The organism is Bradyrhizobium sp. T-12 (assembly GCF_058314695.1).
In genome coordinates, this window is the sequence record NZ_CM177756.1 from 6,471,655 (window position 1) to 6,585,327 (window position 113,673).

The window sequence follows — 113,673 nt, forward strand, 5'->3', positions numbered from 1 at the left end:
TCGCTTCAAGATGGCCAACGACGACTACTCCTCGATCCTGTGCAAGGCGTTGGCCGACCGGCTCGCCGAAGCCTTTGCCGAGCGCATGCATGCCCGCGTGCGCCGCGAGTTCTGGGCCTATGCGCCAGACGAGGCGCTGTCCACCGAAGACCTGATCCTGGAGAAGTATCAGGGCATCCGCCCGGCGCCGGGCTATCCCGCGCAGCCCGATCACACCGAGAAGGCGACGCTGTTCGAACTGCTCGATGCGGAAGCGACCTGCGGCGTGAAGCTGACCGAGAGCTTTGCGATGTGGCCGGGCTCCAGCGTGTCCGGGCTCTATTTCGCAAACCCTGCGAGCTATTATTTCGGCGTCGGCAAGATCGAGCGCGACCAGGTCGAGGACTATGCCGCGCGCAAGGGCATGAGCGTCGCGGAGACCGAGCGCTGGCTCGCGCCGGTGTTGAACTACATCCCGTCGCAACAGACCGACAACACCTTTGCGGCAACGGCGGCGAACGACGAGACGTCAAAGGACCTTGCCTCTCACCCGCCGGGCTGCACCTGCGCGGTGCACCTGGTCTGGCAGAAGAAGCGCGCAGGGGCGGGATAGGCCCGGCTGCCAAACAGAAAATGCGAAAACAACCCCATGCACAGTAGAATGGGGTTGAAAAGGTTGAGTGATTTCGGGCGCGTCGGAGCCGCGTTTGCGGCGTCGGGCAAAACAGGGGTAGGATTGCATTATCGGCTGCTGTGGCGGTCTTCGCACTCCGGCGGATAGGCGCGCCCTTCACCTTGCGCTCGGTTTCGTGCCCCGGACGCAGCGCAACGCAAAGCGGTGCGCTGCAGAGCCGGGGCCCGCATCTCCAAGCAACTCCGAGTCCCCTGGGTTCCGGCTCTGCGGCGCAGCGTTACCGGACGATGCTACGCATCGCCTAGGCTGCGCCGCGCCCGGGACACGAGAGTGCCTCACCCCTTCGGCGGGGCCAGCGGCTGCACGATCTCCTTGAAGGGCGGCAAGGCCTCGCAGCGCTCGGCATGCGCGCTCAGGGCTGGATAACGCGAGGCATCGAACAGCTGCGGATGCGCCTCGCGGGTGAAGCGGACGACGCAGGCCACCGCGACGTCGGCGTGGCCAATGCGCTCACCCAGCCAGTATGGCGTCGTCACCCGGGCGCGCTCGGCCTCCAGCACCTTGAGCACGTCCGCGATCTGCGCCTGGCAGCGCTCGACCCATAGCGTGAGCTGTTCCTTCCGCAGCACGCGTTCATAAAGCAGGCTCACCGCCTTGTCGCCGAGGCCGGAGGCGAGCGCACAGATGCGCAAATGCTTGCGCCGCTCGGTGCCGCCGCGCGGCAGCATCGCCTTCTCGGCGCCGACGAGGTCGTCGAGATAATCCAGGATGATCGTGCTTTCGATCAGCGCCTCGCCATCGTCGAGCACCAGGGTCGGCACCCGGCGCAGCGGATTGTATGGCGCGATCTTGTCGGCGTCGCCGAAGGTCGACCACGGCTTGTGCTCGAAGGCGAGGCCGTAGAGCCGCAGCGCAATCGCGACCCGGCGGACGAAGGGGGAATCATATTGGCCGATCAGGAACATGGTTCTCGCTCTTCCCGGTTGGACGAGGCAGGGCCGATCAGTCTCCACGACCAGCGCGGTGCGGCGCAACAGATATCTTGGAAATGGTGCGTTGCGCCGGCTGCAACGACGCCGGCGACAGCGTCACGCGGTCAAAGCCCGTCCTGAATCGATCGCTTGATCGCGGCGATGGCCGTCTCGTTGCGCTTGTACATCGTCCACTGCTTGATCCGCTTGGCGCGCACCAGCTTGGCCGATGTCAGCACCCGCATGTGCTCGCTCACTGTCGGCGCGCTGACGCCAAGCTTTTCGGCGATCAGCAATCCGCAGACGCCGTCCTCGACCAGGTCGCCATCGGCCTGCTCGCGAAAATGCTTCCGGGGATCCCGCAGCCATTCCAGGATCTGCAGGCGGCGTTCGTTGGCGAGCGCGCGCAAGGCGACGGCAAATCTCATTTAGTTATTTTGCTAATTACCTAATTGATGTCAACTCTGCCTTGCGCTAGTCTGGAGGCATCATGGCAGTGACGATGGACCTCGACATCACGCGGGAGCGGATTGCGGCGACCGAGGCCGTCATCCGTCCGCATATCAGGCGTACGCCGCTCGTTCAGGCCGATCTCGCCGATTTCGGCCTGCCCGGGGCGCCTCTCACGCTCAAGCTCGAGATGCTGCAGCATTCCGGATCGTTCAAGGCGCGCGGCGCCTTCGCCAATCTGTTGCTGCGGCCGGTGCCGCGGGCCGGTGTCGTCGCCGCGTCCGGCGGCAATCACGGCGCGGCCGTGGCCTATGCGGCGCAGCGGCTCGGCCTTCCCGCCACGATCTTCGTGCCTGACATCACCTCGCCGGCCAAGGCCGAGCGCATTCGAAATTATGGCGCCAAGCTCGTGATCGCGGGCAACCGCTACGCCGATGCGCTCGCCGCGAGCGAAGCCCATGTCGCGCAGACCGGCGCGCTGGCCGTCCATGCCTATGACCAGGCCGAAACCCTGCTCGGCCAGGGCAGCGTCGGACTGGAATTGGAGCAGGATGCGCCCGGCATCGACACGCTGCTGGTGGCGGTCGGTGGCGGCGGACTGATCGGCGGCATTGCGGCGTGGTACGCCGGCAGGACGCGCATCGTCGCGGTCGAGCCGGAGCAATCGCCAACCCTGCATACGGCCTTCGAAGCGGGCGCCCCGGTCGATGCGCCGGCCGGCGGTCTTGCCGCCGACAGCCTGGCGCCGCGGCGCGTCGGCGAACTGATGTTTCCGATCGCGCGGGCCCATGTGGAGCGCGTCGTCCTGGTCAGCGACGATGCGATCCGGCAGGCCCAGGCCGCGCTATGGTCGCACCTGCGCCTCGTCGCCGAGCCCGGCGGCGCAGCCGCCTTTGCGGCGGTGCTCTCCGGCCGCTATCGTCCCTCGCCCACCGAGCGGGTTGCGGTTCTGGTCTGCGGCGCCAATACAACGGCGGCAAATTTCGATAGCTAGCCAAGGGTGGCAGGATCGGGGGTGGCGCCCATTGATCCTGATAACCGCTCCATTCGGCATACGACGCTATCGCGAATTGCTCCGACAATTGGAAACGCGACCGCGACGCCTCACTGCGTCATTGCAAGCATAGCAGAGCATCCAGACTACCTCCGCGAAGGGATTCTGGATTGCTTCGTCGCAAGCGCTCCTCGCAATGACAGTCGGGACGCAGCCGCACTACTCAATGATCGGCACATGCCTCGCCGCATCGCGCCGTGCCGTCCCGTCGAGGCGCGGATCGTCGGCGATTTCTATCTGGCGGCGGAAGGGGCGGAACCCGGAGCGCTGGTAGAAGGCAACGGCGGAGGGATGATCGAGCGTGCAGGTGTGGACCCAGACGCGGCGGACGTCGCGCGACCAGGCGCGCTCCAGCGCGCGGTTCATCAGGAAGCGGGCGGCGCCGGTGCCGATCAGGCCAGAGGTGACGCCGAAATAGGCCAGCTCGCACTGGCCGGGCTCGCGGAAGTCCAGCTCGAGCAGGCCTTCGTCGCTGCCGTCTGCGACCAGTGCATAGACCTCGATATGCGGGGCGTGGATGATTGCTGCGAGCTCTGTGTCGCTGATGCGGGCGCGCGAGAACCATAGCCAGTCCTCGCCGACGCGGCGGAAGAGATCGCGGTACCAATCAAGTGCAGGGGTATCGACCTTGCGCAGCGACCACGCGCCGGGCGGATCGTCGCGGCGCGCGGGAGGCACCGTCATCTCCAGATGGGTGACGACAGCGGCGATCTTGCCGGCGGGGACGTCGGAGTAGCCGTCGGAGAGGATCATGGTCCTTGCTTTCCTGCGTCATGGCCGGCCGGTGTCGCTCGCTCCATACTCCGTCATTGCGAGCCAACGGGTCCGCGCAAAGCGCGGCCCGATGACAGGCTCCGCGAAGCAATCCAGTATCTTTCCGCAGAGGCAGTCTGGATTGCTTCGTCGCAAGAGCTCCTCGCAATGACGCCGGAGAGACGGTACGTAGCCCTCGTTCGCGACTCGATAGATCACGCGGTATGGGTCCCGGCGTTCGCCGGGACGACAGCTTGCTTGGGGATGCGCCTCGTTCACGTCAGCCTCAGCAAGATAGTCTTGGCAGCGTGCGTCTACCCCTCCCCCTCATCGCTCGCCAGCACACCCTTCACCGCCCTTGCCCAGCCCGCCAGCTTCCGCTCGCGTGTCGCCTGGCTCATGTTCGGCTTGAAGCGGTGCTCCAATCGCCAATTGTCGGCGAACTTCGTCGGCTCGGGATAGACGCCGGCGTTGAGGCCGGCGAGATAGGCGGCGCCCAGCGCCGTGGTCTCCTGGATCACGGGGCGGTCGACTGGGGCATCGAGAAGATCGGCGAGACGCTGCATGGTCCAGTCCGACGCGGTCATGCCGCCGTCGACACGAAGCACGACGCTGGCGGTTTCCGAGCTCGGCCAGTCCGCGCGCATCGCAGCCCAGAGGTCGAAGGTCTGGTAGCAGACGCTTTCCAGCGCGGCGTGGGCGAGCTCGGCGGGGCCGGTGTTGCGGGTGAGGCCGAACAGCGCGCCGCGCACGCGCGGATTCCAGTAGGGCGCGCCCATGCCGACGAAGGCCGGAACGAGATAGACGCTCTGCATGGAGTCGGACTGGTCGGCAAGCGGTCCGGTCTCGGCGGCGTGCTTGATGATGCCGAGGCCGTCGCGCAACCATTGCACCGCTGAGCCCGCCACGAAGATCGAGCCTTCCAGCGCGTAGGTGCGCTTGCCGTCGAGCTGATAGGCAACCGTGGTGAGCAGCTTGTTCTTGGAGACAACCGGCGTGGTGCCGGTGTTGAGCAGGGCAAAACAGCCGGTGCCGTAGGTGGACTTCATCATGCCCGGGCGGAAGCAGGCCTGGCCGATGGTCGCCGCCTGCTGGTCGCCGGCGATGCCGGAGATGGCGATGGCGCCGCCGAACAGATCGGGCGTGCTCTCGCCGAAGCGGGCGGAGGAATCCTTCACCTCGGGCAGCATCGAGCGCGGCACGCCGATGATCTCCAAGAGCTCGTCGTCCCACTGGCCGGTGTGGATGTTGAACAGCAGCGTGCGCGAGGCGTTGGTGGCGTCGGTGGCGTGCACCTTGCCGCCGGTGAGGCGCCAGAGCAGGTAGCAATCGACGGTACCGAACATCAGCTCGCCGCGGGCGGCGCGCGCGCGGGCGCCGGGAACGTGGTCGAGGATCCAGGCGACCTTGGTGCCGGAGAAATAGGGATCGATGATCAGGCCGGTCTTCTGCGAGATCACGGGCTCGCGGCCTTCCGCCTTGAGTTTCGCACAGATGTCGGCGGTGCGGCGGTCCTGCCAGACAATGGCGCGGTGCACAGCTTGGCCCGTGGCGCGGTCCCACACCACCGTGGTCTCGCGCTGGTTGGTGATGCCGATCGCGGCGATGTCCTTTGCGCTGATGCCGGCCTGCTCGATCGCCTCGCGGCAGACCATCACCGTCGAGGTCCAGATATCCTCCGGCTCATGCTCGACCCAGCCCGAGGCCGGAAAATGCTGCGGAAACTCCTGCTGCGCTTTGGCAGCAATCGAGATATCGCCGCGGAACACGATCGCGCGCGAGGAGGTGGTGCCCTGGTCGATGGCGAGGACGAAAGACATGGCGGCTTACCTTGGCGTTGAGCTCAGCGTTCCCCTGGAGGGGTCATCAAGTCGCGCCAAAGGGAGCGGATTAGGGCGGCAAGGTCAAGGTTGGATGCAGGCGAGCGGCTACTTCCCTTCTCCCCTTGCGGGAGAAGGTGGCGCGAAGCGCCGGATGAGGGGTTCTATCGGCGAAGAATAATGCGAGAGGGGGCCACACGCGGAGAGAGACCCCTCACCCGTCTCGCCGCTGCGCGGCGATCCACCCTCTCCCACAAGGGGAGAGGGAAAGCAGGCCTACACCGCCGCCGTGGTCACGCCGCCGTCGATGACGATGGTCTGTCCGGTCATGAAGCTCGATGCGTCCGAGGCGAGGTAGGCTACGGCGCCGGCGATTTCGTCGGGTTCGCCGATGCGGCGCAGCGGTGTGGTCGCGGTGCGGCGCTTCAGCATGGCTTCGTCTTCCCACAATGCGCGTGCGAAATCGGTCTTGACGAGGCCGGGCGCGATGCAGTTGACGCGGACGCCTTTCGGGCCCCACTCGCCGGCGAGCGAGCGGCACAGCGCGAAGTCGGCCGCCTTGGAGATGCCGTAGGCACCGATCACGGTGGAGCCGCGCAGGCCGCCGATCGAGGAGATGATGACCACGGAGCCGTTCCCACGCTCCGCCATCTGCGGGATGGCGAGCGCGGAGAGCCAGATGTTGCTCTTGACGTTCGAGCCCATGATCTTGTCGAAGGCCTCGTCCGTGATGTCGAGCAGCGGGCCGTAATAGGGATTGACGGCGGCGTTGCAGACGAGGATGTCGATCTTGCCGTAATGCTTGGTGGCGCCCGCGATCAGTGCCTCGACCTCGGCCTTGCGGGCGATGTTGCAGGGGATGACTGTGGCATCGCCGCCGGCCGCGATGATGCCGTCGGCGACTTCCTGGCAGGCGTCGGCCTTGCGCGAGGAGACGACCACCTTGGCGCCGAGCCTGGCAAGGAGTTCGGCGGAGGAGCGGCCGATGCCGCGGCTGGAGCCGGTGACCACGGCGACCTTGCCGGTGAGATCGAACGGGGTGTTTTTCATTTGTTCGCCTTCTTCCTGGTCATTCCGGGGCGCGGCGAACTCGCGAGCTATGGTGCGCAAGTGCGCACCTGAGAATCCATTCACCACGCGTACTGCCGCCCGATGGATCCCGGGTTCGCGCTACGCGCGCCCCGGGATGACAGCGTGGCTAGACCAACCCGCCGGCGTCGGCGACGCGGCGCTGGTGGTAGTCGGTGTCGCCGAACGAGTTCTCGATCATGGTGAGGCGCTTGAAGTAGTGGCCGATCTTCGCCTCCATGGTCATGCCGATGCCGCCGTGGAGCTGGATCGCCTGCTGTCCCACGAATTTCAGCGACTTGCCGATCTGCACCTTGGCCGCGGCGATCGCGTTGCTGCGCTCCTTGGCGTTGTCGAAATCGTTGGCCATGGTCGCGAACATCGACATCGAGCGGGCCTGCTCGGCCGCGACGAACATGTCGGAGGCGCGGTGCTGCAGCGACTGGAACGAGCCGATCGCGACGCCGAACTGCTTTCGGGTCTTGATGTACTCGACGGTGGTCTTGAGCGACTCGTCCATCAAGCCGACCGCCTCGGCGCAGAGCGCGACGCGGGCTTCGTCGACCACCCGCTCGATCAACGCGAGGCTGTCGTCGGGATTGCCGAGCACGGCATCAGCGCCGACCTCGACACCGGTGAAGGTGATGTCGGCGGCGTGCAGGCCGTCCTGCGTCGGGTAGGACTTCTTCGTCACGCCCTTGGCATTCGCCGGCACCAGGAACACGCCGATTCCGGTCTTGTCGCGGCGCTCACCCTTGGTGCGCGCGGTGACGACGAGCGTGTCGGCGTTCTCGCCGTTCAGCACGACGAACTTCTCGCCGTCGATGATCCAGCCGTCGCCCTTCTTCTTCGCCGTGGTGGTGACGTCGAACAGATCGTAGCGCGAGTTCTTCTCGAGCTGGGCGAACGCCAGCGTCCTGCTGCCGTCGATGATCCCCGGCACATGCGCGGCCTTCTGCGCATCGGAGCCGGCATGGCGCAGGAAGCCGCCGCCGATCACGACCGTTGCCAGATACGGCTCGAGCACCAGCGCCTTGCCGAGCGCTTCCATCACGATCATGGTCTCGACGCCGCCGCCGCCGAAGCCGCCATCGGCCTCGCTGAACGGCAGGCCGAGCAGGCCCTGCTCGGCGAGCTTGAGCCAGACCGTCTTGCTCCAGCCGCCCTTCTCCGCCATGTATTTCTTGCGGCTCTCGAAATCGTAGGAGTCGGTCAGCAGGCCGTCGATGCTTTCCTTGAGAAGCCGCTGCTCCTCGTTCAGATCAAAATCCATTTCTCTTTCCTCGTACCCGGACTTATTTGGCTTCGTCATTCCGGGATGGCCCGAAGGGCCGGACCCGGAATCCATCTCACCTCAGCGTATGCGGCCCGATGGATTCCGGGTTCGCGACTTCGTCGCGCCCCGGAATGACGGTGGACTATTGCCCTCTCCGCCTTCGCGGAGAGGAAACGGATCACAGCCCCAGCACCGCCTTGGCGATGATGTTGCGCTGGATCTCGTTGGAGCCGCCGTAGATCGAGACCTTGCGGTTGTTGAAGTAGCTCGGCGCGATCTGGGCGGTCCAGTCCATGGCTTCGTTCGAGCCGTCGTCGCCGTGCACGTCATAGGGCGCGGCGAACGGGCCGATCACTTCCATGAGCAGCTCGGTGGTGGTCTGCTGGATCTCGGAGCCCTTGATCTTCAGCACGGAGGATGCCGGATTGGGTTTGCCCTTGCCGTGCTTGCCCTCGTCGGCGACGACGCGCAACTGGGTCAGCTCGAGCGCCTTCAGCTCGATCTCGCAGGCCGCCAGCTTCTCGCGGAAGGCGGCGTCCTGGATGATCGGCTTGCCCGCGGATTCGACCTTGCCGGCGAGATCCCTGATGCGGCGCAGCCGCTCCTTGGAGACGCCGACGCGGGCGATGCCGGTGCGCTCGTTGCCGAGCAGGAATTTGGCGTAGTCCCAGCCCTTGTTCTCCTCGCCGATCAAATTCTCGATCGGGACTTCGACGTCGTCGAAGAAGACTTCGTTGACCTCATGGCCGCCGTCGATGGTCTGGATCGGGCGTACGGTGACGCCCTTCGACTTCATCGAGAACACGATGAAGGAGATACCCATCTGCTTCTTGGCGTTGTTGTCGGTGCGGCAGAGGCAGAAGATCATGTCGGCGTGCTGCGCCAAGGTGGTCCAGGTCTTCTGGCCGTTGATGATCCACTTGTCGCCACGGCGCTCGGCCTTGGTCTTGAGCGAGGCGAGGTCGGAGCCCGAGCCCGGCTCGGAGAAGCCCTGGCACCACCAATCGTCGACATTGGCGATGCGCGGCAGGTACTTCTTCTTCTGCTCCTCATTGCCGAAGGTGTAGATGACCGGACCGACCATGCTGACGCCGAAGGCGAGCGGCTGCGGCGCCGGATAGGACTGCAGCTCCTCGTTGAAGATGTAGTGCTGCACGCTGGTCCAGCCCGTGCCGCCATATTGCTTGGGCCAATGGCTGACGCCCCAGCCCTTCTTGTTGAGGATGCGCCACCAAGTCACCATCTCGTCCTTCGAGAGGTGGCGGCCCTCCACCATCTTGCGCCGCGTATCCGGCGGCACGTTGTCGCGGAAGAACTGCCGCACTTCCTCGCGAAACGCCTGCTCTTCTTTCGTGAATGCGAGATCCATCGGATCCTCCTGTGACTTACTGCAAAATCTCGAACAGCCCGGCCGCGCCCATGCCGCCGCCGACGCACATGGTGACGACCGCGTATTTCGCCTTGCGGCGGCGGCCTTCGATCAGGGCATGGCCGGTGAGACGGGCGCCCGACATGCCGTAGGGATGGCCGACCGCGATCGCGCCGCCGTCGACGTTGATCTTCTCGGGGTCGATGCCGAGCTTGTCACGGCAATACAGCACCTGCACCGCGAACGCTTCGTTCAGCTCCCAGAGGCCGATATCGTCGACGGTGAGGCCGTGGCGCTTGAGCAGGCGCGGCACGGCGAAGACCGGGCCGATGCCCATCTCGTCCGGCTCGCAGCCGGCCGAGACGAAGCCGCGGAAGATGCCGAGCGGCGCAAGACCGCGCTTTGACGCTTCCTTGTCGCTCATGATCACACTGGCGCTGGCACCGTCCGAGAGCTGGCTGGCATTGCCGGCGGTGATCGAAAAGCCTTCGCCGCGCACCGGCTTGAGGCCGGAGAGGCCCTCGATCGTGGTCTCGGGACGCGGACCCTCGTCCTGCGACAGCGTGATGTCCTTCATCGTCACCGTGCCGGTCGCCTTGTCGGTGACCGCCATCTGCGTCGTGACCGGCGCGATCTCGTCCTTGAACTTGCCGCCCTGCTGAGCCGCGGCGGTGCGGCGCTGGCTCTCCAGCGAATATTCGTCCTGCTTCTCGCGCGAGATGCCGTAGCGCTTGGCGACGACTTCCGCCGTGTCGATCATGGGCATGTAAACCTCGCCCTTGATCTTGAGCAGCGCCGGATCCTGGGCGTGGAAGCCGTTCATCTTGTCGTTCTGCACCAGCGAGATCGACTCGCCGCCGCCGCCGACCGCGATCTCGACGCCGTCGAAGATCACCGAGCGCGCGGCCAGCGCGATCGCCTGCAGGCCCGAGGCGCATTGGCGGTCGATCGTGGTTCCGGCGACGGTAACGGGAAGGCCGGCGCGGAGCAGCGCCTTGCGCGCAATGTTGCCGCCGGTCGCGCCCTGCTGCAGCGCGGCGCCCATCACGACGTCCTCGATCTCCTTCGGATCGACTTTCGCGCGCGCGACGGCTTCGCCGATGGCGTGGCCGAGCAGCGTAGCGCCCTCGGTGGCGTTGAGCGCGCCGCGATAGGCCTTGCCGATCGGGGTGCGGGCGGTGGAAACGATGACGGCGTCGGTCAAGAACGACCTCCTGATGCGTGTTGAACGGATTGTGACGGTTTCTGCTGCTGGCGCAATTCGTGGCGCGACAATTTTCCGACCGGCGTGCGCGGCAAATCGTCGACGAATTCGACGGCGGCCGGCAATTCATGCTTGCCGAGCTTGCCGGCGAGCTGGGTGCGCAGCTCGTCGAGCGAGAACGGCTTTGCGTCCGGCTTCAGCTTGATGAAGGCTTTGGCGGCTTCGCCCCGATATTGGTCGGGAATGCCGAGCACGATCACTTCGTGCACGCCCGGGATGGTGTAGATCGCCTGCTCGATCATCTGCGGATAGACGTTGAAGCCGCCGGAGATGATCATGTCCTTCTTGCGATCGACCAGGAAGAAATAGCCGTCCGCATCGACATAGCCGATGTCGCCGGTGAGGAAGCGGCCGTCGACGAAGGCATCCGTGGATCCCTCCGGCTTATTCCAATAGCCCCTGGTGACGTTCGGGCCCTTGATGCGGATCTCGCCGACCTCGCCCGGCGGCAGCACGCGCCTGGGATCGTCCAGGGCGACCACGTCGAGCTCGATGCCGGGCAGCATCAGGCCGATCGAGCCGGGCTTCTCCGGGCCCGTGGGCGGATGACCGGTGCCGGGCGAGCAGGTCTCGGTCATGCCCCAGCCGCTCTTCAGCTTCTTGCCGACCTTGCGCTCGAAGAAGCTCGCGATCTCCACCGGCAGCGGCGCGCCGCCGGAGCCGATGGTGGCGAGCGAGGAGAAGTCGCGCCTGTCGAGATCGGGGAGCGCGGCGATCGCGATCCACATCGTCGGCACGCCCGGGAAGTAAGTCGCGCGCTTGATCTCGATGTCGCGCATCACGGCTTCGACGTCGAAGCGCTGATGCAGCGAGATCAGATTGCCGCGGCTGAGCGAGGACAACAGCACGACGGTGAGCGCATAGATATGAAACAGCGGCAGCACGCAGATCACGCGCTCGATCACCTCGCCGCGCGCGGCGCGGTTCGGCTTGCCCCAGACATCGTAGATCGACACGGCCGAGGTGAGATTGCCGTGCGTCAGCATGGCGCCCTTGGGCAGGCCGGTGGTGCCGCCGGTATATTGCAGCAGCGCGACGTCGTCGGCCGTCACGGACGGCCATTGCGCAGGCGCAGCCGCCCCCTCGACGAAGGCCTTGAAGGTGACGATGCGGGGATCATCGGGGATCGCCGCCTGCGGCGTGCCGACCTTGCCCCAATCATCGTCCTCGCAGACGACGAGGCGGTCGATCAGTCCCTTGTCCAGGAATTTCAGCGCGGTCGGCAGCAGCGCCTGGAGGTTCGAGGTGACGAGCAGGCGCGAGCCGGAATCCGAGACCTTGTGGGTCAGCGCGATCTCGCCGTCGAGCGGCGACAGATGCGCAACACGGGCGCCCGCCTTCAGCGCGCCGAAAAAATTGACGGGATGGTCAGGCGAATTGCCGAGGAACAGCGCGATCGACGTAGCCTTGCCGCAGCCGGCGCGCAGGAATGCCGCGGCGGCGCGCTCGGTCATGGCGGCGAGCTCGGTATAGGTGATCGGACGGTCTCGAAATTCCAGCGCGGTGCGCGGGCCGTAGTCGACAGCTGCCTTCGACAACAGGTCGGGCAGCGTGCCCTGGACGATGGTATCGTCCCAACGCACGCCCTCGGGATAAAACTGTTCGCCGGGATGGGTCATTATTTGCATCACACTCGGTCGTCATTCCGGGGCGATGCGAAGCATCGAACCCGGAATCCATCGGGCCGCACGCCCTGAGGAGAGATGGATTCCGGGCCTGGCCCTTCGGGCCATCCCGGAATGACATGCGGATAGACTACGGCCATCAAGCCGCCTTCGATGCCGCCGCCAGCGAGGCGAAGGTCTTGCCTTCGGCCGCGAGCTTCTTCAGCAGCGGGGCGGGCTCGAGGCTCGGATCGTTGGTCTCCTTGGCATAGAAGGCCAGGCGATCAGCGATGTGCTTGAGGCCGACGCTGTCGGCCCAGAACATCGGGCCGCCGCGGTAGATCGGCCAGCCATAGCCGTAGAGCCAGACCACGTCGATGTCGGAGGGACGCGCCGCGATGCCCTCCTCGAGGATCTTCGCGCCCTCGTTGATCATCGGATACATCATGCGCTCGAGGATCTCCTCGTCGCTGACGATTCGCTTCTTGCGGCCAAGACGCAGCAGCGTCTCGTCGATCAGCTTCTCGACCTCCGGATCCGGCATCGGCGCGCGGGAGCCGGCTTCGTACTTGTAATAGCCCTTGCCGGTCTTCTGGCCGAAACGGCCGGCTTCGCACAGCGCGTCCGCGATCTCCGACTTGATGCCGCGATCTTTCCGCGAGCGCCAGCCGATGTCGAGGCCGGCGAGATCGCCCATCGCGAACGGCCCCATCGGCATGCCGAATTTTGTCACGACGGCATCGACCTGCTGCGGCAAGGCGCCCTCGAACAACAGCTTCTCCGACTGCTTACCGCGCTGGGCGAGCATGCGGTTGCCGACAAAACCGTCGCAGACGCCGACCACGGCCGGCACCTTCGCGATCTTGCGCGCGATCGAGACGGCCGTGACAAGGGCGTCCGGCGCGGTCTTGTCGGCGCGCACGATCTCGCACAGCTTCATGACGTTGGCCGGCGAGAAGAAGTGCATGCCGAGCACGTCCTGCGGACGCTTGGTCGACTTCGCGATCTCGTCGATGTTGAGGTAGGAGGTGTTGGAGGCGAGCACGGCGCCGGGCTTGACGTATTGGTCGAGCTTGCCGAACACTTCCTTCTTCACCGCCATGGTCTCGAACACGGCTTCGATGACGAGGTCGGCATCGCCGACATTCTCGATGCCGACAACGCCGTTGATCAGCGCCATCCGCTTGGCGGGCGCGTCAGCCGGGATGCCGCCGCGCGCCGCGGTCGCTTCCCAGTTCTTCTGCATGATGCCCATGCCGCGCTTGAGCTGCTCCTCACCGGTCTCGATCAGCGTGACGGGGATGCCGGCATTGGCAAAGGACATCGCGATACCGCCGCCCATGGTGCCGGCGCCGAGGATGGCGACGCGGTTCACGGGGCGCGACTTGGTGCCTTCAGGAACGCCGGCGATCTTGGCGGCTTCGCGCTCGGCGAAGAAGGCATAGCGCTGCGCCTTGGACTGATCGCTGGCGACGAGCTTCAGGAAGCCCTCGCGTTCCTTCTTCAGACCTTCGTCGAAAGGTAGGTCAATGGCGTAGCCCACGGCGTCGGCGGCGGCGAACGGCGCCTCCAGGCCGCGCGACTTCTTGGTCATGGCGGCGACCGCAGTGGTGAAGATCGAGCGGTCGGCCTTGGCGGCCGCGATCTTGGAATCGTCGTCGCGCAGCCGCCGCAGCGGACGCTTCTCGGCCAGCAGCTTGCGCACGAAGGCTTCGCCGCCCGATGCCGGTCCCTCGACGATCTCCTCGATCAGGCCGCTCTTCAGCGCTTCCGCAGCACCGATGGGATCGCCGCCGACGATCATCTTGACGGCGAGCTCGGGACCAACCGCGCGCGGCAAGCGCTGGGTGCCGCCGGCGCCCGGCAGCAGACCGAGCTTCACCTCGGGCAGGCCGAGCTTGGCTTCCTTGACGGCGACCCGGAAATGACAGGCGAGCGCGACCTCGAGGCCGCCGCCGAGCGCGGTGCCGTGGATCGCTGCAACCACCGGCTTCGGCGAGTTCTCGATCTCGGAGAGCACGTCGTTGAGGGCGGGCGGCTTCGGCGGCTTGCCGAATTCGGTGATGTCGGCACCTGCAATGAAGGTGCGGCCGGCGCAGGTCAGCACGATGCCCTTGATGGCGGGATCGGCGATTGCGGCCTTGACGCACTCCAGTATGCCACCGCGTACTGCGGCACTCAGCGCGTTGACCGGAGGGCTGTTGACCGTGACGATCCCGACCTCGTCATGACGCTCAAGCTTGACCACTTCGCTCACGGTGTTCCCTCCTTGGTGCGGATTAACTTTTGTTCGATTTCGCGGTGCGGAATTTAATTCCGCATCTTGACGGCAGGGTTATTTTGAAGCACGTGGCTTGTCAACGACTCCGCGCAAGAAGCAGATCAGGGATGAAGCGTACAGGAAAGAAGACTGCGACCGATCGGAATTTCGTCGTCGCGCTTTCCCGCGGACTGGACGTATTGCGAGCATTCCACCCCAATGACGGCCTTCTCGGCAATCAGGAGATTGCGGCGCGCACCAATCTGCCGAAGCCAACGGTGTCGCGGCTGACCTACACGCTGACCAAGCTGGGTTATCTTGCGCCGGTTCCCCGCTTCGAGAAATACCAGCTCACGCCCGCCGCGATGTCGCTCGGCTATGCCGCGCTCGCCAATCTCGGCGTTCGGCATTTGTCCGAGCCGTTCCGCGAGGATGTGATGCGCGCGACCGGCGGCGCCGTCGCCGTCGGCGGGCGCGACCGTCACAGCATGATCTATTTCGGGCAAAGCCGCGGCAGCGAGACGGTCGGCGTTCAACTTGACGTCGGCTCCCGCGTGCCGATTGCAACCAGTGCGATGGGCCGCGCCTATTTCTGGGCGCTCGACGACGACGACCGCGCGGAGTTGTCGCGTCTGTTGCGCGAGCATTACGGCAGCCGCTGGCCCAAGATGCGCGACGGGCTGGAGCGTTCCGGAGAAACCGTCGCGAAATACGGCTTTGCGATTTCGGTCGGTGACTGGCACGACGACATCGGCGCCGCCGGCGTCGCGCTCAAGCTCAACGACGGAACCGGACCTTACGCGTTCAATTGCGGCGCGCCCGCATTCCGCTTCACGGAAGAGCGTTTGATCAACGACATTGGACCGCGTCTCCTAGCGATGGTAAGGAACATCGAAGCGGCGCTCGGGGGTCTGATGCCGCATTCCAAAAAAGACGTCAGCAAAAAGCTGAAATCAGGAGGGAAAGTTGCGCGTTTGGCCGAGGGGATCAGATAGTCTTTGTCATCGTCGGGAGCGGTTCGCATCGCCCCTTCGCTCACTGAACGACGTGAGCGAGACGAGATGACGCAGGCACAGCTCGCGCAGGGGACATCGCCCCTGCTCGCGGTTCGCGACGTCAGCGTCGTGTTCGGCGGCATTGTCGCGCTCAACGGTGTGTCCTTTGACATGCACAAGGGCCAGATCCTCGGCTTGATCGGGCCCAACGGCGCCGGCAAGACCACGCTGTTCAACTGTCTGTCCCGGCTCTATCAGCCCTCGTCCGGCGACATCCTGATGGAAGGCGCAAGCATCCTGACGCGGCCGCCGCACCGCATCGCCGAGATCGGCATTGGCCGCACATTCCAGAACGTGGCGCTGTTTCCGAACCTCTCGGTGATGGACAATGTCCGCGTCGGAACGCACGCCCGGACCTCCAGCGACATCATCAGCGACTCACTGCGCCTCGCCTGGATCCGCCGCAGCGAGACCGACGTCAACAAAAAGGTGCACGAGATCCTCGCCTACCTCAACCTCGAGGACGTCGCCCACACCGTCGTGTCCGGGCTACCCTTCGGCACGCAGAAGCGCGTCGAGCTGGCCCGCGCGCTCGCGGCCGACCCGAAGATCCTGCTGCTCGACGAGCCCGCCGGCGGCCTCAATCACGAGGAAGTCTACGTGCTTGGCGACCTCATCCGCCGCATTCGCGACGAGCGCCATATGACGGTGCTGCTGGTCGAGCACCACATGGGCCTCGTGATGTCGATCGCCGATCACGTCGTCGCGCTGAACTTCGGCAAGAAGCTCGCGGAAGGCACGCCCGCCCAGGTGCAGGCGGACCCCGACGTCATCAAGGCCTATCTCGGGAGCAAGGACCAATGACGACACTGCTCAACGTCAAGGACCTGCGCGCCTATTACGGCCAGGTCCAGGCGCTCCACGGCCTGTCCTTCTCGCTGAACGAGGGATCGCTGACGACGCTGCTGGGCGCCAATGGCGCCGGCAAGACCACCACGCTGCGCGCGATCTGCAACATGGTGCGCTCGACGGGCGGGATCGAGTTCGACGGCAAGCCGCTGAACAACCGCTCCACCGAGAGCATCGTGCGGTTCGGTATTGCCCATGTGCCGCAGGGCCGCGGCACCTTCACCACTATGACGGTGGAGGAGAACCTCCAGCTCGGGGCCATCACCCGCAAGGACAGCGCTGGCATCGTCTCCGACATCGAGCGCATGTATGCACACTTCCCCGTGCTGAAGCAGCGCCACACCCAGCAGGCCGGCACGCTCTCCGGCGGCGAGCAGCAGATGCTCGCGGTCGCCCGCGCCCTGATGCTGCGGCCGCGGCTGATGCTGCTGGACGAGCCGTCCTTCGGACTCGCGCCGCTGGTCGTGCGCGACCTGTTCGGCATCCTCGGCAAGATCAACCGCGAGGACAAGGTGTCGATCCTGGTGGTCGAGCAGAACGCCCAGCTCGCGCTCGAGCTCGCCGACCAGGCCTATGTGATCGAGACCGGCCGCATCGTGATGTCTGGCAACGCCAAGGACATCGCGAACAACGAAGAAATCCGCAAATCCTATCTGGGTTACTGAGGGAGCTGGGACAATGGAGCTGTTCACCAACCAGGTCCTGGCCGGCATTGCCACGGGCGCGATCTATGCCTGCATGGCGCTCGCCGTCGTCATGATCTACCAGGCCATCGACCATCTCAACTTCGCCCAAGGCGAGATGGCGATGTTCTCGACCTTCATATCCTGGCAGCTGATGCAATGGGGCGTGTCCTACTGGGCCGCCTTCGTGATCACGCTGGCATTCTCCTTCGTCGCCGGCATCGCGATCGAGCGCATCCTGTTCAAGCCGCTTGCGAAAGCGCCGGTGCTGACCAACGTCGCCGGCTTCATCGCGCTGTTCGCGATCATCAACTCCTCGGCCGGCCTGATCTGGGACTTCACCATCAAGCAGTATCCGACCCCGTTCGGCTCCTCGCCGTTCCTGGGCAGCCAGCTGATCTCGACCCACCAGGCCGGCATGATCGGCGTCACCGTGCTGCTGCTGCTCGGCCTCTACTTCTTCTTCCAGTACACGCGGATCGGTCTTGCGATGCGCGCGGCCGCCTCGGTGCCTGAATCGGCCCGCCTCGTCGGCATCAACACGAGCTGGATGATCGCGCTCGGCTGGGGCATGGCGACCGCCATCGGATCGATCGCCGGCATGCTGATCGCACCGGTGGTGTTCCTCGAGCCCAACATGATGGGCGGCGTGCTGATCTACGGCTTTGCCGCCGCGGTGCTCGGCGGATTGTCGAGCCCGTTCGGCGCCGTGGTCGGCGGCTTCCTGGTCGGCGTCTTCGAGAACCTCGCCGGCACCTACATCCCCGGCGTCGGCAACGAGCTGAAACTCCCGATCGCGCTTGCGCTGATCATCTCCGTCCTGGTCGTCAAACCCGCTGGCCTGTTCGGCCGGCAAATCGTCAAGCGAGTTTGATCATGAGCGCTGCAGAAGAAGTCGTTGCAGAAGGCCACCAGGCGGTCGAGGCGGTTCCGAAGCGAGCCATGACGCTCGGCACGGGCACCTCGCTGCTGGTGCTGGCGGTGCTGTTGCTCGTGCCGGTGTTCGTCAAGAACTTCATCATCTTCCAGATGACGATGCTCCTGATCTACGGCCTTGCCGTGCTGGCGCTAAACATCCTGACGGGCGGAAGCGGCCAGTTCTCGCTCGGCCAGAGCGCGTTCTACGCAGTCGGCGCCTACACGTCGGCGGTGCTGATGGAGTATTTCAACGTCAATTACGCGCTGACGATTCCGATCTCAGCGGTGGTTTGCTTCGGATTCGGTTACCTGTTCGGCAAGCCGGCGCTGAGGCTGTCTGGCGTCTACCTCGCGCTCGCGACCTTCGCGCTCGCCACCGCTATGCCGCAGCTCCTGAAGCTGAACTTCCTGGAACACTGGACCGGCGGCGTGCAGGGCCTCGTCGTCACCAAGCCGGACGCGCCGTTCGGCTTGCCGATGTCGCAGGACATGTGGTTGTACTACTTCACCCTCGCGGTGACGCTCGCGATCTACATCTTCTCGGTCAACCTGCTGCGCTCCCGCTCGGGCCGCGCCTTCATGGCGATCCGCGACAACGAGATCGCGGCCTCCTCGATGGGCGTCAACGTCGCACTGTACAAGACGCTGGCCTTCGGGGTGTCCGCCGGCATCACCGGCGTTGCCGGCTCGCTGGGCGCCATCGCGGTTCAGTTCGTCGCGCCGGACAGCTACACCATCACGCTCGCGATCTCGCTGTTCCTCGGCATGGTCGTCGGCGGCGTCGGCTGGCTGCCCGGCTCGTTCGTCGGCGCGGCCTTCATCATCTTCGTGCCGAACATGGCGGAGAGCATCTCCAAGGGCCTCTCCGGCGCAGTGTTCGGCGTGCTGCTGTTCCTGGTCATCTACCTCGTGCCGCACGGCGCAAGGCAGATTGCGATCATGGGCCAGCAATTCGCCGGCAAGCTCAGAAGAAACTGAAACCCTCAAAGACTGTCGTTTAAACCAAGGAGATCGAATTGCATTTTGGAAGAACACTGCGAGCCGCCGCGCTGGTCACGGCAACGGCGGCCATTGCCCTCACCTCCGGCGCTGCACTCGCCCAGAAGAAATACGACACCGGCGCAAGTGATACCGAGATCAAGATCGGCAACATCATGCCGTACAGCGGTCCGGCGTCGGCCTATGGCGTCATCGGCAAGACCGAAGAAGCCTATTTCAAGATGATCAACGACAAGGGCGGCATCAACGGCCGCAAGATCAACTTCGTCACCTATGATGACGGATATTCGCCGCCCAAGGCTGTCGAGCAGGTCCGCAAGCTGGTCGAGAGCGACGAGGTTCTGGTCGTCTTCAATCCGCTCGGCACGCCCTCGAACAGCGCGATCCAGAAGTACCTCAACGCCAAGAAGATCCCTCAGCTGTTCGTCGCCACCGGCGCCACCAAGTGGAACGACCCGAAGAACTTCCCCTGGACCATCGGCTGGCAGCCCTCCTACCAGAGCGAAGCGCATATCTACGCGAAATGGCTGATGAAGGAGAAGCCGGACGCCAAGGTCGCGATCCTCTACCAGAACGACGATTTCGGCAAAGACTACCTCAAGGGCACCAAGGACGGCCTCGGCGCCAAGGCCTCGTCCATGATCATCATGGAAGAGAGCTATGAAGTGTCCGAGCCCTCGATCGACGGCCACATCGTCAAGATCAAGGCGGCCAATCCCGACGTGCTCCTGATCTATGCGACGCCGAAGTTCGCGGCCCAGACCATCAAGAAGACGGCCGAGCTCAGCTGGAAGCCGCTGCAGATCCTCACCAACGTGTCGATCTCGGTCGGCAGCGTGATGAAGCCGGCCGGCTTCGAAAACGCGCAGGGCGTGCTGTCGGCGGCCTATGCCAAGGACTCCACCGATCCGCAGTGGGCCAACGATCCCGGCATGAAGAAGTGGAACGAGTTCGTCGACAAGTATATGCCCGGTGCCGACAAGTCCGACACCAGCATGGTTTACGGCTACGGCGCGGCGTCGACCCTCGCCAAGACGCTGGAGATGTGCGGTGACGACCTCACCCGCGCCAACATCATGAAGCAGGCGGCGAGCCTGAAGGACTTTGCCCCGGACACCCTGCTGCCCGGCGTCAAGATCAACACGAGCGCCACCGACTTCGCTCCGATCGCCCAGCTCCAGATGCAGCGTTTCAAGGGTGAGAAGTGGGAACTGTTCGGCGAGATCATCAGCGGCGACGTCGCCTCCGAGTGACACGCTGACGCGATAGTCCGACCTTCGAGAAGCCCCCGCGAGCGATCGCGGGGGCTTTTTGTTGACGACCGGCGCCAATCTTGTTCAATGCAGCGCCGACGCAACTCGGGGCAGGAGAACAATGACCGCCGTTCGTTTTCAGGTTGCGGCCCTCTGGACCGTCTTCGCTTTGTGCACTGCAATGGGCAGCCCGGCACTGGCGCAGAAGAACTACGACAGCGGCGCTTCCGATACCGAGATCAGAATAGGCAACATCATGCCCTATAGCGGCCCGGCCTCGGCCTATGCCGCGATCGGCAAGGCCGAGGAAGCCTATTTCAACAAGGTCAATGCCGAGGGCGGCGTCAACGGCCGCAAGATCAAGTTCATCTCCTATGACGACGGCTATTCGCCGCCGAAGACCGTGGAGCAGGCGCGCAAGCTGGTCGAGAGCGACGGGGTGCTCCTGATCTTCGGCTCGCTCGGCACCTCCACCAACGGCGCCATCCGCAAATACCTGAACGAGAAGAAGGTGCCGCAATTGTTCGTCGCGAGCGGCGCCACCAAGTGGAACGATCCCAAGCAATATCCCTGGACCATGGGCTGGCAGCCGAGCTACGCGAGCGAGGCGCGCATCTATGCCAAGTACATCATGAAGGAGAAGCCGGACGGAAAGATCGGCGTGCTCTACCAGAACGACGATTTCGGCAAGGACTATCTGAAGGGGTTGAAGGAGGGCTTCGGCGCCAAGGCCTCGATGATCGTGCTGCAGGAGGCCTACGACACCTCCGAGCCGGCGATCGACGAGCACATCGTGAAGCTGAAGGCTTCGGGCGCCGACGTCTTGATCAGCATCACCACCCCGAAATTCGCCGCGCAGGCGATCAAGAAGGCGGCGGAGATCAACTGGCATCCCGTCCACATCGTCTCCAACGTCTCGGCCTCCGTCGGCGGCGTGATCGAGCCAGCCGGCCTCGAGATCTCCCAGGGCCTCCTGTCGGCGAGCTACCTCAAGGACGGCACCGATCCGCAGTGGAATGCCGACGACGGCATGAAGAAATTCTATAACTTCCTCGCGCAGTACGATCCCAAGGCCAACAAGCTCGATGCCGGCGTCGTGTTCGGTTATGCCGCCGCGCAGACGATGGTGAAGGTGCTGCAGATGTGCGGCGACGATCTCACCCGCGAGAACGTCATGAAGCAGGCCGCTTCCTTGAAGGATTTCGCACCCGACACGCTGCTGCCCGGCATCAAGATCAACACCGCCCCGGACAATTTCGCCCCGATCGAGCAGCTGCAGATGATGCGCTTCAAGGGCCGGAAATGGGAGTTGTTCGGCGACATCATCTCCAGCGAGATGGGCCACTGAAGCCACGCAACTCAAAATCGCTCCCGGATTGGTTAAACAACTCAAGACAGCCGGACCTTCTCGCAGTCGCACACGAGAGCCGGCGGCCACTGACTACTAAAGACGCAGCCCCTGCGACACCCGCGCGGGGGCTTTCTGTTGAAGCCATCAGCCAAATCGTATTCAATTGCGGCCGCGCCGCCAAAAAAGATCAAGTCAAGAAAAGGGACGCACACACACCAAGAAAATAGGGAGATAGGAATGCCCGCTGTCATCGGCAAGTTTGCGGCCGCGTCACTGGCGCTCGCGCTCATTTCGGCCACGACCTCCACTGCGTCGGCCCAGAAGAAATACGATACCGGCGCGACCGATACCGAGATCAAGATCGGCAACATCATGCCCTACAGCGGACCGGCCTCCGCCTATGGCATCATCGGGCGGACCGAGGCCGCCTATTTCAAGAAGATCAACGACGAGGGCGGCATCAACGGCCGCAAGATCAACTTCATCTCCTACGACGACGGCTATTCGCCGCCGAAGACGGTGGAGCAGGCGCGCAAGCTGGTCGAGAGCGACGAGGTGCTGTTCATCTTCAACTCGCTCGGCACGCCGCCGAACTCGGCGATTCACAAATACATGAATTCCAAGAAGGTGCCGCAGCTGTTCGTCGCCACCGGCGCCACCAAGTGGAACGATCCGAAGGACTTCCCGTGGACCATGGGCTGGCAACCCAACTACCAGAGCGAAACGCAGATCTATGCGAAGTGGCTCTTGAAGAACAAGCCGGATGCCAAGATCGCCGTGCTGTTTCAGAACGACGATTACGGCAAGGATTACCTGAAGGGGCTGAAGGACGGCCTCGGGGCGAAGGCCGCTTCGATGATCGTCATGGAGGAGAGCTATGAGACCTCCGAGCCGACCGTCGACAATCACATCGTCAAGCTGAAGTCGACCGGCGCCGACGTCTTCATGAACATCACGACGCCGAAATTCGCGGCGCAGGCGATCAAGAAGAACGCCGAGATCGGCTGGAAGCCGCTGCACTTCCTCAACAACGTCTCGGCTTCCGTCGGCAGCGTGCTCAAGCCCGCCGGCTTCGAGAACGCCCAGGACATCATTTCCGCCGACTATCTCAAGGACGTGTCCGATCCTGAGTGGAACAACGACCCCGGCATGAAGGATTTCCTCGCCTTCATGACCAAGTACTTCCCGGAGGGCGACAAGCTCGACCATGGCACCATCGTCGGCTACGGCGTGGCGCAGACCCTCGTCCAGGTGCTGAAGCAGTGCGGCGACGATCTCACCCGCGCGAACATCATGAAGCAGGCCGCCAGCCTGAAGAACTACCGCACCGAGGTGCTGCTGCCGGGCGTCCAGATCAACACCTCGCCGACCGACTTTGCACCCATCAGCCAGCTCCGGCTCGAGAGGTTCAAGGGCGAGAAGTGGGAGCTGTTCGGCGACGTGATCAGCGCCGACGTCGGCGGCTAAACGGCTGCAATACACGATGACGAAAGAACCCCCTGTGCTCATCGCACAGGGGGTCTTTCTTGCATCCCGATTATGATCACGCGATTGCACAATCGAATGACGGTAAAGCCCGCTTACGCTTTGGCGGCCAATGCGGTAGGCATGTGACCGGCGCGCTCGCCGCCAGTCTCGCTGTCCGCCCAAGGCTTTTCGTCATGACCGACCGACGTCCTCTGCTCCGCGCACTCTACGACGCTGCCGTTGCCGCCGCCCATCCGAGCACAATTCTGGCGCCGCACCTGCGGCCCGCGCCGAGGGGACGCGTGATCTGTCTCGCCGCCGGCAAGGGTGCGGCAGCGATGGCCGCGGCCGCGGAGCGCCATTATCTCGACACGCTGCAGCTCGCACCGGAACGCCTCGTCGGCATCGCCACCACGCGTCACGGCTACGGCGTGCCGACGCGCCGCATCCGCGTGGTCGAAGCCGGTCATCCCGTGCCCGATGAGGCCGGCCTCAAGGGTGCCGCCGACACGCTCGCGCTCGCTGGCGAAGCCGGGCCGGACGATCTCTTGCTGGTGCTGCTCACAGGCGGCGGCTCGGCGAACTGGATCGCACCGAGCGAGGGCATCAGCTTCGCGCAGAAGCAGGCGGTCAACAAGGCGCTGCTGCGCTCGGGTGCGCCGATCGGCGAGATGAATACGGTGAGAAAACACCTGTCGCGGATCAAGGGCGGCCGGCTCGCTCGCGCCGGCAAGAATGCCGCCGAGATCGTGACGCTCGCGATCTCGGATGTGCCGCATGACGATCCGTCCGCCATCGCCTCCGGCCCGACCGTGCCCGATCCGACCACGCTGGCCGATGCACGCGCCATCGTCGCGAAATACAAGCTCGACATCGACGATGCCGTCCGCCGTGCGCTCGACGATCCCGCCAACGAAAGCTGCAAGCCCGATGATGCGGCCTTCGCGCGCGCGCATTTCGAGCTCATTGCGCGGCCCAAGCAGTCGCTCGACGCCGCGGTGAAGCTCGCGCGGCAATCCGGCTACGAGACCATCGACCTCGGCGCCGACCTCGAAGGCGAGGCGCGCGAGGTCGCCGCCGCTCACGCCAGGATGGCGCTGGACGCACGCGCGCAAGGCAAGCGCCTTGCGATCCTGTCCGGCGGCGAGCTCACGGTCACCGTGCGCGGCAACGGGCGCGGCGGCCCGAACCAGGAGTACGCGCTGGCGCTCGCCAGCCTGCTCAAGGACACGCCTAATATTGCGGCGCTGGCCGGCGACACCGACGGCGCCGACGGCGGTGCCGGCCACCCAACCGACCCCGCGGGGGCGCTGATCGATGCCGCGACCTTCGCGAAGATGAAGGCGCTAGCGCTGCAACCACAGGCCTATCTGGACAACAACGACGCCACCGCCTTCTTCGAGGCGACCGGCGATCTGCTGCAACCGGGCCCGACGCTGACCAACGTCAATGATATCCGGGTGATTCTGGTGGATTGAGAGCGTCTCTCGTCATTCCGGGGCACGCGCAAGCGTGAACCCAAAATCTCGAGATTTCGGGTTCGATGCTTGGCATCGCCCCGGAATGACGAAACCGCTTAAAACTCGCTCGCGATCTTCGAGAGCATCGCGATCAGGGCTTCGCGGTTGCTCTGCCCGAGCAGATCGTTCAGCCGCGCCTCGTGCTTGGTGGCGACGAGCTTCTTGGCGCGGGCCAGCACGGCCTTGCCCTTGTCGGTCAAAACCAGGATGTGCGAACGGCGGTCGTTGGTGGAGCGGATCCGCGCGCAAAGGTCGCGGCTCTCGAGGTTGTCGAGCATCGCCACGAAGTTCGGCCTGAGGATGCCGAGGGTAGAGGCGATCTCGGTCTGGTTACGGCCGGGATTCTTCTCGACCAGCAGCAGCACCGAGAACTGCGCCGGCGTGAGCTGGAGCGAGGCCATGCAGCGCAAGAAGTTCTCGAACACCTTGAGCTGCGCCCGCTTCAGGACATAGCCGAGCTGTTCGGAGAGCTCGCCGAGCTGGAGGGCTTCCGCCTGCGGCTCGCTCGCGTCCTTGCGGCCCTTGGCCGCCTCGCCGGGCTTTTCGGAGGACTTTTCAGCGGTTTTGGAAACGGTCATCGCCTCGTGCTCGTATTCCCGCTAAATTTGGGGCGGGTCGCCCCTCACCCTTGAAGTTATATTTGATAATTGTTATGGACCATATCAAATATCGCATGCGTTTTTCAATGGCTGTGAGCGGACCGTCCACCACAATCGGGGGGACCGGTCCGAATCTTTAGGGGGAGCGTCCGGTCTTGAATACCACCATCATGCTGTTCCTGGTGCAGGACGGCATTACCAATGGCGCGATCTATGCGCTGCTCGGCCTGGCGCTGGTGCTGGTGTTCGCCGTCACCCGCGTCATCCTCATTCCCCAGGGCGAATTCGTCACCTATGGCGCGCTGACCTATGCCTCGCTGGCCGCGGGCCAGATGCCGGGGACGGCCAAGCTCGCGCTGGCGCTCGGCGTCGGCGCCTTCGCCTTCGACCTGTTCGAAGGCCGCAAGGCGCTGCACGGACGACTGGTCTGGCGCAGCCTGATCACCAACGTCGTGCTGCCTGCTATCGTGCTGGCGCTCACCGTGTACTTCGCCGCCCAGAAGCCGCCGGTCGCCATCTGCATCGCGCTGTCGCTGGTGATCGTGGCGATGATCGGCCTCTATCTCTACCGCATCGCGTTTCAGCCGCTGGCGCACACCTCGGTGCTGGTGCTGCTGATCGCCTCCGTCGGCGTCCACCTCGCGCTGCAGGGCCTCGGCCTGCTGTTCTTTGGCGCCGAAGGCCAGCGCGGACCGGCCGTGCTGTCCGGCGCCTTCACCGCCGGCGCGCTGCGCTTCACCGGCCAGAGCCTCACCGTCTACGGCATCACCATCGCCTTCATCGTCGGGCTCTGGCTGTTCTTCGGCCTGACGCTCTACGGCAAGGCGCTGCGCGCGACCGCCGTGAACCGGCTCGGGGCGCGGCTCGCGGGCATCCGCACCACGTTGTCGGGGCAGATCGCCTTCCTGCTGGCCTCCGTGATCGGCGCGCTGTCGGGCATCATGATCGTGCCGATCACGACGCTCTATTACGACTCAGGCTTCCTGATCGGCCTGAAAGGCTTCGTCGCCGCGATCATCGGCGGCCTCGTCAGCTACCCCCTCACCGCCGTCGCGGCGCTGGTGGTCGGCATCGTCGAGGCGTTCTCGTCCTTCTATGCCTCCAACTACAAGGAGGTGATCGTTTTCATGCTCTTGATCCCCGTGCTGCTGCTGCGCTCGCTCGCCGCGCCCGCCGTCGAAGAAGAGAAGGACTGAGGCCAAGATGCAGAGCCGGCTTCCCATCATCCTCTTCGCAGCTGTCATGGCGGCGATCCCGTTCGTCCCGGGCATGCCTCCGTTCTGGATTGTGCTGCTCGACAATATCGGCCTTGCGGCGCTGGTCGCGATGGGCCTCGTGCTGCTGACCGGCGTCGGCGGCCTGACCTCGTTCGGCCAAGCCGCCTTCGTCGGCTTCGGCGCCTACACCACCGCGGTGCTGTCGACGGCCTATGGCCTGTCGCCCTGGCTGACGCTGCCGCTGTCGCTGGCAGTCAGCGGATCATTGGCGGTGCTGCTCGGCCTGATCACCGTCCGCCTCTCCGGCCATTATCTGCCGCTCGGCACGCTCGCCTGGGGGCTCGGCCTGTTCTACCTGTTCAGCAAGCTGGAGTTTCTCGGCCGCAACGACGGCATCTCGGCGATCCCGCCGCTGTCGATCGGCACGTTCAAGATGCTGTCGCCCGGCTCGATCTATTACGCGATCTGGGTCGCCGTGATCCTCTCGGCCCTGCTGACGATGAACCTGCTGGACTCCCGCACCGGCCGCGCCATCCGCGCGCTGCGCCGCGGCCATGTCGCGGCCGAGGCATTCGGCGTGCACACGCCGCGTGCCAAGCTGCTGGTGTTCATCCATGCCGCCGTGCTCGCCGGCCTCTCGGGGTGGCTCTACGCGCACCTCCAGCGCGCGGTGAACCCGACGCCGTTCGGTGCGCAGGCGGGCATCGAATATCTCTTCATCGCGGTGGTCGGCGGCGCCGGCTATGTCTGGGGCGGCGTGCTGGGCGCGGCCATCGTCGTGGTCTTGAAAGAAGTGCTGCAGAGCTATCTGCCGCTGATCCTGCCCGGCTCCGGCCAGGTCGAGACCATCGTGTTCGGCATCATGCTGGTCGCGCTGCTGCAGCTTGCACCGGGCGGCCTCTGGCCCTGGCTGATGTCCTTCCTGCCGGAGCGGACGAGCGGCAAGAAGCCCGACACCTCCCTGAAGCTCGAGCAGCGCACCCGCGCACCCGGCGAGAGCAGCATCCTGCTCCAGGTCGACAAGGCGCGAAAACAGTTCGGCGGCGTGGTCGCGGTCAACAACGTCTCCTTCGACGTCCAGGCCCGCGAGATCGTCGCGCTGATCGGCCCGAACGGCGCCGGCAAGAGCACCACCTTCAACCTGATCACCGGCGTGCTGTCGGCGACGTCAGGCTCGGTCTCGGTGCTCGGCAAGAAGGTCGACAAGGCGCCGCCGCAGGAGATCGTCAAGCTCGGCATCTCCAGGACCTTCCAGCATGTGAAGCTGGTTCCCGACATGACCGTATTGGAGAACGTCGCGATCGGCGCGCATCTGCGCGGCCATTCCGGGCCGATCTCCTCGATGCTGCGGCTCGATCGCGCCGACGAGGCAAAGCTGCTTGCGGAGGCCGCCCGTCAGATCGAGCGCGTCGGCCTCACCGAGCAGATGCACCAGCTCGCGGGCTCGCTCTCGCTGGGACAACAACGCATCGTCGAGATCGCCCGCGCGCTCTGCGTCGATCCGATGCTGCTGCTGCTCGACGAGCCCGCCGCGGGCCTGCGCCACATGGAGAAGCAGCGGCTAGCTGCGCTGCTTCGCGAGCTGCGCGACGGCGGCATGAGCGTGCTCTTGGTCGAGCACGACATGGGCTTCGTCATGAACCTCGCCGACCGCATCGTGGTGCTCGATTTCGGCACCAAGATCGCGGAAGGCACCCCCGCCACGATCAAGACCAATCCCGAAGTGATCAAGGCCTATCTCGGAGTGGCGGCATGAGCGCGCTGTTGTCCGTCGCCGACGCCCACGTCGCCTATGGCAAGGTCGAAGCGGTTCGCTCGGTCTCGCTCGAGGTCGGCGCCAACCAGATCGTCACCATCGTCGGCGCCAACGGCGCCGGTAAGACCACGCTGCTCTCAGCCATCATGGGCATCCTGCCGCTGAAAGGCCGCGTCGCCTTTGCGGGGCAGGACCTGGCGCGGCTCGACATCGAGGACCGCGTCGCGATGGGCCTTGGCCTCGTCCCCGAGCACCGCGAATTGTTCGTGACCATGAATGTCGAGGACAATCTCGAGCTTGGCGCCTTCCGCATCGAGAGGTCCAAGGCGAAGGCCTCGATGGAGCGCGTCTACACGCTGTTTCCGCGGCTGAAGGAGCGGCGCAAGCAGCTCGCCGGCACGCTGTCGGGCGGCGAGCAGCAGATGCTCGCAATGGGCCGCGCGCTGATGGGCGCGCCGAAACTGCTGATGCTGGACGAGCCGAGCCTCGGCCTCGCCCCGATCATCGTCGCCGACATCTTCCGCATCGTCACGGAGCTGCGCAGCAGCGGGGTCTCCGTGCTGCTTGTCGAGCAGAACGCGCAGGCCGCACTGAAGATCGCGGACCAGGCTTACGTGATGGAGCTCGGCGAGTTCGTGCTCAGCGGCAAGGCCAGCGACATCGCCGCGAACGAGCGGGTCGCGGCGAGCTATCTCGGCTTCCAGCATGAAGGTGAAAGCGCGGTTTAGCGCTGGCGAACTCCCCCTTTCTCCTTCTGTGGAAGAAGGTGGCCGAGCGTGTCGTCTCTTCTACTTGAAGATCAACCGGCTGCCTTCTCCCCCTTCAACGCCGCGACCTCCGCCTCGAGCTCCGCGATCCTGGCATCCCTCGCCGCCAGCGCGACCGCAACATCGCCCGCATCGAACTTCTGCGGAATGTGCTGCGGGCAGTTGGTGTCCCACGCCGTAATCTTGAACAGGATCACCTGCTCTGGGCGGGCGCGGTAACCCTTCGGCATCAGCGACGTTGTCAGCGCTTCGTCGTCCTCGACGATTCGCGCTTCGCCCCAGATCTTCACGCGGCGGCGGTGGGCATAATCCATCACGAAAATGTAGGCCTTGGGATTCTCCGACAGGTTGCCTTGCGTGATGTATTGCCGGTTGCCGGCGTAGTCGGTGAAGGCCAGGGTCTGCTTGTCCAGCACCTTCAGGAAGCCCTTGGGCCCGCCGCGGTGCTGAATGTAAGGCTGGCCGTCGGCCGAAGCGGTGGCAAAGTAGAAGCTGTTGGTGTCGGCGAGGAACGCCGCGAGGTTCTCATCGACCTCGGTGCGCCATCCTCGCTGCTCGGCGTGGGCGTAGCCTTCGCGCGATCCCTTTCGGGTCTGGATCGCTTTCACCGCCGGCGAGAAGGCGACGTCGCTGGCGTAGGTGTGAGTTGCCGTCATCGGAATAGCTCCTGAAATTCCGGCGCATTGCTGCGTCTTTCAGCGCTTAATCTGGACCTTTCCGGCGTTAAAACAATCTGGCGTCTTGACACTTAATCGTTGCAGTATATGCAATAATGCCATGGACCGCCTCGAAGCCATGCACGTCTTCGTCACCGTCGCCGATCTCAGGGGCTTTGCGCCGGCGGCGCGCAAGCTGCGGCTGTCGCCTTCGGCGGTGACGCGGCTGATCGCCGCGCTGGAGGAGCACCTCGGCGCCCGGCTGCTGCAGCGGACCACGCGGCAGGTGACGCTCACCGACGTCGGCACGCGCTATCTCGAACGCGCGCGGCGCATCCTCGCCGATGTCGAGGAGGCCGACGGCTCCGCGCGCGAGGAGCGCAACCGGCCGAGCGGGCGGCTGGTGGTCTCGGCCCCCGTCGGCTTCGGCCGGCTGCATGTCGGGCCGGTCATGACCGATTATCTCAAGCGCTATCCCGAGGTCACCGCCGAGCTCAGGCTGTCGGATAACCTCGTCAATCTCGTCGAGGACGCCGTCGACGCCGCAGTGCGGATCGGCCACCTCGCCGATTCCTCGCTGGTGGCGCGCCAGGTCGGCGAGATGCGGCGGATCGTGGTGGCGGCGCCGGGCTATCTGAAACGGCATGGCGAGCCGAAGACCCCACAGGAATTGCTCGCGCATCAGACCATCGCATTCGGCCCATCCACGACCTGGCGCTTCGTGCAGGACGGCCGCGAGATCGAGGTGGCGCCGAACCCGCGCTTCGCCAGCAACAGCGCCGACGCGGCCCTGCAATATGCCGAAGCCGGCGGGGGCGTGACGCGCGTGCTGGCCTATCAGGCCGCCGTGGGGCTGAAGCGTGGGCGGCTCAGAATCGTGCTCGCAGCATACGAGCAGCCGACGCTGCCGATCCACATCGTCTATCCGACCTCGCGCCTGCTCTCGGCCAAGGTGCGCGCGTTCATCGATCTCGTGGTGGAAAGGGCGGAGTGGCGGTTCGGGTAGGTCTCGTGTCCCGGACGCGCTGCAATGCGTAGCGTTGCTGCGCAGAGCCGGCACCCAGACCGCGGTACCGTAGCATGTCGATGGATGGGCCCCGGCTCTGCGGAGCGGCAATTCGCGCCGCACCGCGTCCGGGGCACGGGAGAGCATCACCCCTTCTTCGGCACCACGCGGAACGTCCCGCTCGCCCGGGCGATCACGGCGTCGTCGGCCTTTGCGAGGCATTGCGCGAAGCAGATCGTGTTGCCGGTCTTGATCGCCTCGCCCTCGAGCGCGAGCCATTGGCCGATCGCGGCGGCGCCGGCATAGTCGACCGACAGCGAGATCGTAACGAGCGATGTGGTCCATCCCGTCGCCTGCGCGCAACTGTAGCCCATGGCGGCATCGGCCAGCGCCGCGATCAACCCGCCGTGGATCAATCCGCGCGCGTTGGTGTGCGGCGTCGCCAGCCGCAATCCCACGGTGACGCCCTTGTCGGTCTTCTTCGAATAGAGCGGCTCCCAGGGATCGGTAAGCGGCGCCTTGCGGAAATGCGGCTCGAAGCCGGCGGGGATGTCGGAAGAGGTCATGGCTGTCTCGCTTGTCGCTGGTGAGTTGGCACCATTGAACGCGACAGACGTGACGGATGCATCAATTACAAAGTTTTAAACGGGATTTGCGCCGGTGTTTGAATTGGATGATACCGTCACCTCAACAAGACGGTCATCACCCGCGAAGGCGGGTGATCAGTATTCCAGAGACAGCAGTGATTGAACCGAGAAGCCGTGGCGTACTGGATGCCCCGCCTGCGCGGGGCATGACAGTCTTTGTTAGGGCGGCAGTGCCGTAGGGTGGGCAAAAGCGAAGCGTGCCCACGAGCCTTTGCAATGATGAAAAGATGGTGGGCACGGCGCTTTGCGCCTTTGCCCACCCTACGGCACCGTCTTCGCGGTTACGGCACCGTCATCGCCGCCCTAAAACGGCAGCCCCACGTAGTTCTCCGACAGCGACGTCATGGCCGCCTGCGACTGCGTGACGTAGTCGAGCTCGGCGAGCTGGATGCGCGCGCCGATGGTGCCGGTGTCGGGGAATTTGTGCAGCATTGAGGTCATCCACCAGGAGAAGCGGACGGCCTTCCATACCCGCGCCAGCGCCGTGGCGGAATAGGCGTCGATGCCGGCGCTCGATTTCTCGTCGTAGAACTCGCGTAGCGCGCTCGACAGATAATGCGCATCGCTGGCGGCGAGGTTGAGACCCTTGGCGCCGGTCGGCGGCACGATGTGGGCGGCATCGCCGCACAGGAACAATTTGCCGAAACGCATCGGCTCGGCAACGAAGCTGCGCAAGGGCGCGATGCTCTTTTCGATCGAGGGGCCCGTGACGAGGCCGTCGGCGGCCTCCTGATCGAGCCGGCGCTTCAACTCGTCCCAGAAGCGATCGTCCGGCCATTGATCGACATGGTCGTCCAGCGAACACTGCACATAGTAGCGGCTGCGTCTGGTCGAGCGCATGGTGCAGAGCGCAAAGCCGCGGGCGTGGTTGGAGTAGATCAGCTCGTGGCTGACCGGTGGCGTCTCCGACAAAATGCCGAGCCAGCCGAACGGATAGACCCGCTCGAACTCCTCGATCGCCGAGGCCGGAACGCTGGCGCGGCTGACGCCGTGGAAACCATCACAGCCGGCGATGAAGTCGCAATCCAGCGTGTGAGTGACGCCGTCCTTCACCCAGGTTACGCGCGGGTGACTGCCGTCGAAATCATGCGGCTGCACGTCCCTGGCCTCGTAGACCGAGATGAGACCGGCGGCCTTGCGCGCATTCATCAGGTCGAGCGTGACCTCGGTCTGGCCGTAGATCATGACCGTCTTGCCGGTCGCGGCCTTCATGTCGATGCGATGACGGCGGCCGGAAAAGGCGAGCTCGATGCCCTCGTGCACCAGACCTTCGGCATGCGCCCGGGTTCCGGCGCCGACCTGGTCGAGCAGCGCGACGGTTCCCTCCTCCAGCAGGCCGGCCCGGATGCGGCCGAGCACATAGTCCGGGCTCTGCCGCTCCAGGATAACGTTATCGATGCCGTAGGCATGCAGCAGTTGCCCAAGCAACAATCCGGCCGGCCCGGCCCCGATGATTGCGACCTTTGTCCGCAATACTTGCTCCTTTCGATCCTGTAGGCTTTGGCCGGGCCGCTTGTCGCGCCGGCCCGCGGACGATAATTATATCATATAACGTTTGGGCAAAAGGGGAGCGATGGTCGCCCGGGCAGCGACAAATCCATGCAACATGGCTGACGTAGATGGCGCGCCGAGGCGTGTGCCAATTCCGGCTTGAACGCGCCGGCCAATTAGATAACATGTTAATTAACGAGACCGGGCCATCGAAGCCCGCCGTCGAAACAGGGAGAGATGCGTGATGAGAAAAGCCTGTCTGGCATTGCTGCTGGCCGCGAGCGTGACGCCTGCCTTGGCGCAGGACAAGACCTTCGATTTGAAGATCTCGCACTGGGTGCCCGCCTCGCATCCGCTGCAGAAGTCGCTGGAGGACTGGGCCGCGGCGGTCGAGAAGGATTCCGGCGGCACCATCAAGGGCAAGGTGTTTCCCGCCCAGCAGCTCGGCAAGGCGTTCGACCATTACGACATGGCGCGGGACGGCATTGCCGACGTCACCTACGTCAATCCCGGCTACCAGCCCGGCCGCTTCCCGATCATCGGCGCCGGCGAACTGCCGTTCCTGATCTCGGACGCCAAGGGCGGCTCGATGGGGCTGGACGCCTGGTATCGCAAATACGCCGAGAAGGAGATGAAGGACGTCAAATACTGCCTCGCCTTCGTCCACTCGCCCTCCTCCTTCCATTCCAAGACCAAGAAGATCGTCATGCCCGAAGACGTAAAGGGCATGAAGATCCGCCCGGCGCACGCCACCATGGCGAACTTCGTCACCTCGCTCGGCGGCACCAACGTGCAGTCCTCGGCACCGGAAGTTCGCGACATCATCGAGCGCGGCGTGGCCGACGGCGTCACCTTCCCCTGGGGCTCCCTGGTGCTGTTCGGCATCGACAAGGTGACCAAATACGACATGGAGGCGCCGCTCTACACCACGACCTTCGTGTTCGTGATCAACAAGGACAAGTACAATGCGATGTCCGACAAGCAGAAGGCCGCGATCGACAAGAACTGCTCCGTCGAGATGGCCGGCGTGGTCGGCGAGCACTGGGGCAAGTTCGAGGATGCCGGCATCGACAAGGTGAAGGCCGAATCCGGCCACGAGGTCTACAAGCTGACACCCGAGCAGACCGCCGCCTGGAAGAAGGCCGCCGAGCCGCTGGTGAAGACCTGGAGCGAGGGCGCCAAGAAGGGCGGCGCCGATCCCGATGCCGCGCTGGCGGAGCTCAAGGCCTCGCTGAAGAAGTACAACGCGCTGGCGGAGTGAGGCCGGGCTGCGGCCGCGCGCTCGCTGCACCTCTCCCGCTTGCGGGAGAGGTCGCGCCGAAGGCGCGGGTGAGGGCTTTCTCCTCTTGGGGGTTCTCGATTGTGGAAGCACCCTCTCCCCAACCCTCCCCCGCAAGCGGGGGAGGGAGCGCACCTTCTTCGCGGCAACAGCTGAACCCAGCTTCGCTAATTCTAGATAGGACTCATCGCCCATGAAGCGCTCCTGGATGGACCGCATCATCGACACGATCGAATGGATCGCGGCCGGCTTCGTCGGCATTGTCGCGCTCGACATCTTCCTGTCGGTGCTGCTGCGCAACACGCTGAACTATTCGATCCCCGACAGCTTCGACATCGGCCGCATGCTGCTCGGCATCCTCATTTTCTGGGGCATCGCGGCGACCTCCTATCGCGGCACCCACATCACGGTCGACCTCGTCTGGGGCAATGTCGGGCCGCGCTATCAGCGCTGGATCGACGTGTTCGCAACCTTGGTTCTGCTGTTCGTCGTCACCGTGCAGACCTGGACGCTGTTCGACAAGGTGCGCGGCACCTACAACGACAACGTCCAGACCTTCGACATGCACATGCCGACCTGGCCGTTCTTCGCGATCGCCTGGATCGGCGACGTTTCCGCCGTGCTGCTGATCGCGATCCGCACCTACCGATTGATCTTCCATCCTGAAGACATGCACGATCCCAAATTGAAGGCGACGGAGTAATCATGAGCACCGATGCCGTCGCCTTAATCGGCTTCGTTTCCCTGTTCGCCCTGATGCTGCTGCGCGTGCCGGTCGGCATGGCCATGGGCCTCGTCGGCGTCTCCGGCTTCGCCTATCTGGTCAACGGCAATGCTGCGCTGAAGCTGGTCGGCCAGACCTCGATGCGCACGGTCACCGACTACACGTTCGGCGTCATCCCGATGTTCCTGCTGATGGGCTCGTTCGTGTCCAATTCCGGCATGAGCCGCGAGCTGTTCCGCGCCGCCAACGGTTTCGTCGGACACTTGCGCGGCGGGCTCGGAATCGCCACCGTCGGCGCCTGCGGCGGCTTTGCCGCGATCTGCGGCTCATCGGTCGCGACCGCCGCGACCTTCTCCGCCGTCGCTTACCCCGAGATGCGCCGCTTCGGCTATCCGCAGTCCTTTGCGACCGGCGTGATCGCCGCGGGCGGAACACTGGGCGCGATGCTGCCGCCCTCAACCGTGCTCGCCGTCTACGGCATCATCACCGAGCAGGACATCGGCAAGCTGTTCATCGCCGGCATCATTCCGGGCCTGCTGGCGATGTCGATGTACATGATCACGATCTTCCTGATCGGCTATTTCCGGCCCGACTTCCTGCCCAAGGGCAAGGTGACGCCATGGCGTGAGCGCTTTGCCGGCCTGAAGGAGATCTGGGCGCCGGTGCTGCTGTTCGTGTTCGTGATCGGCGGCCTCTACGGCCTGCCCTTCCTGCCGCGTTTCACGCCGACGGAAGCCGGCGGCGTCGGTGCCGCGGGCGCCTTCATCATCGGCGTGGTCACCGGGCGGCTCGACCGCGAGAAGATCCTGGCCTCGCTGCTGCAGGCGACACGCACCGCAGCCGCCGTCTTCACCGTGCTGATCGGCGCGCTGATCTTCGGCTATTTCCTCACGGTGACGCAGACGCCGCAGAAAGTGACCGAGTTCCTCACCGGCCTTGGCCTGGGCAGCTACGGGGTGCTGGCGCTGATCATGGTGATGTATCTCGTGCTCGGCTGCCTGATGGACGCCATGGCGATGATCATCCTCACCGTGCCCATCATCTTCCCCGTCATCACCCACCTCGGCTTCGACCCGATCTGGTTCGGCGTCATCATCGTGATGACCGTGGAGCTCGGCCTGATTCATCCGCCGGTCGGCATGAACGTCTTTGTCATCAAGAGCGTGGTGAAGGACGTCTCCTTCTCCACGATCTTCAAGGGCGTGATCCCGTTCGTGGTCACCGATCTGATCCGCCTCGTGATCCTGATCGCCTTCCCGCTGCTGGCGACCTGGCTGCCGACACGGATGATGGCGAATTAGGAGACGTGATAGAGCGGCGAGTTATCTTCCCCTCTCCTGGGAGAGGGTGGCTCGCCGCGATAGCGGCGAGACGGGTGAGGGGTCTCTCTCCGCATGCACCTGCGTTTGCGGAAGCAACCCCTCATCCGGCGCTTCGCGCCACCTTCTCTCACAAGGGGAGAAGTTAGGGCAGTGGCGCACTGCGATACATTGGAGGCGACCGATGATCCCCATCCTCGAGACCAAATACGTCTTCACCATCACCGCGCGCATCGGCGACGTCGTGACAGCCGGCGAGACCGGGATCGGCGTTCGCCGTATCATTCCGATCATCGGCGGCGAAGTGACGGGCGCGATATCAGGCAAGGTGCTCCCCTTCGGCGCCGACTTCCAGACCATCCGCCCCAACGAGCTGATCGATCTCGAGGCGAAATATGCCTTCGAGACCGACGACGGTGCCGTGGTCTATGTCGAGAACAAGGGCATGCGTTTTGGCCCGGTCGAACTGCTGCAGAAGCTCAAACGCGGCGAGCCGGTCGATCCCAAGCTGATCTATTTCCGCACCGTGCCGAAGTTCGAGACCGGGCACGAGAAATATCGCTGGCTGATGGAGCACATTTTTGTCGGCTCGGCCGCGCGCCATGCGGATCGCGTGGTGATCGACGTGCATCAGGTGGTGTGACAACATCATCCATCGTCGTCCCTGCCTGATGCGCAATTGCGCACGGGGCGCAGGAAGCCATACCGCGTGATTTATCGAGTGCGGGCGGTCGGCGTACCGAAGGACGAGCCTTCGCCAAACTCCTCCCTGGGGTTATGAGTCTCTGCGTGCGTGCGCAGGGAGGACATAGTGTGCAGAGCAGCATTCTGCGGCCCGTGACCTTGACTCCCCCAAAATTCGTTATACAACATAACTATTCTGACAAGGACGCAAATGACACAGGGAAACGCCGAGACCGCTGATGCGGGTGCCTCCGGGCTGCTCCGGATCGAGAGGGCGGACCGGGTTCTGACCGTGGGTCTGAACCGGCCGGCCAAGCGCAATGCGCTGAACGACGGCATCATCCTGGAAATCGGCGCGTGTTTCGCCAACCTGCCCGAGGACATCGGCGCGGTCGTCATCCACGGCATCGGCGATCATTTCTCCTCGGGCCTCGACCTCTCCGAACTGACCGAGCATGACGCGACCGGCGGCCTGCTGCATTCCCAGATGTGGCACCGGGTGTTCGACCGCATCCAGTACAGCCGCGTTCCCGTGATCGCGGCGCTGAAGGGCGCCGTGATCGGCGGCGGGCTGGAGCTGGCCTGCTCGGCGCATATCCGCGTCGCCGAACCCTCGACCTATTTCGCGCTGCCCGAGGGACAACGCGGCATCTTCGTCGGCGGCGGTGGCTCGGTGCGGCTGCCCCGGCTGATCGGCGTCGCCCGGATGATGGACATGATGCTGACGGGCCGCGTCTACAGCGCGACCGAAGGCGCCTCCTACGGTTTCGCGCAATATGTGACGGAAAGCGGCAACGCCCTCGGCAAGGCGATGGAGCTCGCGACCAAGGTTGCCTCCAACGCGCCGCTGACGAATTTCGCCGTGCTCCAGGCGCTGCCGATGATCGCGGAGGCCAATCCGCAGACCGGCCTCCTCATGGAATCGCTGATGGCGACCGTCGCGCAGAGCGACAAGGAGGCCAAGCGGCGGATCCGCGAATTCCTCGAGCACAAGACCGCAAAGGTGAAGCCCAAGTCATGAGCGCGCAGCCGTCCTCTTCCAGCATGGAGCGCGGCGCGAGCACTTTCCCGCTGCGGCCCATCTCGTTCGGCGATCCCGTCGTCGACATCGAACGTCGCGACGACGGCACGATTTATCTGCGGCCGAAGCAGCCGCTCGGCGACTATCCCGTCCGCATCACCGACCGCCTGCATCATTGGGCGGCGACCACGCCGGATCGCGTCTTCATGGCGGAGCGCGAAGGCGGCCGCGGCTGGCGCAAGATCACTTACGCCGAGCTGCTCACCGCGAGCCGGCACATCGCGTCCAGCCTGATTGCGCGCGGCCTGTCGGCGGAGCGGCCGGTCGTCATCCTGTCCGGCAATTCGATCGACCACGCCTTGCTCGCGTTCGGCGCGTTCTATGCCGGCATTCCGTTCTGCCCGGTGTCGCCGGCCTATTCGCTGGTGTCGAAGGATTACGGCAAGCTGTCCTATCTGATGAAGCTGCTGACGCCCGGCCTCGTCTTCGCCGAGGATGCCGACAAGTTTGCCGATGCGCTCGCCGCCAATGTCTCGCTCGGCACCGAGATCGCAGCGTCCTACGGCCATGTGCCCGGGCGCGACGTCACCCTGCTCGCCGACCTCATGGCGGCGCCGATCCGCGGCGATCTCGACGAGGTCCATGGCAGGATCGGCCCCGACACGATCGCAAAGTTCCTGCTGACCTCGGGCTCGACCGGCAACCCGAAGGCCGTCATCAACACCCAGCGCATGATCTGCGCCAACCAGGTGATGCTGCGCGAGACGCTCGCCTTCCTGAAGGACGAGCCGCCCGTCATCATCGATTGGCTGCCCTGGAATCACACCTTTGGCGGCAACCACAATATCGGGCTGACGCTCTACAATGGCGGCTCGATGTATCTGGACGCCGGCAAGCCGATGCCCGGCGGCATCGAGGAGACCGTGCGCAATCTCCAGGAGATCTCGCCGACGGTCTATTTCAACGTGCCCAAGGGCTATGAATCGCTGCTGCCCTATCTGCGCGACGACCAGGGCCTGCGCGCAAAGTTTTTCGACCGGCTGCACGCGATGTTCTTCTCGGGCGCCGCGCTCTCGCCCTTCATCTGGGACAGTCTCGACGAGCTCGCGGTGAAGGAAAAAGGCTATCGCGTGCCGATGCTGACCGGACTCGGGGCGACCGAGACCGCGCCGTTCTTCATGTCGGTCAACCCTCGCACCAGCCGCTCCGGCCATGTCGGCCTGCCGGTGTCGGGCAACGACGCCAAACTGGTGCCGAACAACGGCAAGCTTGAGGTGCGCGCCAAGGGGCCGAACGTCATGCCCGGCTATTGGCGCCAACCCGACATCAGCGCGAAATCCTTCGACGAGGAGGGATTTTACAAGATGGGCGATGCGCTCAAGCCCGCAGATCCCGACGATCTCAACGCCGGCTTCGATTTCGACGGCCGCGTCGGTGAAGACTTCAAGCTCGCCAGCGGCACCTGGGTCAGCGTCGGTCCCCTGCGTGCACGCCTCACGGCGGCCTGCGCGCCGCTGGTGCGCGACGTCGTCATCGCCGGCATCAACCGCGACGAGGTCTCCGCGCTGGTCGTGCTCGACCTCGACGGTTGCCGGCTGATCAACCCGACGCTGCCGACCCACGATCTCGTCGTCGCGACGCGCGACCGCCTGGTGCGCGAAGCCTTCCGCGAGCGCCTGACGCGCTTCCTCAGCCAGGCCACGGGATCCTCGACGCGGATCACGCGCGCGATCCTGATGGACGCACCGCTCTCGATCGACAAGGGCGAGGTCACCGACAAGGGCTCGATCAACCAGCGCGCCGTGCTCGAGCACCGCGCCGAATTGATCGAGGAGCTCTACGCTGCCAATCCGTCGGGCCGTGTGATATCGGTCGGATAAGAAATCATCGCATTAGGAGAACGCCATGTTGTTGAAGGATCAGGCAGCCATCGTCACCGGCGGCGCATCGGGACTGGGCGCTGCCACCGCGCGAAAACTGGCGGCGCAGGGCGCCAAAGTCGCGGTCTGCGACCTCAATACCAAGCTTGCCGAGACAGTTGCCGCCGAGATCAAGGGCGTGGCCGTGACCTGCGACGTCTCCGATGCCGCCTCCGCTGAAGCTGCGGTCGCGCAGGCCGCGAAAGCTCATGGCCCGGCGCGCGTGCTAGTCAATTGCGCCGGCATCGGTGTTGCCAAGCGCGTGGTCGGCCGCGACGGTCCGATGGCGCTCGCCGATTTCGACAAGGTGATCAAGGTCAATCTGATCGGCACCTTCAACATGCTGCGCCTTGCCGCCACCGAGATGTCCAAGCTCGAGCCGCAGGCGACCGGCGAGCGCGGCGTCATCATCAACACGGCGTCCGTCGCCGCCTATGACGGCCAGATCGGCCAGTCCGCCTATTCGGCCTCCAAGGGCGGCATCGTCGGCATGACGCTGCCGATCGCGCGCGAGCTCGCGCAGTTCGGCGTCCGCGTGCTGACCATCGCACCCGGCCTGTTCCTGACGCCGCTGCTGGCGAACCTGCCGCAGGAAGCCCAGGACTCGCTCGCCGCCGCGATCCCCTTCCCGCGCCGGCTCGGCCAGGCCGACGAATTCGCCGCGCTCGCGCTGCACATGGTCGAGAATGCGTACCTGAACGGCGAAGTGGTGCGCCTCGACGGCTCGCTGCGCATGGCGCCGAAGTAAGGCCAGCCCATGTTCGTGAACCGGCGCGAGGTCCAGATCCAGTGGGGCGATTGCGACCCCGCCAACATCGTCTATTACCCGCGCTATTTCGCGATGTTCGACGATTCGACCTCGACCCTGTTCGAGGTCGCCGGGTTCTCCAAGCAGGACCTGGTCCGCAAATACGGCCTGGTGGGCATCCCCATGGTCGACACGCGGGCCAAGTTCTACATCCCCTCGACCTATGGCGACTGGATCACCATCGAAACGAAGATCGAAAGCATCAAGCGCTCCAGCTTCGAGGTGAAGCACAATGTCTACAAGGGCGAGTCGCTGGCGATCGAGGGGTTCGAGACCCGCGTGCTGGTCGGCCGCGATCCCGTTAACCCCGACAAGCTGAAATCGGCACCATTCCCGGCGGAAATGGTAGCCAAATTCACGGGAAGCTAAATCGCCGCATCACCAAAAGAGGGGGCTGAATTACCCCCCGATTTCTGCTTTCAAAGAAATACGTAAAGGGAGGAATAAATGAAACGCTTTTACCTGACTGCCGCGATCGCCGCGGCGACGCTGGCCCTGCCCGCACTGCCCGCACTGGCCCAGACCAGCGACATCACCATCGGCATCACCACCACCACGACCGGTCCCGGCGCAGCACTCGGCATCCCCGAGCGTAACGCGCTGGAGTTCGTGCCGAAGGAAATCGGCGGCGTGCCGCTGAAGGTGATCGTGCTCGACGACGGCGGCGATCCCACCACGGCAACCACCAACGCGCGCCGCTTCGTGACCGAATCCAAGGCCGACATCATCATGGGCTCGGCGCTGACGCCGCCGACGATCGCGGTCTCCAACGTCGCCAACGAAGCCGGCATTCCGCATTTCGGCCTCGCACCGTTCCCGATCACGCCGGAGCGCATGAAGTGGTCGGTGGCGATGCCGCAGCCGATTCCGATCGTCGGCAAGGTGCTGTACGACCACATGAAAGCCAAGGGCGTGAAGACGCTCGGCTATATCGGCTACTCCGATTCCTATGGCGATCTCTGGTTCAACGATTTGAAGGCCCAGGCCGTGCCGATGGGCATGACCATCGTCGACGAGGAGCGTTTCGCCCGTCCCGACACCTCGGTGACCGGTCAGGTGCTCAAGCTCGTCGCCGCCAATCCCGACGCGATCCTGGTCGGCGCGTCCGGCACCGCGGCCGCGCTGCCGCAATCCGAGCTGCGTGAACGCGGCTACAAGGGCCTGATCTACCAGACCCACGGTGCCGCCAGCATGGACTTCATCCGCATCGCCGGCAAAGCGGCGGAAGGTGTGCTGATGGCTTCGGGCCCGGTGATGGACCCGGAAGATCAGCCGGACGAAGCCGCCACCAAGAAGCCGGGCCTCGCGCTGAACTCGGCCTATGAGGCCAAGTACGGTCCGAACAGCCGCAGCCAGTTCGCCGGTCATTCCTACGATGCCTTCGAGATTCTCAAGCGCATCATCCCGACCGCGCTGAAGACCGCCAAGCCGGGCACGCCCGAATTCCGCGAAGCGATCCGCAAGGCGCTGCTGTCGGAGAAGGAGCTGGCGGCGAGCCAGGGCGTCTACAACTTCACTGAAAAGGACCGCTACGGCCTCGACGAGCGCTCGCGCATCCTGCTCACGGTGAAGGACGGCAAATACTCGCTGGTGAAGTAGACGCAGCGGCAGGATTGAGACGACGAGAGCCGGCCCGATAGGCCGGCTCTTTGTTTTGGCAATTGATCGCGACTGCCGCCGCGGCGTTGCTGCGCTCCCTCTCCCGCTTGCGGGAGAGGGTTGGGGAGAGGTTGCCTCCGCAACGGGATTGTCTGAGGTCTACGGGCGAAGTCTCCCAGCGGAGAGAGCCCCCACCCGGCGCTTCGCGCCGACCTCCCCCGCGAGCGGGAGAGGTTACACCGAGCTCGCAGACACGCTGGAGGCTAAGCCGCCTGCCGCAGCGGGATCCAGGCGAACTCGGGATAGTAGTTGCCCATCATGCGGTCGACGAAGGCGGTGAGGTTCGGAAACCCTTCCGCGCGCTCGCGCAAGACCGATTCGAAGAACGGCGTAAGGATGCCGGCAAGCATGCCGAAGGCGGTGGCGTCGACGCCGCAGGGCTTGTTGCCCATCAGGTACGCCTTGTCGCCGAGCTGTACCGAGAGCGCAAAGAGCGAGCGCACGGCGAGGTCGACGTCGTCATCGGGCGCGTGGCGGCCGAGGCCCGAGAGCAGATAGTTCTCGGCGACGCGGAACTGCGCGTCCTCGCGTAGCTTCTCGCGGTTGTGCTCCGGCGCGCCGTCGAAGAAATGCGCAGGTCCCTTGGCGAAATTCACCGGATCGACCCAGCGCGCCCCGACCAGCCCCCAATAGACATGGTGCTCGATCATGCGTTCGAACGCCCAGGCCTGCGCCCGCTCGGCCAGCGACAGGCCGGCGTCGAAATCGAAGCCGTAGCGGCGCTCGATATGGGCGCGAATGAAGGTGGAATCAGCCACCGCCTCGCCGCCGTCGTCGATGAACGGCAATTGCCCCTTGGGAGAGGCCGGCGGCATCGCCCGCTCCTTCCGGTAGGGCAGTCCCGCCATCTTGAGCTGCACCTCCGTCTTGGTGACGAAGGGGCTGATTTCCGGCAGGCCGAAGCCGGTGCCAAAGCCGTAAAGCGTGATCATGCGAGCTCTCCTGAACCTCTCGGAAGTTGGCGGAACCTAGCGACCGGCTGCTGCCACCATGGTGGCAGCAGCCGTGATATCTTCTGCGAAGCGGGCCCCCTGCCAGGCGCGGCCCATCACATGGCGGACCAGCGCGTCCGCGGCCTGGGTCAGCGAGCGTGCCACGACGCTTGCAAGGGCAAACCGGAGGTCGACGGCCATGAGATCGAGCGAAACGAGGCGGGCGAGCGCCGACACGGACCACGCCTGGGCCCGCAGCATCGGAATGGCCGGGCCGAAATGGGTCGGAATGATCATGGACAAATCCTCTTCAGTCGCTGTGTTGTCCCGGTATAGAACCCCCCTGCTGCCAACATCCTGTCAGCAGCCGCGCGCCGCCTTCTGAAAAAACCACCGATGAGAGAATTGTCATGAGACGCGCCGACCGGCTGTTTCAGATCATCCAGGTGCTGAGACGCACGCGTAAGCCGCTGACGGCGGACGCCATCGCGGCCGAGCTCGAGACCTCGAAGCGCACGATTTATCGCGACATCGCAACGCTGATCGGCCAGCGCGTGCCGATCCGCGGGGAAGCCGGCATGGGCTACATCCTTGAAAAGGGTTTTGACCTGCCGCCCTTGATGCTGACGCCCGACGAGATCGAGGCGGCCGTGCTGGGCGCACAATGGGTCGCCGGCCATGCCGATTCGGCACTGGCGCGCGCGGCCGAAGATCTGATGGCGAAGATCGCCGACACCGTCCCCGAGCGCCTGCGTCCCTTCGTGCTGGAGCCGGCGAGCCGCGCACGCCCAAGCTGGAACCGGGAGCCGGACCGCCTGGACATGGTGCGCACCCGCACCCAGATCCACGAAGGCAAGAAGATCATGCTGCGCTATCGCGACGAGCAGGGCCGCGCCAGCGAGCGCATGATCTGGCCGATCTCGGTCGGCTATCTCGAGGCCGTGCGCCTGCTCGCCGCCTGGTGCGAGCTGCGCGGCGACTTCCGCAGCTTCCGCACCGACCGCGTGGTGGAGGCGAATTATCTCGAGGAGAAATATCCGGAACGACGCGACGTGCTGCGCGCAAGATGGCGGCAGAGTCTGGTCTGGGGCCCGCCCAAGGATACCTGAAGGACACGTGACGAGGATGCAAGAAAGCTCCCCCATCGATCCGTCGAGCTGCTGCCAGAGTTGCGGCGCATGCTGCGGCTATTCGGCCAACTGGCCGCGCTTCTCGATCGAGAGCGACGAGGAGCTTGCTGCGATCCCGCAAGCCCTGATCAACGAACGCCAATCCGGCATGCGGTGCGAGGGCGATCGTTGCTCGGCCCTACAGGGCGACATCGGGAAAGCAACCGCGTGCGGCATCTATGCGATGCGGCCGGAGGTGTGCCGCACCTGCATGCCGGGCGATGCCGAATGCGCAATGGCGCGGCGGAAGTTCGGGCTGCCTGTGATCGCGAGCGCTTAGGCGGGGACTGCTTCGCTGATCTCGTCGTCGAACTCGTCCTCGAGCGGCGCGAGCACCGAGAGCGGCTTGGTCGACAGCGTGATCGGCTTGCGGCCGCCCGACAGCGACGGCGAGGATTTCGCCGCGCCTTCCCGCGACAGCGCGTAGAGCGTCGAGCCGACACGGCCGCCGTTCTCGATCAGGTCGCGCTCGGTGCAGCTCGCTGCGATCACGACCGCCAGCGAGTGCAGATGGTTGCGGCGATAGCAGAACAGCGCCAGCCTGGCGCGTGCGTCAGGGGAAACACTCTCAACCAACCTCGGCAGGCCGCTCTCGCTGGCGCGATACATCTCGCCAAGGAGTTCGTCGCGAACCGGGCAGAAATCGCTTTCAAAGGCGTCGCGGCTTGAAAACATTGCAGTTCTCCCTCGTGTGAGGAAGATGCAGCGCAATTCTCTAATGAAAGGTTAACCACGCTGCCCGGTAGTCACCCGGGGTCCTTGCGCGTTGGCCGCGAATCGGAGGGGCCACGGTGCGGGATCCGAGGACTACCGCTCCGGCTGGAGCGAAGGGCACCAGGGCCTCCGCGGCGTCATGGCCGGGCTTGCCCCGGCCATCCACGAACAGCCGAGACGCACGAAAGAACGTGGTGCCAAGCCCGGGCATGACGACCTTTGGTGCCAATGAAGATTTGGCCCGCTCAAGCAGTCAGTTCGCCGCCATGAAGATGGAGAGGCCAAAACCGGTGAGATGGTGCAGCGCCTGGTCGACGCCGATCAGTGTCCAGAACCAGGGATGCGCAAGATCGACCCCGAAATTCGCCGAAACAAACCCCTTGGCACGGTCGATCGTGATGTGGATCACGAAGTCGATGAGGGCCACGAACCAGAATTTCGGCGCCACGATCAAGATCAGCGGCAGTGCAACCGCAAGGTGAATCAGGCAGTGCACCAGAAGCGGCAGGGCCCAGCCGTGCTTCTGGTCCTTGCCGTGCGCCATCCAGGCGGTCTGGAGGACGAAATCGGCGATGATGTGCTTGAAGGTGAGCAGCAACATCCAGCCAATGAGCGCTTCGACCGGAATCGCCGATGACATGGGTGGAAACGACAAGGCTGACGCCCTCATTGACGTGACAAGAAAAATTGGAGCGTTCAGCGCAACTTCTTCTTGGACCAGTTCTGGACCGGTCAAATCGCCGGGACGCGCGATTTATGACATCTCCCGCGGCGGAATGCAGCCGGGGGAACCGGAAAATCGCCAAGTGTGGCTAACTGGTGATAGGATGACCAATCGCCGCGGACGTGTCGCGTAAGGTTACCATCGGCTCGGAATTTGCATTCCGTGACCTTCGCGCTATCATTCCGGATAGAGAATATCGTTCTTTTTTCAGACCTTTACGAATTTCAGGGCGCTCCGCGCGATCGCATCCGCAAGCCGCCCGCCACCCGAGAATAAGGCCAGAGTGCTGCCATGAGTACTGAAGGCCCGGATTCGTCACTCATCGAGCCGCCGCCCCGGCGCTCCAAGGTGATCAAGACCAATCAGCAGCAGGTCTTCCTCTACGTCGTGCTGACCCTGCTGTTGTCGCTCGCCACCGTCTGGGGCGGCCGCGCCATGCTGCACAATTCGGAAACGCTGACCTTTGCCGTCGGCGCTCCCAACAGCGACGAGGCGCTGTTCGCCGCCAAGCTCGCCGCCGTGCTGAAGTCCAACGCCTCGCGCTTCCGGATCAAGATCGTCAACAACGCCGATAACGCCAAGGCGCTCGCACAGTTCGACCGCAAGCAGGCCGACCTCGCGGTCCTGCGCACCGACGCCAAGGTCCCGCTGCGGGCACGCACGCTCGCGATCCTCGAGCACGATCTCGTGCTGCTGCTGGGCCCCGGCAACAAGAAGATCAAATCGATCGCCGAACTGAAGAAGAAGAAGGTCGCCGTTCTCGCCGAGAGCGAATCCTCCCTCGCCTTCGTCCGCAGCATCCTCGACATCCCCGACGGTCCTGATGCCGGGAAGATCCAGATGGCGCCGCAGGGCGCAACGCTCGACAAGCTGTTCGCACCGTCAAACGGCTTCGGCGCGGTCATCGCCATCGTCCATGCCTCCCGGGCGGTGCGCGACAAGGCCTATGAGCAACTCGCCAAGCGCGGCGGCTTCACGCTCAACGCGATCGACGAGGCCAAGGCGCTGGCGCGCAGGCTTCCCGGCATTTCCAGCGAGACGCTGACGGCAGGCACGCTGTCGACCTCGCCGCAAATTCCCGACGACGACCTCGACACGATCGGCCTGGAATGGCTGCTGGTCGCGCAATCCAGAATGTCCCCTACCACGGCGGGCGAACTCGCACGCACCGTTTACGAGAACAAATCCGCACTCGGGCTCGACAACAGCTTTGCCACCAGAATTGAGCCGGCCTCGACCGAGAAGGACGCCTTCGTGATGGCGCACCAGGGGGCGGCCGACTACATCAACGACGACACCAAATCGTTCATGGATAAGTACAGCGACCTGATGTATCTGGGCGCCGCCGCGCTCAGCGTCATCGGTTCGATCTTCGCCGCGATCTACGCCAAGATCACGCGCATCGCGCCGGAGAAGGCCAGCGAGCTCTCCACCGCCATCCTCGACATCGGCGAGCGGATCGAGCACGCCCACTCTCTGGATCAGCTCGAATGTCTTCAGGACGAGCTCGAGGGCATTTTGCGCGGCGCCGTCATCGGCCTACGAGACGGCACGATCAGCACCGACGGGCTCGACACCTTCAAGCTCGGCTACGAGTTCGTCCGCGACGAGATCGGCATGCGCCGCGACTATCTGAAGCGTCATGCCAACGAGACCGAGAAGACGCCGCAGGGCGCGGGCCCTGCCCAGCATGACGACAGCAATGTCGTGGTGGTGAAGACCGCCCAGAGCGCCTGATAAGCGCGGTCGGGCCGCCACGACTCTCGTGTCCCGGACAGGCAGCACCGCCGAAGGCATTGCAGCGCTGAGCCGCGCTTAGCCGGGACCCGGGAGCCGCAGTATGTGCCGCTGGGCCCCGGCTCTGCAGCGCAACACTGCGTGCTGCGCTGCGTCCGGGGCATCAGACTGGGGTTGGGCCGCCAGCCCAGCGATATCGGCCGTCTGGAACTGCTGCGATCTGCAACCGTTGGTTCGCGATTGCAACCGGAGACCGCAGCATGCGTGCACTCCTCATCATCCTCCTGCTGGGAATGCTGGCGGCGGCCGGCTATTTCGCCTATTCCGCAATGATGGTTGAAGGTGACCCGATCCCGACGGAAGGCTACGTGGCGCTGGCGCTGGGCGCGGGGTTTTCCATCGTCGTCGGCATCGGGCTGATGGTGCTGCTGTTCTTCAGCAGCCGCCGCGGTTACGACGAGCCGCCGCATTTCAGGTAGACGCCCCGCCGGCAACGGCGGCACAGCGGACCCCGTCGCCGCCGCGCCGATCGCACGGCCTGCCCCGTCGTTGACGGCCCCCGCCCAGGCGGGCACTTTGGCGCCGACGTCCCAGCCGGGACCCCGAAGACCTGTCCCAAAGACCGAGCCGCCTTCCCGCATGTTCAAGCCGTTGATTTCCTCTCTGGCCCAGTTTGCGGCCGCCACGGCCGGCCGCAACATGACCAAGGCGGCCTATGTCGCGGTGAGCATCGGCGTGCTCAGCATGGTGCTGCTGTCGGACAAGCGGGCCCATGAGGCGCACGACTGGATCAGCGCTCTGCTCTGGACCTGCCTCGCCTATTTCGTATTCGAATGGCTGGTGCGGCTGCGTCATATGACGCAGCAAGGGCGGCTTTCGCTGTACATGTCCTCTTCTGCCGGGCTGGTCGACGCGACCGGGGCCCTGGCGGTGCCGGTCGCGCTGGTTCTCGGCGTCGAGCCCAGGACGGCCTGGCTGCTCAGCGTGCTCTGGGTGCTCAAGGTGGTGCCGGGCATTCCGGGCCTGCGGCAGCTTCGCCGCGTGCTGGTGCTGGAATCCGGGCCCCTGCTCAGCGTGCTCGTGATCTTCCTGATGGTGGTCTTCCTCGCCTCCGTCGCCGAATATTTCCTGGAGCGGGACGTGCAGCCGCAGACCTTCGGCAGCGTCCCCGCCGCGCTGTGGTGGGCCGTCGTCACACTCACGACCACTGGCTATGGCGATGCCGTGCCGGTCACGCCGCTGGGGCGGCTGGTGGCGGCCGCGGTGATGATCTCCGGCCTCGGTGTGTTCGGCCTCTGGACCGGCATCCTGGCGACCGGATTTGCCGCCGAGACGCGGCGCGACAATTTCCTCAAGACCTGGGAGGCCGTCAGCAAGGTGCCCTTCTTCGCGGCGCTCGGCCCCGCCGCGATTGCCGACGTCACTCACATGCTGCGGACCATGGAGCTGCCGGCGCGCACCATGATCATCCACAAGGGGGCGCAGGGCGATTGCATGTATTTCATCGCCGCGGGCGAGGTCGAGGTCGACCTTCCCGGCAAGAAGGTTCAGCTCGGCGAAGGCGCCTTCTTCGGCGAGATGGCGTTGCTCGGCAACAACAAGCGCGGCGCCAATGTTTCGACCACGAAAGTGTCGCGGCTTCTGGTACTCGACCTCGTCGACTTCCGCGTGCTGATGGCACGGCACCCGGATCTCGCCGAGACCATCGATGCCGAGGCGAAACGCCGCGCGCTCGAAAACAAGTAGAATGGAGACAAGAATGTCGGATACCACCGACGCGGCGACCGGCCCCCTGCTCGAACGCGACGGCGCGCGCGCCACCATCCGCCTCAACCGTCCCAAGCATCTCAACCGGCTCCAGGCGGAAGACCTCGGCGAGCTCGTCAGGCTGTTCGACCTGGTCGAGGCTGATCCGGCCATCCGCGTGCTGGTGTTGACCGGCACCGGGCGCGCCTTCTCCGCGGGGTATGACCTCAACTCGGTCGCCGAGCGCGCCGTCAGCGCAAACGAGCAGCAGAGCGCGGGCTCCGCCTTCGAGGTCGTCGTCAACCGGTTGGAGGATCTCGGCGTGCCGACGATCTGCCGGCTCAACGGCGGCGTCTATGGCGGCTCGACCGATCTCGCACTCGCCTGCGATTTCCGGATCGGCGTCGACACCGCCGAGATGTTCATGCCGGCGGCGCGACTCGGGCTGCATTATTACCCGAGCGGCATCAAACGCTACGTCACACGGCTCGGCCTCGACAATGCGAAAAGGCTGTTCCTGACCGCGCAAAAGATCAGCGCGCCGGAGATGCTGCGCATCGGCTACCTGACCGCCATGGTGCCGGAAGAGACGCTCGACGAGGAGGTCGACAGACTCGCCGGCATCCTCGCCGGCAACGCGCCGCAGGCCATGCGCGGCATGAAGCGCGCAATCAACGAATTCGCCCGCGGCGAGCTCGATGATCGCGCCGCCGACCAGCGCCACCGCGACAGCATGCGCGGCGACGAGATCAAGGAAGGCATCAAGGCGTTTGCGGAGAAGAGAGCGCCGAAGTTTTAGCTCCGAGTCTTCGCAAAACACCACCCTGTGGTTATGAGTCCCGGGTCTGCGCTTACGCATTTCCGGGACGACACTGAATGTGAGGCGCGCGCGCCCTCAGCCTCCGACCGCCTTGGCATGCTCCGCAGCCATCTCGTCATCCGCCGCGTTGATGCGCTGGTAAGCGGGCCGCGCGGTCATGCGCTCGGCATAGCGGACGAAGACGTCCTTCTTCGGCACGATGCCGAACATCATGGTCCAGCTGAACGCCACGCCCCACAACACGTCGGCGGCCGTCATGCGCTCGCCGAGCAGGTACGGTCCCTTCGACAGCTGCGCTTCGAGCGCACCGAGCATGGTGTCGTAATCCGCATAGGGCGACTGTGTGATCGGCGCCGGCTCGCGCTGCATGAACTTGTCAATCAGCGCCGGCTCGAAGGATGAGCCGTAATAGGCGATCCAGCGCAGGTAAGGACCGCGCAAGGGATCGTTCAGCGCGGGCGTCAGACCGGCCTGCGGGAAGAGGTCGGCGAGATAGATGGTGATCGCGACCTGCTCGGTCACGAGCGCCTCGCCGTGGCGGATCGCCGGGACCTTGCCGAGCGGATTGATGGCGAGATAGGCGGGCTGGCGTTGCTCGCCGGCCTTCATGTTGAGGACGTGGAGGTCGTAGGGTGCGCCCAGTTCCTCGAGCAGCACCCGCGTGCCGGTGGCACGGCTTTGCGGTGAATAATACAGGGTGATGCGGTTCGGATCGGTCATGGCAAGTCTCCTGGGGCGCCGTCGGGCGAGGCCCTAGCTCTACGCGACCATACCTGACATCCTGTGTCAGGTATGGTTTAAGGAAATCATGCGCGCGAGCCGGATGTTGTCGATCCTCACCACCCTCCAGGCCAAGGGCCAAGTCACCGCGCCCGAGCTTGCGGAGGCCTGCGAGGTCTCGGTGCGCACGATCTATCGCGACATCGACGCGCTGGCGGCATCCGGCGTGCCCGTCTATGCCGACCGCGGCGCGGAGGGCGGCTATCGCCTGCTCGACGGCTATCGCGTGCGCCTGAACGGCCTGTCGCAGAGCGAGGCCGGCGCGCTGTTCCTCGCAGGGCTCCCGGGCCCCGCCGCGGCGCTCGGGCTCGATGCCGCGATGATCGCCGCACAGAACAAGCTGATGGCGGCGTTGCCCGTCCACCTGCGTCAGGATGCCAGCCGGATGCAGGAGCGGTTTCATCTGGATGCGCCCGGCTGGTTCGGTGAGACGGAAGAGCCGGAGCATCTGCGCACGATTGCCGGCGCGCTGCTGCAGGGGACACTGATCAAGATCCGCTACCAGAGCTGGCGGTCCGAGAAGCGGCGCCGCCTCGCGCCGCTCGGCCTCGTGCTGAAGGGCGGGAGTTGGTACCTCGCAGGCCAGGTCGATGCCAACGTGCGCACCTATCGCGTCGCGCGCGTGCTCGACTGCACGCCTCTCGACGATCGCTTCGAACGTCCTGACAATTTCGATCTCGCCGCCTATTGGCAGGCCGCAACGCTGCGCCTCGAGGCCGAGATGCATCCCAATGTCGCGGTGGTGCGGCTGTCGCCGTTCGGCGTCAAGCTGCTCGACGCGCTGAGCCAGCCCTACGTCAAGGCACGCACGCAGCTCGAAGAGACCATCGATGCCGACGGCTGGCGCATCGCGCGCGTGCCTGTCGGCAAGACATCCTGGCACGCCGCAGCCGAATTGTTACGGCTCGGCCCCGAGGCCGAGGTGCTGGAGCCCGCCGATCTCCGCGACAAGATGGTGGAGATGACGCAGGCAATGGCCGCGCGCTATCGCACGGCGCGGAAAACATGACGACGGCACATTCCGCCGCAGGCCACGAAACAATCCTGAAACACGATTCTCATCATCACGCATGAACGCAATCCCATCTCGGCCCGACCGAGATGCAGGGACACAACAACGGCCTTCGCGCCATACTGGAGAATGAAAATGTTTCGTAAGCTTGCTCTTGGTCTGATCGCCGCCGGTTCGCTCGGCGCTGCCGCTCTCGCGCCGACCGCCGCCTCGGCCCACGGCATCCACCCGCACTGGCATCACGGCTGGGGTCCGGGCTTTGGCTTTGGCGGCGTCTACGTCAACACCGGCGTCAGCAACTGCTACCAGGAGCGCGTCGTCCAGACCCGCCATGGCCTGCGCGTGCGCGTCGTGAATGTCTGCGCCTACGGGATCTACTGAGCCCGCCTGTATCGTTGACGCAGCCCCGGTCGTTCCGCGACCGGGGCTCGCCGTCTCAACTTGCGAGCGCAGTCGGTATTGCAGAGGCGGCCCGCTCGTCCGCCAGGGCGTTGTGCTCGGAGATCCATCGTTCGGCGCGCGCACGCCGCAGCGAGGGCGCAAACAGGAACCCCTGGGCGACATCGCAACCGATCCGGCGGATGATTTCGAGCACCTCCGGGTTTTCGACGCCCTCGGCCACCACTTTCATGTTGAACGCCTTCGCAAGCGCCACGGAGGCATCGACGATCTTCATCATGTCGTCGTCGGATTCGCAGCCCTTGATGAAGGACTGGTCGATCTTCAGCTCGCTGAACGGAAGACGCACCAAGGCGGCAAGCGACGAATAGCCGGTGCCGAAATCGTCGATCGCCGTGCCGATCTTCTTGATCCGCAGCCGCACCAGAATGTCGTTGGCACGATCGACGTCGGCCATCGCCGAGGTCTCGGTGATCTCCACCGTCAGCGAGGAGGGAGAGATATTTTCGCGGCCCAGGATCTCCTCGATCCGGTCTGGCAAGGCCAGATCCGACATCAGCGAACCCGAGATGTTGACGGCGATGGTGAAACCGGGATTGCGCTCGATCAGCTTGCGGCCCTGCGACATCGCCGATGACAGGATGCAATCGGTCACCTCGCGCATGAGGCCGGCTTCCTCGGCGATCGGAATGAAGATCATGGGCGAGACCATGCCGAATTCGGCGGTGCGCCAGCGTGCGAGTGCCTCGGCGCCGACGACCCTTCCGCTCTCGAGCGCGATCTTCGGCTGAAACTCAACGAAGAATTCGCGGTCGGCAAGGCCCCGCATGATTCGCTCCGGCGTGATCCGGAGCTGCGGCGCGGCGGATGTCGCGGCCAGCGGCGCGCGCCGCGGCAATTCCAGGGCGCTGCGCAGACGATTCAGATCGAGCGGCTTGGTCAGGCATCCGCCGACCGACAGCTTCAATCCGTTCGCGACCCGTCGCGTGGCCTTCATGACACGATCATCGCAGCCGCTGATGATCACGATCGACATTGCGCGAAGGCCGGCTTCCGCGACGTAGCGCAGCAGCTCCACCCCGTCACGACCGCCGAGCGACAGGTCGAGCGCCATGATCTCGAAAGCTTCGCGCGCCAGAAGCTCGGTTGCGGCCTCGTAGGAGGACGCAACGACCGTCTCGTAGCCGAGCTTCGCCCCGATCTTGCCGATCAGAACCCGCTGCACCAGATCGTCGTCGACCACCAGAAGACGGCCTCTCGTCGCACTCATCACCAATCTCCAGACACCGGCGGCGTTGATGACTTCAACGCTTAGAGCAGCGGCCTCGCCTGGTTATGAATACAAGACGGCTAAAACTTTCCCGATCCGGAAGGATTCGTTAGGCACGTTCCCCAGGGCATTCAAGTCATTGATTTTCATCGGAATTATTCGCCGCACGTGCGAGCGGTATCTGAATCTTCCACGGCACGCGCAAGTGCAATGAACACGTCGTAAAGCTCCCTGTCGGAAGCCGGCAAATGCACAACGGGCTACGGAGCCTTCATCGGCGCTCGTTCGCTTGCGCTGCCCGCAGCTGCCGGCGAAACCAAGCCCAGGTCTCGCGCGTCGTCCTGATGTAGCCGTGGCCGCGATGGACAATCTCGCCGTCGACGATTGCGTTCAGCTTCGGCAGTGCGTGAAACGGGATCGACGGATAGGCGTGGTGCTCGACATGGTAGGGCATGTTCCACGCGAACCATTTGACGACCGCGCCGGTATAGGTGGTGCGCGTGTTCTCAAAAGCGCTGCGCGTGCGCTCGCAGCCGGTGTGCTCGGCATAGAGATAGGGCCGCAGGAAGAACTGCCCGATCACGAGCGGGACGATCCAGACCCAAAGCAGCAGCGCTGAGGAGAACCATAGCGACAGCGCGAGCAGCAGGACGTAGAGCGCGGCATAGGCACGCGCCTCGCGCACGATGACGGCGCGCTTGCTCTCGGGAATCCAGGGCACGGTGATGTTGCCGGTGATCGCATGGCCGAGCATCAGCCGGAGACGGCCGGCGACCTGGAGCAAGCCGCTATAGGCCACCGCGAGCTGCGTGTCGGATGCCGGCTTCACCCCGACGATCAGCTCGGGATCCTTGTCCGGATCCTGGGTGTAGCGGTGATGGTCCCAGTGAAACAGGCAGTAATATTCGTAAGGCAATCCGATGATGAAGGCCGAGAGATGGCCCACGGCGAGATTGAGGCCGCGGCTTTTGAACGCGGTCTTGTGCGCGGTCTCGTGCACGGCCATGAACAGGAAGGCGACGACATAGCCCTGCACTGCCATCAACGGCAGGGCCCAGAGCACGCCCCATGTCGAGGAAACCTTCCAGATCAGCGCAACCAGCAGCGCGATCGCGCCATAATGGCCGAGGCTCTGCACGGCGCCCCTGAGATCGGAGCGGGCCGACAGTTGGCGCAGCATCGCGGGCGTCAGCGGCTTCAGGCGGTGGCCGGGCTCTGAAACGGTCGCGTCGGTCATGATCGGATGCTGCCCTATTTGTCGAGGAGTGATGCGACTTCGGCCTTGATGAAGGCCTGGTCGCGCGGATTGCCCACCGGATTGCCGGCCCGATGGCCATGCAGCGACGGGATCGGATGCAGCACGGCGGATTTGGCGTTCACCAGCCGGCCGAGTTCGTCCTCGTTGTCGCGAACGTCGAAATAGCGATCGGTCGCGCCCGGCATCAGCAGCATGTGCGCCTTGATCGCCGCCAACGCGCGATCGAGATCGCCACCGAATGCTTCACAGCGGCTGATGTCGCCGTTCTGCCAGATGCCGATCTGCGCCAGAAGATCATTGGCATCGCGCGGGGCGAACGTCGCGTCCCAGGTGCGGACGAGATAATCCTCCAGCGAGGTGAAGCCGGCCTCGCGCCAGAGCTCGTCGCGATAGAAGCCGTGCGACATCGCCCAGCCGGCATAGACGCGCCCCATGGCGCGATAGCCGGCGACCGGCTTCTCGGCGAAGCGGCCGTCGCGGAAAGCGGGATCAGCTGATAGCGCGGCCTTCACGCTTTCCAGGAAGACGTAGTTGTAAGGCGCGCAGCGCGCGACGCCGCAGACCACGGCGGCCCGTTCGACCATGTCGGCATGCAGCGCGGCCCAGTGGTAGGCCTGCATGCCGCCCATCGACCAGCCGTAGACGAGCGCAAGCTTCGAAATGCCGAAGCGTTCGATGAGGAGCCGGTGCTGGACGGCGATCGCATCGTGATAGGTCACCGCGGGGAATGGCGCCGCGGTATTCGACGGCGAGGACGACAGGCCGTTGCCGAAGAGGTTCGGGATGATGATGAAGTAGCGCGTTGGGTCGAGCACGCCGTCCGGCCCGATCAGCCATTCGGTGTCGGTGTGCTGCGCGCTGAACGAGGTCGGATAGAGGATGACGTTGTCTTTTGCCGGGCTCAGCGTGCCATAGGTCTTGTAGGCGAGCGTCAGCGAAGGGAAGACGGCGCCCGATTGCAGCGTGACATCGCCGGCGTCGAAAATCTCGTAATCGTACAACCCCGCCATGCGTCCAACTCCCGCTCACGCGGCCGCAGAGCGCCGCGGCTTCCATGATGCATCGATCATGCCGGGCCCGCCTCTGCGTCATCGCAGCTAATAACTGTACTTATAGTACAGTTATTTGGGGCCGGCAAGATGAATCCGGCTCAGGCGATGGCCGCCAGATAGCGCGCAACCGACGCCGCGAAGGCGGCCTTGGCTCCGCCAGCGATGTTGCGCCCCCACCACGCGCCATAGATGCGGTCGAAGGCGAGCGGCTCGACGGCAGCCGCGATCCGCCGCACTGCGGCGGCGTTGAGCGGCATGTAGTTGGGGTAGGAGTACATGAAGCTGACGAAGCGGCGGTCCATCGTCACCTGTGCGATGTCGCCGGTGAGCAACGCGCCCCTGCCGTCCGCACCACGCGCATGATGCAGCACGGTGGCGCCGGCGAAATGACCACCGGTGCGCAACAGTAGCAAGTCGTCGGAGATGCGGTGGCTTTCGCCGCTCCAGTGCACGATCGCAGAATGCGGCCGGGTGACGAAGGCGCGGTCGTCCGCATGCAAATAGACCGGCACGCCGCCAAAGGTGTCGCTCCAGTCGGCGGCCGCGCCGTAATAGTGCGGATGCGAGATCGCGATCGCCTTCAGTCCGCCGAGTGCGGCGACGAATGGGATGGCTTCATCGGCTGCGAGCGGAATGCAATCCCACATCACGCAGCCGTCGCCCTGGGGCACCAGCAGCGCGCGCTGCCCGATCGCGAAGCTCGGCTCCAGGCCGATGCCGGTGAGGCCGAGATCGTCCCGTCCCACCAGCCGGTGCTCACGCGCGAGCTCCTCGCGCGTGAGAAAGCTCTGACCTTTCCAGTTCACGAACTGCCGCTCGTCCTCGCAGATCACGCAGGAGGCAGGGGGATTTCCGCCATTCGGGAATTGCGCGCCGCAGGTTTCGCAGGTCCAGAGAGGCATGGTTCGAGCTCCGTGGGAAGATCGCAGGATGACACTGCGAGCCAGCCTTCAGCAAGGTCGTTGGGCCTCGAGGAGTGACTGGAACCAACGCGGCAAGCACCCGTTACGTTCAGATCAACACCAGAACGATTAGCCACGAGGCTCACGACACACGAAGAACATGTTTGGGTATCGATGACATCGCGGCCTCCTTCCTGGTCCCACCTCTGGCCTCTGTTCGCGCTCAACTTCTTCATGGCCGACATGCAGTCGGGCATCGGTCCGTTCGTCGGCGTCTTCCTTCAGGAGCGCGGCTGGGCGACCGGGCTGATCGGCACCGCGCTGACGATCGGCAATGTCGCGGGCATGCTGATCACGACGCCGATCGGTGGCTTCATCGATTCCAGCCGCAACAAGCGGCTCTGGGTCGTCATTCCCGGCATCTGCGTCGTTCTTGCGTCCGCGATCATCCTGATCTCGCAGAATTTCTGGGCGGTGACGTTCTCCCAGGTCGCGCAATCGCTGGCGAGCGCCGCCATCGTGCCGGCGGTGACGAGCATCACGCTCGGCATCGCCAAGCAGAAGGGTTTCAACGCGGTCAACGGACGCAACCAGGCATTCAACCACGCAGGCAACATGGTTGGTGCCGCACTGTCGGGCTATCTCGGCTACAAGTACGGCTACTTTGCCGTCTTCGTCCTGGCAGCGGTGTTCGGCGCCATCGCGATCGCCTGCGTCATGATGATCCCGGCCAAGGCGATCGACGATCGCGCCTCGCGCGGCTGCAAGGAGGACGATCCCGACAGCGCGCCGGACGCGTTCACGATGCTGCTCAAGCACCGGGCCCTGCTGGTGCTGGCGTTGGCGCTCGCCCTTTTCCATCTCGGCAATGCCGCCATCGTGCCGCTCTACGGGCTTGCGGCCGTGGCCGAAGGGCAGGCCAACGGCCCGAGCTTCGTCGCCACCACCGTGGTGATCGCGCAAGGCGTCATGGTCGTGACCTCGCTGATCGCGATGAAGGCCGCGAGCAAGCGCAATTACTGGCCGGTTATCCTGGTGTCCTTCATGTTCCTGCCCATCCGCGGCGTGCTGGCCTTCTTCGTCACGGGATGGTGGGGCGTGGTGCCAATGCAGGTGCTCGACGGCATCGGCACCGGATTGCAGACGGTCGCGGTGCCCGGCATGGTCGCGCGCGCGCTCAACGGCTCCGGCCGCATCAATCTCGGCCAGGGCGCCGTGATCACGGTGCAAGGCGTCGGCGCCAGCCTCAGTCCCGCACTCGGCGGCTGGATCGCGCAATGGATCGGCTACGGGCCGACCTTCCTGCTGCTCGGCGGCTTTGGCCTTGCCTCAATGGCACTGTGGTTCGCCTTCGGGGCAACGGTGAAGAAGTATTGAGTTGGCGCGCCGTACGCTTGGCGCGGCGCCTCCATCCTCGATACGCGCCAACAAGCAAGGCTGCGGCACCTGGTCGCTGGCTCAGCGCGCAGTTGCGAGTGGCTTTTCGCGCAATCCAGCGTTTTCTGGTTGGCACCGCCGGAGACCCCGACGAAAATGCGAACCGCAATGCGTCGGCAACTTGCTAGCGATCGATGACCCAGCCGCAGCTCTCATTCGATGGCGATCCGAATGGTCCGGCCTACCAAAGATGGCGCGAGCAGTTCTGTCGTGAGGTGGCGAAGGTCGATTTCGTGCCGGTCGGCGACAGGCGGTCCACCGGACCATAGTGCCTTCGATTCTTCCCCGTATCAGGCTCTCGGCCTCCTTCGGCACGCCGATGTCGTTCGTGTCATTGGGGACGAACGACGAATTGGTGATTACCACCTCGCCCAATTCGGCGTTGAGCGGAGCCTTGGGAAAGCGCCCGCTGGAGATCGCCGCCGGTGACATCACCATCGGCGACCCCTCGATCAAAGACGCCCATATCACCCAGACGGGACACGGCAATTTCCAGACCGCGCTGCTGCCGCGAAAGGCGCTGCTGCGAAATCCTGCCATGCGCACCCGCAAGATCATCGAGATCGCGCATCTTGCGGGTTTCCACGACGTCTCCTACTTCCACCGCGCGTTTCGCCGCCGCTTCGGGCAGACGCCCGACGATGTCAGGAAGCTTTCCGGCGAGACCAGCTAGATTTTTTGGCGCGTTGTCTTGACGCGAACCGGGAGCCGCTTCGCTCGAAAGCGCTCTAGGCGAACTCGACCACGATCTTGCCGAAATGGCCGCCCTGCTGCATCAGGCGCAGCGCGTCCGGCACGGCATCGAAGCTGAACACGCGGTCGATCACCGGCCTCATGGCGTTGCGTTCGATCGCGGCCGTCATGCCCTCGAACATGCGGCGGCTGCCGACGGAAAGGCCGATGACGTGCAGGTTCTTGGCGAACAGGCTCGGGATCGCGATCTGCTGCGAGAACCCCGTAAGCACGCCGATCACCAGGATGGTGCCACCGACACGCGCGGCCTCGAGCGATTGCGCAAAGGTGTCCTTGCCGCCGACCTCGACGACGTGGTCGACGCCTCCCCCGGTCCACTCCGCTGCGGCCTTGCCCCAGTCCGGCACCGAACGATAATTGATGGTGTGATCGGCGCCGAGCACCCTGGCCCGTTCGAGCTTGTCGTCGCTCGACGACGTCACGATCACGCTTGCACCGGCGAGCTTTGCGAATTGCAGCGCGAAGATCGAGACGCCGCCGGTGCCCTGCACCAGCACGGTATCGCCGGGCTTCACGTGTGCTTCTTCGAACAGAGCGCGCCAGGCTGTGAGCCCGGCGCAGGGCAGCGTCGCGGCCTCAGTGAATGACAGATGCGAGGGCAGGCGGCTGACGCCTTCGGCGTCGAGCACCATCACCTCCTGCAGCACGCCGGGCCGCGTGCCGCCCAGCGCGTAACGGCGGCTGGCCATCGAGACCTGCCCGTCGATCCAGGACTGGAAGAACATTGGACAGACGCGATCACCGACCGCGACGCGCGTCACGCCCTCACCGGCGGCGATCACCTCGCCTGCCCCATCCGAGAACGGGATCAGCGGCAATCTGGTGACGCCGCCCTTGCCCTGCACGGTGAGCAGATCGCGATAATTGAGCGATGCCGCCTTGATCCGCACCGCGACCTGGCCGGGTCCGGGGGTCGGCTCCGGAAGATCGGCCAGTTCCATTCTCTCGATCGACCAGTCGCGCGCGACCTGCCAGGCTTTCATGGGAAACGCTCCGTCTCAGGTGCCAAAGCTCTTCTGCACCGCCTTGTCCAGCGTCTCGCCGCCGACGAAACGCTGGCGCAGTTCGCGCTTGAGCAGCTTGCCACTCGGATTCTTCGGCAAGGCGTCCACGAAGATGACGCGCTTCGGCACCTTGAAATGCGCCATCTGGCCGGCGCAGTGCTTGATGACGGCTTCTTCGTCCAGCTTTTCGCCGCTCTTGACCACGACGATGGCGGTGACCGCTTCGATCCAGCGCGGATCCGGCAGGCCGACGACGGCGACCTCGGAGACTGCGGGGATGCGATAGACCATCTCCTCGACCTCGCGGCTCGCGACATTCTCGCCGCCGGTCTTGATCATGTCCTTGACGCGGTCGACCACGGTGATGTGGCCCTCCTCGTCCACGGTGGCGAGATCGCCGGAGTGAAACCAACCGCCCGAGAACGCGGCCGCGGTCTTCACGGGATCGTTGTAATAGCCGGACAGCAGATGCGGCGAGCGGTGCACGATCTCGCCGACCTCGCCCACCCTGACGTCTTCCATCGCCGTGTTGACCACGCGCGTCTCGACGTTGAGCACGGGCTTGCCGGCCGAGCCGGCCTTGCGGAGCTGGTCCTCAGGCCGCAGCACGGTCGCGAGCGGCGCGATCTCGGTCTGGCCGTAGAAATTCCAGAATTTGACGGCGGGCAGGCGGCGCTGCAGTTCGAGCAGCACCTCGACCGGCATGATGGAGGCACCGTAATAGCCCTTCTGCAGGGTCGACAGATCGGTCTTGTCGAAGTTCGGCGAGCGCAGCATCGCGATCCAGATCGTCGGCGGCGCGAAGAACGACGTGATCCTGTGCGCCTGGATCAGCGCCAGGATGTTGTCGGCGGTCGGCTTGCCCGTGATCACGCCGGAGGCGCCGAGATAGACTTGCGGCCCGAGGAACACATCCAGCTGGGCGCAATGATAGAGCGGCAGCGCGTGCAGGAACTTGTCCTCCACGCTCATGCCACCGTCGATGATGCAGCTGACATACTGCCACATCACGGCTTCATGGGTCAGCATCGCGCCCTTGGGCAGGGATTCCGTGCCTGACGTGTAGACGATCTGGGCAAGATCACGGCTGTCCACGGACGCCGCGAGAAACGAGGCGTCGGCATGAAGAAGATCGTCGAAGGTGGTGAGGCCCGCGGGCGCGGACGCGGAATCCTCGCCCGGCAGCCAGATCATCTTCTCGACCGCGCAGTCCTTGGCGCTAGCTGCGCGCGCGGGCTCGACGAAGTCGGGACCAGTCGCGAGCAACTTTGCCCCGGAACTCTTCAGGATGAAATTGATCTCGTCCGGATTGAGCATGAAGTTGATCGGCACCAGCACCGCGCCGATCCGCGCCGCTGCAAAGCGCAGCGCGGCGAAAGCGTGCGAATTGCGCGAGAGAACCGCGATGCGGTCGCCCTTGCTGGCGCCAAGCCCGAGCAGGCCGCGGCCGAGCCGGTTGCAGATCGCGTCCATCTCGGCAAACGTCCAGCTCACCTCGCCGCAGCTCAGCGCGAGCTTGTTCGGCTCTCGCCCCGCGGAGCGGCGCAGGAGATCGCCGATGGAATGCTCGCGGGCTTTCGAGATGGTGGCTGCGGTCTCGGTCATGTGTCCCTCCGTGTGATGTCTTTGTTTGTTGGATTTCTTCTTTGAAATCTTGCGTTATCTGCGCCGGGCCGCCTGGGCGTGCTCCATGTACATGTGCTCGACCGAGCGATCGAGCGAGGCGATCTTCTCGAAGCCGCGGCGCCAGTCCTGCAGATGCCGGCGCGTCCACAGCACGCCGGCCTCGCGGTCGCGGCGGCGGATCGCATCAATCAGATGGCGATGCGCGGCAACGAGGCGCGGGCCGCCTTCGGAGACGCCCGTCACGATCATCTCGGTGGTCGGATAGAACAATTGCGCCGCGGGCTCACGCGCGAGCTGGAGCACACGGTTCTGCGAGGCTTTTGCGACCAGCACGTGGAATTCGGCGTCGCATTCGGCAAGCGCCGCGGGATTGCCGACCACGGCTTCGCTGCGCAGGAGATTGTCGTCGAGCTCGGCGAGATTCGCGTCGGTCGCGCGTTCCACGGCGCCCTCGATGCTGGCGACCTCCAGCGTCATCGAGGCCTCGTAGAGCTCGCGGAACGTCACCTCGTGCAGCACCAGCGCGCGGCTGAGACGGCTTGCGAGCTTGCTGTAGCGCGGCAGGCAGGCTTGCAGGCGGCGCGAGGAATCGCGCCGGATCAACCCGCCCTCCTCCAGCACACGGATGCCCTCGCGAATGGTCGAGCGGTTGACGCCGAACTGGCGGACCAGATCGTGCTCGGTGCCGATGGGATCGCCGGGCTTGATCCGGCCGTTGACGATCTCGCGTTCGATGGCGTCGGCGACCTTCTGATAGGCCGGCGCGACATCGATCGGTCGGAAGAGCGGCGCGACAGGCAAATCGGCCTCCAATGGCGATTGTCGGACAAACTATATGGTCGTCCCGGAGACGCGTCAAATTGCGCCAGATATAGCTCACGCGCAACAAATTGACTCCTCTGGAACCGGGCTCTAACTTTGTCGGACAAAGGGACAGAATAGTCCCCGCTCAAAGAGGAAACGTGCCCATGAGACCTATCGCAGCCCTCGTGTCTGCGGCCGGCTTGCTGTCGGCTGCCCTGATCGCTCCCGCCTCGGCCCAGCAGGCGCCGCTCAAGATTGGAGTGCTCTCCGACTTCTCCTCCGTCTATTCCGACATCGGCGGCATGGGGAATGTCGAGGCGACCAAAATGGCGATCGAGGATTTCGGCGGCCAGATGTTCGGCAAGCCGATCGACATGGTCTCGGCCGACGTGCTCAACAAGCCCGACGTCGCCTCCACCATCGCCCGCAAATGGTGGGAGACCGAGGGCGTCGACATGATCATCGACCTGCCGACCTCGGCGACCGCGCTCGCGGTGATGGAGCTGTCGAAGCAGTACGAGAAGATCATGATCGTGACGGACGCGGCGAGCTCCGACATCACGGGAAAATCCTGCTCGCCCTATACCGCGCACTGGACCTACGACACCTACGCCAACGCCCACACCGTCGGCAGCGCCATCGTCAAGAACGGGGGCGACACCTGGTTCTTCCTCACCGCCGACTACGTGTTCGGTCATTCGGTCGAGCGCGATACCGGCGACGTCGTGAAAGCCGCCGGCGGCAAGGTGCTCGGCAGCGTCAAGCATCCGCTCAACACGGCGGATTTCTCCTCCTTCCTGCTCCAGGCCCAGGCCTCCAAGGCCAAGATCATCGGGCTCGCGAACGGCGGCGGCGACACCATCAACGCGATCAAGCAGGCCGGCGAGTTCGGCATCGTCGCCGGGGGCCAGAACCTGGCCGCGATCGTGATGTTCATCTCCGACGTACACAGTCTGGGGCTGAAGCTTGCGCAAGGGCTGATCATCACCGAGGCGTATTACTGGGATCTCAACGACAAGACCCGCGCCTTCGGCAAGCGCTTCATGGAGCGCGTCAAGCGCATGCCGACGATGAACCAGGCCGCCACCTACAGCGCGACGCTGCATTATCTGAAAGCCGTGCAGGCCGCCGGCACCAGGGACACCAAGACGGTGATGGCGAAGATGCGCGAGCTCCCTGTGAAGGACGCCTTCACCGACAACGGCGTGCTGCGCGAGGACGGCCGCATGGTGCACAGCATGTATCTGTTCCAGGTGAAGAAGCCGGAGGAATCGAAGGCACCGTGGGACTATTACAAGCTGCTCGCCGAGGTGCCTGCCGATCAGGCGTTCCGCCCGCTGAAGGATGGCGGCTGCCCGCTGGTGAAGTGAGTCGGTCGGCACCGAGCCGATCGCAATCCGTTCAGCAAGCCTGGCTCGTCCGCTTGACCAATGTGGCGGGCGAGCGGCATGATGACGCGCAGCCCAAAATAGAGGCAAGGATGCTTCGCGCCGACGTCTGATCTGCATCAAGTTGCGATGCAAAAATCGCTGCAATGTTGAGGCCGCCCTGCCGCACGATCAGCGGCCGGGCGTACGTCTCACCAGCGGGCGCCGCCCTCACGGCGTTTTGAACAAATGAACTTCACTTCGGGTCGCGTCATCGCCGCGATCGCCGTCCTCGTTGCCGGCGGCGGCTATTACTATTGGCAGCACCGCGATACCAACACGCTGCCGGCGGGCTTTGCCCGCGGCAACGGCCGCATCGAAGCGGTCGAGATCGACATCGCGACCAAGACGCCGGGACGGATTCGCGAGATCCTGGTCGGCGAAGGCGACTTCGTTCGCGCAGGCCAGGTTCTGGCCCGCATGGACACCGAGCAGTTGCAGGCGCAGCGCCGCCAGGCCGAGGCGCAGTTGCAACGCGCGTCCATCAATGTCGAGACCGCAAAGAGCCTGGTGAACCAGCGCGAGGCCGAACGCAAGGCCGCGGAGGCCGTGGTCGACCAGCGCATCGCCCAGCTCGACAGCACGAGCCGCAAGCTCGATCGCTCCGAACAATTGATCAAGACGAGCGCGGTGTCGCAGCAGGTCCTGGACGACGACCGCTCCGCCAACGCCACCGCAAAGGCGGCGCTCGCCGCGTCCCACGCCCAGGTCGCGGCATCGGAAGCCGCGATCAGCTCCGCCCGCGCCATGGTGATCGACGCCGGCGCCGCGGTCGACGCCGCGAAGGCCGCGATCGAGAGTATCAACGCCGACCTCGACGACAGCGTGCTGAAGGCGCCGCGCGACGGCCGGGTGCAGTATCGCGTGTCACAGCCCGGCGAGGTGCTCGCCGCCGGCGGCCGCGTCCTCAACATGGTTGATCTCGGCGACGTCTACATGACGTTCTTCCTGCCGACGGCCGACGCCGGCCGCGTCGCAATCGGCGCCGAGGTCCGGCTCGTGCTCGACGCCATTCCGCAATATGTGATCCCCGCCAAGGCCACCTTCGTCGCCGACGTCGCACAGTTCACGCCCAAGACCGTCGAGACCGAGGAAGAACGCCAGAAGCTGATGTTCCGGATCAAGGCGCATATCGCGCCCGAGCTGTTGCGCCAGCACATCGAGCATGTGAAGACCGGCCTGCCCGGCATGGCCTATGTGCAGCTCGATCCGGCCGCGCAATGGCCTGGCAATCTCAACATCAAGCTGACGAGATGAGCACGACGGCCGCAGCCGAGCTGCCTGCCGGGCGCGGCAGCGTGGTGCATCTCGATGACGTGGGCTTGAGCTACGGCAAGGCCCGCGCGCTGGATGCCATCACGCTCGACCTGCCGTCCGGCTGCATGGTCGGATTGATCGGCCCCGACGGCGTCGGCAAATCCAGCCTGCTCTCGCTGATCGCCGGAGCCCGCGCGATCCAGCAGGGACGCATCCAGGTGCTCGGCGGCGACATGGCGAGCGCGCGCCACCGCCGCAACGTGTGCCCTGACATCGCCTACATGCCGCAGGGTCTGGGCAAGAATCTGTATCCGACGCTGTCGGTGTTCGAGAACATCGACTTCTTCGGCCGCCTGTTCGGGCACGACAAGGCCGAACGCAACAGGCGGATCGCCGGCCTGCTGCGCGACACCGGGCTGACGCCCTTCGCCGACCGGCCGGCGGCAAAACTCTCCGGCGGCATGAAGCAGAAGGTCGGCCTGTGCTGCGCGCTGATCCACGATCCCGAGCTGTTGATCCTGGACGAGCCGACCACCGGCGTCGATCCGCTGTCGCGCCGCCAGTTCTGGGAATTGATCGCCTCGATCCGCGCCGGCCGGCCCGGCATGAGCGTGATCGTCTCGACCGCCTACATGGAAGAGGCTGCTCAGTTCGACGTCCTGATCGCGATGAATGCCGGCCGCGTGCTGGCGACCGGAACGCCCACCGAGCTCAAGCAGCAGACTGGCGCCGATACGCTCGATGAGGCCTTCATCCGCCTCTTGCCGGAAGCCGATCGCGGCAACCATACCGACGTCGTCATCCCGCCACGGAGCGCGGACCATGACGAGATCGCGATCGAGGCCGATCATTTGACCCGGCGGTTCAACGGCTTCGTCGCCGTCGACGACGTCAGCTTCCGCATCCGGAAGGGCGAGATCTTCGGCTTCCTCGGCTCCAACGGCTGCGGCAAGACCACGACCATGAAGATGCTCACCGGCCTCCTGCCTGTGAGCGAAGGCACCGCGCGGCTGTTCGGCAACACCATCGATGCCGGCGACATGTCGGTGCGGCGGCGCATCGGCTATATGTCGCAGGGCTTCTCGCTCTATTCTGAGCTGACTGTCGCGCAAAATCTCGATCTGCACGCGCGGCTGTTCGAGCTGCCGGCGGAGACCATCGCCCCGCGCATCGCCGAAATGATCGCTCGGTTCGATCTCGCCGACGTCGCCGATTCCCTGCCCGATGCGCTGCCGCTTGGGCTGCGGCAGCGGTTGTCGCTGGCGGTCGCCATGATCCACGCGCCCGACATCCTGATTCTCGACGAGCCGACCTCCGGCGTCGATCCCGTCGCCCGCGATGGCTTCTGGTTGATCCTTGCCGAGCTCTCCCGCAAGGACAACGTCACCATCTTCGTCTCGACCCATTTCATGAACGAGGCCGAGCGCTGCGACCGGGTTTCGCTGATGCATGCCGGCAAGGTGCTTGCATCGGACACGCCGGCCGCGATCGTGGCCGCACGCGGCACCGCGACGCTGGAGCAGGCCTTCATCGCCTGCCTGGAAGAGGCGATCGCGGACACCATGGCGCCGGCCAGCCAGCCGACGGTCGCGCCGGTCGTGGCGGCCGAGACAACGGCAGCGCCGCGCAAGCGCAGCATGACTTTCAACCCGACCCGCATGCTCGCCTATTCCCGGCGCGAGGCGCTCGAGCTGCGGCGCGATCCGATTCGCGCCACGCTCGCGATTCTCGGCAGCGTGCTGCTGCTGTTCGTGCTCGGTTACGGCATCAGCATGGATGTCGAGAACCTGACCTTCGCCGTGCTCGACCGCGACGACAGCGCGATTAGCCGCGACTACAGCCTGCAGATCGCGGGTTCGCGCTATTTCACCGAGAAATCCCCGATCGTCGACTATGCCGATCTCGACCGCCGCATGCGCGCCGGCGAGATCGGCCTCGCCATCGAGCTACCGCCGGGCTTCGGCCGCGACGTCAGCCGCGGCCGCCATGTCGAGATCGGCGCCTGGGTCGACGGTGCCAATCCGACGCGGGCCGAAACGCTGCGCTCCTATGTCCAGGCGATCCACGCCAACTGGCTCGCGCAGAAGGGCCGCGAGCTCTATGGCGAGGCGGCGATCGCCGGCGCCTACCAGCTCCAGCTGCGCTACCGCTACAATCCTGACGTCATCAGCGTTGTCGCCATGGCGCCGGGCATCATCCCGCTGCTGCTGGTCATGATTCCGGCGGTGCTCGCCGCCCTCGCGGTGGTGCGCGAGAAGGAGCTCGGCTCGATCGTCAATTTCTACGTGACGCCGGTGACGCGGCTGGAATTTCTGCTCGGCACGCAGCTGCCCTATGTCGTGCTGGCGTTCGGCAATTTTCTGCTCCTGGTCGGCTTTGCCCTCGCGGTCTTCCGTGTTCCCTTCACCGGCAGCTTTCCGACCTACGCGCTCGCCGCGCTGCTCTACGTCACGGCGACGACCGGCATGGGGCTGGTGATCTCGGCCTTCATGAACAGCCAGATCGCGGCCTTGTTCGGCACGGTGCTGATCACGCTGATTCCCGCCATCCAATATTCCGGGCTGATCGATCCGGTTTCATCCCTTCAGGGAGCAGGCGCGCTGATCGGGCGGCTCTACCCCACAACCTATTTCGTCACGATCTCGCGCGGCACCTTCTCAAAGGGGCTGGCGTTCGACACCCTGCACAACGATCTCCTGATGCTCGCCATCATGGTCCCCATCCTGATGATCGCCGGCGCGATGCTGCTGAAGAAACAGGCCCGCTGATGATGCGCATCGACAACGTGCTCCAGCTCGGCATCAAGGAACTGCGCGGCCTCGTCCGCGACCCCATGCTGCTCGTGCTGATCGTCTATTCCTTCACGCTGGCGGTTTATGCCGGCGCCAAGGCGCTGCCGGAAACGTTGAACCGCGCCACGATCGCGATCGTCGACGAGGACCATTCGCCGGTCTCGACCCGCATCGAGATGGCGTTCACGCCGCCCTATTTCTCCAAGCCGCGCCTGATCTCGCAATACGAGATGGACCGGAGGATGGACGCCGGCCTCGACACCTTCGCGCTGGACATCCCGCCCCACTTCCAGCGAGACCTCCTGGCACGTAAATCACCCACCATCCAGCTCAACGTGGATGCAACGCGAATCTCACAGGCGTTCAACGGCGGCGGCTATGTCGAGCAGATCGTCGGCGCGGAAATCGCCGAATTCCTGGCGCACACACGCGATGCCCAGACCGTGCCGATCGAGCTCGCGCTGCGGGCGCGCTTCAATCCGGAGCTGAAGAAATCCTGGTTCGGCGCCATCGACCACGTGATCACCTCGATCACGATGCTCTCGATCATCCTGACCGGCGCGGCGCTGATCCGCGAGCGCGAGCACGGCACGATCGAGCACCTCCTGGTGATGCCGGTCACGCCGCTGGAGATCATGGTGAGCAAGGTGTGGTCGATGGGCGCCGTGGTGCTGGTCGCCTCCGCGCTGTCGATCGCCTTGGTGGTCAAGGGATGGCTGCAAGTCACGATCGACGGGTCGCTGGCGCTGTTCCTCGTCGGCGTCGCGCTGCAGCTGTTTGCCACCACCAGCATGGGCATCTTCCTTGCCACCGTCGCCGGCTCGATGCCGCAATTCGGGCTGCTGCTGATCATGATCCTGCTGCCGCTGCAAACCTTGTCGGGCAGCATGACGCCGCGGGAGAGCATGCCGCAATTCGTCCAGGACATCATGCTGGCGGCACCCAACACGCATTTCGTGATGCTCGCCCAGGCGATCCTGTTCCGCGGCGCGGGCCTGGAGGCGGTATGGCCGCAGCTCGTCGCGCTTGCGGTGATCGGCGGCGTCTTCTTCGTGATCGCGCTGCGCCGGTTCCGTGCATTTCTGGCGTGAGACGCGCGGTGCGGCTTTAGAGCTTGTGGCCCTTCTGGCGCAGCGCCTCGATCAGGCGCTGCTTCAAGTCGTCGGCGGCCTTCTGGCTGACGTCCTGGCCGATCTGCGCACTCGCCTGCGCCAGCGCATCCGACTTCTCCAAAAACTTCTTTCCGGCCGGCTGGGCATAGAACGCCTCGATCTGGCGCAACTCGTCCACGCTGAAGCTCTGGGCGTAGAGCGCCGCGACCTGGTCGATCATCGATGCCAGCAACGGGGCGTAGACCTCGGAGCCGGGCGCCGTCATCGCGTCGTAGTCCCGCTCGATCTCCGGCCGATCCTGCGCGACCACCGGCCGGAGCCTGAGCAGGAGCTGCGGTAATTGCGCGCGATACTGGTCCGCGATCCTCAAGGTGAGGACGAGCTTGCGCGCCGCGCTCATCGCCTCGGGTGCGGGTGCTTGCGCCGAGGCGCCGCAGACCAGGAGCAGGAGGACGCCGGCGATGGTCAACACGCGTCTAGACATGGATATCTCCGTGGGCTGGCGATGCTCAATGCGCCGCGGGCGCGGCGGCGGTGGTCGTCGCCGGCGCGCTGTCCAGGGCGGCCTCGTCCTCTTCGACCTCGGTCACCTTCACGAACAGGTTCGGCACGCGCTTGGCCCGGTCGAGCAGCCAGGCCGCGCCGGTCATGATGACGATGCCGAGGGCGGAGACGGCGAGTTGCTCCCAGATGCCCCTGCTGTACTGCGTCAGGATCCAGTGCGCCGAGAACGACAGGAAGACGCCGAGGCAGAAGATCGGCAGCGAGTGCTGGCCGCAGAGGATGATCGGGCGCAGCCAGACCCCATGCAGCGCGCGCCATTTGCGCGAGATGAGGTGAGTGACCCAGATCGCCAATGCGAGAAAATGCGTGAAGCGCAGCATGTCGAGATCGGTCTTGTCGATCGGGTAGATCGACTTGATCATCCATTTCGGGATCAGGGCCTCGAGCGCATGGAGATGCCAAGTCATCACGATGAGGAAGGCGAAGACGAGCCAGGCCGCCGCCAGCACCATCGCCGTCCTCGACCAGACCCATTTGGAGATCGTGTCGATCTGTCCGATGCCGCACCAGGCCGCGAACACGAACATCAGCTGCCAGCAGAACGGGTTGAAGTACCAGGTCGTGCCGGGCGGGTAGGAGGCGATGTTCCAGTTGAACCAGCGCGACAGGACGTAGAGCAGCACGGACGCGGCAAGCGTCAGGTTGGGCCGGCGTACCAGGCACCACACGACGAAAGGCGAGGCGACCACCAGCGCGATGTAGAGCGGCAGCACGTCGAGATTGACCGGCTTGTATTTCAGCAGGATGGCCTGCCCGATCAGCTCGTCCGGATGCGACAGGAAATTGAAGACGTTGAACTCGTGCGCGTACATCGGATTGTCGAAGCGGCGCACGGTTCGGGCGATCTGCGCCGTGAACAGCAGGAACAGCATGATGTGGGCGACATACAATTCAAGCGCGCGCCGCCACAGCCGCTTGAGGGCCGCGAGAAACCAGCCGCCCGCGACGACAGGCCCGTAGATCCAGCCGACCAGGTAGCCCGAGATGAACACGAAGAACTCGGCAGCGTCGCTGAAGCCGTAATTGCGCAGCGTCAGCCAGGCCACGACGTCCTGCGGGATGTGGTCGAGGAAGATCATCCACAGGCCGATGCCGCGGAAGAGATCGAGCCGCAGGTCGCGCTCGACCGGCGACAACAGAGCTGACTGGTCCCGAGTGATCATGGCCCCGCCTCTCCCGCTGGGCGTCGCGCCATCGCGGCGCCGGCAAAATGGATGCTAAAAAGAATCTCGCAAAAGTCACCTGGCCCTGCGGCCGGGGGCCGACGGTAGCCCAGCTTGGCCTTGGTGCAAGGGCTCTGCGGGCCGTCCCTCAGCGCAGCCGCCGACACGGCACCTGATCAAAATGCCGAAAAACAACCCCATGCACAGTAGCTAACTCATTGTACCACCTGCGAGATTTATCCGGCATTTTAAGCCAAAGGCCGATCCGGGGCGGCCCTGTGCGGACTTGGCCGGGAGCAGCTTCAGATCAACTCGCCGCCGCGCGCCAGCACCTCGTTCAGCATCGCCTCGGCCTTGCGCTGCAGCGGCTGGGCGCCGCTTTCGGACGCGATCGCGATCGTCCCGCGCAAGGACGCGAGGATGGCCGCCCTGTTGTCCTCGGAGGTCACGGGCGTCACGACGGCTTCGCCGAACAGGGCCTCGGCCTCGAGGCCCGAAAACCCCTGCTGGCGCGCGGTGTTGCGCGCCTCGCGCAGCATGTTCTGCGCCGCCTGGACGTCGCCGAGGCGGCAGGTCGCCAGCGCAAGATAGATCGAGCTGCGCAGCACCGCCGAGGTATAGCCGACCGCCTTGGCCTCCTCGCGCGCCTCGGTCAGCATGCTGCGCGCCCGGTCGAACAGCCCCTGCTCCAGATAGGCCATGCCGAGGTGGCAGGCGAGCACTGGCACGAACAGCCGGATGCCGTGCTTCTGCGCCAGGACGAAACCGTCTTCGAGAATGGCGGCAGCCGCCGCCGGGTCGCCCCGGCCGAGCATGAGCCAGCCGCCGCTATAGGCGGCGGCGACGCGGTCATACGGGCGCGCGGTCTCCTCGGCGATCGCGGCCGCCTGTTGCTGGAGCTGCTCGGCGGCGGCGAGCTGCCCCATGACGGTATGGGTGAAGCTCTTCATCATGCAGCAGAGGAGGAGTGTGTATTTCGGGGGCGTGGCGAAAGGCGCAGCCTCTTCCATTCCCATGAGATGAACACGGGCCCGCGCGAATGTCTGCTCCGCCTCGCGATAACGCCCCGCGAGAAAATACGCTTGGCCAAGATTGTATAGTGCAAGGTTGCGCCACCCCGGATTAGCTGTCTCCTCGGCAAGACCGACAACCTCCTCACCGAGCGCAACGGCTTCGGTGGGTGTTCCGTAGAAGTTTTGCCCGCCGGCCATGACGGTCATGGCGGCAACCTTCCTGCCAACGTCGTCGATCTCGCTGGCCCTGCACTCGGCTTCCTTTCCCAGATCGACCCATTCAGCGATCCGACCGGACCAGATAAACGCCATGCGCGCTTCCATGCGGAGATCGATGGCATTTGTCTCTCGCGGACGCGTCAGCGGAGTCTTGTCCAGCGAACTCATCGCCGTCTGGAAATAATCGACTGCATCGGCATATGCGGAGCGCAAGAGGCACTTTTGTGCGGCGCTTCTCCCGTAGCTGAACGCCTTCGGCCAGTCTTTGGCACGCACCGAGTGATAACAGAGTGCGTCGGGATCATCTCTCAATGTTTCGTCGCTTTCGAAAGCAGCGAGAATGCGCGCATGGACGCTCTCGCGCACCTTTGCGACCATCGATTCATAGGTTACTTGGCGAACCATTTCATGCCGAAACTCAAGCGAGTACTCGAGGTCGCTATCGATCCGGACGAGAAGCTCAGCGCGGTCGAGCGCCGCGAGGCAATCCTCAAATGCATTTCCAGGTAACTCCGAAACCTTCTGTACGACCGCTTCTTTCGACCGCGGCCCCAACGCGGCGGCCACCTGCAAGACGAGGCGCTCCTGTCTCGACACACGATCCAGCCGCGCCGCAATCACGCCTTGGATGCTCGCGGGGATACCCAGTTCTTCGATGGGACGAACGAGAGCCAGGTCTCCCCACTGGCCGCGCAGCGTACCGTTATCTTTCAGGCCCCGGCAGACCTCCTCGAGGAATAGTGGGACATTGGCCGTGTGAGAAATGATCCGATTCTTCAAGTCGGCGTTTGTCGCGGATGTGCCAAGCATATCCGCCAGCATCGCCAAACCCGAATCATCGTCCAATGGGCGCATCGCGATCACCTCAGAGCGACAACGCGCGATCCATTCCGGCATTCCGTTCGCACGACTCGTGAGAAACACGAAGAGATTGGGCGCCTGGAGCGACGCAATGGCAGCAATAACGTTGTCGCTGGCTCGATCGACCCAGTGCAGGTCCTCGATGAGAAGAACGGCAGTCTTGCGTCGCGCCACGCTTTCCACGATAGCGCAGCTTGCCTCGGAGATCGCACGACCGCGCGCGTATGGCTCCAATTCGCTCCAACGCGGATCGGAAATGGGTAAGTCCAACACCGCATCGATTGCAAGCCGATGAACCGTCGACAAATCCGCTCGGGGATCTCCTAGGCGATCCGGGTCTTTTGCGACGGCCTCCAAGGTAGAAAGCACCAGGCGTTTCAGCGTGCTGAACGGCGCCCCCTGAAGATTAGGGCTGCATTCGGCGTCCAGTAGCAACCAGCCATTGGCCCGAAGGTCCTGCACGAATTCGTGTGCAAGCCGCGATTTTCCGATGCCGGCATCACCCATCAGCAGGACAGTCTGCCGGGTAGCGGCAACCCTTTCCGCGGCATGCCACAGCAGAGCCCGCTCAGTTGTGCGATCAACAAACCGGGACATGCTGCGCGCACGCCGCACCCGCCAGCTCGAAAGATCGCTCGCTCCAACAATGCGATACACAGGCAGAGCTTCGCTGAAGCCACGCAAGCTCTTGCGGCCGAGAAAGTCAAAGCGAACGTGCCCGTCAGCTAGCTTTTGGCAGGCTTCGGACACATAGATCTGGTTTGCCTCTGCCGCCGACTCCAGCCGCGCGGCGAGATGCTGAGCTGCGCCACCAATCTCGTAGACCTTGGAAAACTCGCTGGAGACCATGTAGGCCACCACATGACCCGAGTGGAGGCCGACCCGGACTTGAAGTCCGGGATCGCCAAGGCTGCCTACACGCCGGACCAGCTCGATCGCCGCGTGGCAGGCCAAGGGTGCGTGGTTGTCGTTCGCGATCGGGGCGCCAAAGACCGCCGCCAATCCGTCCCCCAACTCCTTGCTAACAATACCGCCAAACTGACGTACCGCGGCCCTCATTGCCGCCAGCGCCGGCTCAAGGCGCGAAACGGCCGCCTCCGGTTCTAATTCGGCAACAAGACCCGTGGAGTCGACGACATCGGCTCGCAGGATCGTCACAAAACGACGTTCGCTATCCGGATCGGCCTGCTTACGCACTGCGGCTCCGCACTTGGAGCACCAGCTATCGTCCGGATCAATCGCCGACTGACATGCGAAGCAATGCATTCCTGCGCCTCAAAGGTCGCGGCCCTTCTGTCGACCAGAATCCACCGGCAACTTTCGACAACAATACCTATCAAGAACCGCTTAGCAATCGGACTCGCTCCTCCTTCCGCGGGCACGGTGCAGTTGGCAATCTGGACGAAACACAGTCCTGAGTGGTAGCGTGGGTCATCCCAGCAAAGATGGGGCACATTTTCGACGGCGCGGTCGGCCAGATAGATCAGCGCCGCCGGAGTTGTATGTATTTTGGCAAAGCCAAGGAAATATTGAGGGATAAAGGCGATGGGCTCGAGAACTTACACCGGCGCGTCATTCAAAGATTTGATGAACGACAATTATTTCCCCCTGGAAAACATGCAGAGAAGCGTGGACGTCCTGAAGGCGTCGCCGGACATTCATCTACCGACCGTGGAGTATGGCCAGTACCATCTGATCCTGACGCCTGCCGACAGATGGCCGGATGGGAGCGCAGCCTATTGGCACAAGGAGAAGGGCCGGGCTCGCGTCGATCTCAGCACCCAGCCGAACTGTACGCCGCTTTCCAACGACGAGCCCGGCGTCATTCCGCTAACCCGCTGCGATCTGCTCGATGCCAGCGTCCGGAAGTGCTTCAATTCCGAGCCGCCGATCCCGATGAAGACCAATATCATCACCCATGCGGCCAGCGACGCCTACGCGAACAGGCACGAGATCCGGCTGAAATGGGAATATGCCAACGGCGATGACAAGGCGCCGACGCTGCTCTATCTGACGATGGTCTGCCCCTACAGGGATTGAACGCTCGTCAGCCAGGAAAGGAAAGGTCCGTTGCTGCCGCCTACGCAATCAGCCGCGAATCCGCTGCTCGACGGACCGATCCTGCCTACCTTGCTCTCGCTGGCCTGGCCGAATGCCATCGCGTTCTCGGCCGGACGCTGGTCGTAATCGCCGAAACCTCCTACATCGGCCGGCTCGGGGTTGAATCGCTGGCCGCGAGGGCGCTGATGCTTCCCTGCGTGATGCTGACCATGAGCATGTCCCACGCGGCCATGGGCGGCGGAGTGTCATCGGCGATCGCCCGTGCGCTCGGTGCGGGTGACCGCGACCGTGCCGAGAGCCTCGCCACCCACGCGCTTCTGATCGCCGTCTTGTTCGGCCTGGTCTTCATGCTTGACATGCTGGCCGGAGGCCCGCGGCTGCTGGAATTGCTGGGCGGTCGCGGCAACGTGCTGGCCCAGGCCATCGCTTACAGCCATATCTATTTCGGCGGCGCGGTGCTGATCTGGCTCGTGAACATCTTGGCGAGCATCCTGCGCGACACCGGCAACATGAAATTGCCGTCGCTGATGATCGTCAATTCGGCCATCGGTCAGATTATCCTCGGTCGCACGCTTGGCCTCGGCCTGGGGCTGCTCAACCTCACCATGGTCTGTCCCTACGCGACCAAATCGCGGAAGGCGGAGACCTCGGCAGAGGCGCGGCAGGAGCACTCCGAGACATAAGCTGCGTCTTCGCGACGTCACGTTCTGATGGGCGCGGGCCGATGCTTTGTCGGCCCGCGCTTTTGTTGTGTGGTGCCTATTGCCTGCCGAAAAACCGGTGCAATTCGTTCGCGGTCTGCTGCGGAAGCTCCTCGGGGAAGAAGTGCCCTCCATCAAGCGGCTTGCCTTGCAAATCATCGGCCCAGGCCCGCCACACGCCTAAGGGACCTCCCTCGCTCGCGTACCAGGAATTCAACGGGCCGCGGCCGCTCCAGAGCACCAGGACGGGGCAATCGATGCGGCGGCCGGAATTGCGATCCGCCAGATCGTGCTCGTGATCGATGGTCGCCGCCGCGCGATATTCCTCGCAGATCGCATGAACATGCGCCTCATCGCGCAACGCCTCGACATAGGCTGTGCGGACGGCCGGGCTGAAACTGTCTGCCGTCGATCCCCAGCCATGGAGCGCATTGTCGACGACGGCATCGGGCGCTGCGGACAGGAGTCGCTCGGGAAGAGGTTCAGGCTGCGCGAGCAATGACCAGGGCCAATAGCCGACCGCCAGCTTCTTGTCGGCGCGCTCCCAGGCATCGGCGATCGGAACGACGTCGAGGACGGCGAGATGCTCGACGCGTTCGCCATGGTCGAGCGCCAGCCGATAGGCAACACGGCCGCCGCGATCATGGCCCGCAACCGAGAAGCGGTCGAAGCCAAGCCTCGCCATGACGGACGCCATGTCCTTGGCCATTGCACGTTTCGAATATGGCGCGTGATCCGAACTGGAGGGCGGACAGGTGCTGCGCCCATATCCGCGAAGATCGGCGCAGACCACGGTGAAGTCCCGTGCGAGCAGCGGCGCAACGCCGCGCCACATCAGGTGGGTCTGGGGAAATCCGTGCAGCAGGAGAAGCGCCGGACCCGAGCCGGCCCGGCGTATGAAAATCCGCGCTTCCTCCGCCTGCACATCGGCGGCCTCGAAATTCTCGAAGTTCATGGGAGCGGCCCTTCCGAACGATGACAGCCGGAAAGCGAACGCCGGACGAATCCGGCAACAATGATGACGCGAGGATCGATATTACGTTCCCTCGCTCATGCCATGCTGCTCGGACGACGCACGCCAACGCGGCATCGACGCCGGTGGACCGCTGGCCTCTCATGCTCCGTGCAAAATCGGGTGCGGCGCTGCGGCGTATGACCCAAACAAAAATGGCCCGCGTCAAGCGGGCCATTTTCATATCGGAACCGGTCATTCCGAATTTGGTTGCGGGGATAGGATTTGAACCTATGACCTTCAGGTTATGAGCCTGACGAGCTACCGGGCTGCTCCACCCCGCGTTAAACACTTGCTTTGCCTTCGGTTAAATCCTGGGGACGATCGGTTGAGGCCGGCGCTGTTCGCGTGGCTTGTCTCGTCCGTCCCAAAGGCTTCCTTGGAAGGCAACCCCGGGGCAAAAGCCCGTCGGGTGCGGGGCGTATGTATCAAGGCGGGCTGGCTTTGGAAAGGGCTGCGGGAACGTTTTTTTCGACTTTATGACAGGGCAAGCGACCGATTTCCGCTGTATTCCCCACGCTCTTGCCAGAAGTTCCACAAAGAGCCAGCTTGCGGCAACAAGATGAGGGCCGAACGCGCCCTCGAGGGAGGAACGCCGTGGACAAATCCCTGACGAGCGCCCCGGCCGGAGCGCTGGAGGAGGCCTTCCACGCCATGGTCGCGCGGTCGCGGGACGAACCGACACCCGGGCTTGCCGAGCGGCTCGACCGGCTGGCGCGGCTGCGCAGCCTGGTCGCCGACAATGAGGAGCGGTTCCGGCAGGCGATCTCGGCCGATTTCGGCCACCGCTCGGCCGTCGAGACCACCATCGCCGAGACCATGCTGCTGTACTCCGAGATCCGGCATGCCACAAAGCACCTGAAGAGCTGGATGGCGCCGCAGCGGGTCGCGACCGCGCTGCAATTCCTCCCCGCCCGCAACCGCCTGATGCCGCAGCCGCTCGGCGTCGTCGGCATCATCGCGCCGTGGAATTATCCGCTGCAGCTCACGCTCGCGCCCGCGATCGGCGCGCTTGCCGCCGGCAACCGCGTCCTCATCAAACCGAGCGAGCTGACGCCGCATTTCGCTGCCCTGCTGAAGGAGACGATCGCCACGAGGTTCGATGCGACCGAGTTGCTCGTCACCGGCATCGAGGGCGGGATCGCGGAGGCCTTTGCGCGCCTGCCGTTCGATCACCTCGTGTTCACCGGCTCGACCCGGGTCGGGCGGCTGGTCGCGGAGGCCGCGGGGCGCAACCTGACGCCTGTTACGCTCGAGCTCGGCGGCAAGTCGCCCGCGATCATCGACGCCTCGGCCGACCTCGATGAAGCGGCCGAGCGCATCGCCTACGGCAAGCTGCTCAATGCCGGGCAGACGTGCATCGCGCCGGACTATGTGCTGGTGCCGGAGCCATCCTTGCAGGCTTTTGCCGAGAAGGTGCGCGCGCAGATGCGGCGGATGTTCGGCACCGATCCCTCCAACAAGGACTACACCTCGATCATCTCGGACCGGCATTATGCGCGGCTCGAAGGCCTGGTCGCGGATGCGGCGCAGCGCGGTGCCAAGATCCTGCAGCCGGCAAAGGCCGACGATCCGAACTGGAAGGCACACCGCAAATTCCCGCCGACGCTGATCGTCAATGCAAGCGAAGCGATGGCGGCGATGCAGGAGGAGATTTTTGGCCCGGTGCTCCCCGTTTTGGCTTATCGCGATCCGGCCGACGCGATCGCCTTCGTCAACCGTCGCGACCGGCCGCTCGCGCTGTACTGGTTCGGCAAGGACGGTGCCGCGCGGGACGAGGTGCTGGCGCGCACCGTCTCCGGCGGCGTCACCATCAACGACTGCCTGTTTCACTTCACGCAAATCAACCAGCCGATGGGCGGCGTCGGCGCATCCGGCACCGGCGCGTATCACGGCGAGTGGGGCTTCCGCACCTTCAGCAAGCTGAAGCCGGTGTTCTATCGCTCCAAGTTCAACCGCCTCGCCGACCTCTATCCACCCTATGGCGGCAAGATCGCGCGGCTGGAGAAGCTGATGCGGTTCATGTCGTAGGGGCGACGCAAATGGTGTCGTTCCGGGGCGCCTCCAAGAGGCGAGCTATGGTGCGCGATTGCGCACCTGAGAATCCATCTGACAATCACAATGCGGCCAAATGGATTCCGGGTTCGATGCTCCGCATCGCCCCGGAATGACGACAATGGGGGGAAACAACATTGACCGATACATTCGATTTCGTCGTCGTGGGCGCGGGCTCGGGCGGCTCAACCGTGGCGGGGCGGCTGTCGGAGGATGCGGGGACATCCGTCGCGCTGCTCGATGCGGGCGGACGCAACGATAGCTGGCGGATCACCACGCCATTCGGGCTTGCCCTGCCCTACAAGACGGCCAACTGGGCCTTCGATACCGTGCCGCAGAAGGGATTGAACGGCCGTATCGGCTATCAACCGCGCGGCAAGGGCCTCGGTGGCTCCTCGGCGATCAACGCCATGGTCTATATCCGCGGCCATAAATGGGACTACGACCACTGGGCCTCGCTCGGCAATGAAGGCTGGTCGTATGCGGACGTGCTGCCCTATTTCAAGCGCTCGGAGAACAATGCCGATTTCGACGGCGAATATCACGGCAAGGGCGGCCCGCTGCATGTCAACCGGCTGCGCACGGACAACCCAATCCATGACGTGTTCCATCAGGCCGCGCGCGAGGCGCAGTTTCGCATTCGCGAGGACTTCAATGGCGAGGGTCATGAAGGGCTCGGCAGCTACCAGGCGACGCAACACAATGGCGAACGCTGGAGCGCGGCGCGCGCTTATCTCGATCCCCATATGGGCAAGCGCGTGAATCTGCGTGTCGAGACCGGCGCGCACGCCACGAAGATCCTGTTCGAAGGCAGCCGCGCGGTCGGCGTCGAGTATGTGCAGGGCAAGCAGACAAAGCAGTTGCGCGCCCGCCGCGAGGTGATCCTCGCCTCCGGCGCCTTCCAGTCACCGCAATTGCTGATGCTCTCGGGTATCGGCGATGGCGACGCGCTCCGTACGCACGGCATTGGCGTCGTGCATCATCTGCCGGGCGTCGGGCGTAATCTGCAGGACCATCCGGATTTCGTGTTCGTCTATGCCTCCGACTATCCGCACTTCGTCCACGCCTCGCTCGGCCGGTTGCCGTCCCTGCTTCGCGCCATCCAGCAATACCGCCGTGAACGGCGCGGCCTGATGACCACCAATTTTGCCGAGTGCGGCGGCTTTCTGAAGACCCGGCCTGACCTCGACGTACCCGACATCCAGTTGCACTTCGTCATCGCGATGCTGGACGACCACGGCCGCAAGAAGCACAAGGAGGCGGGTTTCTCATGCCATGTCTGCCTGCTCAGGCCCAAGAGCCGCGGCAGCGTATGGCTGAAAAGCGCCGATCCGCTCGCGGCTCCCATGATCGACCCGAATTTCCTCGGCGAGGCAGAGGATCTCGAGGCGATGGTCGCAGGCTTCAAGACCACGCGGCGGCTGATGGAGACGCCGGCGCTGCGCGCGTTGCAGAAGAAGGACATGTTCACGTCCGGCGTGCGAACCGACGACGACATCCGCGCCATCCTGCGCGAGCGCGTCGACACCGTCTATCATCCCGTCGGCACCTGCAGGATGGGGACGGACGCGATGGCGGTGGTCGATCCGGCGCTGAAGGTGCACGGCGTCGAGCGATTGCGCATCGTCGACGCCTCGATCATGCCGACGCTGATCGGCGGCAACACCAATGCGCCGACCATCATGATCGGGGAGAAGGCGGCGGATATGATCCGGGGGGAGATGCGGGCGAGTTGAGCGATGGTGCCGCCTTGTGAAGTGCGAGGCTCCCACCTCGTCAACCGCGGTCGTCCCCGCGAACGCGGGGATCCATAACCACAGGGAGAAGTTGCGGCGCGAGGTGGTCACTCCGAAGTCCTCGCCAAACTACTCTTTGTGGCCATGGGCCCTGGATCTGCGCGCGCTTGAGGCGCGCTTGTCCGGGACGACAGCGGAGTGAAAATCGCCTGTTCGGAAGACGGGAGAAAATCAATTCAACAAGAACCCGCCGTCCACGGTCACCACACTCCCCGTCATGTAACGCGACGCCTGTGACGCCAGCAGCAGGATGGCGCCGTCGAGGTCGGACTCGGCGCCGACGCGGCGCTGGGGGATGCGCTTGGCGAGACGCTCGCCTGCCGGCGTCGACCAGAAGGCGTGGTTCATCTCGGTGTCGATATAGCCGGGTGCGAGCGCATTGATGCGGATGTTCTGGCCTGCGAGCTCCAGCGCCATCGCCTTCGTCGCCTGGATGATGCCGGCCTTGGAGATCGCGTAGGGCGACACCGCCTTCAACACGCCGGTGCCGAGCACCGAGGCGATGTTGACGATGTTGCCTTGCTGCTTGCGCGCGATCATGCGCCGCGCGATTTCGGTCGCCAGGAAATAAGCGCCCTTCAGATTGGCGCCGATCACGGCGTCCCAATCAGCCTCGGTCTGCTCGGTCGCGAGCTTCTCGATGGCGATGCCGGCATTGTTGATCAGCACCGTGACAGGACCGAGCGCCGCTTCCGCGGCATCCACGGCCGGCGCGATCGAGGCGGTGTCGGTAACGTCGAGCGCGACCGCCGCGGCGCGGCCGCCTTTGCCGCGGATTTCCTCTTCCAGGCTCTTCAGCTTGTCCGTCTGCCGCGCCGCGAGCACCACGGCCGCGCCATGTTCCGCCAGAACGCGGGCGAATTGCCGGCCGAGCCCCTGGCTCGCGCCAGTGACGAGGATGGTTTCTTGACTGACGTCGAATAGGCCTGACATGACGATTTCCTCGAACGAATCCCGCGCGTAGCCCCGAATTTTGGAGCCATCAATACAGACGATTTTATCGATCTGAAACCGGAATGATCGGACTTGCGTTCACTTGCTCCATCAAGGCAGGGTTGTGCTCATGAACAGTTTCGATCTCGCCGTCTATGCCGCACTCGCCATCGCGGTCGGCTTCGGCTTCAGGACCGGCCTGCTGCGCAGCGCCATGACCATCCTCGCCTATCTCCTCGCCGCGCCGATTGCGGTCGCGCTGATGCCGCTGATTGCGCCGCAGATTGCAGGCAACCCGAATTCACCGCTGCTGCAGAACTGGATCTGGTTCTTCGGCATCTTCGTCGTGGTCGGCATGCTGTTCGGGCATATCGGCCACATCACGCTGAACGATACCATCGGCGAGGCCGGCATCGGCGACCGGCTTGGCGGCGCCGCGCTCGGCGCCATCAGGGTCGGCCTCGTCGCCACCACGCTGGTGCTGGTGTTCGACCAGATCGTGCCGGCCAATCGCCAGCCGCCGTTTCTCGCCGGCTCGCATCTGCGGCCGCTGTTCTCCATGGCGGGGCAGATGGGCTTCAAGTCGCTGCCGCCGGAAGCGGCCTCCGCGATCGACCGCCTCAAGCAGGAGCGGCGGATCTAGAACGCATTTGCATCGCTGGCCCCCGGTGCATGCATTTTGATGCGAGCCCGTCCCTTATCAGCGGCGCGGCGATTGGCTAGAGTGCCGCCATCCAAAACCTGCCTGACATTTACGGGAGTGAAACAGTGGATCTTGGGATCAAAGGTCGCCGCGCCATCGTCTGCGCATCCAGCAAGGGCCTCGGCCGCGCCTGTGCCATTTCGCTGGCGGAAGCCGGCGTCGACGTCACGCTGACCGCGCGCGGCGCCGAAGCTTTGAAGAAGACCGCGGACGAGATCCGGAAAGCCTATCCTGACGTGAAGGTCACCGAGATCGTCGGCGACATCACGACGCCGGCGGGCCGCGAAGCCGTGCTGAAGGCATGCCCGGAGCCCGACATCCTGATCAACAATGCCGGCGGCCCGCCGCCCGGCGATTTCCGCAACTGGACCCGCGACAACTGGATCAAGGCGATCGACGCCAACATGCTGACCCCGATCGAGCTGATCAAGGCGACCGTGGACGGCATGATGGGGCGCAAGTTCGGCCGCATCGTCAACATCACCTCGGCCGCGGTGAAGGCGCCGATCGACATCCTCGGCCTCTCCAACGGTGCGCGCGCCGGCCTCACCGGCTTCATCGCCGGCCTGTCGCGCAAGACCGTGATCAACAACGTCACCATCAATGGCCTGTTGCCCGGCCCGTTCGAGACCGATCGCCTCACCAGTACCGCGAAGGGCGAAGCCGACAAGCGCGGCGTCACACCGCAGCAGATCCTGGCCGAGCGCGCCAAGCTCAACCCCGCCGGCCGCTTCGGCCAGCCCGACGAGTTCGGCTATGCCTGCGCCTTCCTGTGCGGCGCCAAGGCCGGCTTCATCACCGGGCAGAACATCCTGCTGGACGGCGGCGCGTTCCCGGGGACGCTGTGAGGCGTCGCGCCTGAAACGGCGCGATCCACGAAAGATCGTCATGCCCGGGCTTGTCCCGGGCATCCACGTTCTTTGCGCTGGGTAGGAAGACGTGGATGGCCGGGTCAAGCCCGGCCATGACGATGTGGGGGCGTCGGGTGCCCCTCAACGCTGTTTGGTCGGCTCATCCTCGTCCTGCTGACTCGGCCCGGACGAGTCGGCCGTCGTGCGCTCGTCGGTCCAGTCGATGCCGAATGCGTCGAGCCCGTCGGCGAGCAGATCGCCCAGCATGGGCTCGCCGAGCAGATAGTGCACGGTTTCGCGGCGCGGGCTGCGATACTCGGTGCGCGCCTCCGCCGCGCGTGCGCGCAAATCGCCCCATTCATCGATCGTGCCGTCGCCGCGACCAAGCCAGGTCAGCGCGACGAGATCGACCTGCTCGTCCTCGTTCAAGGCGATCATGAAGCTCCCGAGTTCTTGGACGACAGGATCAGAGCCGTCGTCCTCGAGGACATCGAGCGCATCGTCATCGCTCGGGTTCGAGCCGGAATCCGGATCGGAATCGCCCTCCTTGACGTCGAATTCGCGCGCCTTCTCGATGATGAAGGCGACCTTATCAGCGGAAATCGCAAGCTCTGGCATGGCTCCTCCTCCGGTTCCGGCGATAACGCCGCAGCGCGTCAGATGATCCATTGCGCATCATGGCGGAAACGACGCATGTTTCGCCACCAACGCGAGGAACATGGGAAACGCCGGATGCAATGGAAGGTCGGTCGGGTCAAAATCACGAAAGTGGTGGAGTTGGAGACGGTCGGCTCGACCCGCTTCATCCTGCCACTGGCGGGCCATGCAGAGATTCAGAAATTGCCTTGGCTGATCCCGCATTTCGCCACCGAAGAGGGCCGGCTGAAAATGTCGATCCATTCGCTGGTGGTGGAGACACCTTTGCGCCGCATCGTGGTCGACACCGGCCTCGGCAACGACAAACAGGGCCGCAATGTTCCGACCTGGAACAACCGCACCACGCCGTTCCTGGCGACGATGATGGCCGCGGGCTTTGCACCCGACAGCATCGACACGGTGCTGTGCACGCATCTTCATGTCGATCATGTCGGCTGGAATACGAAGCTGGTCGACGGCAAATGGGTGCCGACCTTTGCGAACGCGCGCTACGTCTTCGGCAAGACCGAATACGAGCACTGGCACGACCACTCCACCGAGCCGGACAAGCGGGCCGTGTTTGAGGATTCCGTGCAGCCGATCGTCGCTGCCGGCAGGGCCGATCTGATCCCGAGCGACCACCGGCTTTGCGAGGAGATCAGCATGATCCCGACGCCGGGCCACAGCCCCGGCCATATGAGCATTCTCATCCAGTCCGGCGGCGAGCAAGGCCTGCTCACGGGTGACGTCGCCCATCACCCCTGCCAGATGGCACATCTCGACTGGTCCTCGACCGCGGATTCCGACCAGGCGCAATCGGCCGAGACGCGGCGCGAATTGTTCGGCCGCTTTGCCGACACCCCGACGCTGGTGATCGGCGGGCATTTCTCGGCCGGGCACATCAAGCGGGACGGCGACGCGTTCAGGTTCGTGGCGCTGGATTAGGCCTCGTGCCCCGGATGCTGCGCAGCGCGAAGTGATGCGCTGCTAAGCCGGGGCCATGCTCGGGGCATTCTGGGTCCCGGCTGTGCGCCGCACCGCTGCGCTGCGCCGCGTCCGGGACACGAGACCGCCCTTGCCCACCGAATTGGGGGGCTGCAATGCGCCCCCTTTTCGGCGGTTGAATTTCCCGCCGCCCTGTTCCATGAAGCTGTTAACCGATCGGTCCAATCTCCAGGGAGAAACGAGAATGAAGCTTGTTCGTTACGGCGAGAAGGGTGCGGAAAAGCCCGGCCTGATCGACAAATCCGGCCAGTTGCGCGACCTGTCGGCGCATCTGAAGGACCTCACGGGCGAGGCCTATTCGCCGGAGAGCCTGAAGAAGCTGGCGGGCCTCGATCCTGCCTCGCTGCCTGCGGTTTCCGGCAAGCCGCGGTTCGGCGCCCCCGTCACCGGCATCTCGAAATTCGTCGCGATCGGCCTCAACTATTCCGACCACGCCAAGGAGACCGGCGCCGACATCCCGAGCGAGCCGATCATCTTCATGAAGGCCAACACCTCGCTCTCCGGCCCGAACGACGCTGTCGAGAAGCCGCGAGGCTCGACCAAGCTCGACTGGGAAGTCGAGATCGCCGCCATCATCGGCACCCGTGCGAAATACGTCTCGGAAGCCGACGCGCTGAACCACGTCGCCGGCTACTGCGTCTGCAACGACGTCTCCGAGCGCGCTTTCCAGATCGAGCGCCTGGGGCAGTGGACCAAGGGCAAGTCGCACGACACGTTCGGTCCGCTCGGACCGTGGCTCGCGACCAAGGACGAGATCAAGGACGTGCAGAACCTGTCGATGTGGCTCGACGTCAATGGCCAGCGCCGCCAGACTGGCTCGACCAAGACCATGATCTTCTCCATGGCCAAGTGCATTTCCTACGTCTCGCAGTTCATGACGCTGCTGCCCGGCGACGTCATCACCACGGGCACGCCGCCCGGCGTCGGTCTCGGCATGAAGCCGCCGACCTTCCTCAATGTCGGCGACGTCATCACGCTCGGCATCGAGGGCCTCGGCGAGCAGAGGCAGGAGATCGTGGCGGCGTAAGCTGCGCCTACACGCTCCGTCGTCATGCCCGGGCTCGACCCGGGCATCCACGTCTCACAGTCTTGCCACGCGGCGACGCGTGGATGGCCGGGTCGAGCCCGGCCATGACGGAGGAGACACCGTTCGTACAAGATCGATTGCAGGGATTGGTCCATCATGAAACTCTCCTTCTCCCCCGCCTCGCCCTTCGCCCGCAAGGTGCGCATCGCGGCGATCGAGCTCGGGCTGATCGACAAGATCGAATTCACGCCGGCGGCCGTCGCGCCGGGCACGGCCAATGAGGACTATTCGAAGATCACGCCGCTGAAGAAGCTGCCGGTGCTGATCACCAATGACGGCGACGTCATTTTGGATTCCTACGTCATCGTCGAATATCTCAACGAGATGGCCGGCGGCAGCCTGATCCCGGACTACGGCCCGCGACGCTGGAAGGCCAAGACCAATCACTCCCTGATCAACGGCATGCTCGATTCCATGCTGCTGTGCCGCTACGAGAAGATGGTGCGGCCGCAGGGCCTGCAATGGCAGGCCTGGTCGGACGACCATTGGAACAGGGCCTGGACCGGCATGGCGCGCTTCGAGAACATGCCTGAGGTGCTGAACGGCCCGTTCGACATCTCGCAGATCGGCCTCGTCTGCGTGCTCGGCTACGCCGACTTCCGCTTCGCCGATTGCGGCTGGCGCAAGGCCTATCCGAAGCTCGATGCCTTCCACCAGAAGATGCTGGAGCGGCCCTCCGTGAAGATCTCGGTGCCGCCGGCCGCATAATTGCTGGAGTTCTCATGAGCCTGAAGTTCTCGGTCGGCGATCTCACCATCCATCGCATCATCGAGCAGGAAACCTCGTTCGTCCCGGCACTGGAGATGCTGCCGGGACTGACGCCGGACGTGCTGGCCGAGAACCGGACGTGGATGCGCGAGGCGAAGGCGCTGGACGAACAGGACGTGCTGCTGCTGTGCTTCCAGTCTTACGTGGTGAAGACGCCGCATCATACCATTCTTGTCGACAGCTGCATCGGCAACGACAAGCCGCGGCCCAATCGCCCCAAATGGAATATGAAGACTGACGACACGTATTTGCGTGCTCTGGGTGCCGCCGGCTTCTCGGTCGATGACATCGACTTCGTGATGTGCACGCATCTGCATGTCGATCACGTCGGCTGGAATACGCGGCTCGAGAACGGCCGCTGGGTCCCGACCTTCCCTAAGGCGCGCTACGTCTTTGCCCGGCAGGAATTCGATCATTGGTCCGCGCAGAACACGAAGACGGAGATTCCCCCTTTCGTCGACAGCGTGCTGCCGGTGGTCGAGGCGAAACGTCACGAACTCGTCGGCAACGATCATGAGATCGGCGACCACGTCCGCATCCTGCCGACACCCGGCCACACGCCCGGCCATATCGCCATCACCATGGGCCGCGGCCGGGACGACGCCGTGTTCTCCGGCGACCTCATGCACTCGCCGCTGCAGACGCTCTATCCGGAGCTGTCGATCAAGTTCGACGTCGATCCCGCGGCTGCCGCGAAGACGCGACGCGGTTTCCTGGAACGCTATTGCGACACGGATACGCTGTGCTGCACGGCGCATTTCCCCTCGCCGTCGGTCGGGAAGATCCGACGTAAGGGCAATGCGTTCGTGTGTGAGGCGGTATAGCGAAGATGCAGTAGGGTGGGTTAGCCGAAGGCGTAACCCACCACTTCTGCCTCCTCGGAGACGGAAGAGGTGGGTTACGCTACGCTAACCCACCCTACGATAATGCCCGTGTGGAGAAACCTATGACGGCACTCCCCGACATCCCCCTGCCCGCCGGCATCCGCTCGCGTTATGTCGATGGCGTCAACGGCCTGCGCATGCATGTGCTGGAGGCCGGCTTCGAGGCCAAGGGGCGGCGCTGTATCCTTTTGCTGCACGGCTTTCCGGAGCTGGCCTTCTCCTGGCGCAAGGTGATGCCGGCACTGGCCGCAGCCGGCTATCACGTTATCGCGCCGGACCAGCGCGGCTATGGCCGCACCACAGGATGGAGCGCGGACTACGACGGCGATCTCACGCCGTTCTCGCTCCTCAACCTCGTGCGCGACGCGCTCGCTTTGGTGTCGGCATTCGGCTACAGGCACGTCGACGTCGTCGGGCATGATTTCGGCAGTCCGGTTGCGGCCTGGTGCGCGCTGATCAGGCCCGACGTGTTTCGCTCGGTGACGCTGATGAGCGCGCCGTTCGGCGGAGCGCCGCCGCTGCCTTTCAATACGGTCGATGCACCGGCCAAGCCTGCGATCGAAGACCCCGTGCATCGCGAACTCGCCGCGCTGCCGCGTCCGCGCAAGCATTATCAATGGTACTACGCGACACGCGCGGCCAACGCCGACATGCAGCACGCGCCGCAGGGCGTGCATGATTTCCTGCGCGCCTATTATCATCACAAGAGCGCCGGCTGGGCCGGCAACAAGCCGTATCCGCTGACATCGTGGTCGGCGAACGAGCTGGCGAAGCTGCCGACCTATTACGTGATGGACGCCGGCGAGACCATGGCCGAGACGGTGGCGAAGGAGATGCCTTCGCCGGCCGCGATCGCCGCCAACCAATGGCTGCCCGACAGCGATCTCGCTTTTTACAGCGCCGAATATGGCCGCACCGGATTCCAGGGCGGCTTGCAATGGTATCGCTACGGCACGTCGGGCACGTTGAACAGCGAGATGCAACTGTTCTCCGGTCGCAGCATCGACGTGCCCTCCTGCTTCATCTCGGGCCAGCAGGATTGGGGCACGTATCAGCGCCCCGGTGTGTTCGAGGCCATGCAGGGGCGCGGCTGCACGAAGATGCTCAGTTGCCATCTCGTCGACGGCGCGGGCCATTGGGTGCAGCAGGAGCAATCGGCCGAGGTTAGCCGGCTGCTGCTGGCGTTTCTCGCCAAAGCCGATACGGCTTGATTTGACCCGGGAACAACGGCCGCCTATATAGTTTAGAATAATTCTAAACTGTAAGACAGGGCTGCCGTGAAGACTTTTGCCGAACTGACCGAACGCGAGGTGCTGGCGGTCGCGATTTCCTCCGAGGAGGAAGACAGCCGCATCTACATGGCCTTCGCCGAGGATCTGAAGGAACGCTATCCGGACTCGGCCAAGCTGTTCGAGCAAATGGCCGAGGAAGAACGCGGCCATCGCCATATGCTGCTGGAATTGTACGAGCAGCGCTTCGGCCAGCATTTGCCGCCGATCCGTCGCGAGGACGTCAAGGGCTTTCTGCGCCGCCGCCCGATCTGGCTGACCAAGAACCTGCCGCTCGACACCATCCGCCGGGAAGTCGAGACCATGGAGCTCGAGGCCGAGCGCTTCTATGCGAAGGCCGCCGAGCAGGCCGAGGACGTCAACGTGCGCCGGCTGCTGGGCGACCTCGCCGAAGCGGAGAAGGGCCATGAGCACACCGCCGCCAGATTGACCGACGAGATCCTGAAACCGGACGTGCGCGCCGAGGAGGATCGCACACGGCGACGGATGTTCGTGCTGCAATATGTGCAGCCGGGCCTCGCCGGCCTGATGGATGGTTCGGTCTCGACACTGGCACCGCTGTTCGCGGCCGCCTTCGCCACCCATCAGAACTGGCAGACGTTCCTGGTCGGCCTTGCGGCCTCGATCGGCGCCGGCATCAGCATGGGCTTTGCGGAAGCACTGTCCGACGACGGCTCGCTGACCGGGCGCGGCTCGCCCTGGCTGCGCGGCGTCACCTGCGGTGCGATGACGACGCTCGGCGGCCTCGGCCACACCGCGCCCTATCTCGTGCCCGACAGTTGGGCCAATGCATTCTGGATCGCAACGGCGATCGCCTGCGTCGTGGTGTTCTTCGAATTGTGGGCGATCGCCTTCATCCGCTCTCGCTACATGGACACGCCGTTCCTTCAGGCCGTGTTCCAGATCGTGCTCGGCGGCGCCATCGTGCTGGCGGTGGGGATATTGATCGGAGCGGCGTAGGCCGCCTCACATTCCGCTGTGATCGCCCGCGAAGGCGGGCGATCACACCAACTCTCTCGTTGGATCTGCCCGATAGCCAGCAGCCGGCATGGCAATCGCGATCAAACAACCGTTGCAGCATTCGGCCAAACTGCGCATCATCCTCCGCCAATAAGAACAGGAGACGCGCCATGGCCAAATCGGACTGGAGTTTCAAGAGCGCGGTCGAGCTGTCGGCCGCATTGAACGCGAAGAAGGTCTCCGCGAGCGAACTCACGCGGGATGCGATCGACCGCATCGAGCGTCACGACGGCAAGGTCAACGCGATCTGCGTGCGGGATTTCGAGCGCGCGCTCGGCGCCGCGCGCGAGGCGGATGCCGCCTTGGGCCGCGGCGAGCGCAAGCCTCTGCTCGGCCTGCCCGTGACGGTGAAGGAGTCGTTCAACGTCGCAGGCCTGCCGACGACCTGGGGCTGGACCCCGCAGAAGGATTTCAGGCCGGCGGAGGATGCACTTTCGATCAGCCGGGTGAAGAACGCCGGCGGCGTCATTCTCGGCAAGACCAACGTTCCCGTGGGGTTGGGGGATTGGCAGAGCTACAACGACATCTACGGCACGACGAACAATCCTTTCGATCTCGGCCGCACGCCGGGCGGCTCATCGGGCGGCTCGTCGGCAGCACTTGCGGCCGGCTACGGTCCGCTCTCGCTCGGCTCCGACATCGGCGGTTCGCTGCGCGTGCCGGCGTTCCATTGCGGCGTCTATGCGCACAAGCCGACCTACAATCTCTGTCCGACGCGCGGCCATACGCCACCGCCGTTTCCGGCGATCCCGATGGAGCGCGACATGGCGGTGATCGGCCCGATGGCCCGGAGCGCAGCCGATCTGACGCTGCTGCTGGACGTGATGGCCGGCCCCGATCCGCTGGACCTCGGTATCGGATACAAGCTCGCGCTGCCAGAGGCGCGCCATGCCGGGCTGAAAGATTTCCGCCTGCTGGTGATCGACAGCCATCCGTTGCTGCCGGCCAATGCCGAGATCCGCGGCGCGATCGAGAAGCTGGCCGGGCAGTTGACGAACGCCGGCGCGAAAGTCGCTCGCGAAAGCCCGCTGTTTCCAGACTTCCGCGAGGCCTCGCGCCTCTACATGCGCATGCTGATGAGCTTTCTGGGCGCGTTCTTTCCGCCTGATATTCTCGTCGGCGCACGTGCCGGCGCGGCGCAGCTCTCAACCGAGGACACGAGCCTTGCGGCCGAGCGGCTGCGCGGCATGACCAGCACTCATCAGGCCTGGGTGTTCGACGAGGGCGCGCGCGCCGGCTTGCGCGCGCAATGGCGGCAATTGTTCAGGACATTCGATGCGGTAATCTGCCCGATCATGCCGACCCCCGCTTATCCGCATGATCATTCGCCGGAGCAGGAGAAGCGGCGGATCAACATCGACGGCAAGGATCATGTCTACCCGGACCAGCTTGCCTGGCCCGGCATCGCCACGCTGACGGGACTGCCGGCCACGGCCGTTCCGCTCGGTCTGTCGAAGGACGGCCTGCCGGTCGGCGTGCAGATCATCGGTCCCTTCCTCGAAGACCGCACGCCGCTCAAGCTGGCCGAGTTGATCGAGCGCGAGTTCGGCGGATTCGTGCCGCCGCCTTTGTTCAACGACTAGCGCTCGTCCCACGAATCATTGCAAGGGCAGCGCAGCAATCCAGACTGCATCCGCGGAAACATTCCTGGATTGCTTCGTCGCAAGGGCTCCTCGCAATGACGGAGCAAAATAATGTCGAGATTCCGGGTTCGTGCTCCGCGCCCCGGGAATGACAGCGAGGCAGGAACACCCATGAGCCAGGACCTCGAACAGCTCAGCGCCCTCAATCGCGACTATGTCGCCTCGGTGCAGAACTGCGACGTCAAGCGCTTCGACGAGATCCTGGCGCCGGAGTTCTATTGCTCCAATCCGGACAAGACGCTGGTCGACCGCGCCGCCTTCCTGGAGCAGACCGCGCGACCGATCGCGATTCGCGATCTGCACGCGCATGACGTCATCATCCGCATCATAGGCGACTTCGCCATCATCCACGCCGCAACGAGCTACACCACGGCGGACGGTCAGCAGGCGACGGGAAGATACACCGATTGTTGGGCGAAGAAGAACGGCAAATGGCTCGCGGTGTCGGCGCACGTGTCTCGGTGAGACCTCTTTGCCTCGCGCCGCAAAGCGGCCGGAGACTAATGCGAGTTCCCCCTAAACATTTGCTAACCAAATAATCCCTTCGCGAGCCTTCAGTCGGTTGCACAACCGAGATTTATACAACCCGCAATGAATGCGCGTATAGGTAGACAAGATGTGACACCCCAACGTCTTGTTTTGCCATGGATCGAAGCTCTGAAGACCTCTGTGTTCCAGAGGGCCGCAAGAACCAACCGCGTTCCGAATACCGAAATCCATCTCCTCCTGATTGCGCGGACCCCACCTGTGGTCCTCGATGGTCACTCACAGATCCTGCACAGAGTGATGGCGTAACAAACATCACTATCGGGGCCGGTACGCCGGGCGAGTTCGAGCGCAGCATCCAGCGCGAGGAGGTGTTGCGGACGAAGCCGCTGGCAATCGCCTTCATGCTGGTGTGCGGGCTTGCAGGCCTTGCTCTCCGATACCTTCTCCGGGAATACGCCAACAGCGACGCCTTTCAGTTCCTGATCCCGTGGTACACATTCGCCCGGGATCACGGCCTTGGCGCGCTGGCCGAGCCTTTCACCAACTACACCCCGTTTTACAGCTACCTCCTGCTGATCGCGGCGTCTTTTGATTGGCTCGGCCAGCCACTTTCGCTGGTGAAGACGATCTCGGCAGTCTTCGAGCTCGGTTGCGCGATCGTCGTCGCACAGATCGTCTGGCGCACGACAAAACTACCATTGCGCGCGTCCCTGGCCTTCTGCGCGGTCTGGCTTGCACCGACGGTGATCTTCAATGGCGCCATGTGGGGACAGGCTGATTCGATCTGGACCTTCTTTACGCTGGTTTCCGTGGCGCTGTTCATGCGGGACCGAAATGGCATTCTGCCGTTCGCGGTGGCCTTTTCGGTGAAAGCCCAGGGCGCTTTCCTGGGCCCCTTCGTACTGGGCATGATTCTGCGTCGCAGGATGCGCTTGGCATGGTTCGCCGCTATTCCCGGGATCTATGTGGTCCTCGCCCTTCCGGTTATCGTCGCGGGCAGATCATTTGTCTCGGTGCTCGGCGTTTACATAGACCAGGCCAACACCTTTCACCGGCTCTTCATAAGTGCAGCGAACATCTGGATCTTCGCTGCCGGCATGCCCTACGCCATCGGAGTTGCCGCCGGCCTCGTTCTCGCTTCGGCAGGCGGGCTTGCCCTTTCGATCTTCATCGCGCAGTCCAGGCGGACGGGACCGGAGTTTATCCTGCTCGTCGCAAGCGTATCGCTCATGCTCATGCCCTACCTTCTGCCGAAGATGCACGAGCGCTACTTCTACGCCTTCGAGCTTGCGTCCATCGGTCTGGCCTGCATCAATCTGCGCTATCTGCCGTTCGCAGTGATTGCCCAGGTCGACGGCGTGTTGTCCTATCTCGCTTTTGACCGCGGGATCGTCATGAGTCTGCTGCCGGCGGCGCTCTGCAACACCGTTCTCGTGTTCTACCTCGTGCTCGATCTCCGTCACGGCGAACGGGGATCTCGCTTTCCGAGACTGGCCTGGCTCGGCTTCATCGCGTCGACTGCGGGACTGTTCTCCTATTTGCTGTTCGCGGGTGCCGGAATGAACGTATCCCCTGCCTACGTGCTCGCCTCGGGGCTTGCCGCACTCATGACGCTGCGGCTCCTCAAGGAGTCGCATCGCGGCTCGGCCCACGATCCGGCCCCGTCGCATCGAGCTTGATTTTCGGAGCAATGCGCCCGTCTCGGGCGAAACGGTACGGATATCCCGCTTCCTCGAGCAGAATGCCGCCGTAGGCACCTGATCGGGCGGCGCCGGCATCAGCCGTGCCAGCTGTCGGACACGATCACGCGACGCAGCGCCTCTCCGGCCTTCGTGGCGGCAAAATGCCTTCCGTCTTCGCTGCAGTCATTCCGGTGACTGCCGTAAAGCAATCGGTAACCAAACAATCTTTTCCCGGGCAATGTAAAACCTGCACATCCGACATTTATGCGGCTGGCAATTGTTCGCCCCTAGAAATTGCAGGTTACGGCTCAGGGCACAGCCCAATCCAGCACGAGTGATTGCGTGACAAAGGACACAATCGAGATAGGCGCGGTCGGTCAGCCCTGTCCTCGCGTCAATCCGGTCGAGACCGTGCCCGAGAGATGGCGCATTCCGATTGCCGTAGCCGTCGGGTGCGCGCTGATAGGCATCGCGCTCCGCTACCTCGCGCGGGAACACGCGACCGCCGACGCCGCTGAGTACATCTCCTGGTATATCTTTGCGCGAGATCACGGCGTTGGCGGGCTCGCCGAGGCTTTCACCAACTACACGCCGTTTTACAGCTACCTCCTGCTGATCGCCACGAAGTTCGACTGGCTGGGCCAACCGCTCTCGCTCGTGAAGGCGATGTCGGCGGTATTCGAGCTCGGCTGCGCGGTCGTCGTAGCCGAGATGGTCTGGCGATTTACAAAGCTGCCCTTGCGCGCGTCTCTCGCCTTCTGCGCGGTATGGCTTGCGCCGACGGTGCTCTTCAACGGCGCGATGTGGGCGCAGGCCGATTCGATCTGGACCTTCTTCGCGCTGGTCTCCGTGTCGATGTTCATGCGGGACCGAAATGGCGTTCTGCCATTCGCAGTCGGCTGCTCGGTGAAAGCCCAGGCCGTATTCCTGGGGCCGTTCGTGCTGGGCATGGTTCTGCGCCGCAAGCTCCACCTGGCGTGGCTCGCCGCCATTCCGGGAGTCTATGCGATCCTCGCCATTCCGGTCCTCGTCGCCGGCAGATCCCTAGTCTCCGTGCTCGGGATCTATCTCGGCCAGGCCAACACATTTCATCACCTGACCATGAATGCCGCGAACCTCTGGGTATTCGCTGGAGCAATGCCGTACGCGGTCGGCGTCGCCGCAGGCCTCATGCTCGCCGCGATGAGCGGGCTTGCCCTGTCGATCTTCATCGCACAGTCCAAGCGGACGGGGCCGGAATTCATTCTGCTCGTCGCATGCGTATCGCTCATTCTGATGCCGTACCTGCTTCCCAAGATGCACGAGCGCTACTTCTACGGGTTCGAGCTGGCGTCCATCGCGCTGGCCTACCTCAATTTGCGCTATCTGCCGTTCGCCGTGATCGCCCAAGTCGACGGCGTGCTGTCCTATCTCGCGTTCGAGAACGGGATCGTCATGGGCCTGTTGCCGGCGGCGCTCTGCAACACCTTTCTGGTGTTCTACCTCGTGCTTGATCTCCGCAACGGCGAACGCGGATTTCGTTTTCCAAGACTGGCCTGGCTCGGCTTCATCGGGGCGACGGCGGGATTGTTCGCCTATCTGCTATTCACAGGTGCCGGCTTGAACATATCCCCCGTCTATATGGTCGCCGCGGGGCTTGCCGCGCTCATGACGCTGCTGCTCCTCAAGGAGTCGCGCTCCGCCTCGGCCGATGGTCCGGCCTAGCTGTCGAACACGATCACGCTGCGCAGCGTCTTGCCGGCCTTCATGTTGGCAAAGCCCTCGTTGATCTCGCTGAGCTTCAGCTTGGCCGAGATCCAGTCCTCGAGGTGCAGCCGGCCGCGCAGATAAAAATCCACCAGGCGCGGCATGTCGACGCGAAAATGGTTCGAGCCCATCGACGAGCCCTGGATCCTGCGCTCGCGCAGGAAGTCGAAGCCGTGGAGCTCGATCTTCTGGCCGAACGGGATCATGCCGACGATGGTGGCGGTGCCGCCGGAGGCAAGCATGCCGAACGCCTGCTCAGCGGTCTCCTTGCGGCCGAGCACCTCGAAGGAATGATGCACGCCGCCATTGGTGAGGTCGCGCACCTGCTTCACGACGTCGCCATCGGCGGGGTTGATGATGTCGGTGGCGCCCAGCTTGGTCGCGAGCTGGAGCTTTGCCGGGTTGGTGTCGATCGCGATGATGCGGCCGGCGCCGGCGATCTGCGCGCCGTTGATGGCGGCCATGCCGACGCCGCCGCAACCGATCACGGCGACAGTCTCGCCGGCGGTCACCTTCGCCGTGTTCACCACCGCGCCGTAGCCGGTGATGACGCCGCAGCCAATCAGCGCGGCGAGATCGAGCGGCATTTCCTTCCGGATTTTGACGATGGCGTTCTCGTGCACCAGCATCTGCTCGGCGAAGGACGACAGGTTCAGAAACTGGTGCAGCTTGTCGGGCTTCGACCATTGCATCCGGTTGGAGGCGCCGGGCAGCATCTTCACCGTGGTGTCAGTGCAGAGCACGGTGCGGCCGGTGGTGCAATTGTCGCAGGTGCCGCAGAATACCGACAGACAGGTGACGACGTGGTCGCCCGGCTTGACGTAGGTGACGTCGGAGCCGACCTGCTCGACGATGCCAGCGGATTCGTGGCCGAGCACCGCTGGCAGCGGATGCGGATAAAGACCTTCCATGAAGTGGAGGTCGGAATGGCAGAGGCCGGCGACCGCCGTGCGGATCAGGACCTCGCGCGGGCCCGGCTTCGGCAGGCTGACATCCTCGATGACGAGCGGCTGGTTGACTTCATAGAGGACGGCGGCCTTCATCGAGCACTCCCTATCGCTTCTTTTGGTTTGAGCGTGGAGCGCAGCCTACGCTGCCAGAACCAGTTCGCCAACCTCGCTCATGCCGGCGTTGCGATCGCCCAGCAGTAGCTCCGCGATCCTGGCTTGGGCCGCATTTTCCGTCAGCCGGAACGGGTCGTTCGGCAACACCCTGTGATCGACGACGAGCCGCGACAGCAGCAGCCGGCGCGCGTCGCCGCGCATCTCGTGAATGCGGTGCGCTTCCCAGGCCAGCGCCACCGCGCTCGCGACATGATAGAGCAGGCTGGTGGCGCGACGCGCATCGGCCTCGTTCTCGGATTTCGCCGCGACCTCGCGCGCGAAACCTACGGCGCGGTCGACGAGACCGCGCAACGTGTCGCGCCAGGCCTGCGGCACGGACGCACTGTCGTCGAGCCGGGCATGCAGATCGGCGGCGAGTGCAGATTCGGCCCCATGGCGGCCGACCGCGCGGCGGAGTGCATCGATGGCGACGATGTTGCCGGTGCCTTCCCAGACCGAGCCGAGATGCGCATCGCGCAACAGGCGGGGCGTGGCGAATTCCTCGATATAGCCGATGCCGCCGCGCATCTCGAGCGCATCGCCGCAGACCTTTCGCGCATCGCGGGTGGCGCGGAATTTCAGCGTCGGGGTGAGGATGCGCAGCAACGCCGCCGCGTCCTGGCTGCCGGCCTCGGCGCGGTCGAGCGCGTCCGCGGTGAGGAAGCTCATCGATAGCGCCTGCTCGACCGGCAGCATGATCTTCAGCAGCTGGCGACGGCCGAGCGGCAGGTCGACGATGCGGCTGCCGAACACGACGCGGTTCTTCGCAACCGTCATGGCGTCATGATAGGCCCGGCGCATCAAGGCGGTGGATTTGACGCCGTTGGAGAGCCGCGACGAGTTCACCATCTCGGCCATCTGTACGAAGCCCCGGTCGAGCTTGCCGACCGCATAGGCGATCGCGCCTTCGAGCTTGATCTCGCCCGAGGCCATCGAACGCGTGCCGAGCTTGTCTTTGAGGCGCACGATCCGGTAGTGGTTCTGCGCACCGTCATCGAGGAAACGTGGCATCAGGAACAGGCCGACGCCGCGCGTGCCGGGCCCGGCGCCTTCGGGACGCGCCAAGAGCATCACGACCTTGGCGTCGGCATTCGAGCAGAACCATTTTTCGCCGTAGAGCCGCCAATGATCGCCCTCCTGCACCGCGCGGGTGGTCAGCGTGCCGACGTCGGAGCCGCCCTCCTTCTCGGTCATGAACTGGCCGCCTTGCGTCAGCTTGCTCATGTCGGTCGAGGTCAGGCCATCGAGATATTTCGCCTTCAGCGGCTCGCTGCCGAAATTCGCCAAAAGCTTGGCGCAGCCATCGGTGACGTTGATCGGGCAACCCATGCCGAATTCGGTCTGGTTGAACAGGAAGGTGAAAGCGTGCTTGGCGACCACGGGATATTTGTCCGGCCAGCCCATGATGCCCTTGCGGATCGAAAGCGCATGGATGCCGAACTCGCCGAACGCGGCGTTCTCCAGCTCGCGATAGGCCGGGTGGTATTCGATCGACTGCACGTCGCGGCCGAACTTGTCGCGCTGATGCAGCATCGGCGTGTGCCGGTCGGCGAGTCGCGCGCATTCGTCGAGATGGCCGCCGGCGAGCTCGCCAAGGCGATCGAGATGCGGCTCGATGTGGCGAAACAGATTATCCGGCAGATGAATGCGGAGCAGATCCGTCAGCGCGGGATCGGCGCGGTAGAAATTCATGCCTGTGGTATCGGGCGCCAGCAGGCCGGATGGCTCGGCCGCGACGTCTTTCGGCTGTGCTGTGGCCGGCTTGTGCATGATCGCCCTCTTGGTTTCCGCCTTGCGGACATTTTGCGCTGATTTGGCGCTTGCCGCTTGAGATCATGTCGATCATGCTCCAGTCGCGGAGAGCGATAAAGCCGCAAATTGTCAGAGAGGCATGATCGCAACGGTGGAGCAACTCGCTCTGCGGAATTGTCATCGCCCCGACTGGTTGTTCGCGTAGGCATGCATAGATCAACGGCTCCCTGTCTCAAGAGATCACGCCATGGAACATCCGAAATACAAGATCGCCCTCATCGTCGGCGCCGGCGAAGGCCTCAGTGCGTCGCTGGCGCGGCTGCTCGCCGCCCAGAATATTCGCGTTGCGCTGGCTGCGCGAAAGATCGAGAAGCTTGGTGCGCTCTGTAGCGAGACCGGCGCGAAAGCCTATGCCTGCAACGCGGCGGAGCCGGAGGAGGTCGAGCGACTGTTCGGCCTCGTCGAGCGCGAGATCGGCACGCCCGACCTCGTGGTCTACAATGCCAGCGGCCGCACGCGCGGACCGTTCGTCGACCTCGTCCCGGCCGACGTCGCCAATACCATCGCGGTCAGTGCCTATGGCGGCTTCCTGGTAGCGCAGCAGGCAGCCAAGCGCATGCTGCCGAACAAGCACGGCGCGATCCTGTTCACCGGCGCTTCGGCAAGCGTCAAGGGCTATGCACAGTCGGCCTCCTTCGCGATGGGCAAGTTCGCGCTGCGCGGGTTGGCACAGAGCCTGGCGCGCGAGCTGTCGCCGCAAGGCATTCACGTCGCGCATTTCGTGATCGACGGTGGCATCCGCAGCGCAGCGCGGACGGAAGCCGCGGACAAGCCGGATTCGATGCTCGATCCCGATGCGATCGCGCAGAGCTATTGGAGCGTCTTGCAGCAGCCGCGCAGCGCCTGGAGCTGGGAGCTCGAGCTGCGCCCCTGGGTGGAGAAGTTTTAAGGGCGAGCTGCCGTAGGGTGGGCAAAGGCGCAAAGCGCCGTGCCCACGATCTCCTCGAAATTGCGTAAAAGACGTGGGCACGCTTCGCTTTGCCCACCCTACAGAAGTCAGGGAGGCGACATGACCACCGAAACCACCATCGACACCGGCACCAATGAGCTCCTCTGCGTCATCCGTGACCGCGTCGCCATCATCACGCTGAACAGGCCGGAGGCGCGCAACTCGCTGTCGGATGCGCTGACGCCGGCGCTGCGCACGATGATCCGCAGCTGCGGCGAAAATCCTGGTGTCGGCGCGCTGCTGCTCACCGGCGCAGGCGATGCCTTCTGCGCCGGCGGCAACGTCAAAGGCATGGGCGCGCATCGCGACCCGAAGAAGCTGGAGATGTCGCTGGAGGATCGTATCGCCGATCTGCAGGAGCGGCAGCGGCTGCTCACGGGCGCGCTGGTGTCGGTGCGCAAGCCGACCATCGCCGCCCTGCCCGGCCCCGCGGTCGGCGCCGGGCTCGCCATCGCCATGGCCTGCGACATCCGCATCGCCGCGCAATCCGCCTTCGTTGCGACCGGCTATGCCCGCATCGCGCTTTCCGGCGATTACGGCATCGCCTGGCTGCTCACGCGCCTCGTCGGCACCGCGCGGGCGCGCGAATTGATGTTCACCGGCGACCGCGTCGATGCCGCCCGCGCCGAGGCCATCGGCCTCGTCAACCGAATCGTGCCCGACGACAAATTGCAGGCTGAGGCGTTTGCATTGGCGAAGTCGCTCGCCGACGGCCCGCGCCTCGCGCTGCGCTACATGAAGGACAATCTCGACGAGGCCGTGCTGTTCGACTTCGAGACCGCCCGCGACCACGAGGCCGAGCGGCTGGTCCGCCTGACCACGACCGCCGATCACAAGGAGGCGGTGCAGGCGTTCATCGAGAAGCGCAAGGCGGTGTTCACGGGGAAGTAGGCGTTGGAGCCACAAAAAAAGCCCGGCTCTGTTGACCAGAGCCGGGCTCTCAGTGGTGTCAGGCCGAGGCTGAGGGGCGTTCGGCCTGACGGGAAAGCGCGGCGAGGCGCCAGCTCGCACAGGGAATGTCTTTAGGTGCGACCGAGATCTCCTTGTCGAAGCGCACCAGCTTCCAGTCATCGGGGTGATTGACGAAGGCGAAGCCGGACTTGCGGGCGAGCGAGACCATGGTCTCGTTGGAACGCAGCGTCTCTCCGAACATGTGCTCGGCGCCGAGCGCAGCCGCGCGGCATTCGAGATTCTTCATCAGCGCGGTGGCGATGCCGCGGCCTTGCCAGCGGTCGCCGACCGACAGGCCGAATTCGAGCGTCGCGGTTTCCGGGTGCAGCGCGTAGCGCGCTTCGGCGACGATGGTCTCGAAGCCGTCGACCACCAGGGTCGCGACGACAGTGAAGCGATCGCGCTCACCGATGTCCAGGAAATCGCGCAGCAATCCTTCCGGCAATTCGCTGATGGCGCCGAAGAAACGGTTGTAGCGGGAGCGGGTCGAGAGCGAACGGAAGTAATGCTGCAGCTCGTCGGTGTCGCGCGGCTCTGCGAAGCGAACGTTCAGCGCCTCGCCATGCCGGGTGCGCAACGTGTCCGAATATTGCTTCAGGTCTTCCAGGCGGAGAGTGCTCATGACATGCCCAAAAAGAAAAGGGACCGCCGGCGCCCCTGTGCTCAGGCGGCGCCGGCCTGGCGGCCAATCAGGCCCGCCAGAAGGGTTTGTCGGCCTCATAGGCGATGTCGCTCCAGGACAGTCCGATGTCCTGGAGATCACGCGCGGTCCATTGGGTGAGCTCGCGCCTGTTGCGATAGCGCTCGTGCCACAGATGGAGGGTCTCGCTGACCTGCTGGATCAGGCCTGGCGCATGATGATTTGTCATCGAGGTGTGGGTCAAAGTAGACATCTTGAGCTCCTAGAGCTAACTTGACCGCTAATATCTGCTTCCTACTGCACTGCGACAAACGACAATTTGTACCCGTTCGCATGAAATAACGTCATGTATCCTGCTGCCAAATGACAGCCAGATTGCCGTCCCTGAACGGCTTGCGGGCGTTCGAGGCCGCCGCGCGCCATCTCAGCTTCACGCTGGCGGCCGCCGAGCTGAACGTGACGCAAACCGCGATCAGCCATCAGATCCGCAGGCTCGAGGAGGAGCTCGGCATCCGCCTGTTCATCCGGCAGAACCGCGCGCTGGCCCTGACGCCGGAGGCGCGCGACTATCTGCCGGGCGTCCGCGCCGCCTTCAACGACCTACGGCTTGCGACCGACCGCCTCTTGCGCAAGGACGACGACAAGGTGCTGACGGTGTCGACGCTGGCCTCGCTCGCGGCAAAATGGCTGCTGCCGCGGCTGACGGATTTCCAGGAGCAGCATCCCGGCATCGATGTCCGCATCACCACTTCGACCAGTCTCGTCGATTTCCAGCGCGACAATGTCGATGCGGCGATCCGCTACGGCCGCGGCCAATGGCCGGGCCTGCGCGCCGACTGGCTGATGGCGGACGAGTTGTTTCCGGTGTGCAGTCCTTCGCTGCTGCGCGGCGACAAGCCGCTGCGCCGTCCTGAAGACCTGCGAGACCATCCGCTGCTGCACACCTCGAACGCCAACAGCGACGACTGGCGGCTATGGCTGACGGCAGCGGGCCTGCCGGCCGACATCGCAAAGCACCCCGGCATCACCTTCGACATGATCTTCATGACTATCCAGGCCGCCATCGACGGCATCGGCGTAGCGATGGGACGGACCTCGTACGTCCGGGACGACATTGCCAAGGGCCGGCTGGTAGTCCCCTTCAAGATCGCGCTGCCGACCGATGCCGGCTTCTACCTGGTCGCACCGGAAGGCCGCCGGGAGGCGCCGAAGCTGACCGCGTTCCGCCAATGGCTAATTGCTGCGACGCAAAATAAGGCCTGAAAAATCAGCAGCTTCCTCCGCAAAACGGATTGACTCGCCGCGTCCCGCGCGGGAAGAGGCGTGGCAGATTGTCGCAGTCTGTCGCCTGACCGTGAGATGACGTCCCGGTCCGGCCACGCCTTTCCCAGGGGAGCAACGCCATGGCTGGACCGGCCACCTCGACCAATCCGCCCGCGATCAAGTCGCGAATCGGCGCGATCCTGCGCGCAACATCAGGCAATTTCCTCGAGCAGTTCGACTTCTTCCTGTTCGGCTTCTATGCCGCCGCCATCGGCAAGGCGTTCTTCCCGTCCTCCGACGAGACCGCGTCCCTGCTCAACACGTTCGGCGTGTTCTGGCTCGGTGCCTTGATGCGGCCCGTCGGCGCGATCGTGCTCGGGGCCTATATCGACCGGATCGGCCGCCGCCAGGGCCTGATCGTCACGCTCGGCATCATGGCCTTCGGCACCGTGGTGATCGCGTTCTGCCCGAGCTACGCGACCATCGGCATCGCGGCGCCGGTCATCGTGCTGATCGGCCGCCTGCTGCAGGGCTTCTCCGCCGGTGTCGAGCTGGGCGGCGTCTCGGTGTATCTCGCCGAAATCGCAACGCCCGGCAATCGCGGCTTCTACACCTCGTTCCAATCGTCGAGCCAGCAGGTCGCGATCTTCGTGGCCTCGATCCTCGGCTACATCCTGTCCGAGGTGATGCCGGCCGACACCGTCGCCGCCTGGGGCTGGCGTATTCCCTTCTTCGTTGGCTGCCTGATCATTCCCCTGATCTTCGTCCTGCGGCGGACGCTCGAGGAGACACCGGCCTTCCTCGCCATGAAGAAGCACCCGACGGCGAGCGAAGTGTTCGCCTCCGCGCTCGCCAACTGGCGCATCGTCGTCCTTGGCATGATGATCGCGATCCTGACCACGACGACGTTCTACTTCGTCACCGTCTACACGCCGACCTTCGGCAAGACCGTGCTGAAGCTGTCGACGCAGGACGCGCTGCTGGTCACGTTGCTCGTCGCTGTCACCAACTTCTTCTGGAATCCGGTCGGCGGCGCGCTCTCCGACCGCATCGGCCGCAAGCCTGTACTGATCGCGATCGCCAGCCTGTCGCTGGTGACGGCCTATCCGGCGCTGCACTGGCTGGTGGCGGCGCCGAGCTTCGGCAAGCTGCTCGCGGTCGAGATGATGTTCTCGTTCTATTTCGGCGTCTACAGCGGCACCATGCTGGGGGCGCTGGTCGAGATCGTGCCGGCGCATGTGCGCACCACCTGCTTCTCGCTCGCCTTCGCGCTCGCCGCCGCCTTGTTCGGTACCTTCACCCCGCTTGCCTCGACCTGGCTGATCGAGCGCACCGGCGACAAGGCCTCGCCCGGCTTCTGGCTGATGTTCGCCGCGCTGCTCGGCATCATCGCGGCGTCGACGGTGTATCGTGGCGGCGGCAAGGCGGTGCCGACTTATGATGCGGTGGCGGAGCCGGTTGCGGGGCACTAGCTGGATGTCGTTCCGGGGCGCCTCGCATCGCCCCGTAATGACGGCGAGCGCCTACAGCTCCACCACCACGTAATCGCTCTCGACCCGTACCGGGATCGTCTCCGCGACATACGGGCCCTTCACCACGCTCGCACCCGGCTCGACATGGGCCGGATAGGCCTTCACGCGGAAGCGGCGGGGGTCGCAATAGGATTGGCCGGTGCGGATGTCGAACTCCCAGCCGTGCCAGGGGCAGCGGATGATCTCCCCGAGCTTGGTGTATTCGATCTCACCGGGCTCCCTTGATTGGGCAAGGCCAATCAACGGGCCCTCGCATAGCGCCGCGCCCTGATGCGGGCAGCGGTTCATCAGGCCGAAATATTCGCCCTTGATGTTGAAGACCGCGATCGGCCGTCCGTCGATCTCGAGGAATTTTCGCGTGCCCGGTGGCAGTTCATCCACGGCGGCAATCACATGACGCGCCATCAAGCCAGTCCATACAGCTTCTGCGCATTGCCGAGATAGAATGCCGCCCGGTTATCCTCGCTGACACCCGCCGGCAAGACGCGCGACGGCTCGTCATAATCCCAATGCGGATAGTCGGTCGCGAACAGCAGCCGGTCCCAGCCGATCCAGTTGATGACGTCGAACAGATCCTCGCGCCTTTCGGGATCCTCCATCGGCTGCGTGGTCCACCACACCTGCTCGCGGATATATTCCGAGGGCGGCCGTTTGACATGCGGGACTTCGCTCCTGAGCCGCTGCCAGGCCTTGTCGAGCCGCCAGGCCAGCGACGGCGCCCAGCCGAAGCCGGCCTCGATCATCACCATCTTCAGTTTCGGGAAGCGCTCGAACACGCCTTCCAGCACGAGGCTCGCCAGCGCCGATTGCTGGCACTGCGAGTGACCCACCATCTCCTCAATGTAATAGGACGGCCAGCCCGAAGGCGTGATCGGATTTCCGCCGAAGCCGAAGGCGTGAACGCCGACAGGGAGTCCCGCTTCTTCCGCAGCCTGATAGATCGGCCAATAGCGGCGCTGACCGAGCGGCTCGACATTGCGGCTGAGCAGCAGCACCTGCACGAAGTTCTTGTCGCCGGCGCGCTCGCGGATCTCCGCGGCGGCCGACAGGCCGTCCTCATTGCCGACGACGATGGACGCCTTCAGCCGCTTGTCCTTGCTGGTCCATTTGTCGATCTGCCAGTCGTTGATCGCCGAGCACAGCGCAGCCGACAGCTCGTGATTGCGGATGCCCTGCCCGGTGTTGAGCGGATTGAGCACGCCCAGTTGCACGTTGTTGGGATCGAGCAGCTGCTTCTGCATGAAGGACAGCGAGGAGCCCTGCGGCCCTCCCTCGGGCGGATAGGCATCGCGGCGCGAGGCGTTGGGCTGGGCCTTCGGGTAGGGCGGGCCTTCCATCATGCCCTGATAGGCATGGACGCCGTAGATTTCGAGATGATGCTGCCAGCGTTTGGCGAGATAGGGATAGAGTTCGGTGCGGGTGGCGCGAGCCGGATGGATGTCGCAGTCCGCGATCGCGGTTTTGACGGCCAGTGGGGAAGCGGCTTCTTGGTTCTCGCGGAACTGAATATTCATCGCCTTGCCTCCTCTGGCAGCGGCTCATTTCAGGCGGGGATAGGTTGCATGCGGATTGTCGATCATGATCTTGCGCACGAGATCGGGGGACAGACCTTCGGGCAGCGCGTCCTGGCCGTCGAATTGCCAGTGCGGATAGTCCGTGGAGAATAAGACCAATTCGTCGGACTGCATATGATCAAACAGGCGATTTAATGTCGCCTCGTCCGGCGGTGCATCAAACGGCTGTAACGAGAAGCGGATGTTGCTGCGCACAATGTCCAGCGGCGCACGATCGACCCAGGGCGTTTCCATCCGCACCCCGCGCCAGAATTTGTGCAGGCGCCAGAGATAGGGCGAGATCCAGGAGACACCCGACTCCAGCATCACCATTTTCAGCCGCGGATATTTAGTGAACACGCCTTCGACGATCAGGCTGGTAAGCTGGGTCTGGAACGCCTGGGCCTGACCGACATAGTCCTCGATGTGGTAGGAACCCCATCCCACGGCGGTCGGCGGATTGTGATAGGCGGAACCCGCGTGGATGCCGATTGGCAGTTCCAGCCGTTCCGCGGCCTCGTAGATCGGCCACAGCGCGCGCTTGCCGAGCGGGGTGTCGCCCATGACCAGCATCAGCACTTGAACGAAGCGCTTGTCCTGCGCACAGCGCTCGATCTCGGCCACGGCCTTCTCGACGCCTTGCGTGGGAATCACGATCGAGCCGCGCAGCCGCGGATCGCGATCGAGCCACTCTTTCACGAGCCAGTCGTTCAGCGCGCGGCAGAAGGCCGCCTGCATGTCCTCGGAGAACACCATCTGCACGCCGTAAAGCGGATTGCAGATGGCATAGCTGAGCTGGAACGGATCGAGCACATGACGCTGCATGTCCTCCAGGTTCTCGCCGGGCTTGCCGCTCTCGGGGCGCCAGTCCGGTCGCGCCGTGATCGGCGACCTCTCCGGGTAGGATTGCGAGATGAGGTCGACCATGCCGCGCGTCGTCACCTGATCGCGCCAATAATCGTTCAGGTAGGGCAGCAGGCTGGTCAGATGCGGCACGGCCGGATGCACATCGCAATCCACCCCGCCGGCGATCAGGGACGCCATGACGTCTCCCTTCTCACGTTTCCTCGCACGTCTTTTTGTCCCCGCCATTCAAGCAGGCCTGCCGGTCGCCCGCAACTCGGCCAGAGCTGCTGGCATATGCTAGGAAGGCGCAGCTCGGTTGCGGAGACATCGGAGGTTCAGGGAATGAAAGAGCTCGTCGGCATTGCGGAACAGGTTGCCGCCAAACTGATCGCGCGCAAACAGACCATTGCGACGGCGGAATCCTCCACCGGCGGCCTGATCGCGGCGAGCCTGCTCGCGGTGCCCGGCGCGTCCGCCTATTTCCTCGGTGGCGCGGTGGTCTACACCCGCGATGCCCGGCGCGTGCTGATGGATATTTCGGACGAAGGAATGAGGGGCTTTCGCTCCTCATCCGAGCCCTACGCGCAGCTGCTGGCCGGGCAGATGCGAACGCGCTTTGGCAGCGATTGGGGCCTGTCCGAGACCGGCGCCGCCGGCCCCACCGGCAACCGCTATGGCGATGCCGCCGGCCATAGCTGCATGGCGGTTGCGGGAGCTGCGTCAGAAGTGATGACGCTGGAGACCGGCAACAACGACCGGTTCGGCAACATGCAAATGTTCGCGGCGACGGCGCTGAGGTTGTTGTTGAGGAAGCTGGGGGAGTGACGCTGGTGCGGGATTCCCCGCCTTCGCGCGGAATGACAGCAGCGAGTATGGCGACGTCACCGCCCCAAATGCCGCATGAAGATCCGCACCACATAGCCCTGCACTCGCGGCGCCTCGTCATAGATATCCGACGCGATCCGCTCGATGGTCTCGCGCAGCGACAGGAATTGCGCCTGGCGGGCGCTGCTTTCGGTGCCCTGCATGCCCGCGAGCTCGTCCATCGCCGCGTCGCTGATCTGGCATTGCACCGCCTCGCCGTCGTTCAGCATGGTGAAGCGAAAGGCCAGCCGTTCAAGGTCATGGCCAATGATCTTGTCGCGCGTCAGTGGCATCAAGTCGTCCCGGTCGAGCACCCCCGCCGGACAATGCTGAAAATCGCTCCGATTGTCAGCAGCAAAGAGCAATCTCGCCCTACTGGAACGCGACTTCGGCGAAACTGCGGAGCTTTCGCGAATGCAGCCGCTCCGATTCCTGCTGCTTGAGCCGCTCCAGCGCCTTCAGCCCGATCTCCAGATGCTGGCCGACGCGGCGGCGGTAAAACTCGCTGGCCATGCCCGCGAGTTTGATCTCGCCGTGCAGCGGCTTGTCGGAGACGCAGAGCAGCGTGCCGTAGGGCACGCGGAAGCGGTAGCCATTGGCGGCGATCGCGGCCGATTCCATGTCGAGCGCAACGGCGCGCGATTGCGACAGGCGGCGAATCACCTCAGGCCCCGAGATCTCCCAATTGCGATTGTCGACGCTCGCCACCGTCCCCGTGCGCATCAGGCGCTTGAGCTCGAAACCTTCGAGGCCGGTGACGTCCTCGACCGCCTCTTCGAGCGCGACCTGCATCTCGGCCAGCGCCGGAATCGGTACCCATAGCGGCAGCTCGCGGTCGAGCACGTGATCCTCGCGCACATAGCCGTGCGCGAGCACGTAGTCGCCGAGCCGCTGCGTGTTGCGCAGGCCCGCGCAATGGCCGAGCATCAACCAGGCATGCGGGCGCAGCACGGCGACGTGGTCGGTGACGTTGCGCGCGTTGGACGGGCCCGTGCCGATGTTGATCAGGGTGATGCCGCGGTAGTGCGGCGCGACCAGATGGAAGGCCGGCATTTGCGGTGCGCGAATAGGCGCGGTGCCGCTGATGGCGCCGCCATTGCGCATGATGATGTTGCCTGGCGCGACGAAGGATTCGAGTCCGGCCTCACCGGACTGGAGCCGCTCTTGGCAGGCCTGCGCAAAGGCGTCGACATAGAACTGGTAGTTGGTGAAGATGACGAAGTTCTGGAAATATTCGGGATCGGTGCCGGTGTAATGATAGAGCCGGCGCAGCGAGTAATCGACGCGGGCGGCGCGGAACAGCGACAGCGGCTCGGGCGCGCCGGGCTTGAGCTCGAACGTGCCGTCGGCGATGGAATCGTCCATGGTCGAGAGATCAGGCACGTCGAACGCATCGCGCAGCGATCGCGTCACGGGCGAGTTCTCGCTCGTGGTGATGGCGGCCTCGATGTTGATGTCGCGGCGATAGGCGAAGTGGATCGGGATCGGCTCGTTGGACTCACCGATCTCGACGGGCACGCCGTGATTCTGGATCAGGAGTCCGATCTGCTCGACGAGATAGCTGCGGAACAGATCCGGCCGCGTCACGCTGGTTTCATGCACGCCGGGCCCGGCGACGAAGCCGTAGGCGAGACGCGAATCCAGCCGCGCATGCGTCGCGGTGGTGATGCGCACGAAGGGATAATAGGCCCGCACCCGCGTCGTGATCGCCTCGCCGCCGACATAGGCCTCGAACCGGTCGCGCAGGAATTTTGTGTTGCGCTCGTAGATCTCCTCGAGGCGGGCGACGGCAAGGGATGCGTCGGAGAAGAATTCGGTGGCTATAACGGGAAGAGATTGCATGGTTCGACCGGCCGGGTTTCTGTTTGCAATGCCAGTATAGCAAACTGGCGGCCAAATCGTCATTGCGAGAGGACGCGCTTTCGCGCGTCACTTCTCCCTGAACGCCCGCATCAGCTGGTCATGCAGCGGCTTCATCAGATAGGACAGCATGGTGCGGTCGCCGGTCTGGACGAAGGCTTCCACGGGCATGCCGGGAATCATCTTGACGTCGCCGAGGCGGGCGATCTCTTCGGCCGGCATCGTGACGCGGATGGTGTAGTAGCTCTGGCCGGTGCGCTGGTCGGTGGTGACGTCGGGCGAGACGCGGCTGACGAGGCCATTGAGCTCGGGCGTCGTGCGCTGGTTAAAGGCGGAGAGGCGCAGCAGCGTCTTCTGGCCGATCTGGAGCTTGTCGATGTCGACCGGGTTGACCTTGGCCTCGACCTGGAGATCGTCCGCCTGCGGCACGATCAGCATGAGCGCGTCGCCGGCGGTGACGACACCGCCAACCGTGTGCACATTCGATTGCAGCACCATGCCATCCTGCGGCGCGCGGATGTCGATGCGGCGAAGCTGGTCTTCAGCCGCGACCTTGCGCTCGATCAGCTCGCCGATCTTGTCGTTGGTCTCGCGCAGATCCTTCGAGACCTCGCTCACCACGTCCTTGTCGACCTGGATGATCTGCAGCTCGGTCTCGGTGATCTTGCCCTTGGCCTGCGCGCGCGAGGCGATGTACTGCGCGCGCTCGCCGTTGAGGCGCGCCGAGTCGCGCTCGAGCTGGGTCAGGCGCGAGATCTGCACCAGACGCTTGTCATAGAGCTCCCGCACGCCGGTGAGCTCGTTCTGCACCAGCGCGATCTCCTGGTCCTTGGCCTTCTCCTGGGCGCTGAGACCGGCGATCTCCTCGTTGAGCTGCGTGATGCGCTCGCGCAACTGCGCCTTCTGTCCGGCGCGGCCGTTGACGCGGACGTCGAACAGCTTGGTTTCGGCGGAGAGCAGCAGCTTGACGTCGGGATCGCCAGCGCGATCGAGCAGGCTTTGCGGAAATTCGATCCTGTCGACGCCGCGCTGCTCGGCCTGCAATCGCGCCGCGCGCGCCTGCGCAGCGTCGAGATTCTTGCTGACGATGGCAAGGTTGGCCTTGGTGACGGTGTCGTCGAGCCGTACCACGATGTCACCGGCCTTGACCAGGTCGCCGTCGCGGGCGCGCACCTCGCCGACCACGCCGCCGGTCGGATGCTGCACCTTCTTGACGTTGGATTCGACCACGATCTGCCCCGGCGCGATCAGCGCGCCCGAGATCAGCACGGTGGACGCCCAGCCGCCGAGACCGACGACCAGGACCAGCACGATGCCAAGTCCGAGCAGGAGGTGAAACTTGATCGAGTCTCGAACGGTCTTCTTCGCTGCGGGCTTCGGACCGCCGATGGCCATCGTGCTCATGGTTTAGCCACTCCGCCTTCGCTGACGATCTTGATCGGTGCCGGCGGTGTCACGCGCGGCTGCAGCACCTGGGCGAGCACCTGATCCTTCGGGCCGAACGCCTGCATGCGGCCGTCGCGCAGCACCAGGACCTGGTCGACCGCCTCGACGCCGATCGGGCGGTGCGCCACCACGATGACGATGGCGCCGCGCTCGCGCGCGGCGCGCACGGCGCGGGTCAGCGCCTCATCGCCTTCGGTGTCGAGGTTGGAGTTGGGTTCGTCGAGCACGATCAGGAAAGGATTGCCGTAGAGCGCGCGCGCCAGCGCCACGCGCTGCGCCTGGCCCGCCGAGAGCGCGGTGCCCTGCTCGCCGACTTGCGTGTTGTAGCCCTCGCGCATCTTGATGATCATCTCGTGCACGCCGGCTTCCTTCGCCGCCGCGATGATGCCGTCGGACGTCGCCTCGGGATCGAACCGGCTGATGTTCTGGGCGATGGTGCCGCCGAACAATTCGACGTCCTGCGGCAGATAGCCGATGTGGCGGCCGAGCGCGTCGGACGACCATTGATCGAGCGCCGCGCCGTCGAGCCGCACCTTGCCGCGCACCGGCTGCCAGACCCCGACCAGCGCACGGATCAGCGACGACTTGCCGGAGCCGCTCGGGCCGATCACGCCGAGGCCGTTGCCGGCGGTGAGCGCGAAGGTGATGTCCTGCACGATGAGGCGCTGATCGCCGGGCGGCACCATGGCGACGCCTTCGACCGAGAGCCGGCTGGTGGGCGCCTGCAGCTGGGTCGGCATCGTCTGCGCCGGCATCTGCTCGAGGAGGCGCGTGAGGCGGTGCCAGCTCTGGCGTGCCGCAACGAAGGATTTCCAGTGCGCGATGGCGAGATCGACCGGCGCCAGCGCGCGGGCGGAGAGGATCGAGCCGGCGATGATGATGCCGGCCGTCGCTTCCTGGTGGATGACGAGATAAGCACCGACCGCGAGCACGGCCGATTGCAGCATCATGCGCAATACCTTCGCGACCGCGCCGAGACCGCCGGCGACGTCGCTGGCGCGCTGATTGCCCGCAAGGTATTTTTCGTTGGCCTCGCTCCAGCGCGCGTTCATCCGCCCGGCCATGCCCATCGACACCATGACTTCGGCGTTGCGGCGGCTGGCCTGCGCGAGATCGTTGCGCTGGGCGGCAAGGCCCATCGCCTCCTTCGCCGGCTGGCGGGACATGAACTCGGTGACCAGCGTCAGGCCGACCAGGATGATGGCGCCGACCAGAGCGGTGACGCCGATCATGACGTGGAAGGCGAAGCAGATGGCGAGATAGAGCGGCAGCCAGGGCAGGTCGAAGAACGCGCTCGGGCCCATGCCGCCGAGGAAGGAGCGGACATTGTCGAGATCGCGCAGCGGCTGGAGGCCTTCGTTGCGACTGCCGACCAGCAGCGGCAGGCGCACGACGGTGTCGAACACGCGCTTGTTGAGCGCCTCATCCAGCGCGGTGCCGATCCGCCCCAGGATCCGGTTGCGGATCATGTCGAGCACGCCCTGCGCCATGTAGAGGAAGCTGGCGAGGATGATGAGGCCGACCAGGGTGGGAATGCTGCGGCTCGGCAGCACCCGGTCGTAAACCTCCAGCATGAAGATCGACCCGGTAAGATAGAGCAGGTTGATCATGCAGCTCATCAAGCCGACGCCGATGAACGCCGTGCGACAGGCGCGCAAGGCGTCACCGAGCTCTGAACGGCGGACGCCAGGACCGGCTGCCATCAGTCTGATCTCTTTCGGCTGGGGGGCAAAGCCCCTGATTTCACGGGCAATTCAGGCTACTCGCCCCGGATTAACATCATGTTGGCGCGGCGTCCAACGCGGGCCGAGTTCATCCAGAACCCCCGAGGCCACATCTACCCCTGATGGCCCATCACGCAAGTCCGGTATTTCACAGTCTTTGCGGCTTTTTGGTGCAGCGACCGCCGCCTCTCCCCAGCAATGAGAGGCGGCAAGTTCCGATCGGTCGAACCGGGCGGCTGCTAGAGCCGGCCGCCACCCCGCACCAGCCGCACCACGAGCAGCAGGATCACCGCGCCGATGGCGGAGTAGACGATCTCGGAGACCAGGCCCGTGCCGAGACGAATGCCGAGCTTCGGAAACAGAAGGCTCGCCACCAGCGCACCGCAGATGCCGATCACGATGTCGCCGATAATGCCGAACCCGGCGCCCCGCACGATCTTGCCGGCAAGCCAGCCAGCGACGAGGCCGACGAACAGGATGACGAGCAGGCCTTCGTTTGAAATGTGCATCGTTGAGATCCCTCTCCTTCAATGCCCGGCATGGAACGGGAACCGGGATGAATGGGGTGTGAATGGCAGGATGAGGCTCCCGTTGCCGCGAACTTGGTTCACCGCATCCGAAACTATGACACCGCGGTGACGGGCTCCGCCAGCACACATCGCGCCGCCCGGCCCGGCCCGACCTCGACATTCGCAGGCAGTCGCTCCAAGCAACGCGGCTCGGCGAGCTTGCAGCGGGGGGCGAAGGAGCAGTTGTGCGGCTTCTCGGCCAGCGAGGGCGGCGTGCCGGGGATGGTTTCGAGGCGCTGTCCCCGCTTCGCACCGTGAACGGTCGAGGCAAGCAGGCCCTTGGCATAGGGATGCACCGGGGTGCGGACGATATCGCGAAGTGTCCCCTGCTCCACGATCTGGCCGGCATACATCACCGCGACACGGTCGCAGATCTCGATTGCAACGCCGATGTCATGGGTGACGAAGATCACGGACATCCCGAACTCGCGCTGCAATTCGCGCAGCAACAGAAGGATCTGGATCTGCACGGTGGCATCGAGCGCCGTGGTCGGCTCGTCCGCCAGCAGGATTTTTGGCCGGCAGGCCAACGCCAGCGCGATCATCGCGCGCTGGCGCATGCCGCCGGACATTTCGTGCGGATAGGCATCGAGCCGCCGCTTCGCCGAGGGAATGCGCACGACTTCGAGCATTTCCAGCGCGCGTGCCCTGCCCTCGGCGTAGCTTTTGCCCTCGTGGCGCACCACGCTCTCGGCGATCTGCGCGCCGATCGTGTAGACCGGATCGAGCGCGAGCGCGGGCTCCTGGAAGATCATCGAGACGGTCTGGCCGCGGAACGACGACAGCTGCTCGTCGTTCATGGCGAGCACGTCGCGGCCCATCACGTTGACCTTGCCCGAAATCTGCGTGCGTTTCTTCGGCAACAGCCGCATCAGCGCGCGCAAGGTCACGCTCTTGCCCGAACCGGACTCGCCGAGCAGTCCCAATACCTCGCCATCCCCCAGCGACAGGCTGAGATCGTTCACCGCATAGACCGTGCGCTCACCGGTGAAGCGAATGTTGAGGCCTGAGATCTCGACGAGCTTGGTCATGACGGCAGCTTCGGCAATCGATCGTGATAGTCGGTGACGCGCTGGAAGGCCGCGCCGATGGTGAGCAGGGTCGCTTCGTCGAACGAGCGGCCGATCAGCTGCATGCCGATCGGAAGACCGCTTCGGGTGAAGCCCGAGGGCACGGTGAGCGACGGCAGGCCGAGGAAGTTCACCGGGCGGGTGAACAGCGTCAGCCGCTGCAACAGCGCCGGCGCGTTCGGTCCGCCGCCGACATCGCTCTCCTCGATCGTCGGCGCCGGTACCGGCGAGGCAGGCGCGATCACCGCATCGACGCCCGCGGTGGCGGCATGGTGCGCAGCCAGGGCCGGACCGCGCCAGCGCATCGCCTCGAGATAGGTGATGGCGGGAACGGCGAGGCCGTTCTGCAGCCGCATCAGGACCTGGGGGCCATAATCCTGCGGACGCTCGATCATCCAGCGCTTGTGGAAGGCGGCCGCTTCCGCGGCGAGCAC

Annotated in this window: 104 protein-coding genes, 1 tRNA gene and 1 pseudogene (2 of these 106 cut by a window edge); 59 read left to right on the plus strand and 47 right to left on the minus strand. The window is 64.6% G+C overall.

The window, feature by feature from the left end:
- A protein-coding gene (gene metH, locus AC0WRY_RS30870; protein ID WP_491122249.1) for a methionine synthase crosses the window boundary here: on the plus strand, positions 1-592 show its end. It extends 3,257 nt beyond the left edge of the window; 592 of the gene's 3,849 nt are visible here — the last part of the coding sequence; the start codon falls outside the window, past its left edge; its stop codon occupies positions 590-592.
- A gap of 356 nt (positions 593-948) precedes the next feature.
- On the opposite strand, the gene AC0WRY_RS30875 is transcribed toward metH, so the two are convergent.
- Positions 949-1,578 (minus strand): glutathione S-transferase family protein, encoded by a 630-nt coding sequence (locus AC0WRY_RS30875; protein WP_491122250.1) that lies wholly within the window; start codon positions 1,576-1,578, stop codon positions 949-951.
- Positions 1,579-1,709: 131 nt separating this feature from the next.
- A complete protein-coding gene (locus AC0WRY_RS30880) occupies positions 1,710-2,012 on the minus strand; it encodes an ArsR/SmtB family transcription factor (protein ID WP_491122251.1) in 303 nt (100 codons plus the stop codon).
- Between the two features lie 62 nt (positions 2,013-2,074).
- Here AC0WRY_RS30880 and AC0WRY_RS30885 point away from each other — a divergent pair, with 62 nt between their 5' ends.
- On the plus strand, positions 2,075-3,028 hold the full coding sequence (locus tag AC0WRY_RS30885) for a threonine/serine dehydratase (protein WP_491122252.1): 954 nt from the start codon (positions 2,075-2,077) through the stop codon (positions 3,026-3,028).
- Positions 3,029-3,247: 219 nt separating this feature from the next.
- Here AC0WRY_RS30885 and AC0WRY_RS30890 read toward each other — a convergent pair whose 3' ends face one another.
- The 8 genes from AC0WRY_RS30890 to AC0WRY_RS30925 all read right to left on the minus strand — a co-directional run bounded on the left by AC0WRY_RS30890 (position 3,248) and on the right by AC0WRY_RS30925 (position 14,499).
- Positions 3,248-3,841: a GNAT family N-acetyltransferase gene (locus AC0WRY_RS30890; RefSeq protein ID WP_491122253.1), complete on the minus strand. Its 594-nt coding sequence runs from the start codon at positions 3,839-3,841 to the stop codon at positions 3,248-3,250.
- A 314-nt stretch (positions 3,842-4,155) separates the two neighbouring features.
- On the minus strand, positions 4,156-5,661 hold the full coding sequence (gene glpK, locus AC0WRY_RS30895) for a glycerol kinase GlpK (protein WP_491122254.1): 1,506 nt from the start codon (positions 5,659-5,661) through the stop codon (positions 4,156-4,158).
- Positions 5,662-5,937: 276 nt separating this feature from the next.
- Positions 5,938-6,711 carry an SDR family NAD(P)-dependent oxidoreductase gene (locus AC0WRY_RS30900; protein WP_483071184.1) on the minus strand — a complete coding sequence of 258 codons (774 nt, stop codon included), beginning with the start codon at positions 6,709-6,711 and terminating at the stop codon, positions 5,938-5,940.
- A 148-nt stretch (positions 6,712-6,859) separates the two neighbouring features.
- Positions 6,860-8,002, minus strand: a complete 1,143-nt coding sequence (gene pimD, locus AC0WRY_RS30905) for a pimeloyl-CoA dehydrogenase small subunit (protein ID WP_491122255.1) — start codon at positions 8,000-8,002, stop codon at positions 6,860-6,862.
- Positions 8,003-8,183: 181 nt separating this feature from the next.
- Entirely contained in the window at positions 8,184-9,374 is a 1,191-nt protein-coding gene (pimC, locus tag AC0WRY_RS30910; protein WP_194404498.1) for a pimeloyl-CoA dehydrogenase large subunit, read from the minus strand.
- A gap of 16 nt (positions 9,375-9,390) precedes the next feature.
- Positions 9,391-10,578, minus strand: a complete 1,188-nt coding sequence (locus AC0WRY_RS30915; RefSeq protein WP_491122256.1) for an acetyl-CoA C-acyltransferase — start codon at positions 10,576-10,578, stop codon at positions 9,391-9,393.
- Entirely contained in the window at positions 10,575-12,257 is a 1,683-nt protein-coding gene (gene pimA, locus AC0WRY_RS30920; protein ID WP_491122257.1) for a dicarboxylate--CoA ligase PimA, read from the minus strand. The genes AC0WRY_RS30915 and pimA overlap by 4 nt, the downstream gene beginning before the upstream one ends.
- Positions 12,258-12,402: 145 nt before the next feature.
- Positions 12,403-14,499: a 3-hydroxyacyl-CoA dehydrogenase NAD-binding domain-containing protein gene (locus AC0WRY_RS30925; RefSeq protein WP_491122258.1), complete on the minus strand. Its 2,097-nt coding sequence runs from the start codon at positions 14,497-14,499 to the stop codon at positions 12,403-12,405.
- A gap of 131 nt (positions 14,500-14,630) precedes the next feature.
- Here AC0WRY_RS30925 and AC0WRY_RS30930 point away from each other — a divergent pair, with 131 nt between their 5' ends.
- The 9 genes from AC0WRY_RS30930 to AC0WRY_RS30970 all read left to right on the plus strand — a co-directional run bounded on the left by AC0WRY_RS30930 (position 14,631) and on the right by AC0WRY_RS30970 (position 24,555).
- Complete coding sequence (locus tag AC0WRY_RS30930; RefSeq protein ID WP_194408460.1) at positions 14,631-15,497, plus strand: IclR family transcriptional regulator; 867 nt, start codon at positions 14,631-14,633, stop codon at positions 15,495-15,497.
- Between the two features lie 66 nt (positions 15,498-15,563).
- Positions 15,564-16,361: an ABC transporter ATP-binding protein gene (locus tag AC0WRY_RS30935; protein ID WP_194404502.1), complete on the plus strand. Its 798-nt coding sequence runs from the start codon at positions 15,564-15,566 to the stop codon at positions 16,359-16,361.
- Complete coding sequence (locus tag AC0WRY_RS30940; RefSeq protein WP_008135694.1) at positions 16,358-17,071, plus strand: ABC transporter ATP-binding protein; 714 nt, start codon at positions 16,358-16,360, stop codon at positions 17,069-17,071. The genes AC0WRY_RS30935 and AC0WRY_RS30940 overlap by 4 nt, the downstream gene beginning before the upstream one ends.
- Before the next feature lie 13 nt (positions 17,072-17,084).
- Positions 17,085-17,963 carry a branched-chain amino acid ABC transporter permease gene (locus AC0WRY_RS30945; RefSeq protein ID WP_194404503.1) on the plus strand — a complete coding sequence of 293 codons (879 nt, stop codon included), beginning with the start codon at positions 17,085-17,087 and terminating at the stop codon, positions 17,961-17,963.
- A gap of 2 nt (positions 17,964-17,965) precedes the next feature.
- Complete coding sequence (locus AC0WRY_RS30950; RefSeq protein ID WP_491122259.1) at positions 17,966-18,985, plus strand: branched-chain amino acid ABC transporter permease; 1,020 nt, start codon at positions 17,966-17,968, stop codon at positions 18,983-18,985.
- Positions 18,986-19,023: 38 nt separating this feature from the next.
- Complete coding sequence (locus tag AC0WRY_RS30955; RefSeq protein WP_491122260.1) at positions 19,024-20,259, plus strand: ABC transporter substrate-binding protein; 1,236 nt, start codon at positions 19,024-19,026, stop codon at positions 20,257-20,259.
- A gap of 121 nt (positions 20,260-20,380) precedes the next feature.
- The gene (locus AC0WRY_RS30960; RefSeq protein WP_194404506.1) at positions 20,381-21,607 is read left to right on the plus strand and encodes an ABC transporter substrate-binding protein; all 1,227 of its coding nucleotides are present in this window, start codon (positions 20,381-20,383) and stop codon (positions 21,605-21,607) included.
- Positions 21,608-21,847: 240 nt separating this feature from the next.
- The gene (locus AC0WRY_RS30965) at positions 21,848-23,077 is read left to right on the plus strand and encodes an ABC transporter substrate-binding protein (protein ID WP_491122261.1); all 1,230 of its coding nucleotides are present in this window, start codon (positions 21,848-21,850) and stop codon (positions 23,075-23,077) included.
- Positions 23,078-23,271: 194 nt separating this feature from the next.
- Complete coding sequence (locus AC0WRY_RS30970; protein WP_194404508.1) at positions 23,272-24,555, plus strand: glycerate kinase type-2 family protein; 1,284 nt, start codon at positions 23,272-23,274, stop codon at positions 24,553-24,555.
- A gap of 98 nt (positions 24,556-24,653) precedes the next feature.
- On the opposite strand, the gene AC0WRY_RS30975 is transcribed toward AC0WRY_RS30970, so the two are convergent.
- Complete coding sequence (locus AC0WRY_RS30975) at positions 24,654-25,175, minus strand: MarR family winged helix-turn-helix transcriptional regulator (protein WP_194404509.1); 522 nt, start codon at positions 25,173-25,175, stop codon at positions 24,654-24,656.
- A 176-nt stretch (positions 25,176-25,351) separates the two neighbouring features.
- Here AC0WRY_RS30975 and AC0WRY_RS30980 point away from each other — a divergent pair, with 176 nt between their 5' ends.
- Genes AC0WRY_RS30980 through AC0WRY_RS30990 form a run of 3 tightly spaced genes read left to right on the plus strand, consistent with a single transcriptional unit; the run spans position 25,352 to position 28,897 of the window.
- Entirely contained in the window at positions 25,352-26,392 is a 1,041-nt protein-coding gene (locus tag AC0WRY_RS30980; RefSeq protein WP_491122262.1) for a branched-chain amino acid ABC transporter permease, read from the plus strand.
- 7 nt (positions 26,393-26,399) lie between these two features.
- Positions 26,400-28,169, plus strand: a complete 1,770-nt coding sequence (locus AC0WRY_RS30985; protein WP_194404511.1) for a branched-chain amino acid ABC transporter ATP-binding protein/permease — start codon at positions 26,400-26,402, stop codon at positions 28,167-28,169.
- Positions 28,166-28,897 carry an ABC transporter ATP-binding protein gene (locus tag AC0WRY_RS30990; protein WP_194404512.1) on the plus strand — a complete coding sequence of 244 codons (732 nt, stop codon included), beginning with the start codon at positions 28,166-28,168 and terminating at the stop codon, positions 28,895-28,897. Before AC0WRY_RS30985 ends, AC0WRY_RS30990 begins: the two co-directional genes overlap by 4 nt.
- A 71-nt stretch (positions 28,898-28,968) precedes the next feature.
- Here the strand turns inward: AC0WRY_RS30990 and AC0WRY_RS30995 are convergent, their stop codons facing one another.
- Complete coding sequence (locus AC0WRY_RS30995; protein ID WP_491122263.1) at positions 28,969-29,592, minus strand: pyridoxamine 5'-phosphate oxidase family protein; 624 nt, start codon at positions 29,590-29,592, stop codon at positions 28,969-28,971.
- A gap of 121 nt (positions 29,593-29,713) precedes the next feature.
- Between AC0WRY_RS30995 and AC0WRY_RS31000 the strand changes: the two genes are divergently transcribed.
- A complete protein-coding gene (locus tag AC0WRY_RS31000) occupies positions 29,714-30,598 on the plus strand; it encodes a LysR family transcriptional regulator (RefSeq protein WP_491122264.1) in 885 nt (294 codons plus the stop codon).
- A gap of 146 nt (positions 30,599-30,744) precedes the next feature.
- On the opposite strand, the gene AC0WRY_RS31005 is transcribed toward AC0WRY_RS31000, so the two are convergent.
- Together AC0WRY_RS31005 and pobA are read right to left on the minus strand one after the other, a co-directional pair.
- Positions 30,745-31,164, minus strand: a complete 420-nt coding sequence (locus AC0WRY_RS31005; protein ID WP_491122265.1) for a PaaI family thioesterase — start codon at positions 31,162-31,164, stop codon at positions 30,745-30,747.
- Positions 31,165-31,548: 384 nt separating this feature from the next.
- Entirely contained in the window at positions 31,549-32,718 is a 1,170-nt protein-coding gene (gene pobA, locus AC0WRY_RS31010) for a 4-hydroxybenzoate 3-monooxygenase (protein ID WP_491122266.1), read from the minus strand.
- A 262-nt stretch (positions 32,719-32,980) separates the two neighbouring features.
- Here pobA and AC0WRY_RS31015 point away from each other — a divergent pair, with 262 nt between their 5' ends.
- From AC0WRY_RS31015 to AC0WRY_RS31055, 9 genes are all read left to right on the plus strand, one after another.
- A complete protein-coding gene (locus AC0WRY_RS31015) occupies positions 32,981-33,997 on the plus strand; it encodes a TRAP transporter substrate-binding protein (protein ID WP_194404517.1) in 1,017 nt (338 codons plus the stop codon).
- A gap of 211 nt (positions 33,998-34,208) precedes the next feature.
- Positions 34,209-34,718, plus strand: coding sequence for a TRAP transporter small permease (locus AC0WRY_RS31020; protein ID WP_194404518.1), 510 nt, complete (start codon positions 34,209-34,211; stop codon positions 34,716-34,718).
- 2 nt (positions 34,719-34,720) lie between these two features.
- Positions 34,721-36,040 carry a TRAP transporter large permease gene (locus AC0WRY_RS31025; protein WP_194404519.1) on the plus strand — a complete coding sequence of 440 codons (1,320 nt, stop codon included), beginning with the start codon at positions 34,721-34,723 and terminating at the stop codon, positions 36,038-36,040.
- 202 nt (positions 36,041-36,242) lie between these two features.
- Positions 36,243-36,701: a DUF3237 domain-containing protein gene (locus AC0WRY_RS31030; protein WP_194404520.1), complete on the plus strand. Its 459-nt coding sequence runs from the start codon at positions 36,243-36,245 to the stop codon at positions 36,699-36,701.
- Positions 36,702-36,953: 252 nt separating this feature from the next.
- Positions 36,954-37,763, plus strand: a complete 810-nt coding sequence (locus tag AC0WRY_RS31035) for a crotonase/enoyl-CoA hydratase family protein (protein WP_194404521.1) — start codon at positions 36,954-36,956, stop codon at positions 37,761-37,763.
- Complete coding sequence (locus AC0WRY_RS31040; protein ID WP_491122267.1) at positions 37,760-39,643, plus strand: feruloyl-CoA synthase; 1,884 nt, start codon at positions 37,760-37,762, stop codon at positions 39,641-39,643. Before AC0WRY_RS31035 ends, AC0WRY_RS31040 begins: the two co-directional genes overlap by 4 nt.
- Before the next feature lie 25 nt (positions 39,644-39,668).
- Positions 39,669-40,430 carry an SDR family NAD(P)-dependent oxidoreductase gene (locus tag AC0WRY_RS31045; protein WP_063200588.1) on the plus strand — a complete coding sequence of 254 codons (762 nt, stop codon included), beginning with the start codon at positions 39,669-39,671 and terminating at the stop codon, positions 40,428-40,430.
- Between the two features lie 9 nt (positions 40,431-40,439).
- The gene (locus AC0WRY_RS31050; RefSeq protein ID WP_212067841.1) at positions 40,440-40,859 is read left to right on the plus strand and encodes an acyl-CoA thioesterase; all 420 of its coding nucleotides are present in this window, start codon (positions 40,440-40,442) and stop codon (positions 40,857-40,859) included.
- Between the two features lie 78 nt (positions 40,860-40,937).
- A complete protein-coding gene (locus tag AC0WRY_RS31055; RefSeq protein ID WP_194404524.1) occupies positions 40,938-42,089 on the plus strand; it encodes an ABC transporter substrate-binding protein in 1,152 nt (383 codons plus the stop codon).
- A gap of 263 nt (positions 42,090-42,352) precedes the next feature.
- Here AC0WRY_RS31055 and AC0WRY_RS31060 read toward each other — a convergent pair whose 3' ends face one another.
- Both AC0WRY_RS31060 and AC0WRY_RS31065 read right to left on the minus strand, forming a co-directional pair.
- Positions 42,353-43,081 carry a glutathione S-transferase family protein gene (locus tag AC0WRY_RS31060; RefSeq protein WP_491122268.1) on the minus strand — a complete coding sequence of 243 codons (729 nt, stop codon included), beginning with the start codon at positions 43,079-43,081 and terminating at the stop codon, positions 42,353-42,355.
- A gap of 36 nt (positions 43,082-43,117) precedes the next feature.
- Complete coding sequence (locus AC0WRY_RS31065) at positions 43,118-43,378, minus strand: hypothetical protein (RefSeq protein ID WP_212067839.1); 261 nt, start codon at positions 43,376-43,378, stop codon at positions 43,118-43,120.
- Positions 43,379-43,491: 113 nt separating this feature from the next.
- Between AC0WRY_RS31065 and AC0WRY_RS31070 the strand changes: the two genes are divergently transcribed.
- Together AC0WRY_RS31070 and AC0WRY_RS31075 are read left to right on the plus strand one after the other, a co-directional pair.
- Positions 43,492-44,190: a helix-turn-helix transcriptional regulator gene (locus tag AC0WRY_RS31070; RefSeq protein WP_194404527.1), complete on the plus strand. Its 699-nt coding sequence runs from the start codon at positions 43,492-43,494 to the stop codon at positions 44,188-44,190.
- 16 nt (positions 44,191-44,206) lie between these two features.
- Positions 44,207-44,530, plus strand: a complete 324-nt coding sequence (locus AC0WRY_RS31075) for a YkgJ family cysteine cluster protein (protein WP_211415819.1) — start codon at positions 44,207-44,209, stop codon at positions 44,528-44,530.
- Here the strand turns inward: AC0WRY_RS31075 and AC0WRY_RS31080 are convergent.
- Entirely contained in the window at positions 44,527-44,925 is a 399-nt protein-coding gene (locus AC0WRY_RS31080; RefSeq protein WP_194404529.1) for a hypothetical protein, read from the minus strand. The two genes, AC0WRY_RS31075 and AC0WRY_RS31080, sit on opposite strands and share 4 nt — an antisense overlap.
- A 292-nt stretch (positions 44,926-45,217) precedes the next feature.
- A complete protein-coding gene (locus AC0WRY_RS31085) occupies positions 45,218-45,565 on the minus strand; it encodes a DUF3307 domain-containing protein (RefSeq protein WP_194408461.1) in 348 nt (115 codons plus the stop codon).
- A 414-nt stretch (positions 45,566-45,979) separates the two neighbouring features.
- On the opposite strand from AC0WRY_RS31085, the gene AC0WRY_RS31090 reads away from it, so the two are divergent.
- The 4 genes from AC0WRY_RS31090 to AC0WRY_RS31105 all read left to right on the plus strand — a co-directional run bounded on the left by AC0WRY_RS31090 (position 45,980) and on the right by AC0WRY_RS31105 (position 49,970).
- A complete protein-coding gene (locus AC0WRY_RS31090) occupies positions 45,980-47,425 on the plus strand; it encodes a TAXI family TRAP transporter solute-binding subunit (RefSeq protein ID WP_491122269.1) in 1,446 nt (481 codons plus the stop codon).
- Positions 47,426-47,685: 260 nt separating this feature from the next.
- The gene (locus tag AC0WRY_RS31095; protein ID WP_194404531.1) at positions 47,686-47,904 is read left to right on the plus strand and encodes a hypothetical protein; all 219 of its coding nucleotides are present in this window, start codon (positions 47,686-47,688) and stop codon (positions 47,902-47,904) included.
- A 160-nt stretch (positions 47,905-48,064) separates the two neighbouring features.
- Positions 48,065-49,171 carry a cyclic nucleotide-gated ion channel gene (locus tag AC0WRY_RS31100; protein WP_491122270.1) on the plus strand — a complete coding sequence of 369 codons (1,107 nt, stop codon included), beginning with the start codon at positions 48,065-48,067 and terminating at the stop codon, positions 49,169-49,171.
- 13 nt (positions 49,172-49,184) lie between these two features.
- Positions 49,185-49,970 carry an enoyl-CoA hydratase/isomerase family protein gene (locus AC0WRY_RS31105; RefSeq protein ID WP_194404533.1) on the plus strand — a complete coding sequence of 262 codons (786 nt, stop codon included), beginning with the start codon at positions 49,185-49,187 and terminating at the stop codon, positions 49,968-49,970.
- Between the two features lie 96 nt (positions 49,971-50,066).
- Here the strand turns inward: AC0WRY_RS31105 and AC0WRY_RS31110 are convergent, their stop codons facing one another.
- Positions 50,067-50,711: a glutathione S-transferase family protein gene (locus AC0WRY_RS31110; protein WP_259217704.1), complete on the minus strand. Its 645-nt coding sequence runs from the start codon at positions 50,709-50,711 to the stop codon at positions 50,067-50,069.
- An 88-nt stretch (positions 50,712-50,799) separates the two neighbouring features.
- Between AC0WRY_RS31110 and AC0WRY_RS31115 the strand changes: the two genes are divergently transcribed.
- Both AC0WRY_RS31115 and AC0WRY_RS31120 read left to right on the plus strand, forming a co-directional pair.
- Positions 50,800-51,780, plus strand: coding sequence for a helix-turn-helix transcriptional regulator (locus tag AC0WRY_RS31115; RefSeq protein ID WP_491122271.1), 981 nt, complete (start codon positions 50,800-50,802; stop codon positions 51,778-51,780).
- Positions 51,781-51,918: 138 nt separating this feature from the next.
- Entirely contained in the window at positions 51,919-52,164 is a 246-nt protein-coding gene (locus tag AC0WRY_RS31120) for a hypothetical protein (protein WP_194404536.1), read from the plus strand.
- Positions 52,165-52,219: 55 nt separating this feature from the next.
- Here AC0WRY_RS31120 and AC0WRY_RS31125 read toward each other — a convergent pair whose 3' ends face one another.
- The 4 genes from AC0WRY_RS31125 to AC0WRY_RS31140 form a co-directional block, all read right to left on the minus strand.
- Entirely contained in the window at positions 52,220-53,452 is a 1,233-nt protein-coding gene (locus tag AC0WRY_RS31125) for an EAL domain-containing protein (RefSeq protein ID WP_491122272.1), read from the minus strand.
- Between the two features lie 271 nt (positions 53,453-53,723).
- Positions 53,724-54,689, minus strand: a complete 966-nt coding sequence (locus AC0WRY_RS31130; protein WP_491122273.1) for a fatty acid desaturase — start codon at positions 54,687-54,689, stop codon at positions 53,724-53,726.
- 14 nt (positions 54,690-54,703) lie between these two features.
- Complete coding sequence (locus AC0WRY_RS31135) at positions 54,704-55,720, minus strand: alpha/beta fold hydrolase (RefSeq protein WP_491122274.1); 1,017 nt, start codon at positions 55,718-55,720, stop codon at positions 54,704-54,706.
- 140 nt (positions 55,721-55,860) lie between these two features.
- Entirely contained in the window at positions 55,861-56,664 is an 804-nt protein-coding gene (locus AC0WRY_RS31140; protein WP_491122275.1) for an MBL fold metallo-hydrolase, read from the minus strand.
- Between the two features lie 174 nt (positions 56,665-56,838).
- Here AC0WRY_RS31140 and AC0WRY_RS31145 point away from each other — a divergent pair, with 174 nt between their 5' ends.
- Positions 56,839-58,041 (plus strand): MFS transporter, encoded by a 1,203-nt coding sequence (locus tag AC0WRY_RS31145; protein WP_491122276.1) that lies wholly within the window; start codon positions 56,839-56,841, stop codon positions 58,039-58,041.
- 454 nt (positions 58,042-58,495) lie between these two features.
- Positions 58,496-58,774: a helix-turn-helix domain-containing protein gene (locus tag AC0WRY_RS31150; protein ID WP_491122277.1), complete on the plus strand. Its 279-nt coding sequence runs from the start codon at positions 58,496-58,498 to the stop codon at positions 58,772-58,774.
- 55 nt (positions 58,775-58,829) lie between these two features.
- On the opposite strand, the gene AC0WRY_RS31155 is transcribed toward AC0WRY_RS31150, so the two are convergent.
- Genes AC0WRY_RS31155 through AC0WRY_RS31165 form a run of 3 tightly spaced genes read right to left on the minus strand, consistent with a single transcriptional unit; the run spans position 58,830 to position 62,285 of the window.
- Entirely contained in the window at positions 58,830-59,837 is a 1,008-nt protein-coding gene (locus AC0WRY_RS31155; protein WP_491122278.1) for a zinc-dependent alcohol dehydrogenase family protein, read from the minus strand.
- Between the two features lie 15 nt (positions 59,838-59,852).
- Entirely contained in the window at positions 59,853-61,463 is a 1,611-nt protein-coding gene (locus AC0WRY_RS31160; RefSeq protein WP_491122279.1) for an acyl-CoA synthetase, read from the minus strand.
- 54 nt (positions 61,464-61,517) lie between these two features.
- Positions 61,518-62,285 (minus strand): FadR/GntR family transcriptional regulator, encoded by a 768-nt coding sequence (locus AC0WRY_RS31165; protein ID WP_211415805.1) that lies wholly within the window; start codon positions 62,283-62,285, stop codon positions 61,518-61,520.
- Between the two features lie 167 nt (positions 62,286-62,452).
- Between AC0WRY_RS31165 and AC0WRY_RS31170 the strand changes: the two genes are divergently transcribed.
- The 4 genes from AC0WRY_RS31170 (at position 62,453) to AC0WRY_RS31185 (ending at position 68,855) form a co-directional block, all read left to right on the plus strand.
- A complete protein-coding gene (locus AC0WRY_RS31170) occupies positions 62,453-63,658 on the plus strand; it encodes an ABC transporter substrate-binding protein (RefSeq protein WP_194404546.1) in 1,206 nt (401 codons plus the stop codon).
- Between the two features lie 246 nt (positions 63,659-63,904).
- Positions 63,905-64,972 (plus strand): HlyD family secretion protein, encoded by a 1,068-nt coding sequence (locus AC0WRY_RS31175; RefSeq protein WP_483071196.1) that lies wholly within the window; start codon positions 63,905-63,907, stop codon positions 64,970-64,972.
- Positions 64,969-67,740, plus strand: coding sequence for a ribosome-associated ATPase/putative transporter RbbA (rbbA, locus tag AC0WRY_RS31180; RefSeq protein ID WP_491122280.1), 2,772 nt, complete (start codon positions 64,969-64,971; stop codon positions 67,738-67,740). Before AC0WRY_RS31175 ends, rbbA begins: the two co-directional genes overlap by 4 nt.
- A gap of 2 nt (positions 67,741-67,742) precedes the next feature.
- Positions 67,743-68,855 (plus strand): ABC transporter permease, encoded by a 1,113-nt coding sequence (locus AC0WRY_RS31185; RefSeq protein WP_491123519.1) that lies wholly within the window; start codon positions 67,743-67,745, stop codon positions 68,853-68,855.
- Positions 68,856-68,871: 16 nt separating this feature from the next.
- Here the strand turns inward: AC0WRY_RS31185 and AC0WRY_RS31190 are convergent, their stop codons facing one another.
- The 3 genes from AC0WRY_RS31190 to AC0WRY_RS31200 form a co-directional block, all read right to left on the minus strand.
- Entirely contained in the window at positions 68,872-69,360 is a 489-nt protein-coding gene (locus tag AC0WRY_RS31190) for a DUF2059 domain-containing protein (RefSeq protein WP_491122281.1), read from the minus strand.
- A 25-nt stretch (positions 69,361-69,385) separates the two neighbouring features.
- A complete protein-coding gene (locus AC0WRY_RS31195) occupies positions 69,386-70,603 on the minus strand; it encodes an OpgC domain-containing protein (protein ID WP_491122282.1) in 1,218 nt (405 codons plus the stop codon).
- A gap of 302 nt (positions 70,604-70,905) precedes the next feature.
- A complete protein-coding gene (locus AC0WRY_RS31200) occupies positions 70,906-73,962 on the minus strand; it encodes an ATP-binding protein (protein WP_491122283.1) in 3,057 nt (1,018 codons plus the stop codon).
- Between the two features lie 279 nt (positions 73,963-74,241).
- On the opposite strand from AC0WRY_RS31200, the gene AC0WRY_RS31205 reads away from it, so the two are divergent.
- Together AC0WRY_RS31205 and AC0WRY_RS31210 are read left to right on the plus strand one after the other, a co-directional pair.
- Positions 74,242-74,736 (plus strand): hypothetical protein, encoded by a 495-nt coding sequence (locus AC0WRY_RS31205; RefSeq protein WP_491122284.1) that lies wholly within the window; start codon positions 74,242-74,244, stop codon positions 74,734-74,736.
- Between the two features lie 30 nt (positions 74,737-74,766).
- Positions 74,767-75,347, plus strand: a pseudogene (locus AC0WRY_RS31210) (MATE family efflux transporter); the annotation flags it as partial.
- Between the two features lie 169 nt (positions 75,348-75,516).
- On the opposite strand, the gene AC0WRY_RS31215 reads toward AC0WRY_RS31210, so the two are convergent.
- Together AC0WRY_RS31215 and AC0WRY_RS31220 are read right to left on the minus strand one after the other, a co-directional pair.
- Entirely contained in the window at positions 75,517-76,413 is an 897-nt protein-coding gene (locus AC0WRY_RS31215) for an alpha/beta fold hydrolase (protein WP_194404553.1), read from the minus strand.
- A 264-nt stretch (positions 76,414-76,677) separates the two neighbouring features.
- Positions 76,678-76,754: transfer RNA gene (locus tag AC0WRY_RS31220), tRNA-Met, on the minus strand.
- Positions 76,755-77,124: 370 nt separating this feature from the next.
- Here AC0WRY_RS31220 and AC0WRY_RS31225 point away from each other — a divergent pair.
- Both AC0WRY_RS31225 and AC0WRY_RS31230 read left to right on the plus strand, forming a co-directional pair.
- The gene (locus AC0WRY_RS31225; protein WP_491123520.1) at positions 77,125-78,501 is read left to right on the plus strand and encodes a coniferyl aldehyde dehydrogenase; all 1,377 of its coding nucleotides are present in this window, start codon (positions 77,125-77,127) and stop codon (positions 78,499-78,501) included.
- 161 nt (positions 78,502-78,662) lie between these two features.
- Positions 78,663-80,261, plus strand: a complete 1,599-nt coding sequence (locus AC0WRY_RS31230; protein WP_491122285.1) for a GMC family oxidoreductase — start codon at positions 78,663-78,665, stop codon at positions 80,259-80,261.
- Positions 80,262-80,492: 231 nt separating this feature from the next.
- On the opposite strand, the gene AC0WRY_RS31235 is transcribed toward AC0WRY_RS31230, so the two are convergent.
- The gene (locus tag AC0WRY_RS31235) at positions 80,493-81,254 is read right to left on the minus strand and encodes an SDR family oxidoreductase (RefSeq protein WP_211415794.1); all 762 of its coding nucleotides are present in this window, start codon (positions 81,252-81,254) and stop codon (positions 80,493-80,495) included.
- Between the two features lie 130 nt (positions 81,255-81,384).
- On the opposite strand from AC0WRY_RS31235, the gene AC0WRY_RS31240 reads away from it, so the two are divergent.
- Positions 81,385-81,897, plus strand: coding sequence for a CvpA family protein (locus AC0WRY_RS31240; RefSeq protein WP_194404557.1), 513 nt, complete (start codon positions 81,385-81,387; stop codon positions 81,895-81,897).
- 125 nt (positions 81,898-82,022) lie between these two features.
- Positions 82,023-82,805 carry an SDR family oxidoreductase gene (locus tag AC0WRY_RS31245; RefSeq protein WP_491122286.1) on the plus strand — a complete coding sequence of 261 codons (783 nt, stop codon included), beginning with the start codon at positions 82,023-82,025 and terminating at the stop codon, positions 82,803-82,805.
- Between the two features lie 144 nt (positions 82,806-82,949).
- Here the strand turns inward: AC0WRY_RS31245 and AC0WRY_RS31250 are convergent, their stop codons facing one another.
- Positions 82,950-83,426: a DUF3775 domain-containing protein gene (locus AC0WRY_RS31250; protein WP_194404559.1), complete on the minus strand. Its 477-nt coding sequence runs from the start codon at positions 83,424-83,426 to the stop codon at positions 82,950-82,952.
- Between the two features lie 114 nt (positions 83,427-83,540).
- Here AC0WRY_RS31250 and AC0WRY_RS31255 point away from each other — a divergent pair, with 114 nt between their 5' ends.
- From AC0WRY_RS31255 to AC0WRY_RS31300, 10 genes are all read left to right on the plus strand, one after another.
- Positions 83,541-84,389, plus strand: coding sequence for an MBL fold metallo-hydrolase (locus AC0WRY_RS31255; RefSeq protein ID WP_491122287.1), 849 nt, complete (start codon positions 83,541-83,543; stop codon positions 84,387-84,389).
- A gap of 244 nt (positions 84,390-84,633) precedes the next feature.
- Entirely contained in the window at positions 84,634-85,476 is an 843-nt protein-coding gene (locus tag AC0WRY_RS31260; protein WP_194404561.1) for a fumarylacetoacetate hydrolase family protein, read from the plus strand.
- Between the two features lie 156 nt (positions 85,477-85,632).
- Entirely contained in the window at positions 85,633-86,244 is a 612-nt protein-coding gene (locus AC0WRY_RS31265) for a glutathione S-transferase family protein (RefSeq protein WP_194404562.1), read from the plus strand.
- Positions 86,245-86,258: 14 nt separating this feature from the next.
- Positions 86,259-87,128 carry an MBL fold metallo-hydrolase gene (locus AC0WRY_RS31270; RefSeq protein ID WP_491122288.1) on the plus strand — a complete coding sequence of 290 codons (870 nt, stop codon included), beginning with the start codon at positions 86,259-86,261 and terminating at the stop codon, positions 87,126-87,128.
- A gap of 122 nt (positions 87,129-87,250) precedes the next feature.
- Complete coding sequence (locus AC0WRY_RS31275) at positions 87,251-88,399, plus strand: alpha/beta fold hydrolase (protein WP_491122289.1); 1,149 nt, start codon at positions 87,251-87,253, stop codon at positions 88,397-88,399.
- 66 nt (positions 88,400-88,465) lie between these two features.
- The gene (mbfA, locus tag AC0WRY_RS31280; RefSeq protein WP_194404565.1) at positions 88,466-89,437 is read left to right on the plus strand and encodes an iron exporter MbfA; all 972 of its coding nucleotides are present in this window, start codon (positions 88,466-88,468) and stop codon (positions 89,435-89,437) included.
- Between the two features lie 170 nt (positions 89,438-89,607).
- Entirely contained in the window at positions 89,608-91,080 is a 1,473-nt protein-coding gene (locus tag AC0WRY_RS31285; protein ID WP_491122290.1) for an amidase, read from the plus strand.
- 171 nt (positions 91,081-91,251) lie between these two features.
- Positions 91,252-91,605 (plus strand): nuclear transport factor 2 family protein, encoded by a 354-nt coding sequence (locus AC0WRY_RS31290; protein WP_491122291.1) that lies wholly within the window; start codon positions 91,252-91,254, stop codon positions 91,603-91,605.
- A 392-nt stretch (positions 91,606-91,997) separates the two neighbouring features.
- A complete protein-coding gene (locus tag AC0WRY_RS31295; protein ID WP_491123521.1) occupies positions 91,998-93,308 on the plus strand; it encodes a hypothetical protein in 1,311 nt (436 codons plus the stop codon).
- Positions 93,309-93,653: 345 nt separating this feature from the next.
- On the plus strand, positions 93,654-95,015 hold the full coding sequence (locus AC0WRY_RS31300) for a hypothetical protein (protein ID WP_491122292.1): 1,362 nt from the start codon (positions 93,654-93,656) through the stop codon (positions 95,013-95,015).
- Here the strand turns inward: AC0WRY_RS31300 and AC0WRY_RS31305 are convergent.
- Both AC0WRY_RS31305 and AC0WRY_RS31310 read right to left on the minus strand, forming a co-directional pair.
- A complete protein-coding gene (locus AC0WRY_RS31305; protein ID WP_194404569.1) occupies positions 95,012-96,100 on the minus strand; it encodes a Zn-dependent alcohol dehydrogenase in 1,089 nt (362 codons plus the stop codon). The genes AC0WRY_RS31300 and AC0WRY_RS31305 overlap by 4 nt on opposite strands.
- Before the next feature lie 45 nt (positions 96,101-96,145).
- Positions 96,146-97,930 carry an acyl-CoA dehydrogenase family protein gene (locus AC0WRY_RS31310; protein ID WP_491122293.1) on the minus strand — a complete coding sequence of 595 codons (1,785 nt, stop codon included), beginning with the start codon at positions 97,928-97,930 and terminating at the stop codon, positions 96,146-96,148.
- Between the two features lie 229 nt (positions 97,931-98,159).
- Between AC0WRY_RS31310 and AC0WRY_RS31315 the strand changes: the two genes are divergently transcribed.
- Both AC0WRY_RS31315 and AC0WRY_RS31320 read left to right on the plus strand, forming a co-directional pair.
- On the plus strand, positions 98,160-98,861 hold the full coding sequence (locus tag AC0WRY_RS31315) for an SDR family NAD(P)-dependent oxidoreductase (protein ID WP_491122294.1): 702 nt from the start codon (positions 98,160-98,162) through the stop codon (positions 98,859-98,861).
- A gap of 120 nt (positions 98,862-98,981) precedes the next feature.
- Positions 98,982-99,812, plus strand: coding sequence for an enoyl-CoA hydratase (locus AC0WRY_RS31320; RefSeq protein WP_194404572.1), 831 nt, complete (start codon positions 98,982-98,984; stop codon positions 99,810-99,812).
- A 58-nt stretch (positions 99,813-99,870) separates the two neighbouring features.
- Here the strand turns inward: AC0WRY_RS31320 and AC0WRY_RS31325 are convergent, their stop codons facing one another.
- Together AC0WRY_RS31325 and AC0WRY_RS31330 are read right to left on the minus strand one after the other, a co-directional pair.
- Entirely contained in the window at positions 99,871-100,494 is a 624-nt protein-coding gene (locus tag AC0WRY_RS31325) for a GNAT family N-acetyltransferase (protein ID WP_212067806.1), read from the minus strand.
- Positions 100,495-100,561: 67 nt separating this feature from the next.
- Positions 100,562-100,765 carry a DUF1127 domain-containing protein gene (locus tag AC0WRY_RS31330; RefSeq protein ID WP_491122295.1) on the minus strand — a complete coding sequence of 68 codons (204 nt, stop codon included), beginning with the start codon at positions 100,763-100,765 and terminating at the stop codon, positions 100,562-100,564.
- 110 nt (positions 100,766-100,875) lie between these two features.
- On the opposite strand from AC0WRY_RS31330, the gene AC0WRY_RS31335 reads away from it, so the two are divergent.
- Together AC0WRY_RS31335 and AC0WRY_RS31340 are read left to right on the plus strand one after the other, a co-directional pair.
- The gene (locus AC0WRY_RS31335) at positions 100,876-101,775 is read left to right on the plus strand and encodes a transcriptional regulator GcvA (RefSeq protein ID WP_194404575.1); all 900 of its coding nucleotides are present in this window, start codon (positions 100,876-100,878) and stop codon (positions 101,773-101,775) included.
- A gap of 140 nt (positions 101,776-101,915) precedes the next feature.
- A complete protein-coding gene (locus AC0WRY_RS31340) occupies positions 101,916-103,247 on the plus strand; it encodes an MFS transporter (protein ID WP_194404576.1) in 1,332 nt (443 codons plus the stop codon).
- Positions 103,248-103,298: 51 nt separating this feature from the next.
- Here AC0WRY_RS31340 and AC0WRY_RS31345 read toward each other — a convergent pair whose 3' ends face one another.
- From AC0WRY_RS31345 to AC0WRY_RS31355, 3 genes are read right to left on the minus strand one after another with little or no spacing between them, the layout of a single operon-like run.
- Positions 103,299-103,712 carry a Rieske (2Fe-2S) protein gene (locus tag AC0WRY_RS31345; RefSeq protein WP_491122296.1) on the minus strand — a complete coding sequence of 138 codons (414 nt, stop codon included), beginning with the start codon at positions 103,710-103,712 and terminating at the stop codon, positions 103,299-103,301.
- The gene (locus AC0WRY_RS31350; RefSeq protein WP_194404578.1) at positions 103,712-104,821 is read right to left on the minus strand and encodes an amidohydrolase family protein; all 1,110 of its coding nucleotides are present in this window, start codon (positions 104,819-104,821) and stop codon (positions 103,712-103,714) included. Before AC0WRY_RS31350 ends, AC0WRY_RS31345 begins: the two co-directional genes overlap by 1 nt.
- Before the next feature lie 24 nt (positions 104,822-104,845).
- Positions 104,846-105,904 carry an amidohydrolase family protein gene (locus AC0WRY_RS31355; protein ID WP_194404579.1) on the minus strand — a complete coding sequence of 353 codons (1,059 nt, stop codon included), beginning with the start codon at positions 105,902-105,904 and terminating at the stop codon, positions 104,846-104,848.
- Positions 105,905-106,048: 144 nt separating this feature from the next.
- On the opposite strand from AC0WRY_RS31355, the gene AC0WRY_RS31360 reads away from it, so the two are divergent.
- The gene (locus AC0WRY_RS31360) at positions 106,049-106,531 is read left to right on the plus strand and encodes a CinA family protein (protein ID WP_491122297.1); all 483 of its coding nucleotides are present in this window, start codon (positions 106,049-106,051) and stop codon (positions 106,529-106,531) included.
- A gap of 56 nt (positions 106,532-106,587) precedes the next feature.
- Here AC0WRY_RS31360 and AC0WRY_RS31365 read toward each other — a convergent pair whose 3' ends face one another.
- The 7 genes from AC0WRY_RS31365 to AC0WRY_RS31395 form a co-directional block, all read right to left on the minus strand.
- Positions 106,588-106,884: a DUF1488 family protein gene (locus AC0WRY_RS31365; protein ID WP_246776362.1), complete on the minus strand. Its 297-nt coding sequence runs from the start codon at positions 106,882-106,884 to the stop codon at positions 106,588-106,590.
- A 58-nt stretch (positions 106,885-106,942) separates the two neighbouring features.
- Positions 106,943-108,412: an AMP nucleosidase gene (locus AC0WRY_RS31370; protein WP_491122298.1), complete on the minus strand. Its 1,470-nt coding sequence runs from the start codon at positions 108,410-108,412 to the stop codon at positions 106,943-106,945.
- An 87-nt stretch (positions 108,413-108,499) separates the two neighbouring features.
- On the minus strand, positions 108,500-109,834 hold the full coding sequence (locus AC0WRY_RS31375; RefSeq protein ID WP_491122299.1) for an HlyD family type I secretion periplasmic adaptor subunit: 1,335 nt from the start codon (positions 109,832-109,834) through the stop codon (positions 108,500-108,502).
- A complete protein-coding gene (locus AC0WRY_RS31380; RefSeq protein ID WP_194404583.1) occupies positions 109,831-111,579 on the minus strand; it encodes a type I secretion system permease/ATPase in 1,749 nt (582 codons plus the stop codon). The genes AC0WRY_RS31375 and AC0WRY_RS31380 overlap by 4 nt, the downstream gene beginning before the upstream one ends.
- A gap of 260 nt (positions 111,580-111,839) precedes the next feature.
- On the minus strand, positions 111,840-112,109 hold the full coding sequence (locus AC0WRY_RS31385) for a GlsB/YeaQ/YmgE family stress response membrane protein (RefSeq protein WP_194404584.1): 270 nt from the start codon (positions 112,107-112,109) through the stop codon (positions 111,840-111,842).
- Between the two features lie 113 nt (positions 112,110-112,222).
- Positions 112,223-113,200: an ABC transporter ATP-binding protein gene (locus tag AC0WRY_RS31390; RefSeq protein WP_194404585.1), complete on the minus strand. Its 978-nt coding sequence runs from the start codon at positions 113,198-113,200 to the stop codon at positions 112,223-112,225.
- Positions 113,197-113,673 carry the final stretch of an amidase gene (locus AC0WRY_RS31395; RefSeq protein WP_491122300.1) on the minus strand. Its footprint extends 939 nt past the window's final position, so 477 of the gene's 1,416 nt are visible here — the last part of the coding sequence; its start codon lies beyond the right edge, outside the window; its stop codon occupies positions 113,197-113,199. Before AC0WRY_RS31395 ends, AC0WRY_RS31390 begins: the two co-directional genes overlap by 4 nt.

Bases quoted from the DNA above. Each gene is read 5' to 3' on its own strand.
- AC0WRY_RS30875 (WP_491122250.1), bottom strand. From the start codon at position 1,578: ATGTTCCTGATCGGCCAATATGATTCCCCCTTCGTCCGCCGGGTCGCG.
- AC0WRY_RS30880 (WP_491122251.1), bottom strand. From the start codon at position 2,012: ATGAGATTTGCCGTCGCCTTGCGCGCGCTCGCCAACGAACGCCGCCTG.
- AC0WRY_RS30885 (WP_491122252.1), top strand. From the start codon at position 2,075: ATGGCAGTGACGATGGACCTCGACATCACGCGGGAGCGGATTGCGGCG.
- AC0WRY_RS30890 (WP_491122253.1), bottom strand. From the start codon at position 3,841: ATGATCCTCTCCGACGGCTACTCCGACGTCCCCGCCGGCAAGATCGCC.
- glpK (WP_491122254.1), bottom strand. From the start codon at position 5,661: ATGTCTTTCGTCCTCGCCATCGACCAGGGCACCACCTCCTCGCGCGCG.
- AC0WRY_RS30900 (WP_483071184.1), bottom strand. From the start codon at position 6,711: ATGAAAAACACCCCGTTCGATCTCACCGGCAAGGTCGCCGTGGTCACC.
- pimD (WP_491122255.1), bottom strand. From the start codon at position 8,002: ATGGATTTTGATCTGAACGAGGAGCAGCGGCTTCTCAAGGAAAGCATC.
- pimC (WP_194404498.1), bottom strand. From the start codon at position 9,374: ATGGATCTCGCATTCACGAAAGAAGAGCAGGCGTTTCGCGAGGAAGTG.
- pimA (WP_491122257.1), bottom strand. From the start codon at position 12,257: ATGACCCATCCCGGCGAACAGTTTTATCCCGAGGGCGTGCGTTGGGAC.
- AC0WRY_RS30930 (WP_194408460.1), top strand. From the start codon at position 14,631: ATGAAGCGTACAGGAAAGAAGACTGCGACCGATCGGAATTTCGTCGTC.
- AC0WRY_RS30935 (WP_194404502.1), top strand. From the start codon at position 15,564: ATGACGCAGGCACAGCTCGCGCAGGGGACATCGCCCCTGCTCGCGGTT.
- AC0WRY_RS30940 (WP_008135694.1), top strand. From the start codon at position 16,358: ATGACGACACTGCTCAACGTCAAGGACCTGCGCGCCTATTACGGCCAG.
- AC0WRY_RS30945 (WP_194404503.1), top strand. From the start codon at position 17,085: ATGGAGCTGTTCACCAACCAGGTCCTGGCCGGCATTGCCACGGGCGCG.
- AC0WRY_RS30950 (WP_491122259.1), top strand. From the start codon at position 17,966: ATGAGCGCTGCAGAAGAAGTCGTTGCAGAAGGCCACCAGGCGGTCGAG.
- AC0WRY_RS30960 (WP_194404506.1), top strand. From the start codon at position 20,381: ATGACCGCCGTTCGTTTTCAGGTTGCGGCCCTCTGGACCGTCTTCGCT.
- AC0WRY_RS30965 (WP_491122261.1), top strand. From the start codon at position 21,848: ATGCCCGCTGTCATCGGCAAGTTTGCGGCCGCGTCACTGGCGCTCGCG.
- AC0WRY_RS30970 (WP_194404508.1), top strand. From the start codon at position 23,272: ATGACCGACCGACGTCCTCTGCTCCGCGCACTCTACGACGCTGCCGTT.
- AC0WRY_RS30975 (WP_194404509.1), bottom strand. From the start codon at position 25,175: ATGACCGTTTCCAAAACCGCTGAAAAGTCCTCCGAAAAGCCCGGCGAG.
- AC0WRY_RS30985 (WP_194404511.1), top strand. From the start codon at position 26,400: ATGCAGAGCCGGCTTCCCATCATCCTCTTCGCAGCTGTCATGGCGGCG.
- AC0WRY_RS30990 (WP_194404512.1), top strand. From the start codon at position 28,166: ATGAGCGCGCTGTTGTCCGTCGCCGACGCCCACGTCGCCTATGGCAAG.
- AC0WRY_RS30995 (WP_491122263.1), bottom strand. From the start codon at position 29,592: ATGACGGCAACTCACACCTACGCCAGCGACGTCGCCTTCTCGCCGGCG.
- AC0WRY_RS31000 (WP_491122264.1), top strand. From the start codon at position 29,714: ATGGACCGCCTCGAAGCCATGCACGTCTTCGTCACCGTCGCCGATCTC.
- AC0WRY_RS31005 (WP_491122265.1), bottom strand. From the start codon at position 31,164: ATGACCTCTTCCGACATCCCCGCCGGCTTCGAGCCGCATTTCCGCAAG.
- AC0WRY_RS31015 (WP_194404517.1), top strand. From the start codon at position 32,981: ATGAGAAAAGCCTGTCTGGCATTGCTGCTGGCCGCGAGCGTGACGCCT.
- AC0WRY_RS31020 (WP_194404518.1), top strand. From the start codon at position 34,209: ATGAAGCGCTCCTGGATGGACCGCATCATCGACACGATCGAATGGATC.
- AC0WRY_RS31025 (WP_194404519.1), top strand. From the start codon at position 34,721: ATGAGCACCGATGCCGTCGCCTTAATCGGCTTCGTTTCCCTGTTCGCC.
- AC0WRY_RS31030 (WP_194404520.1), top strand. From the start codon at position 36,243: ATGATCCCCATCCTCGAGACCAAATACGTCTTCACCATCACCGCGCGC.
- AC0WRY_RS31035 (WP_194404521.1), top strand. From the start codon at position 36,954: ATGACACAGGGAAACGCCGAGACCGCTGATGCGGGTGCCTCCGGGCTG.
- AC0WRY_RS31040 (WP_491122267.1), top strand. From the start codon at position 37,760: ATGAGCGCGCAGCCGTCCTCTTCCAGCATGGAGCGCGGCGCGAGCACT.
- AC0WRY_RS31045 (WP_063200588.1), top strand. From the start codon at position 39,669: ATGTTGTTGAAGGATCAGGCAGCCATCGTCACCGGCGGCGCATCGGGA.
- AC0WRY_RS31050 (WP_212067841.1), top strand. From the start codon at position 40,440: ATGTTCGTGAACCGGCGCGAGGTCCAGATCCAGTGGGGCGATTGCGAC.
- AC0WRY_RS31055 (WP_194404524.1), top strand. From the start codon at position 40,938: ATGAAACGCTTTTACCTGACTGCCGCGATCGCCGCGGCGACGCTGGCC.
- AC0WRY_RS31060 (WP_491122268.1), bottom strand. From the start codon at position 43,081: ATGATCACGCTTTACGGCTTTGGCACCGGCTTCGGCCTGCCGGAAATC.
- AC0WRY_RS31065 (WP_212067839.1), bottom strand. From the start codon at position 43,378: ATGATCATTCCGACCCATTTCGGCCCGGCCATTCCGATGCTGCGGGCC.
- AC0WRY_RS31070 (WP_194404527.1), top strand. From the start codon at position 43,492: ATGAGACGCGCCGACCGGCTGTTTCAGATCATCCAGGTGCTGAGACGC.
- AC0WRY_RS31075 (WP_211415819.1), top strand. From the start codon at position 44,207: ATGCAAGAAAGCTCCCCCATCGATCCGTCGAGCTGCTGCCAGAGTTGC.
- AC0WRY_RS31080 (WP_194404529.1), bottom strand. From the start codon at position 44,925: ATGTTTTCAAGCCGCGACGCCTTTGAAAGCGATTTCTGCCCGGTTCGC.
- AC0WRY_RS31085 (WP_194408461.1), bottom strand. From the start codon at position 45,565: ATGTTGCTGCTCACCTTCAAGCACATCATCGCCGATTTCGTCCTCCAG.
- AC0WRY_RS31090 (WP_491122269.1), top strand. From the start codon at position 45,980: ATGAGTACTGAAGGCCCGGATTCGTCACTCATCGAGCCGCCGCCCCGG.
- AC0WRY_RS31095 (WP_194404531.1), top strand. From the start codon at position 47,686: ATGCGTGCACTCCTCATCATCCTCCTGCTGGGAATGCTGGCGGCGGCC.
- AC0WRY_RS31100 (WP_491122270.1), top strand. From the start codon at position 48,065: ATGTTCAAGCCGTTGATTTCCTCTCTGGCCCAGTTTGCGGCCGCCACG.
- AC0WRY_RS31105 (WP_194404533.1), top strand. From the start codon at position 49,185: ATGTCGGATACCACCGACGCGGCGACCGGCCCCCTGCTCGAACGCGAC.
- AC0WRY_RS31110 (WP_259217704.1), bottom strand. From the start codon at position 50,711: ATGACCGATCCGAACCGCATCACCCTGTATTATTCACCGCAAAGCCGT.
- AC0WRY_RS31115 (WP_491122271.1), top strand. From the start codon at position 50,800: ATGCGCGCGAGCCGGATGTTGTCGATCCTCACCACCCTCCAGGCCAAG.
- AC0WRY_RS31120 (WP_194404536.1), top strand. From the start codon at position 51,919: ATGTTTCGTAAGCTTGCTCTTGGTCTGATCGCCGCCGGTTCGCTCGGC.
- AC0WRY_RS31125 (WP_491122272.1), bottom strand. From the start codon at position 53,452: ATGAGTGCGACGAGAGGCCGTCTTCTGGTGGTCGACGACGATCTGGTG.
- AC0WRY_RS31130 (WP_491122273.1), bottom strand. From the start codon at position 54,689: ATGACCGACGCGACCGTTTCAGAGCCCGGCCACCGCCTGAAGCCGCTG.
- AC0WRY_RS31135 (WP_491122274.1), bottom strand. From the start codon at position 55,720: ATGGCGGGGTTGTACGATTACGAGATTTTCGACGCCGGCGATGTCACG.
- AC0WRY_RS31140 (WP_491122275.1), bottom strand. From the start codon at position 56,664: ATGCCTCTCTGGACCTGCGAAACCTGCGGCGCGCAATTCCCGAATGGC.
- AC0WRY_RS31145 (WP_491122276.1), top strand. From the start codon at position 56,839: ATGACATCGCGGCCTCCTTCCTGGTCCCACCTCTGGCCTCTGTTCGCG.
- AC0WRY_RS31155 (WP_491122278.1), bottom strand. From the start codon at position 59,837: ATGAAAGCCTGGCAGGTCGCGCGCGACTGGTCGATCGAGAGAATGGAA.
- AC0WRY_RS31160 (WP_491122279.1), bottom strand. From the start codon at position 61,463: ATGACCGAGACCGCAGCCACCATCTCGAAAGCCCGCGAGCATTCCATC.
- AC0WRY_RS31170 (WP_194404546.1), top strand. From the start codon at position 62,453: ATGAGACCTATCGCAGCCCTCGTGTCTGCGGCCGGCTTGCTGTCGGCT.
- AC0WRY_RS31175 (WP_483071196.1), top strand. From the start codon at position 63,905: ATGAACTTCACTTCGGGTCGCGTCATCGCCGCGATCGCCGTCCTCGTT.
- rbbA (WP_491122280.1), top strand. From the start codon at position 64,969: ATGAGCACGACGGCCGCAGCCGAGCTGCCTGCCGGGCGCGGCAGCGTG.
- AC0WRY_RS31185 (WP_491123519.1), top strand. From the start codon at position 67,743: ATGCGCATCGACAACGTGCTCCAGCTCGGCATCAAGGAACTGCGCGGC.
- AC0WRY_RS31190 (WP_491122281.1), bottom strand. From the start codon at position 69,360: ATGTCTAGACGCGTGTTGACCATCGCCGGCGTCCTCCTGCTCCTGGTC.
- AC0WRY_RS31195 (WP_491122282.1), bottom strand. From the start codon at position 70,603: ATGATCACTCGGGACCAGTCAGCTCTGTTGTCGCCGGTCGAGCGCGAC.
- AC0WRY_RS31200 (WP_491122283.1), bottom strand. From the start codon at position 73,962: ATGCATTGCTTCGCATGTCAGTCGGCGATTGATCCGGACGATAGCTGG.
- AC0WRY_RS31205 (WP_491122284.1), top strand. From the start codon at position 74,242: ATGGGCTCGAGAACTTACACCGGCGCGTCATTCAAAGATTTGATGAAC.
- AC0WRY_RS31215 (WP_194404553.1), bottom strand. From the start codon at position 76,413: ATGAACTTCGAGAATTTCGAGGCCGCCGATGTGCAGGCGGAGGAAGCG.
- AC0WRY_RS31225 (WP_491123520.1), top strand. From the start codon at position 77,125: ATGGTCGCGCGGTCGCGGGACGAACCGACACCCGGGCTTGCCGAGCGG.
- AC0WRY_RS31235 (WP_211415794.1), bottom strand. From the start codon at position 81,254: ATGTCAGGCCTATTCGACGTCAGTCAAGAAACCATCCTCGTCACTGGC.
- AC0WRY_RS31240 (WP_194404557.1), top strand. From the start codon at position 81,385: ATGAACAGTTTCGATCTCGCCGTCTATGCCGCACTCGCCATCGCGGTC.
- AC0WRY_RS31250 (WP_194404559.1), bottom strand. From the start codon at position 83,426: ATGCCAGAGCTTGCGATTTCCGCTGATAAGGTCGCCTTCATCATCGAG.
- AC0WRY_RS31255 (WP_491122287.1), top strand. From the start codon at position 83,541: ATGCAATGGAAGGTCGGTCGGGTCAAAATCACGAAAGTGGTGGAGTTG.
- AC0WRY_RS31260 (WP_194404561.1), top strand. From the start codon at position 84,634: ATGAAGCTTGTTCGTTACGGCGAGAAGGGTGCGGAAAAGCCCGGCCTG.
- AC0WRY_RS31265 (WP_194404562.1), top strand. From the start codon at position 85,633: ATGAAACTCTCCTTCTCCCCCGCCTCGCCCTTCGCCCGCAAGGTGCGC.
- AC0WRY_RS31270 (WP_491122288.1), top strand. From the start codon at position 86,259: ATGAGCCTGAAGTTCTCGGTCGGCGATCTCACCATCCATCGCATCATC.
- AC0WRY_RS31275 (WP_491122289.1), top strand. From the start codon at position 87,251: ATGACGGCACTCCCCGACATCCCCCTGCCCGCCGGCATCCGCTCGCGT.
- AC0WRY_RS31285 (WP_491122290.1), top strand. From the start codon at position 89,608: ATGGCCAAATCGGACTGGAGTTTCAAGAGCGCGGTCGAGCTGTCGGCC.
- AC0WRY_RS31290 (WP_491122291.1), top strand. From the start codon at position 91,252: ATGAGCCAGGACCTCGAACAGCTCAGCGCCCTCAATCGCGACTATGTC.
- AC0WRY_RS31305 (WP_194404569.1), bottom strand. From the start codon at position 96,100: ATGAAGGCCGCCGTCCTCTATGAAGTCAACCAGCCGCTCGTCATCGAG.
- AC0WRY_RS31310 (WP_491122293.1), bottom strand. From the start codon at position 97,930: ATGCACAAGCCGGCCACAGCACAGCCGAAAGACGTCGCGGCCGAGCCA.
- AC0WRY_RS31315 (WP_491122294.1), top strand. From the start codon at position 98,160: ATGGAACATCCGAAATACAAGATCGCCCTCATCGTCGGCGCCGGCGAA.
- AC0WRY_RS31320 (WP_194404572.1), top strand. From the start codon at position 98,982: ATGACCACCGAAACCACCATCGACACCGGCACCAATGAGCTCCTCTGC.
- AC0WRY_RS31325 (WP_212067806.1), bottom strand. From the start codon at position 100,494: ATGAGCACTCTCCGCCTGGAAGACCTGAAGCAATATTCGGACACGTTG.
- AC0WRY_RS31330 (WP_491122295.1), bottom strand. From the start codon at position 100,765: ATGTCTACTTTGACCCACACCTCGATGACAAATCATCATGCGCCAGGC.
- AC0WRY_RS31335 (WP_194404575.1), top strand. From the start codon at position 100,876: ATGACAGCCAGATTGCCGTCCCTGAACGGCTTGCGGGCGTTCGAGGCC.
- AC0WRY_RS31340 (WP_194404576.1), top strand. From the start codon at position 101,916: ATGGCTGGACCGGCCACCTCGACCAATCCGCCCGCGATCAAGTCGCGA.
- AC0WRY_RS31345 (WP_491122296.1), bottom strand. From the start codon at position 103,712: ATGGCGCGTCATGTGATTGCCGCCGTGGATGAACTGCCACCGGGCACG.
- AC0WRY_RS31350 (WP_194404578.1), bottom strand. From the start codon at position 104,821: ATGAATATTCAGTTCCGCGAGAACCAAGAAGCCGCTTCCCCACTGGCC.
- AC0WRY_RS31355 (WP_194404579.1), bottom strand. From the start codon at position 105,904: ATGGCGTCCCTGATCGCCGGCGGGGTGGATTGCGATGTGCATCCGGCC.
- AC0WRY_RS31360 (WP_491122297.1), top strand. From the start codon at position 106,049: ATGAAAGAGCTCGTCGGCATTGCGGAACAGGTTGCCGCCAAACTGATC.
- AC0WRY_RS31370 (WP_491122298.1), bottom strand. From the start codon at position 108,412: ATGCAATCTCTTCCCGTTATAGCCACCGAATTCTTCTCCGACGCATCC.
- AC0WRY_RS31375 (WP_491122299.1), bottom strand. From the start codon at position 109,834: ATGAGCACGATGGCCATCGGCGGTCCGAAGCCCGCAGCGAAGAAGACC.
- AC0WRY_RS31380 (WP_194404583.1), bottom strand. From the start codon at position 111,579: ATGGCAGCCGGTCCTGGCGTCCGCCGTTCAGAGCTCGGTGACGCCTTG.
- AC0WRY_RS31385 (WP_194404584.1), bottom strand. From the start codon at position 112,109: ATGCACATTTCAAACGAAGGCCTGCTCGTCATCCTGTTCGTCGGCCTC.
- AC0WRY_RS31390 (WP_194404585.1), bottom strand. From the start codon at position 113,200: ATGACCAAGCTCGTCGAGATCTCAGGCCTCAACATTCGCTTCACCGGT.